The sequence below is a fragment of the Burkholderia sp. S171 genome (assembly GCF_009766085.1).
Classification (GTDB): Bacteria; Pseudomonadota; Gammaproteobacteria; order Burkholderiales; family Burkholderiaceae; genus Caballeronia.
This window is the reverse complement of sequence record NZ_LMUF01000010.1, coordinates 172,413-273,890: the sequence shown is the minus strand read 5'-3', so window position 1 is coordinate 273,890 and position 101,478 is coordinate 172,413. Positions and strand designations below refer to the sequence as shown.

The window sequence follows — 101,478 nt, the reverse complement described above, 5'->3', positions numbered from 1 at the left end:
TTGGACAAAGAAATGACGCGCCGCCACGCGCAGTGGCTAACAGTGATAAAGAGAAAATCCGACTCACGCAGACCACTAACACCGAAAGCACCAACCCGGCATAGACCCCGACCACGAACGCCGCAAACACCAACCCGACCCAGACCCGCTTCGACCACTAACCCTACTCTAAAGCCCCACCACCGGCAAACCCAAACCCAAACCCCAAAGTGCGAACGAAACTACTTAAGACTGCCAGAAAGAAACTGCCGCAGCCGCTCACTCTTCGGTGCCGTGAGCACATCGCCCGGTGCACCTTCTTCTTCGGTCCGCCCCTGATGCAGGAACATCACATGATTCGAGACGTTGCGCGCAAAGCCCATCTCATGCGTGACCACGATCATCGTGCGACCCTCTTCGGCAAGCTTCTGCATCACCTTCAGCACTTCGCCAACCAGCTCCGGATCGAGCGCCGAAGTCGGTTCGTCAAACAGCATCACATCGGGATGCATCGCCAGCGCGCGCGCAATAGCCACGCGCTGTTGCTGTCCGCCTGACATATGCGAAGGATATTGCTTCTCGATGCGCGGCGCGAGACCCACTTTCTCAAGGTACATCCGTGCACGCTCCTCCGCCTCCTTCTTCGATAGACCGAGCACATGACGCGGTGCTTCCATCACGTTTTCGATAGCGGTCATATGCGACCACAAGTTGAAATGCTGGAACACCATCGCGAGCTTGGTGCGCACCCGCTGCAACTGCTTGCGGTCAGCTACGTCATGGTTGCCGGCGCGGTCGGCCTTGACGAGCACCGTCTCGCCATCCACCACGATCTGCCCCGCGTTCGGCCTCTCGAGGAAGTTGATGCAGCGAAGAAACGTGCTCTTACCCGAACCACTCGCGCCGATAATGCTGATGACGTCGCCCGCGCGCGCGGAAAGCGATACGCCCTTGAGCACCTCATTGTCGCCGTAGCGCTTGTGAATGTCTTGCGCGACCAGTTTCGTCGCGGCATCTTTGGCGGTTAGCTCCAACTCATACTCCAGGGTGGTTGACTGAACTGCGGTTTAAACCAAGGTAACGCTCTAGCGAACCGATTTTAAGCGACGAGCCTTCAGCGACAACCTCTAGCGACGACTCGTGCCCAGATACCCAAGCCAGCGCTTTTCTGCACGCCGGAATGCGCCGATCAACACGAACGACACCGCCAGGTAGATCAACGCCGCAAGCCCGAACGACTCGAACGATTGATAGGTGGCCGAGTTGGCATCGCGTGCGACCTTCAGAATGTCCGGTACGGTTGCGGTGAAAGCAACTGTGGTGGCGTGCAGCATGAGGATCACTTCGTTACTGTACAGCGGCAGCGAGCGTCGCAACGCAGAAGGCAGGATCACGCGCCGATACACGGTAAAGGTGCTCATGCCATACGCACGGGCGGCTTCCACTTCTCCGTACGGAGTCGAGCGGATCGCACCGGCGAAAATCTCGGTGGTGTACGCACAGGTATTCATGGCGAAGGCCAGGATCGCGCAATTGAAACCGCTGCGAAAGAATGCCTCGAGCAGCGACTGCGAGCGCACGAACTCGAGACTGTACATGCCGGTGTAGAGCAGCAGCAACTGCACGTAGAGCGGCGTGCCGCGAAACACGTAGGTGTAGAGGCGCACCGGTGTGGAGAGCCAGCGGTTCTTCGACACGCGCGCGCAGGCAAGCGGAACCGCCGCTACAAAACCGAGCGCAAGCGCGCTCACCAGCAGCCACAAGGTCACGACAAGACCCGAGGCGCGCATCCCGTCGGAGTAAAGAAACGGACGCCAGTAATCGGCAAGTATCTGGATCATGATGGTCGCTTTTCCCTTGTTTGCTCAGAGGTCGGCGTGCCGCACGCCCGTGGAATAGCGGCGTTCGAGATACAGCAGAACGATGTTCGAGACCGTCGTGATGATGAGATACGCGGCGGCCGCGACCAGGATGAAGAAGAACATCTTGTAGGTGCTTTTGCCGGCGTCTTGGGCGGCCTTGACGATATCGGCGAGACCGATGATCGACACCAGCGCCGTCGCCTTGATCATCACTTGCCAGTTGTTGCCGATCCCCGGCAACGCAAAGCGCATCATCTGCGGAAACAGGATGCGCACGAACACGCGAACGCCGCTCATGCCATAGGCGCTGCCAGCTTCCAGTTGCCCGCGCGGCACCGCGAGAAACGCGCCGCGAAAGGTTTCGGTGAAGTAAGCGCCGTAGATGAAACCAAGCGTGAGGACGCCGGCCGTAAACGGATCGATGTCGAATTGCTCCAGGCCGAATGCATCGGTCAGGTTGTTGACGCCAATCTGGATGCTGTAGAAAAGCAGCAGCATGAGGACCAGGTCGGGCACCGCACGAATCAGCGTCGTGTAGGCAGTGGCGATACCTCGCGTGACGCGGTTGCCCGAGAGCTTGGCGCTTGCACCGGCGAGCCCGAGCAGGATGGATACCACGAGAGACAGGACCGCGAGTGCAATCGTCTGTTTCGCGCCCGCCAGCAGCAGTGGACCATAGCCGTATAGGAACAAGTGCGTGTCTCCGTCTGTTGAAGGGATCGTGCGGGTACGCGCCTTATGACGGCGCTGTTGCCCGGACGACTGGCGCCGATAGTGACCAGCGAAAATTAATTGCTCAAACGCGAGGAGGGGTTTTTATTGCGCCGCAACAAATCCCCCGATAGACGCCCATCGCGAACAATGAACCATCCGGCAGGGGCTCTGGGTGCGATGCAGGTTTCGTACGGCCTCACACCCGGTGCTGGCTGGCGAGCGGAATCCACGGGTTTTGCGTCGCTTTTCCGATAGAAACAAAGAGGCTGGAAACGCGCATCGGCAAGAGCTGAGACGCGAAAATCCGCTGCGCTTGTGCAACGCGTCTGAAAGGATGCGGGTGTCGGCGTGGACGTGTCCTTTGACCATGTGAAGTCAGCGGAGTCGACCGTGCATTCGCCCGCGATGCATCGTGAATGAAGATGCAGAAGATGCGCCGAACCAGCAAAACGCCCGGAGTTTTCAAGGAAGCGCGGGCGCTCGGTTGTTCTTCCGTTCCAACGCCCGCAGAGACGTTCTCTGGCGTCCGCCACGAAGGTCGGGCTGGCGTACGGCAACACAAAGTAGCCCCAGGACGACATCCAGTAGCGGTGGTTGAGCAGGTTGTTCACGCCCGCACGGAGCGTAACGTCCTTCCCGCCGATGCGCGCTCCGAAGACGGGCAGCCCTCAATCAGAACGCACGAAGCAGCCTGAGGCCGTACACGCTGTGAAACCAGACGTCGTCCACAGCCAAGGCCGCCACGATCCATGCCGCACCGACGATCAACGCGTCGCATCGACCACTGTTCCACCAGTTCAGGGAGTGCCGCGACACGAGCCAGGGTACGCCGAGCGGGTTGGGCCAGTCGGCGAAGAGGTGCATCAAGCCGCCGCAGGCGAAGCCGAAGCTGACGGCGGCCCAGGGGTAGACGCCGAGAAAATGGTAAGAAACGGCGAGCAGTGCAACCCAGCCCACACCCCAGTGCGTGAGCGTGCGATGCGTGATCCATAACCTTCGCGCCCGCGTCCACCACGCCACTTCGAGCCAGTCCGGCGCGGTGCCGCCAAACACGCCGGCACAAAAGCTCAGTACGCCCCAGACGTGATACGGACCGGCTGCGCCGGCCTTACTGACGACAGCCGCAGCGATAAGACCCGCTGCCCACCCGGTCGCATGATGCGCGTTGCTCGAAGCCATGAAGAGATGCCGCGTATAGCGAATGAAATGAGGTCGCGCATGTTGACACAAGAGATGCGTATTGTGCGCAATGTCTGAGAAGCGGCGGCGCGTTGCAGTCGCGAGGCTTGGGGCGGGCGCGCGACTTGCTGTATGAAGATATCGCCACCTTTTGCCAAGTCCTATGTCCCGTTTTGTCCTTACCGCTGTTTCTTTACTTGGAATTCTGCTGAACAGTACGGCATTTGCTGCGACCCGCGATGAGCAGACCGCGGCCTGCAAAGGCGACGCAATTCGCTACTGCGCAGCTGAGATTCCGAACGAGCAAAAAATCACCGTCTGCATGAAGGCGCATCTCGAGCAACTCAGCCCTGAATGCAAGGCGATGTTCAAGCAACCGGCATCGAGCAAACCCAAGAAGGTGCTCAAGCCCGCGTGAACAAGGAGTAATCATGCTGACGCAGACGTTCGAAACAGTTCTCGCACTGTTATCGCCCGGATTTCTCTGCCTCTCGGCGCTGACACCCGCAAGTGTCGCGCACGGGTTTGGATCGATACTGGGAATTCTGATCGGCATTGCGATCCCACTGGGAATAGCCATGACGACCCGTAAGCAGCTAGAAAGGCTTTGAAAATCTGACCTGCATGAGGTTGATCGATGGGGTGGACACCGGCGCGCTCCAGCACCCAGACAGCACGAAGGCCGGTGGATCGTCGCGCCGGACAGCGCAACGATTATCCTCAAGCACGACCACTACGTTCAGGCACGCGCTGCAGCGTAACGGCGCGCGACTTCCGGCCAGTTGATCACGCTATAGAACGCAGCGATGTACTCCGGCCTGCGATTCTCATACTTCAAATAGTAAGCATGCTCCCAGACATCCAGCCCGAGAATGGGCTGGTTGCCCGACATCAATCCCGCCATCAACGGACTGTCCTGATTGCCCGTATTTTCCACGATCAGGCGGCCTTTCTTGTCGACGCAAAGCCATGCCCAGCCGCTGCCAAAACGCGTCAATGCAGCCTTCGTGAAAGCTTCCTTGAAAGCCGCAAATCCGCCCAGATCAGCACCAATCGCGCGGGCCAACTCACCTTCGGGTTCACCGCCGCCTTGAGGCGACATGACGGTCCAGAACAAGCTGTGATTCGCGTGGCCGCCACCGTTATTACGCACGGGCAATTTCAAGGCCTCGGGCAATGAATCAATTTGCGCCACCAGCGACTCAACCGGTACGTCTTGGTACTCCGTGTCCTTTACCGCGGCATTCAGATTGTTGACGTAGGTCTGGTGATGCTTCGTGTGATGAACCTCCATTGTGCGGGCATCGATATTAGGTTCGAGTGCATCGAATGAATAGGGCAAGGCGGGCAACGTGTAGGGCATTGCAAATTTCCTTGATATAGGCCTTTAGTGGCATTGGCCGGCGCAGCGTGCGAACTACGCACGGCTTCGCGCATTACCCGCTCCCACACGGACAGGCTCGATTCGATGCTCGGGGAGGACGCGTTTTCCGCAGGATTGACGATCTGCCGGTGCATGAAAGGGCTCCTGTTTCTGCACCCTTTTCGTTGGCGGTCGCCTGCGTACCTGGGATATTAAATGATAATCATTCGTGTTGATGGTGTCTAGTGAAGTCTCGCGACCGGACATTTCCCGGTAATCTTCGAGGTGAGCCGCCCTAAGCCGCGCTCGGTTTTTCACTGATTACCAGGAGGAAGGTTTGGATTTTCTACGACCTGAAGTCTTGACTGCCACGTTACAGAAGCAGCACGCGGCGATGACCGTGTTTGTCTCGGGCAAGAATGTGCCGACCCCATGGGGCATTGCGGCGGGTATGGCGGACGCATCCACGGCTCGATCGCTCACTATCGATACACCGCTGCGTGTTGCCAGCAACACCAAGACTTTCGTCGCAGCCACAGTGCTGCGCCTGTGGGAGCAGGGCGCTATTTCCCTCGATGCACCCATCGCGTCGCTGCTTGCGCCGGCGCTGCAGCGCTTGTTGACGTCTCGCGGATATCGTACTGACAAGATCACGGTCCGCCATCTTTTAAGCCATAGCGCGGGCGTCTTCGATCACGCCGATGACCCGCGTTATTTCAAGGCGGTGCTCGCGAACCCTACGCATCATTGGACCCGTGAGGAGCAGGTTGCGCTTTCCTGCCACTACGCAGGACCAACCAGTGAGCCCGGCCAGGAGTACATGTATTCCGATACCGGATACGTTCTGCTGGGCGACATCGTCGAGCGCGTGACGCAACAGTCATTGGCTCAGAGCGTCAGGCATCAGTTGCGTTTCGATGAGCGCGGGCTAGCATCGACATGGTGGGAACTCGCCGAGACTCAACCCGCGGGAACGCAGGCACGGGCGCGACAGTTCCTCGATGACGTTGCCGTCACTGACGTAACCGATGTGAGCGCGACGCTGGATCTCTATGGCGGCGGAGGGTTGGTCATGTCGGTCCGTGATCTTGCTACGTTCCACCAGGATCTGTTCGAGAACCGCGTGTTCGACGATCCCGCCACGCTCACCGAAATGCTGCGCAAGGGTGAGCATGAGGACGCTGAAGAGTATCGGCTGGGTGTTGCAGTCAAGCGGGTGAACGGGCGGGAGTGTTATTCGCACACCGGATTCTGGGGAACGGCCGTCTATTACTCACCGGACGCCGGTGTATCGATTGCAGGCTTTACGACCCACCGTGCCGAGCGGGTGGCACTGGTTAAGCTCATCGAGGAAGCAATAGGCGGACGCTGACGTTCGTGACGGGAACGGATAGTGGATCTATCGAGCTGTGAGAGAAACCGCACCGCGATGTCACGCGACGAAAAATAACGAGTTCGGCTCCGTCTAAAAAGAGTGATATGGCTGAGAAGGGTCGCGAATTAACATCAGCAGTACAAAATGAACGTCGTTACATCCCCAGAATCTGGGACAAGTCCTTGACGCTGGTATGCAAAGTCTATTTTTGACCCGGCGCTACATTCGCTTGGCGGCCCGGCCGCTTTGCTTGCCGTGACGGTACGGTACAGGCGCATTTCCAGTTCCGTAGTCCAGAGGTCGGACCATGCCCTGACAAGCGTGCCATCGCTTAGCTCTCAGGTGGCCAACCGCTCTTCGCCTTCCCATCTTGCGCAATTGCCCAGGAACCTGACAACGCCATTGCAGCCGCGCTGAAAAGCGTCCCAGCATAAGGCGCGCTAATAAATTGCAGAAGCACGTCGGCCCTTTCGGTGCAGTGCCGCACCAGATGCGCCAGACGATGCACCGGCGTCAGCGCTCGACGCTGTTCGGGCTGGCTGCATCGGATACCGCAATGCCCCATTAGAGTTTAGTGGCAGGAAGTTTTGATTCATTTCAATAAACTTGGCACGGTCATTGCATTTGTCTGTGTGCAGGAATCGACGCCTTGATCTGCTTTCCGATTCGTGTGGGACGTCGCCCGGAAAGGGCGGGGTTGGGTGACATCAAGCAGCAGGTTTGCTGTCCGTTGCGGTATTCAATAACGCTCTTGAGCATGTGGATGAACTTGGCGCCCGTGTGGTCGAAGACACAGGAGGCGCGGTTTATTTCGAGATTTTTGACTGTGGAAAAGTTGAGCGCGGCGCATTCAGCTTTGATTCACCAATCTTTCAGGAACCCAATATGAGCACTCCGCAAAGCACTCCACAAAACGGCGCGCAAGTGGCGCCGGCACCATCCAGTGGCCTACGTACCGGTACTTTAGGTTTTCCCGAGGTGATCGGCCAATCCATCGCGAACCTTTCTCCGACCTTCACGCCATCGATCAACGTCACCGCAATCGCGGCGCTGGCCGGCGCGGGCACATGGTTCATTTATGGCCTTTCGACAATCGGGCTGCTGCTGGTGAGCATGAGTATCATCGCGCTCTCCAGCCGGATCGCATCCGCCGGTTCGTTCTTTGTCTATATCGCGCGTGCACTGGGACCGATGGCGGGTGGCATTGCAGGCTGGGGCTTGATCGCGGCTTACGTAGGCACCGCGATGGGGGTTGGCGCCGCGGGCGTGGTGTTCGTGCAGAACGCGTTTTCGGCCTGGGGCATCAATATCCCGTCGTGGGCGGTCTACACAATTTTCGTCGGCCTGGCCTGGTTCTTCTCGGCACGTGACGTGAAGCTCTCGTCACGCTTGTCGCTGGCGATCGAAGGCGCGTCCGTCGTGATCGTGGGCGGTGTGCTGATCTATGTGCTCGCGCTGCATCCGGACCATATCATCGACCACACGCAGCTCGGGCTGCAGGGCGTGAGCGGCAAGGGCATGGCGCAGGGCATGGTGCTCGGTATCTTCTCGTACGTGGGTTTCGAAAGCGCGGCCTCGCTCGGCCAGGAAACCAAGAATCCGCTGCGCGTGATTCCGCGTGCGGTGGTCTGGAGCGTGATCCTGTCGGGCCTGTTCTTCATGTTCGTGGCCTATTCGATGACGATCGCCTATCACGGCGACGTCGCCAAGCTCGGCGCCGATTCGGCCGTGCTCAGCACCTTGCTGACCAGCGTCGGCGCCTCGCCGCTCGGCCCGGTGTTTTATCTTATCGCGTCGGTCAGCGCGTTCTCGTGCGTGCTGGCGTGCATCAACTCATCGAGCCGCCTGCTGTATTCAATGGGCCGCTACCAGTTCGTGCACCGCTCGATGGGCATGGTGCACCGCACGCACCAGACGCCGTATCTGGCCGTTGCGTTTTCATCGATCGTGACCTTCGTGGTGTGCATTGCGATGCTCGGCACGGGTCCGCTCAACACCTTCGGCTATACCAGCACGTTCGCGACCTTTGGCTTCCTGGTGGTGTATTTCCTGGTCGCCATCGCAGCGCCGGTTTATCTGAAGAAGCAGGGCGAGCTCAAGACGAGCAACGTTGTGTGGGGTGTGCTCGGCGCATTGGCGATGGTCGGTGCGGTGATCGGCAGCGTGTATCCGGTGCCCGATTATCCGTATAACATCCTGCCTTATCTGTTCGTCGCGTATATGCTGGTTGGCGCAATCTGGTTGATGATGCTCAAGAAGCGCGCCCCCCAGGTGCTCGCGAAGATCGAGCACGATCTGGAAGCAAGCGACGTGATGACCCATGGCAAAAAGTAAATGAGTGAACCCTTCTCCCTGGATAGCTTGCCCGCACCCGATACCGTCCGGATGCCAGGCGATACAGAGGGAAGGCGCGCTAGCCGTCGCGGAATGGACGGCCAGGAAATTGACCTGAAGTTGCGGCCGGAACGCGGCGAGTGCGCCGCTCTCGAGATCGGTTGTGTTTCTTGCCCTGCCCGCACCCGCGGGCAGGATCACATCAACGAAGACTACGTCGGCGTGATGCTCGGCGATCTCGCGGCGCGCGCCGCGCGTGGCAGCGTGATCGCCCTGGCCGATGGCGTGAGCGGCAGCAAGGGCGGGCGGGTCGCGGCCGAACTCTCGGTGCGGACCTTCATCGATGCCTATTACGGGCTCCCCGACACCTTGCAGCCCGGCGTGGCCGCTGCGCGCGCGCTCGAAGCAATACACGGCTGGCTGCATCAGATCGGCCGCGTCGATCCCGCACTGAAGCAGATGGCCGCGTCCTTTGCGGCGCTGGTCGTGCGTCGCGCTACCGCGTATCTGGTCGCCGCCGGCGATGTGCGGCTCTATCTGCTGCGCGATGGCCAACTGACCCAGCTCGGCGATGACGACGTGGTGCCGGTCGCTTTCGGTTCTTATGTGGGGCATGCGGTCGGTATGCATCCGACGCTGGTGACTCGCATCGAAACACTTGAGCTGCACGAGGGCGACCGTTTGCTGATGTGCTCCGACGGGCTTTATCGCCGCGTGCCGATGCGCGAGCTGCAGACGGTGCTGGCGGCGCGTGGCGGTGCGCTCGAAACCGCACGCCGGCTTGGTGCGCTGGCGGTTGCGCGCGGCTCGCAGGACGACGTGACGAGCGCGGTGCTCGACGTGGGCGTCCTGCCGTTACTCGATGTCGGCTACCTGGAGCGGGTGGTCGGCGCGTTGCCAATTCCAGCGGTGCCCGACGCCGGCAATGTTGTCGATGGCTATCTGCTCAAGAGCGTGTTGAGCGATGGCTTCTATTCGCGGATTTTCTCCGGCTACGATCTGGCCGATCCGAACACGCCGTTAGCGTTGAAGTTCCCCAAGCCGCGTGTCTCGCAAGACGAGAACGTGCGTCAGTCGATCGTGCGCGAGCGCTGGCTGGCCGGCAAGATAGGCGACGAAGGCGTACTCGCGCCGATGCCTGTCGATGCCGACCGGCAAACCCGGCTGTATGTGGTGATGCCGCTCGGTGCCGGCGTCACCCTCGAAAAACTGCTGACGGCGCCGCAGCCCATGGCGCTGCCGCGTGCGCTCAAGATCGCGCGGCAACTGGGTCATTCGATCGACGCGCTGAATCGACGCAATATCTTCCATCGCGATATCAAACCGGAGAACGTGCTGGTGATTCAGGGCGATATCACGCGCCTGCTCGATCTCGGGTTCGGTTATATGCCGGGCATGCAGTTGCCGGGGCCTGACGCCACACCAGGCTCGCCTGCTTATATGGCGCCTGAGTTGATGAAAGGCTCGCAAGGCGATGCACGCTCCGAGGTGTTTGCGTATGGCGTGACCCTGTACCGGCTGTTCAGCGGCGGCAAGCTGCCCTACGGCTTTAATGGCCGCGTGCCGCTCTATCAATACCGCGCCGACGCGCCGCCATGGCTCGACCTCGTGCTGGAGAAAGCGTTGCAGCCCGATCCGGCACGCAGGTATCAGGACGTGCTCGAAGTCTGCGCGGATCTCGACCGTTTTTCGAGCGGTCGAGACACCATGGCGCCGGTTCGGCGCAGGCCCTTGCTCGAGAGCGATCCGGTGCTGTTCTGGCAGTTGCTCGCAGTGCTATTGCTGGCGCTGCTGTTTTGGTCCTTGATGCGGCATTGAGCGGGGATGATGGTTCGGCCGCGCCACTCGCCACTCGCCACTCGCCGCTGCGCAGAGCCTCGCTCGATTTAGTTAATGAGGATGCCATAAAATTCAATGACTCAATCAGTGACTGGTGCAGCGTCTCATCCCGTCCGGCAAAGCCTGGCGCGTCGCGAAATGCGGCCGTTTCCCCAGCGGCGCGATCGAGGGTCACCGGCGCGCTTTTCAAGGCCGAATCGCGCGTGGCGGTGTAATTGCGTTCCTTGAGGGCGGAATAGGCTCGCGTGAGCGCCGCGCGTGCGGGTTGTGTCCTTATAGCCGTCGTTAAACTTGACCCATGCGCAGCTATCCTGATGTTCCCGGAAGGGCAGTCAGACTTTTGTTCCGGCGACTAAAGGAGCGCGAAGCTCGACACGTTCGATCTTTTTGACGATGACCAGGTAGCTGAACACGGTGAGAAGGGCGTTGATACCGACGAACACCAGTGCACCGTTGAAGGATCCGGTCGTGGCAACGAGATAACCGATCACAATCGGCGTCACAATGCCCGCAACATTGCCGAACATGTTGAAGATCGAACCGGACAAACCAATCGCTTCCTTGGGCGATGTATCCGCGACCACCGCCCAACCCAGCGCGCCAATCCCCTTGCCAAAGAAAGCCAGCGACATCAGCGCGACGACAACCCAGTCCGTCGTCACGTAGTTGCATCCAATGATGCATACGGATAAAAGCATGCCGCCAACGATCGGGACCTTTCGCGCAATCGTCAGGGAGTGGCCACGCCGGATCAGCGTGTCCGAAAAGACCCCGCCGAGCACGCCGCCCGTAAAGCCGCAGATAGCAGGCAATGACGCCGTGAGTCCGGCTTGCAGAATGGTCATCCCACGGGCCTGGACGAGGTAGATCGGAAACCACGTCAGGAAGAAATAGGTCAGGACGTTGATGCAATACTGGGCAAGGTACACGCCAAGGAGCATACGGTTAGACATCAGCTGGCGTACATAAAACCAGGTTCCCGGTTGGCTCGCATCGGCATAAGCGGTCTTTCTTTGCGGATGAATCAGGCCACCGCCGTTCTCGATGTGCTCAAGTTCAGCCTTGTTCACGCGAGGATGATCGCTCGGGCTTTTCATGACTTTGAGCCACGTCAGGGCAAGCACGATGCCCGTGACTCCCATAACCAGATAAACGTTTTGCCATCCGAACGAATGGGTGATCCACGCCATGAGCGGGGTAAAGATGACCGCGGCAAAATATTGGGCTGAGTTGAAGATGGCTGACGCAGTGCCACGCTCAGCGGTGGGAAACCAGCTTGCAACGACTTTGGCGTTCGCAGGAAAGGCCGGTGCCTCGGCCATGCCCATCGCAAAGCGCAACACGAACAACGCAATGACGGCAGCGCCTGCGCTACCCGCGAGACCGATCGAACTCTGCAGCAAGGTGAAGAGCGACCACAGGAAAATACTGGCGGCATACATGCGGCGCGCGCCGAACCGGTCGAGCAGCCAGCCGGCCGGCAGCTGCGACAACACATAAGCCCAACTAAAGGCGGAGAAGATGTATCCCATGCGAATCGCGTCGAAACCAAATTCGCTGCGCATCGCGGAGCCGGTGATCGACAGGGTGGCGCGGTCGGCGTAGTTGAGTGTGGTGATGATAAAGATCATCAGCAAAATCAGGTACCGGACGTTCGTGCGCTTGGCGATGCCGGCGATGCTTGCAGTGCGGCTTGATTGCATAGTGGGTCTTCAATCGTTCCAGCTGGAGAGCATGAGAAATATCGACGCGCGGACTGCCCAGGAAAGACCATCGTCAAGGGCAGTCGCGCCGGGCGGCCGGGTCGCTTTGCCCGGATGCCGGATTCAAACCATCATTGCTTCGTTGCTCTTGGAAAAGTGCCTGGGAGCGAATGCGTTTCCCAAGGCACTTTCGTGTCTCACTGCATGCTCGTAATGCATAAGCGGTCGCACTGCCCAAAAGCGACTTGCCTATTGTTCTGTTCGTACTATTGCGCGCCCAGTTTCTTGATGAGCACATCGAGTTGGGCCATTTCATCTTCGTCGAGATCGGTGAGCGGGGCACGCACCGGGCCTGCACTGTGGCCGACAAGCTTGGCGCCTGCCTTGACGATGCTTACCGCGTAACCGGCACGGCGGTTGCGAATGGCGAGATACGGCAGGAAGAATTCATCGATCAGCTTGCCGACCGTCGCGTGATCGTCCGCTGAGACCGCACGATAAAAGTCCATGGCGGTCTTCGGAATGAAATTGAACACCGCCGACGAATACACGGGCACGCCGAGCGCCTTATAAGCGGCTGCGTAGACTTCAGCGGTCGGCAGACCACCGAGGTATGAGAAGCGGTCGCCCAGGCGGCGGCGGATCGTCACCATGTTCTCGATCTCGCCCACGCCGTCCTTGAAGCCGATCAGGTTGGGACAGCGGTCGGCCAGACGTTCCAGCACATCGGCGTTAAGCTTTGAGTTAGCCCGGTTGTAGACGATCACACCGATGTTTTTCACCGCCTTGCACACTTGCTCAACGTGCAAGCCGATGCCTTCCGGACAGGCTTCAGTCAGGTAATGCGGCATCAGCAAAATACCGTTTGCGCCCAGTCGTTCCGCTTCCTGCGCGTACTCTATGGCCACGCGCGTCGGGCCGCCGGCGCCGGCGAGAATGGGGACTTTGCCCTTGCAGGTTTCGGTGGCAGTGCGGATAACGTTCGAGTAATCGCTTTTGGTCAGCGAGAAGAATTCGCCCGTTCCACCTGCGGCGAACAGGGCGGTCGCGCCATAAGGTGCAAGCCATTCGAGGCGTTCGGCGTAGGTATCGGCGCGAAAATCGCCTTGCTCGTCAAAGTCGGTGACAGGGAAGGACAGCAGGCCATCCGATACGATTTTCTTGAGTTCCTGCGGTGTTGTCATGAGCAAAACATCCGAATAGTCTTAATTGTTAGTCATCGTACGACATGATCGATATGCCTTCAACAAATTAGCTGTAAGTACTGATAATACTGCATTGCTGGTGCACCACGTGGCAAAATGAGCGATGAATTGTTGTATGATGACAGATGTTTGATCAGAGCATTGCGCAATTAATCAATCCGGAAAAGGATGAGTCAAATGGAGCAGGTCCCTCTCTATATCCGCGTTCACCCGCAGGACAACGTCGCCATTGTTGTCAACGACGGCGGTTTGCCAGGGGGAGCGGTCTTTCCAGACGGTCTCGTGCTGTGTGAGCGCGTGCCGCAGGGCCACAAGGTCGCGCTCGCGGATCTAGCCGTTGGCGCCGAGGTCATTCGATACAACGTGGTGATCGGCTATGCGCTCAAGGCGCTGCCGAAGGGCAGCTGGATCAATGAGCACGTGATTCGCATGCCAAGTCCGCCGGGCCTTGAAGGCTTGCCGATCGCAACGGTTAAAGCACCGGCGATGCCGCCGCTCGAGGGCTTCACCTTCGAGGGGTATCGAAATGCGGACGGTTCGGTCGGCTCACGCAACATCCTTGCGATTACGACGACCGTGCAATGCGTGACCGACGTGGTCGAGCACGCGGTCGTGCGGATCAAAGCGGAATTGCTGCCGCGCTACCCGAATGTTGACGATGTCGTCGGCCTGGGGCACACCTATGGTTGTGGTGTGGCTATCGACGCGCCGGATGCGATGATCCCCATCCGCACGGTCCGCAACATCAGCCTGAATCCGAACTTCGGCGGGGAAGTGATGATGGTGAGCCTCGGTTGCGAAAAGCTGCAGCCAGAGCGGCTGATGCCGCCGGGGACCATTCCGATCGCGACCGTTGACAACGTAGATGACGTGGCCGACATCGGCGACGTCGCTCGCGAGCTGAATGGCGATGTCGTCGTCTTGCAGGACGACGCCCATGTCGGCTTCCAGTCGATGATCGACTCCATCATGAAGATGGCCGAAGGTCACCTCCAGAGGCTCAACAACCGGCGCCGCGAAACCTGTCCGGCGTCCGATCTGGTGGTCGGCGTGCAGTGCGGCGGCAGCGATGCATTCTCAGGACTCACGGCTAACCCAGCAGTGGGATTCGCCACGGACCTTCTGGTTCGCGCCGGCGCCACCGTCATGTTCTCCGAGGTCACCGAGGTTCGTGATGGCGTCGACCAGTTGACCAGTCGCGCGGCAACGCCGGAAGTGGCGCAGGCGATCATCCGCGAGATGCGGTGGTACGACGATTACCTGCAGCGTGGCAGCGCCGATCGCAGTGCGAATACGACACCGGGCAATAAAAAGGGCGGCTTGTCGAACATCGTCGAAAAGGCGATGGGCTCGATTATCAAATCGGGGAATTCCGCCATTACCGGGGTGCTGTCGCCGGGCGAAAAGGTGAAGCAGAAGGGCTTGATCTATGCGGCAACGCCGGCAAGCGATTTTATCTGCGGCACGTTGCAACTCGCGGCCGGTATCAACCTGCATATCTTCACAACCGGACGCGGTACGCCATATAGTCTGGCCGAGGTGCCGGTCATCAAGGTCGCCACGCGCACGGACCTTGCGCGCCGCTGGCATGATTTGATGGACGTCAATGCAGGCACGATCGCGACCGGAGACGCGACCATCGAGGATGTGGGCTGGGAACTATTCCGGTTGATGCTTGAGGTGGCGAGTGGCCGCAAGCAAACGTGCGCGGAAAAACTGAAGCTGCATAACGCCCTGGTTCTGTTCAATCCGGCGCCGGTGACCTGATCGGGTAGAGGCCGGCGCGAGTAAGGGAGGATAAACGAGAGGTCAGATCCAGCCGGACCTCGCCGCCCCAGGTACTCACTTGTTGTTGCCGACCTGCTGCAACGTCTCCAAAGCTTCCAGCAGCACAGACTTCGCAGGACCCTTCAGGTACTTCTTGAGTTCCTTCTCTACCTGCGCCTGCGCTGCACGCCAATGCGGCTCCGCATCCTTCAACATGCGGGCACCCGCGGGACTGAGGCTTGCAACCTTGTATCGGGCGTCTTCATCGGCGGAGATCTGGACCCATCCGGCTTCGATGAGCAATTTGATGTTCCGGGATATGGTCGTCTTATCCAGTGACAGTTCCTCGGCGATCTCGTTGTACGTGGCGGATTCAAGCCGGTCCAAACCGCGCAAGAGGGTCAGTTGCGTAATCTTCAGACCGACGGCGCGCAGCGCGTCATCGTAGATGTGTGTCAGAGCATTGGCCGAGCGCCTGAACTGGGTGCAATAGCATTCGGTGAACATCGACAAGCCTCTCTAGGTGATTTCCCGGTGTATATGCATCTAGTCTACTCCGCTCAGGTTGAGCTTAGGTTGAGCTCGTGTTCTCGCTCCCTTGACTGACCTTCAAAAGAGCGCTGATAAGGGTACTCACCATACAGCGAACCTCAGCGGGAGCGGCGTTAGCCCTGTGAGGTCCATGGATTTGTTATTGTCGCAAGGTGGACAGAACTTCGGATACCGAATTATTGATGGAGCATCCCTAATGGCGATAGCCGATCATGGCGGGGAGGACGCACTGGCAGCAGCGTCTCATCTCTAAAATTTAAATTTGACATAAGATAAATTATCCACTTTTCTGTTGTAGCAGCTAAGTAGTAATGTCCGCTTCTAGCCAGATTCAAATGTCCGCTTTCGGGCGGCCTAAGCTTACCCGGCGTCGATTCCCGCAGCGCCGGAAGCTGCGATGACTGCGACGGACAGATACCGTGGCGCGCAGCCGAGCGGCTGTCGTTGACCACACGTCAGGTTCGACGCGACGCGACACTACCTCAAGGCACACGGCAAACCGGTCGCGCTCTATCGAATCGGAGGCGCCCTGCATGCTATGTTGGCATTCGACTAAACGACTAAACGTCTTCCGACCATCAAATTTCCAGGATGCAGTGCCCATGAGATCGTCCAACGAGAATCTCTCTAGCGGTATCGGCGTATTTGCCGCCGTCGTTGATGCGGGAACGTTCGCGGCCGCCTCCGAATTGATGGGGATGTCGCCACCCGGGGTTAGCCGGGCCATCGCTCGACTCGAAAAGCGGCTGAAAACACGGCTTTTCAATCGGACGACCCGCGCCGTTTCCCTTACTGAGGAGGGTCGACGATTCTACGAGCAGGTCATGCCGCACTTAAGGGGAATGGAGGATGCGGCAGCCGCCGCCGCAGGAGGCGCGGCGACAGTGCGCGGGAAGCTGCGAATCAACCTTGATCCGGTTTTTTCGCGAATCATCCTAGGCGCGAAGCTCGACGAATTCATGGATGCGCATCCCGAGCTTGAACTAGAGTTCATCGCGAGAGATCAGCTCGGCGATCTCATCATGGACGGCTTCGATCTGGCCTTGAGATTTGGCGAGCCTCGCTCATCCAGTCTGATAGCGCGAAAGCTTCTTGACACCGCGATTGTCACTGTCGCATCGCCCTCTTACCTCGCTCACCGCGGGCGGCCAGCGGAGCCTCAAGAGCTGGGTCGCAGGGAGCATAGGTGTCTCGAGTTCAGGAACCCGGAAACCGGAAAGCCGTTTCCGTGGGAGTTTCATCGCAAGCGTAAAAAGCTAGTTGTCGAAACGAATGGGCGGCTTACGGTGAATGATCCGAGCGCCCTCCTCAATGCGTGCCTTGCGGGCTCCGGCATCGCGCAGATGCTTCTGCTCGGCGCCGAGCACCTGATCCGCGAGGGACGGCTCGTCAACCTTTTCCCAGACTGGCCCGATGAGCGCTTCCCGCTCTATGCGTACCATCCATCGCGGCACAACATACCGGCCAAGACAAGGGTGTTTCTTGATTTTATCGTCACCTTGACGAGTACGAGTTAGCGAGTCGAAATAGGCCCGTTGCCGAGCCTGAATCGGCCGTCTGGCACGCTGCGGTTCGAGAGCCAGCGCAGCGGCCAGTCCGGCGGTATTTAAATTACTGAACCGTACCGGAGTGAGTCGTTGTGCAGCGCGGCGAACCTGAATCGATGTCCTTTCAAGTTTCCTGCTTTTTTTTGATCGGCTTTCCGAATCAACGAATAAAGCATAAAGTCAGCGAAACAAAAGCAGGTCCGCGACAAAATCTACGCAGCTTAGGGGGATATTCGTCATGCTTTTTCGAATTATGGCGGCGCTGCCGTTCATCGGCATTCTCATCGGGATTCCATTCGTCAATCAGGTTGAACCCCTCGTCCTGGGTATGCCATTCGTGCTCGCGTGGATCGTGATCTGGATCGTGCTGAGCGCGGTCATCATGGGCATCATCTACCGGCTGGACCCGGCCAATCGCCATGCCGTCAACGAAGCCGAGGAGGCTCGCTCATGAGCAGCGCTCTACTGATTATCGTTGCGGTGACCGTGCTGGCGCTGTATCTGGGCGTGCGTGCGCGGCGTGGCCATGACATGAACCTCGAGCAATGGACTGTCGGCGGCCGCAGCTTCGGCACGGCGTTTGTATTCCTCCTGATGGCCGGAGAAATCTACACGACATTCACTTTCCTCGGCGGCAGCGGCTTCGCCTATGGCAAAGGCGCGCCGGTCTACTACATCCTCGCCTACGGCACCCTCGCCTACATCCTCTCTTACTGGATGCTGCCGCCAATCTGGCGCTACGCGAAAAAACACCGGCTCGTCTCCCAACCCCATTACTTTGCGCGCAAATATGACAGCCCCGCGCTCGGCGTCCTGGTCGCGGTGGTCGGCGTGGTCGCGCTCATCCCGTATCTCGTACTGCAGCTCAAGGGACTCGGGATCATCGTGGCGACGGCGTCGTATGGCGTGATATCACCAACGGTCGCTGTCTGGATCGGCGCGCTGGTGGTCACCGCTTACGTGATCCTGTCGGGCGTTCGAGGTTCGGCGTGGAATTCCGTGGTCAAGGACATTCTGATCCTGAGCGTGGTGCTGGTGCTGGGCATCTACCTGCCCTATCACCTTTACGGCGGCATCGGCCCGATGTTCCATGCGATCGATGTCGCGAAGCCCGGCTTCCTCACCTTTCCGGCGAAGGGGTCGAGCGTGTCTTGGTTTCAGTCCACGGTACTGCTGACGGCGCTCGGCTTCTTCATGTGGCCGCATACGTTCGGTTCGGTGTACACGGCTCGCGATGAACGGATCTTCCGGCGCAACGCGATCATCCTGCCCGTGTATCAACTGATCCTGCTGTTCGTGTTCTTCGTGGGATTCGCTGCAACGCTCAAGGTGCCGGGCCTGAAAGGCGGTGACATCGACCTGTCGTTGTTCCGTCTGTCCATCCAGAGTTTCGATCCCTGGATCGTTGGTGTGATCGGCGCTGCCGGCGTGCTGACAGCGCTCGTTCCTGGCTCGATGATCCTCACCTCGGCGTCGACCCTGCTTGCAAACGATGTGTATCGAGGAGCGATGAACCGTCAGGCATCCGATGCATTTGTCGGCCGGCTTGCACGCTGGCTCGTGCCGGTCGTGGCACTCGTCGCGATCTGGTTCACGCTGCAGGGCGGCAACACGATCGTCTCGTTGCTGCTGATGGGCTATAGCTTCGTGACGCAACTGTTTCCATCCTTGATCGCCAGCCTCATGCAACGAAGCCGTGCGACGAAACAAGGTGCAATGGGCGGGATCATCGCAGGCGTGGCCGTTGTCGTGGTGACCACTACGATGCACCTGAGCATCGGACAAATGTTTCCGTTCCTCCCTGACGCGGCGAAGGACATCAACATCGGTTTCCTCGCGCTGGCGTTGAATATCATCGTGTTCGTGGTCGTCAGTGCGCTCACGCAGCCCCGCGTGGCAAGCGGAGCTGCACATGGAACCGACGGCGCGCTGCGTTGAATGTCGTTCGCTTTAAGGTGCCGGTACTTTCATTTCGACGGTAGCCGGCACAGTCAATATGGACGCTGACGAACCCGTCAACCCGCAACCGACGGCATCCCGTCCGGTGCTTGTCTGGGACATGCCAACGAGAGTCTTTCATTGGCTCGTCGTCGTGCTGGCAGCGGCCGCCTATGCGACCTCGAAGCTGAACTGGATGGATTGGCACGTCCGGATTGGCGAGACGCTGCTGGCGCTGGTGCTGTTCCGCTTGCTGTGGGGTTTCTTCGGCAGCGAGACCGCGCGGTTTCGTAGTTTCTTGAGCGGGCCCGCCGCTGCATGGCGGCATCTGCGTCACTTGTTCCACCGCGAAGCCGACGTGCAGGTTGGGCACAACTCGGCGGGCGGGTGGATGGTCGTGCTTCTGCTGGCCTTGCTGCTGGGCGAGACCTTGAGCGGACTTTACGTCAACAACGACGTTGCGGACGATGGGCCGTTGACCCAATGGGTTCCCGCATCGATCGCCAACGCGATCACCGCGCTGCACACAATTTTGTGGGACGCACTGCTGGCGGCGGTGGTGTTGCACGTGCTGGCTATCGTCGTGTACGCGGTGGCTAAGGGCCACAATCTGCTGCGCCCCATGCTCACCGGACGTAAGCGCCTGCCAGAGCGCATCCACGCGCCCCGGCAGGCGTCAGCCATGCTAGCGCTGCTCTTGCTGGTCATCAGCGCCGTCCTGGTGACGCTGCTCGCCACGTGCCTTTAACCACCGGCAGCATCAGTTACTTTGGCGGCACTACCTGACCGCGAATTTCACCAGAGGGATGATCCTTGGTGTGCACGTTGACGTACATCTCACCCGCGAGAAACTCTTGTGCGTCTGCCGGCGACAGCGTAGCGGTGCCGTTGACCGGGCTCGTGACGGCCGCGCCTTTCTCCGACAGCCAGACTTTCACAGGCGCGTTTTTGCCGGACGCGGCGGGACCATGGAAGTGCGCCATGGTGGCGTCGCTGGACAAGCCGCTGTAGGTGATCGTCCAGGTGACGACGCGGGTGTCGGGATCGTAGGAGATGTTGGCCGAGCCGTTACCCGAGGTCTGTACCGGAGGGACTTGTTGCGCACCGGTAAGCGGCACGGTGAACGAGACCAGCGCTGCTTGCGCCAGGGTCATCGGCCCTGCGCACGCGAGGCCGATGAAAACCGTAAGCGCTCGTCGCGAGATGGAAACATTCATTTTATTATCTCCTGTCGATATGGCCTGCTGAGACAAGGCCGCTTGGGCTCACTGCTTTAGCTCACTTCGCGATAAGCGAACGAGATCAAACTGCCCGCCCTGCACGCAAGGCCTGAGAAAAGGACAAATTCACGCTAGATCATGCTCGCACAGGAATGATCTGACAAGCGTGGAAGCCCTGAGTCAGGCGCGTGTTATTGCGACCGTCGTGGAACCTTGAGGGACTATCTATCCGGATGCTGGACGCAACGCAGAAGCGCAATTACCCTCGCCCATTCGCCTCATGCTGCTACGCAAGCGGTAGTTGGTCTCGTAGCAATGGAGAAGGATGCGTTGGTGTTCGCCCGCATTGCTGAATATCACAATGATGTGCGAGATTGCAGAGGAAGCGGTGTGGGCTCAGAAGATATTGAGCGCGCATTGACAGTGTGTTTCCCTTGCTTCGTCGATGAAGGTAAATTCAAGGATACGCAGGCGTTGCTTGAGCACGAAGAGCGATGTCGGCATCGTTGTGATCTTGCAATGCACGCCTGTGCGCCGACATGCTGTTGCCAAGTTGGCGCGACAGGAAACCACGGGGGACGTGGTGAATCGACTTTACAGTTCTTTCAAACAATAAGAGGCGTACATGTCCAGCGAGAAAGCCGCTGAAATTGCGGCACGGCTTGATCGGTTGCCACCCTCGCGTACGGTCTGGACCATGGTGATCCTGATCTCGCTAGGCGGTGTGTTCGAGTTCTATGACCTGTTCTTCACAGGCTACGTTGCACCCGGCATGGTCCAGTCCGGGTTATTCAAACCGGAGTCGCTAGGCTTTTTTGCCGCCCTCCAGCCCCTTGCCGTAGCGGGTTTCGGTACCTTTGTCTTTGCCACATTTGCGGGGCTGTGGGTCGGTACCCTCGTGCTGGGTTATGTGGCGGACCGGTTTGGCCGACGACTGATCTTCACCTGGTCACTGATCTGGTACATGGTCTGCACGGTGATCATGGCGTTCCAGACCTCGGGATTCGCGCTCGATATCTGGCGTTTCATCGCGGGCATTGGCATTGGCGTCGAGCTCGTCACAATCGACACGTACATCTCCGAGCTGATCCCAAGCCAGGAGCGTGGCCGTGCATACGCGATGAACCAGTTCATCACCTTTGCCGTGGTGCCGGTGGTCGCGTTTCTCGCGTATGCATTGAACGGGACGCGGCCACTCGGCCTTGACTACTGGCGAGTGGTCATCCTGATCGGGTCTGTGGGCGCCGTGGTTGTCTGGATCTTGCGTCGCCATATTCCGGAAAGCCCGCGTTGGCTCGCGCGTCACGGCCGGATCGACGAAGCTGAGAAGATAGTCGCGGACATCGAACGCCGGGTGATCGCAGAGAAAGGGATAAGCCTGCCGACACCGCAAGCCATCTCACCCGAAAAGGAAGGGCGTGGCTCGCTCAAGGAAATCTTCGCTCCGGGTTATCGGCGCCGGACGATCATTTTGTCGATCTTCAACATGGCGCAAGTGATCGGCTTTTATGGCTTCGCCGCCTGGGTGCCGACACTTTTGATTCATCGCGGCATTCATGTCACGGCAAGCCTGGGATATGCATTTATCATTGCGATTGCAAACCCCTTTGGTCCGCTGCTGGGCATGCTGTTCGCCGATAAACTCGAACGGAAGACGCAGATCTGCGGTGGTCTCCTTACCATGGCCATAGTCATCGCGATATTCTCCCAGGTCTCCACGCCATGGATCCTGATCGGGCTCGGCGTGTTGTTCACGCTCGCCGCAAACATCATGTCCTACGCCTACCACGGCTATCAGGCTGAGCTATATCCGACCCGTGTGCGCGCCCGCGCGATTGGCTTCGTTTATTCCTGGAGCCGGATTTCGGCGGCCTTTGCCGGGCTGGCGATCGGCATTCTGCTGCACGGATATGGCGTGCCAGGCGTTGCTGTCTTCGTCGGAATGTCGATGCTGGTGGCGATCTGCATGATCCTGCTCGGACCTTCCACCAAGGGGTTGGCGCTCGAAACCATCAACCATTGAACATTGCACGGTTGATGTACGCCGGCGGGCATTGACCATGACGCCGGCGTCGGCTGCCGTGTATAAAACACGGAGCCGCCATCGATACTGCTATGCAGTACTCTATTTTAGACAGAGCTACCCCGCCCTCAGAACTTATGACGCATACCAAGGATGAACATCTCCTGGCTGGCTGTGCCATTGAAGCCATATGAGCCGATTGAAGACTGTGCTGCCGAGGTCGTTCCGTCCGGATTGAGCTGGGTACCGCTAGCATGCTGATAGGCGCCCACCGCATAAAGATCAGTGCGCTTCGACAGTGAATAATCCGCGCCGACGCTAGCTTGATTATAAGTGGCCGACGTGTTGCCGCTCGCCTTCTCATACGAGTAGCCTACGGCAAACAACATGGCTGGAGTGGCCTGGTAGTTAACGAACGCATTGCCAATGTTGTACTTCTCGGTGCTCAGGAAAGTCGAGTCGCCGTCGTTCTTATATTGCGCGTTGCTGTACGAACCGCCGACCGTTACAGGACCCAGTGCGTACTGGATTCCCGCGCGCGCAATGCCCAGTGATTTGGCTGTCGTGTAGCCGCTGTTGATTGCGCCGTCGAAGATTGCATCTGACGATGAGGTCGGATCCCATCCGTCGCGGAACGCGCCCGCTGTCGGACTGGGGTTCGTGGCAAGGAAATAACCGGCGGCAATACCGAGCGGACCATTGTTATACGTAACGGCACCGCTATAGGTATAGCCCTGACCCGTGCGGCCAGCCAGACCGCTGAAGGCGTACAGCCCCTCGAACTGCAAGCCGGAGTAATTGGGTGACACATACTTCACGGCGTTGGATACGCGCAAGCTGTTGTCGTAATTGTCTACGTCGCCGGGAGTCGCAAAAATACTCCCGAAATAATTGTCAGCCGTCAGCGGTTGAACCATGTCTACAAGCGGATCATATTGCCGGCCAAGCGTCAGGGTGCCCCAACTGTCACCTGACAAACCGACAAACGCCTGACGCCCGAATTCCCGGCCACCCTGGCCTAACTGGCCCGTGCCAACATCGAAACCATTTTCCAAATCAAAGATTGCCTTGATACCGCCGCCAAGGTCTTCCGATCCCTTCAAGCCCCATCGATCACCAGACAGCGTGCCATCGATAAACCCCCACCGCGCACCGTCACTCGTTTTTACGTAACCGACCCCTGCATCGATTGTTCCATAGAGAGTCACGCTGGACTGCGCCCGCGCTATTCCCGCTACACCAAGCAGCGCCAATGAAATTGCGCCAAGAGCACTTTTCTTCATCTCTTTCTCCACGCCAGGACACGGGGAAAAACTTTCGTTGCAGCGTATTCAGGCAATATCCACGGTTCCGGGTATTGCAACTCTTTTTGATTGGTATGCCTAAATAGATTTATAAATTAACGAAATGAAAAAATACCGTCAAAGCACTGTAATAGGGAGAGACCGCAAGCAAGCTCGCGGTCTCAAGCTCACACTGAAAATGTTTGGCAACAACTTTCGTGGAGAACGCGAGCCGAAGTTAATCTAGTCCAAAAAAACGACTAGTTCAATACCACGTACATAACCAATTGTTGTTTTCCGGTGCGGAGTGTCTTGCAGCGAACCCTCGGAGCGTGGATTGCTTTATGTTTGTGTTTTGAGGAACGAATCGCGCAGGTTTATATCTACGCAGACTTGCACCATTCTGGTTCTCAGTCGGAGAAAATCGAATCGAGGATACGAAAATATTCCCGGGTTTTCGGCGAAGGATTACTAATCCGGTAATACAGCCATCGTTCGATCGTTTATTAACCCGATTTCCATGACGCGCGGCATGTTTATGCGGGCTCGCGTTTGTGGGCCGCTGATTTTCGCCGAAAACTCAGGGTGGGACGCCATCAGTGCGAGCAAGCTGCCAACGCCTGCGGACGGCAATGTCGAAAGAATTGTCAGCGGATGCGCGTAACGTCGGTAGAGAATGCCCCGCACGATGCAACAGCGGCCAGCGCCGCCATGATCAGCACGGGTTCGTCGCGTAGCGACCTGCTGGAAGGTTCGTGCCGGGTGGGGGAGCCGCCGTGAATATCGGCCGGCATTTGCACCGGTCGAGCTTTATCGGCCGGCGACCGCGCGTGCGATTTTCCGGTCGGTTTTGTATTCGCTGAGCGCGTAGACCGACCAGATCGCGGCAGGGATCCAGCCAATAACCGTGATTTGAAGCAGCAGGCAAATGATGCCGGCGAACGGCCGGCCAATCGTGAAGAACTGGAGCCAAGGCAAGAAAATGGCAAGCAGCAGGCGCATGAATTTTTCCCGTAACGTTAGAAGGCCATCCAGAACAGGCGAGCCGTTATGACTTCGTGCATCGACGTCATAACGGCTCGCGGACCCAAAACTTTAGCCTTTTCTGCGTGACATCAACAGTCTTCTTCCATCGGCCCTTCCTTCAACTCCGCTTCAACCATCGCCGAAGCGCATCCCAAGGCCTCCCCTCATGCCATTCGACCTGACCTTCGCCAACCTTACCGAGCGCGCGGTGCAGTACAACGCGCGCGCCTCTGTCGCGGATTTCGATGCCGAGATGCGGCTTTATGCGGCTCTGGCCGCCGAGTCGAAGACAACGTGTCCGGCCGTGCTCGACCTGCAATACGGCATGGGCCAAGCGGAAAGGCTGGACATATTCCCCGTGGCGGCAGCGAGTCAGCCCGCCCCGCTCTTTGTCTATATTCACGGGGGATACTGGCGCTCGCAACGCAAGGAAGAGGCGTGCTCGATGGCGCGCGCGTTGACGCATGAAGGCGTTGCCGTAGCGGTCCTTGAGTACACGCTGCTTCCCGAGGCCACGCTTGCCGAGGTCGTGCGTGAAGTACGGAGCGCCGTCGCGTGGCTCTACCGCAATGCGGTACTTATGGCATTGATTGCGAACGCATTCATGTGGGCGGCAGTTCGGCCGGTAGTCATCTCGCCGCGATGCTGCTGGGCGATGCATGGCAGAGCCGCTTTAACGTGCCGCAAGATGTGGTCAAGGGCATTCTTGGGCTGAGCGGTCTTTATGATATCCGCCCGCTATGCGACATCGGTGTCAACGACTGGTTGCGCCTTCATGACGAGCAGGCCGCGTTGCTTAGCCCGGCGCTTGAATTGCCTTCGCACGGGCCGCAGGTCGTGCTGTGCGCAGGGGGACTTGAAACCACGGGGTTGAAGCATCAGACGCTGCATTTTCATGCGCTGCTAGAAGCAGCGTGGCTTGGCGGTGCGGCTGATCGAGAACACCCATAACAATCACTTCAACCTGGTGAACGAGTTAGCCGACTCGCAATCAGCGTTGTTCCGGGCGACGCTGGAATGATCCGCTAAAGGCATTGACCATGCCCCACTCGGTGCAGGGTCAATGCAAGTTCGATGCATATTCAATGCGTACTCGACGCAGCCGACGGATCGAATCCGGCCGCTACAAGCGCCTGATGCAGTGTCTCGAAGATATGCGATTTTCCGAGCACCTCGGTGACTCCGTGACGGTCCATATCGGCTCGCAAATACTGGTTGACGCGTGCAAACAGCACGTTGACACCGCGTTGCTTCAGACCTTCGCAGAATTCGGCGAGCGTGCGGGCCGCCGAATAGTCGAGGTCCGTGATAGCGCCGGCGTCGACGATGAACCAGTGGACTGTCGTGGGCGCGCGGTCAAGCAGTCGGCGGACGTCGTCGACGAAAAAATGATCGTTGGCGAAACACAGGTCGGCGCCAAAGCGATAAACAATCAGCCCCGGCGCGGTCTCTGTGCCCGGTGCGGCGGGCACGGGCGTCCAGCGCCCACCGGCGGACGGCGTGGGCGCAAGCATCATGGTGTGCGGATGATAGCTATGGCGAACATGGCGCAATAACGACAGCGCGACCGCCAGCAGTATCCCGTCCTCGACACCGATCACCACCACCGCCAAAGCCGTGACAAGCGCCAGCGTGAGCTCACCCGGACTTTCACGGCGGATAGCGTAGAGGCTCTTCACATCGATCAGCCCGATCGCGATCGTGAACACAATACCCGCCAGCACGCAGTGCGGAAGATACTGCAGCCACCTGCTGAAGAACAGCAACACCACGCCGACCACCACCGCAAACACCACTTGCGCAAACTGGCTGCGTGCACCTGCGCGATCCGCCATGGCGGTCTGGGTCGGACTGCCGTTCACCACGAACGCCCCACTCACGGCCGCCACTGCGTTCGCTGCCGCAATGCCCAGGATGTCTGCATCGGCGTCTACAGGTTCGTGATAACGCTCCGCAAACACCCGGCCCGCCGCGACGCTCTGCGCGATGATCATCACGAAACTCGAGGCGGCCACGGGCACAAGGTCCAGCGTCTGCTGCCAAGTGGCAAGTGGAAAACTGAGCGCCGGCAGACCACCGGCAACCGGTCCCACGACCGAGATGCCATGCCCCGAGAAGTCGTAGGCATAACTTGCCGCAATGCCGCCGATCACCGCGAACATGGCGACCGGGAGACGCGGTAGCAAGCGCTTGAAAACCAGAATACAGGTCACTACTGCGGCCGATATACCCAGCGTTGGAAGCGAAATGTGAGCGAGATTAAGCGCTATCGATTCGATCTGTCCAAGGGTTCGCGACGACCCTGGCGACACGCCGAGCATGTCGCCCAGCATCGCGACGCCGACCTGAATGCCGACGCCGGCCAAGAAACCGAGCAAGACCGTGCGGGACAGGAAATCGGCCAGGAAACCGAGCTTGAAGATCCGGGCGATCAGCAGCAGCCCGGCCGTCAACAGCGCAACGACCCCGGCAAGCGCCATGTATTGCGCGCTCCCGACCGTGGCCATGGTCGACAGGTGGCTGGCGAAAATAGTCGCCGTTGCAGAGTCCGCGGCCACGACCAGATGGCGAGATGCGCCGAAGAGCGCGAATGCCAGCAGCGGCAAAAATGCCGTGTAGAGACCGGTCACGGCCGGCATTCCCGCTATGCGCGCATAGCCCAGCACTTGCGGGATATCCATTGTTGCAAGGGTCACGCCGGCCAAAAGGTCGCGAAGCGCGGCACCCCCGCCAAGTGGCAACACGCCCTTTAATAACTTAAAGCGCATTGAGCGTCCTCGAACGATGTTGCATCCAATACTGCGATAAAAATGAAGGTGTCATTGGCGCATCGTGCCGCAAGTTGATTTGCAAGAGCAAGGTTTCTTGATCAGTGTGTAGCAAGGCCGGACGATCAGCTTTTACCTCGCCACTACCCTGACGCTGGTGGCGCATGGTGCCCGGCTTCTCAAACTGCTCAAACCACGAACGTCTTCGTGCGTACATCGGCCAGTGACTGAACCTGCTTAAGGATCACCCCGCGCTATGAGCGCGCGCTCGACCACGTAGACGAAGCGATTGCGTCAGAAAGCTTTTCCAGTGAATATATCTCTCGTGACAAAGAGTGAAAACGAGCACCTTCCGCAAGTTATGTTAGAAAATCTGACCTGAATGCACCATCCCTTACCTCCGCTCAATGCGCTACGTGCCTTCGAAGCCGCAGCCCGCCTAGGCAGCTTCAAGGCTGCCGCAACCGAATTACATGTGACTCACGGCGCTGTAAGCCAGCACGTCCGTCTGCTGGAAGAGTGGCTAGGTGCACCTTTGTTTGAGCGGCATAACCGGCGCGTAGTCCTGACGCCGGCGGCTCGTGCCTACCTCGCTGAAATCGGACCAGCATTCGAACAAGTCGCTTCCGCGACCGCAAGGTATGGCTATGTGGGTGACGTATCGTCGCGCGTGCTGCGAGTGAATGGGCCCGCCACGTTCGCCTTGCGCTGGCTCATACCAAGACTTGCCGGTTTCCAGAAGCAGCATTCCGGTGTTGAGGTGAGCCTGGAGACGTCGAATGAACCGGTAGAAGCGCTCCAAGACGCCTACGACATTGTCATTCGCGGCGGCCCCGATACGTTCTACGGATATTCAATGCGCCCTTTCTTGTCGGAGAAAAGGCTACCCGTCTGCAGTCCCTCGCTGCTCGATCAACTGCCGCTCAAAACGCCGAGCGATCTGGTCCACCACACGCTCCTGCATACATCGAGTCTCCCGAGGTTATGGAGCGACTGGCTCGCTAAGGCGGACGTTGCCGATCTCAAACCAGCCACGACGCTGACGCTCGATCATTTTTATCTCACGCTGCAAGCCGCGCTCGACGGCATAGGCGTGGCGATGGGACCGAGCGCTTTGATAGCAGATGACCTCGCAAGCGGGCGTCTTGTCGCACCGTTTAGCGGCCCCCTTCTTCCAGCCCGCAGTTACTGTACTTATGTGCCGGAGGCTAAGGAAACGGACGTGCTCGTGGTTGCCTTCTGCTCGTGGCTAGAACGAGAAGCCAGTACTTAAGCGGTGCGTGGTAAAAATATCAAAAGCCTGCAGGGACCGGATCGTGGGGAAATACGGCTTCACCATACTATCAGCATTCCTATCTATATAGAAACGATCCATCCAACAATCCATGCCCTGCACTTTATTCAATAAGCTTAGTCCTGCGCGTGCTCAGCAGCTTGTTCAATCAACGCCGCGACGTCTTTGGGATGCGACTCATACACGGAGTGACTTGCGCCCGCGATCTCGACGGTATGGCTATGGGCACGGGCTGCGTACATCCGTTCCAGGTCGGGATTGATGATCTTGTCGGATTTCGCGACCATGTACCAGCTAGGTTTCACCTTCCATGCGGGATCGGTCATCGCGCTTGAGAAAACTGTGGCCGATGTGGGCATCTGTGCGCGGGCTTCAAACTGGGCTTGCTTCAGCGGCAGGTCCGCAGCGAAGTCGCCCGGGTAGTTGGCCGGATCGAGGAACAGGAAGCCGTCCGGTGTCTTCACGAGCGGGTGCGCGGAATTCGGAAACTTCTTGCCATTGCCAACTTCGGTCTCTCCGGTGTCCAGGGCATGAGCCGCAATGTAGACCAAACCCGCTACATGGGGATCATTTCCAGCCGACGTGATGATCGCGCCGCCGTAGCTATGGCCGACCAAAATGGCCGGGCCGTCCTGACGGTCGAGAATGCGTTTTGTGGCGGTCACGTCTTCCGCAAACGACGTCAATGGTTCCTGGACCAGGGTCACGTTATAACCATCCTTGGTCAGGATATCGTAGACAGGTCTCCAGCCCGAGCCACCAACAAACGCACCGTGGACCAGCACGATGTTTTTGACCGGACCTTTAGCGGGTTGAGTCTGTTGAGCCATGGCGCCAACTGAAAAGAACGCACTGGCGATCATCGACAAAATTAATGGAGCGCGACGGAGTTTCATTTTTAATTCCTGGAGAGTTTGTGGTTTGCAATGGGACGAACACACGCGCCCATCCGTCTATTCCAGTCGCAATCAAATATCTTTGGATTTGCCTTCACACGCAACACACGCTACGTTTTATCCAATGTCCTGAGTTGCGCCGAGTCGTCTCCCTGGTTAGCGTTTTGTAAGAGACGCCTGATACAAGAGCGGTAACGCTTGCCAACGTCTGCTGCGAACAAGGCAATCCCATGAACCGGAAAACCCTCTCTGACTGCGGACACGTGGACCATGAGCATATGGAGGCGGCATGGCGAGCCTGGCAACAGGGAGACTTGACCGCCGCAGAACACGCCTACCGCAGCGTGCTTGAACGGGATGATTGCAATGGCCCGGCTCACAACAACCTCGCGAATCTCTTGCGGCAATGCGGACGGTTAAGCGAAGCCGAAGCGCACTACTGCCGCGCACTCGAGCTTTTGCCGGATTCCGCGGAGATCAGGAACAACCGCGCAGGCACGCTCGAAAGACTTCATCGGTTCGACCAGGCGGAGATCGACTATCGTCGTGCGCTCGAACTGAAGCCGGATTTCGCCGAAGCTCGCTTCAATCTGGGAATGCTGCTTCTGTCCGACAGGCGTTATACGGAAGGCTGGCAATACTACGAAGCGCGATCGGATACGCTTGGAGAACACGGGCAATTGCCGTTTCCTCAATGGAACGGCGAGGACTTGAGCGGCAAGACCCTGTTGCTCGTGCCGGAGCAAGGATACGGCGACACCCTACAGTTCGTCCGTTACGTGCCGCTGCTTAAAGCGCAAAGTGCGGCAAAGATATCGGTGATCTGCAAACCGGTCCTTGCGCCCCTTCTGCGCACAGTGGAGGGTATCGATGAACTGATAACCGACCCTCAGGCGCTTCGCGTTCACGCTTACTGGGCTCTGCTGATGAGCCTGCCTTTGCACATGGGTACGACAGTCGAGTCGATCCCGGCAAGGATTCCCTATGTTGGCGTATCCACCCAGCGCCTGGAGACGTGGCAAGCACGCTTACCCAGCGACGGCTTGCGCGTGGGGCTGGTTTGGAAAGGTAACCCCGAGCACGACAACGATGCGCAACGGTCATTGACGCATTTTTCCGATCTGGCGCCACTGTGGTCCGTCAATGGAGTTCGCTTTATCAGTCTGCAAGCGGGAGATGCCGAAACACAGGCCGACGAATGCAAAGTGCTGCAGCCGGCTCTTTGCCTGGGACGGGAGATTAGCGATTTCGGCGATACCGCAGCCATCGTCGCGCAACTCAATCTTGTCATCTGTGTCGATACAGCGATCGCTCACGTGGCCGGTGCATTGGGTGTTGCATGCTGGTTGATGTTGCCGCAGACAGGAGTCGACTGGCGCTGGCATCGAACAGGAACCGCGTCACCCTGGTACCCCAATGATATGTATCTGTTTCGCCAGCATCAGGGCGGTTGGCCGGCCTTGATCGATGAAGTGAAAGATGCTTTGGCAGACATCATGCGGAGCGCTCGTTAGCCGGTTGCTTGATTTATTGCATCCGCTGAACACGCCAAGCCCTGTTCATTCCAAGCCTTCCCAGTTTCCTTCGCTGCCCGGACAGCAAGATGTTTTGCTTCCTATCTCGGGGGCATCGATTGCTAACGTTTGCAACGCACTGCCAGTCACCAAGCGCATGGCAATGCCACGCGTATGGCTGCATCGGGAGCTCTATTCATCGTCGCCTGGATCGATCGAATCGTGTGCTTCATCAAGCGCTGTGCGCGTGGGTATTCCCAACTCCTGCATCAACCGGTGCAGATGCACACGCGACACGCCAAGGCTGCGGGCGGCGTCGACAACCCGGCCTTTATGCACGAAGAGGGCGACCTCAATCGCCCTCCTCTCTGCAGACGCCCGTGCTTCCCGAAGTGAGTTCGGTGCGAGCAAGACGTGCTCCGCCAGTTCAAGGTCATCAGCGGTGATGAGCTTGCCTTCGGACAAAACGATCGCGCGGCGAACACGATTGATCAGTTCCCGCACGTTCCCGGGCCAGGCGTAGTTATGCATCGCGGCAATCGCGTCCGGAGCGAAGCCATGTATCTTGCGCGCGCGTTCGTCTTTAAACCGTTCAAGCGCATGCATTGCAAGCTCGGTGATGTCTTTTCCTCTCACGCGAAGAGGCGGCTCCCTAACCTCAAGCACGCAAAGCCGGAAAAAGAGGTCTGGCCTGAACCTGCCCTCCGCCACAGCAGCTTGCATGTCCTGGTGCGTTGCCGTAATCACCCGTACGTTCACATCGATAGCATCAAGGCCGCCCAAGCGTTCAATCTTGCGTTGCTGGATAAAGCGCAGCAACGCGGCCTGACTCTCATGCGGCAGGTCGCCAATTTCGTCGAGGAACAACGTTCCGCCATGCGCCTGCTCGACTTGCCCTATCTTGCGCTGCGTGGCACCCGTGAAGGCTCCGCGTTCATAGCCGAACAATTCCGAATGCAGCAAATCAGGTGGAACGGCGCCGCAGTTCACTGCCACGAAAGGCAGGTCGCGGCGCGCCGATTGCGCGTGAATCGTCTGCGCGGTCAACTCCTTGCCGGTTCCCGACTCGCCCGAAATGAACACTGTTGCATCGGTTGCGGCCACCTTTCGAATGGTCCGCTGGAGTTCCAGCATGGCGTCAGATGAACCTATCACTCCGCTGCTTGACGTATCGTCAAGTTCGCGCGGTTCCACCTCTGAGCGAAGAACTTCCATACCGATGGCCTGCTCAATTGCACTGACGATCTGCTCATGTGATGTCGGCAGCATTACAAAATCGAAGCAATGTGTTGCGATGACATTTCGAACGGCTTTCCGCTCCAGCGTTTCCTGCGATACCAGCGCAACCCATGCAACGGGCACGGACCGTGAAAGTTGTTCGACCCTCGCTATCCGGTCCTCGTGGAGTCCGTCTGTCAGATCGAGCAGCCCAGCCATGGGCGCACGCGCCAGCTTTGCTGCTGCGTGATGACCCATGGCCGGCACGACGAGCCATGCGCAGTCACTGAGGTGCCTTAAAAGCGATTCGTTTGGCTTACCTCCGATGTATAAGAGCGTGCGATGTGCGCTGTCCATGTTGTAATCGGTTCTCTTGATAAACCCTTCTTTACGCCTTTAGTCTTGATGGCCTTTGACACTCACCATGCGTTCGCGACCATTCATCCCCTGAAGATCGGTTCGCGACGGATAGGCGAGTCGAATGCGTCGACGAATAGAGGCACGCCATTGCTAAGGAAAGTTCGCGACGAACGGATAATATTCGGATCAATCGGGTTATGCGGATTTCCCGTCCTGCCGACATCCTAGCGGCGTGAGTTGATGAGAGGTGAAACCAAACGTTAAGTTGCGTTTCCGTCGATGGAAAATGGTCGCTATATGTAACGAGAATGCGTAAGTGTTACATCAGCAATAGATGGACCTTAGATGAGCCTTAGGGCGTGCCCGAGGAATGGATGCTCGAGCGATCGAGCAAGCATATTGGCGTGCGAATTTTTCCTCTTCCCTTTCAATCCTGCGGGCGCGTCAAGAATTCACAGACCTTCCGATACAGCAGCTTCACGCCCGGACTTGTATCGAGTGCGCGCAGGCATCCGTGCACCAGTCCTTCCCCGATCCAAAGAGTACCGTCCCCTCCAGCCGCACGAATCCGCTCTATGTAGAGGCAAGCATCATCACGCAGCGGATCATGTTCAACGCCGATGGCTAATGTCGGCGGCAAGCCGCCGAAGTGGCTTGCGTCAAGCGGTGTCATCTGCGGATAAGGCTCCCTGTCCTGCCAGTACAGCTCGCGATACGCATGGACGTCGGCAAGCGTAAGCATAGGAGCGTGAGCCTCGGTATCGCGCGCGGGCAACGCCGGTTCGCGTCCGAGCGCGGGATAGATTGCCACCACACCCGCTACTCCGGCAACATCCCTGTCACGAAGAACGGTAGCGACACTGGCGGCAAGATTGCCTCCGGCACTATCCCCGATCAGTTGTAGCTTGGCCGGAAGTGCAGCAAACGGCAGCCTACCGTTGATTGCAGCGAGCGTCACTTCAATGCAGTCTTCGTGTGCGGCAGGCGCGGGGCGCTCAGGCGCCAACCGATAGTCAACGGCAACCACGTGCATGCCGGTGTCGGCCGCTAAACGCGCGGTGATAGCTTCGTGGCTATCGAGCGAGCCGAGGACATAACCACCGCCGTGAAAGTACAGCACGGTGCCGGCTTGACCCGCCCCGTTCGTCTTTCGGTACAACCGCAAGGGAATGCGATGTCCCGCGACAGAGTCAAGCGTGGCCGTCTCAATGGTCAACCCATCGGGCAACGGAGGGGTGAACACTTTTGCGTAATTGTCGTAGAGCGTGCGTTGCTCGGCAATTGTCATGGTGGCTGTGTCCGGCGGATACATCGCATAGGTCCGTCGTACAAAATCCGTCATTTCTGTTTCGAGCATCGTTTTTATCCGTAGTTAAACTCTCAAGGCGACGCATCAGATATTTATGCTTAGTTATCCGATTTGATATTCAAACCTTCCCCTAACGTTTTCATTAATTTTTAAGGCCCCTTCGCAATCACGCTCCAACAAGGTCCGCATGACCTTTAAAATAAGTACGGCCAACCTCGAATGGCTTTTCGCGTAGATTTTCGTTCGGGCCTCTCGTTGTGGTTTTAGTGCCGCAACGTCAGGTCCGTGCGACGGACATAAAGTACAAGCTCAAATTATTTGTGTACCGCCCGCTTACGACTGCAAGTTGACGCCTTGCGACGCTATGAAGGTGCTGGGAATGGTTTGAACGGGTTTTTGCTCGCCCCAGTGGACGGAAAGAGTTAATTAGCCTTGCCAACGCCCCAGATCCCTGTTGCCGCCAGTGGCCGGACGTAGTCGCTGAAATCGCGTGCTTCCGAGCGCCAGAAATAGATTCTGTATTCCTGGGCAACTCCCCCGGATAAACGCCCCATCGTTCGGTAACCGTAATCCAGAGTAATGTCATACGAAGCGACGAACAATGACATTACGGCTTAGTTTCATGCTCATTCGTCCACTACAGGGACGTACTGGAATTCCACTTAACCACATGACCGGCCTACCCTCACCCGATGATATTGGGTCCAGAGCACGCTGCGATTCATCGCTTCCGCGGCGCGCCGACATCCTCATGATTCAGGCTTTTCGGTCCTGGATCGCCAAAAACCGCTAGGCGCAGACGGGCCGGCGCGACGCACTGCCGGAACCGGCGCCAACGGGATCCCGCTTGCGGTGCATGACACCGCAAACCTTGAGATTGGCTAAGCCGCACCGAATAACGTCTGCAGCAGGGTCCTTTCTGGCAGTCGACCCAGCGCGAGATCACTGTCCTGTGCGTGTTTTCCCTTGGATTCAGTAAAGATCGTTAGCCTGTACTATCGAAAGAGCGTTGGGCGCCGCCCTTTATGCCTGAGGAGCGCCAACGTTTCCGCGAACGTGAACATATCTTAGGGAGAGGCACATGACGAAGCCCGAGTACAGCGACCCGTTCAGTCAGTTTTCCGCGATGTTCCAGCAGTACAAACTTCCGGGATTCGACGTGCAGGCCATTCTGGATGCGCGCAGAAAAGACGTCGAAGCCCTGGCAGCCGCGAACCGCGTTGCGTTCGGCGGCATGGAAGCGCTTCGAGATAAGCAGATCGAGATCCTGCGCCGGGCCCTCAATGACTTTCAGGGCATCGCGCAGCAGTTTGCCACCACTCCCGCCCAAGCCTCGTCCAATCCGACCGAAGTCGTTCAAAAGGCGCTGCACCAAGCGCTTGCCGATATGCAGGAAATCGCTCAGAAAACGCAGCAAGCTCAGACCGAAGCCTATGCGATTGTGACGAAGCGAATTGAAGAGGCGGCCAAGGAGTTGAAGTCGTCCATGGAGCAATCTAAGGAGTAGTTAAGCGAGCCGCCAAGACAGGCAGCCTCGCGTCGGACCTCACCGGGAACGTAACCGCCGTTCCCGGTTTCCCTCATTCCAGCTTCATTCCAGTTTTATTCCCCCTTGAAAGAAACTCCGCGCCGCTGGCCAACACGCGGGCGTAGATCAGTCTTTATTACATGGGAGGTAATTGAACGTATTCGTGCGATCGCTAAGATGGCAGTTATCTGCTTGCGGTATCAGCGTTGAAAAAAAGCATCGCATGGAGATACGCACAGAGTTTCGTTCAATCAATGGAAAGGAGTTTAGGAATGCATAGCTTTACACTTCACACAGTCGAATCAGCACCGGACAAATCCAAACCAACACTGCAGGCGCTGGAACAGAAGTTCGGATTTTTACCCAACGTGATGGCAACCATGGCAGGAAACCCCGTTCTCCTCAACGGGTTTGCGGGCAGCTTCGCAAGTTTTCATGGAGGAAGCCTCGACGAATGCGAGAAGCAGGTTCTGCTGCTCACAAACGCGGTCACGATCAAGTGCCCGTGGACCGTTGCGGCTCACTCCACGTTTGCCCTGGAGGACGGCATGAAGGCGTCCGACGTCAAGGCTATCCGCGAGGGGAAATTGCCGGATCATCCGAAGTACGCGGCGCTGTCGGGCATGACCAAAGCCCTGATCGAAAAGCGGGGGAATGTGACCGGGGAAGAGGTCGAAAGATTTACCTCGGCTGGATATTCTGCGCTTCAGATTTTCGAGGTAATCACTAGCATTGGTGTATCCACCATGGCCGCCACTACGACGAACATGGCGGGTACGCCCGTTGAAGAGCGCTTTAAGGCTCAGACCTGGACGCCTGCCTGACAAGACGACGCGCTACTAAGCAGGACGATCGCGCACGGTTCGGTTCGCGCCGAACCACGTGCGACCGCTCTAGTCGCTGCGGCCGCCGCGCCAACTGGGCGGCAGCCGGTCGACTTGCAGAGTTAAGCGTATTCTTGTCCGGTGGATCAAAAGGCCGCGAACGTGGGCAGTGGACATATGCCCCGCGCGGTCGATCATGAACAATCGCCCGAACCCTGTTGCGAATGAGAGACCCATGAATTCAGCGCGCCTCGACCCCAAGCCGCCTGCCAACGAGCTCGGTTTGTTGCTGCGCCAATGGCGCGATATGCGCGGCAGAAGTCAGTTCGAGCTGTCGCTTGATGCCGGTGTATCGCAACGGCATGTCAGCTTTATTGAAAGCGGGCGCAGCGTTCCAAGCCGGCAGATGTTAATGGATATTGCCCAAGCGCTAGACATTCCTCTTCGTGAACGCAATACGTTATTACTGGCAGCCGGCTACGCTCCCCTTTATCAGGAAAGCGCGTGGGACGCGCTCGAAATGCAGAGCGTGACCAGTGCACTAGGGCGCATCTTGCGTCAGCATGAACCTTTTCCTGCGGTGGTAATGGACCGCCATTGGAACGTGCTCATGGCCAATGAATCTACGCCACGGTTCTTCAATTGCTTTATCAACATGTCTGCGCGCAAGGGACCTCGTAACATGCTGCATCTCATGTTCGACCCGGCAGGCATGCGCCCCTTTATTGCCAATTGGGAAGACACCGCGAAAAGCCTGGTCCAGCGGGTTTATCGTGAATCGGTGGGACAGGTGATTGACGATAAAACTCAGGAATTGCTCGCGGCGCTGCTCGCCTACCCCGATGTCCAGACCACGTGGAAATCCCCTCGGTCCGTGAGTGCCACGGCCGCTACCCGCACCATGCCCGTCATACCCATCAGTTTCGTCAAAGATGACGAAGTGCTGAATTACTTTTCCATGGTCACCACCGTTGGAACTCCGCAGACCATCGCTGCGCAGGAGCTGCGTATCGAATGCATGTTTCCGGCGGACGATGCCACAGAAACTCGCCACGCCGCCATGCTTGGCGAGGTGCCGGCGGAGTGAAATTTCTGCCAACCGCCCTCGACGTGTCGCTACACCCCTACATCCATCGCGATAAGAAAATTCGATAGCCCCAAACGGCAGATTCGGTGCCCTCTTCCAGCGCGTGAATAGGCTCCTGGTCAAGTCCTGAGGTACAGCAACGTAGTGCGAAAAGCTAGCAAGGAGACAGCAAGACGCCAGAAAGCGCCCCGCTATTACCGCTATTTATTTATTGCGGATAAACGCTCACCAGAAACGCTCCAAACGTATCGAATACGGGCCTGTTTTCGAGCACTGCGTCAGCTATCGGCAGCACCGCATTTTCCTCTTCGACAACCACAAAGCAGAACTCGGGCGCCGGCGACGAAAGTGCTGCCCGGGCCTCGGCCAGGTTCCGTTCCGCATCAAGGAGTAAGCTTGCTTCGTCGGCCGCCAAAGGCGCTGCCGACGAAAGCTGACCTTTGCGAACCATATGCACGGTCAGCTTTGCTTCGTTGAGCAATGCAGGCGGCACCAGATGGAACTCGCAAAGCGAGCGTGTTCCCCGTGTCTCCGCAATCTCCAGCAAAAACTGCATGCCCTCATAGGCCGCTGTATAGCGTTTAGCCTCACCCGCCGCCGTGAACCCGCTTTTCGTAAAGTGGTTCTTGAATTCGGCGACTGCCGTGCTTTTAGCCTGAGCGACGGCTGCGTTCAACCGCTCGGCGAATTGCCGTTGCAACGGCCCGACCTGCGCCTTCAATTTTGCGATTTCTTTAACGGTTCGAAGATCCATCATTTTTCTCTGTGGGTTGCCAGGCGGGTGCGCCGTTCTGGCGAAAGACCATGGGCACGAGGCGCGCTTGTACCCATTGCGTCAGGCCGGAAGTTCGACGTATCAGATACGCAAATGTCGAGGCCCAGGTACAGATGCCGGGGAGCGAAAGCAGGAGGCAATGCCAACGCGTCCCTGGACAATCGCACGTCAAAGTCGACGCGAGCGTTTGAAGCAGGTGAAAGCTACAGCCGAACTACTGCTCCGTGCGCGCGGCGTTCACCGGCGCACGGAGAGCATTGCCACGGCGGCGGCAAGGGAGATTCTCCCTTGCATGAACGGCAACGCTCAAAGAAACGACGCGGCTATCTACTCGAACGGACGCACGAACACATCACGCCGGGACGGGTCGGAGACAAACTTGAACAAGGACATCCCAGGCGGTTTGGCTTTCAGGTCGCCATTGATGGCGGTGTGCACGGCAGTAAAGGTCTTCGCGACAGCGTCGCTCAGTCCGCTTGTACCGGCGAGGATAGGCGCCCGGGCGCAATAATCCCGGACAAACGTATTTCCCGACGCCTGCAACAGTGAAACCATGACTTCGAAGTCAGTGCCGTGTATGCGATGGCTTAAAAGCAGTTTCCCTTCTCCGTGCCCGGCTAGCAATTCTTCAACGATCTGGCGATTCATTTCTACTGACTTCTCCTTTGGCCGTCATACAGCGACGCTGCAAGACCGGCACCCGCGGCTGATGCTGGCGCAGTGGGTGCCTCCTTTAGGGGAACACAAATCGGACAAACAAAGGCAATTCTTTTTAAGGACTGTGTTCGTGCGTTAGCCACGCGTCAGTCAAGAACTGGCAAAAGCGCACTGTTTCAAGCCTTTCAGAGCTACTTTGAGTGCAAAAACACGGAAAATCGCGGGAATGAATCGAATAGGTGGCGTGCTTGGCGCCTGTCTCTGCGGACTCGCTTTTTGCCACGCGTGCTCAAATAGGGAGCGCCTACCCGTATGCGACATTTCGCTTGTTGTTTCCCTCACGCTCACTTGTTGCCGGCTCTTGATAGAATCGATTGGGTCAATTGTTTAACAATTGATCACACCATTGGAGTTCAATTTGGCAACGTACGAAGTCGATTTTTTCTATAGTTCAGCCGAAGCGCCGGAAACTTACAATCAGCATATGACTCACCACTCGGTCTCTGGCGTGCCGGACTATCTTCTCGGCGAAGCCGCTGTAGCGCATATCACCGCCCGCTTGCTACACGACAACCCCACCTTCCGGCGGATCCGCAATTTGAGAATCCTGAACACGGGCGTCTCGCCGAATTCAAGCAAGCCAACCGGCGAGTGAACGGGCTTCACGCCTGGTTCAAGCATGAGTATGCAAAGGTCAAAGCCGGTTTTGATCGTTCCTGGAATCGATGAACAAGCGTTCCGCCGCTGACTGACGAGTTAATCACGCGGGTTCATCAATGCCGCTCTCCCTTCAAGCGCTAAAACACGCTCCTCGCCTGCATACCGATCAAGCTGCGTATCTTTAGCATTTGCGCGCGACTGTCGTAGCATGATGACTTACGAAGCGAGACGTGTGCCCATGTCGGAATATCTGTCGAATCAAAAGCTGCGCCGGTTCGCCTCGATCGTGGCGCTCGCTGTCGCCCTCATCCTGGTGGGCGTCAAGGCCTGGGCATGGCTGGCGACCGGCTCGATCTCGTTGCTCACCTCTGCAGCCGACGGCCTGGTCGATGTAGTCGCCTCCTTCGTCACCTTCGCGGGCGTCCGATATGCGGGGCGCCCTGTCGACCGGGGGCATCGTTATGGACATGGCAAAGCGGAAGCCGTGGCCGCGCTGGTGCAAGCGCTGCTGCTCACAGGCGCGGCCATAGGACTTGGAATTGAATCGGTCGAGCGCCTGTTCGTCCCGCAACCGCTCACCGACATGGGCTTTGGCTTGTGGGTGATTATCGTCAGCTTGATTGCGGCAAGCGGACTTGTCGCATTGCAAACCTATGTCGTCAAGCGAACGGGGTCGACAGCCATCGCCGCCGACCGGGCGCACTACGTCACCGACGTTGCGGTCAATATGGCAGTGCTGGTCGCGCTGGCGCTTGAACGGTTCCTTGCATGGAACCGGGCCGACGCAATAGGCGCGCTGGCCATTTCCGGCTACATGCTATGGAATGCGCGGGGCATGGCACTGCAAGCATTGAACCAGTTACTCGATCGAGAACTCGATACATCCGACCGTGAGCGGGTCCGGTCCGCTGTGCTCGGTTGCGAAGGTGTCCGGGGCGTTCATGACATCCGGACCCGAAATGGCGGAGACCGGGTGTTCGTGGAGTTCCACGTTGAAGTTGATGGCGCAATGTCGGTTGAACAGGGACACACCATTGGGGACCACGCGGAGGACGCCGTGAGATCGATATTTCAGGCAGCAGATGTGGTTGCTCATCTGGAGCCCGCCGGCATTGATGATCGGCGCCTGGACGATTTGGTCAAATGATCACGCCGCAAGCGATCAGGAATAGCTCTCGGAAAACAGGGCCTCTAGCGGATAAGCATTCTTTACGATCGGCGACTTGATCATGACGTAGCTGGAGTACTTTTCAATACCAATGTTCCGCTCCAGCAAGTCTTCAATCAGGCGCTGATAGTGAGCAACGCTGCGTGTGACAAACTTGAGAAGGTAGTCGTACCCTCCACTCGCGAGGTGACATTCGACGATCTCGTCCACTTCGCGAATGGCCGCGACGAACCTGGCGGAATCCTCACGCCGGTGGTCGGCGAGCGTGACTTGTGTGAACACACTTTGTACGTCGCCCATCTTTTCCAGAAGGATCTGCGCGGCATAGCCCGCGATATAGCCGGCACTCTCAAGGCGCTTCACGCGAATCAGGCAAGGACTGGGGGAGAGACCAACAGCGTCGGCAAGCTCGACATTTGTGATGCGGCCTTGCGTCTGTAATCGAGAAAGAATTCTCAGGTCGATTCGATCCAGCTTGCAGTGTGTACTCATCAAAACGTCTCCCAAATCAATTGGCAAAGCGAAGCGCGAGGGCTTCCACAAGTAAACGATCAACTTTCTAGAAATAGATAGTGCGTATTTTTTAAAATAGTTCGATATCCGAATTATTTATATTGAGTTAATTTTTATGAAATTTGCGGAGCGCTACATGGTTCGTACCAGTCGGAAAGCATCGAAGATTGCCGCATGAATGTTCCGCGACGACTCCGCGTCGCCGATCCGGTAGAGTTCATAGCTAGCAGGCTCCGTAGCCGTCCACGGTTGAGCCTTGCCAAGCAGTAGGCAATCCAGATCAGCTTTTCCGTCGTTCACTGACTCGCTACGCAGCTCATGGAACAGATCGTCGACGGGCATCATGCCGCGCTCGACTACAACATGATCTGCATCCAGAGACACCACCTCTGAAGTCAGTTCATGCGTGAACCAGGCGCGGCGTTTGTTGCTCGGCAGGCGCTCGACGCGCTGGAGACGCAAATCGTGCCGTAGGGAAATCTTTAACGCATTGAAGCGACGCTGCCAGCCAATATCGTCACCCCGGCCTTCCAGTTCCTCGCCAAAGCATCGATCCAGTGTAACCAGCTCGACTTCGATACCAGCCTGCGCATATCGCTCAGCGCATGTCGCTGCCACATGCCGGCCGGTACCGTCGTACACCAGCGCGCTTCCCGACGTGGGGACACGCATGGTCAGGGCATCGAAAGCTGAAGTACAGTGTTCGTTTCCCGGCAAATCCTCAAGATCGGGCATCCCGCCAGTTGCAACAATCACAAAATCGGGATGTTCAGCCAGCACGGCGGAAGCGTCGGCATAGGTGCCGGTCCTGACATCGACACCCAGACGACTTAGCTCGTTCGCGCGCCAGTCGACAATCCCGATCAGGTCGCGGCGCCAGCTCCCCATGTGCGCAAGCAGTACCTGGCCGCCCAGTTTGGGCGACGCTTCGAGCAACACCACTTCATGCCCTCGCAGCGCGGCGACACGCGCAGCTTCAAGGCCGCCTACCCCTCCGCCTATCACCACCACCTTGCGGCCGGCTCGTTGGGCGGGATCGACTTCATGTGCGATCCAGGTCTCGCGTCCACTCGACGGGTTGTGGATACAGGCGGATTGATGAGACCGGCAGAAAGATGCGCCGACACAGGGCCGAATGCGATCCTCTTCGCCCCGGATCAGCTTTTTCACAATATGCGGATCGGCGATATGCGCACGCGTCATGCCGACCAGGTCGAGCATGTTTTCCGATATCGCGTAACGTGCACTGGCAAGGTCGGCGATCTTCGCTGCATGGAACACTGGCAACGACACTTCGCGCTTGAACGAAGCGACCGCGGACAACCACGGCGCTGACTTAGCGTACATCGTCGGCATGTTGTCATCAGCAAGCGCCGCCGCCGTGTCCATGCGCCCGTAGACCACGTTAAAGAAGTCGATCAGGCCCGACGCTTCAAGTATCTTGGCCGCCGTCAGCGCGTCCGCGGAAGTTAGCCCTCCTTCCAGCGCTTCGTTGATGACATAGCGGATACCTACAATGAAGTCGCTCCCAACCTGCCGGCGGATCTCCTCATGAACCTCGAGCGCGAAGCGGCATCGATTCTGGACGGAGCCGCCATACTCATCGGTTCGCCGGTTAGTCACGGGACTCAGGAACTGCCCGATCAAATGCCCTCCGGCCAGGGTTTCAATCCCATCGAGGCCGCCCTCCTTGCAACGTCGAGCCGCCTCACCGAAGTCCCGAATGCTCCGGGCGATATCGCTGCGATCCATCTCGCGCGGAATGCTTCGATGCAGCGTCTCGCGTACCCTCGAAGGCGCGATCGTCGACAACCAGTCGGATGCGTATGGACTTCCCCGCCGGCCCATGTGAGTAAGCTGGCACATCAACGCAGCGCCATGTCGATGCATCCGCTCGGAGAACGCCTGAAAACATGGAATGATCCGATCATCGGTGAGATCGATCTGCGCGAACACGTTGGAACTGTCACGACTCACCACTGATGATCCGCCAAACATGCTCAACCCAATACCACCAATGGCCTTTTCTTCGTGATAACGCTGATAGCGTTCGAGCGGCAAGCCATCTTCTGTCAAACCGCTCGCGTGGCTCGTGCTCATGATCCGGTTCTTCAACACCAGGTGTCGGATCCGCAGGGGTTGCAGCAGCGGGTCGTGGCTCCGTGGAGGACGGTTCATCGAACTACCTTCAGGTTAGCAAATGCATAGGTTGGCAGGTACGCAGCGATGTGACCGCACCACCTGCGTAGAGGGCAATGCCACTAAGCAAAACCGTTTTCAGTGGCTTCCGTTATTGAGACACACACTCCGCAAATTCAGACAAAATGTTATGGTTGTCCACGCCTGCTGATGCCCGTTCTTCGATAGCCAGAACATAAGCAGCGCATTAAATTCCGTCAAATGACATTTGCTCTTTCGAACCCAACATAATGTTATGGATACCCTACGCAACTTCGGCTCTTCAATGAATTCGCTGGTGGTGTTTGAGGTAGTCGCCAGGGAAAAGAGCATTACTCGCGCGGCGAATGAACTGAACGTGACGCAGGTTGCGGTCAGCCGCATGATCGTGAGACTGGAGAAAGCGCTGGGCACTCAGTTGTTCGTGCGCTCGCGGGCGGGGCTGGTGCTGACTGACGACGGCCTATTGCTCGAACGCGGCGTGACTGAGGGCTTCGGGTACATAAAGCGCTCCGTGACCGGTATCAAGCAGCGGCAGCAGCGTACACAGACAGTCACCTTGTCGCTCTCCAGCGCGTTCATTGCGTACTGGTTGATGCCCCGATACCAACGCTTTCAAAGCGCCTTTCCCGAGATCAGCTTACGTTTTCATGTCATCAGCGGTGTACTGCAGGGAACCACGGATGAAGCCGATCTTGCGTTACGCCCGGCGGACCAGCGGCGTAAATCCCAGCAAAGCTGGACCTTCACGCCGGAAGTGATCGTGCCGGTGTGTAGTCCTGCTTATCTTGAGAGCCATGGGCCGCTCAACGACGCAGGTGATCTGCCGAAACACACGCTTATCGAGTTAGTGCCGACAACGATCAATTGGGAGAATTTCCACGAACGCGTCGGTTTGGTGAGCACGGTGTCCGGCGACCCGCTCATCTTCTCCGACTATGCGCTGGTGCTTCAGACCGCCATGATTGGCCGCGGCATAGCGTTAGGGTGGGTGTCCGGCGTGTCCTATGCGTTGCGAACCGGCCAGCTGGTTCCGGCTTCCCGGCACGTTGTCAGCACGGGCCGGCAATATGAGCTGATCAGCGGGCAACGGCCCGCACGACCGCAAGTGGAGCGGGTCAAGGAGTGGCTGGTCGCCGAGATGGAAGCTGACCTTCAGGAGGTCGCACGGCTGTATCCGGTTTTAGGGAAGACAGAACCGCCGCGAGGGCTTTATCAACCGGTTACGACCTAGGCGGAGAGGCCTTCGGCCGATGAATCGCCGCAACGCTTATTGCGGCAAAACTGGAGGCAGGTACGTAAGATCAGGCAACCTGAAACGCAGCAACACTCTCTACCAGTCCATGCGCTTGCTCACGCATTGACACTGCAGCCGCTGCCGCCTGCTCCACAAGCGCCGCGTTACGCTGCGTGACTTCGTCCATCTGCGTAACCGCCTTATTGACTTGTTCGATCCCGTCGCTTTGCTCCTCGGAGGCCGACGCGATCTCCTTCATGATCGCGGTGACGCGTTGGACTGAAACCAGTATCTCCTTCATGCACTGGCCGGCGTTATCGACGAGCGTGGCACCACTCTGGACCCGACTATTCGAGTGGTCGATCAGTCTCTTGATGTCTTTCGAAGCGGTCGAGGATCGCTGTGCCAGATTCCGGACTTCCGATGCAACAACCGCGAAACCTCTCCCGTGTTCGCCTGCCCGTGCGGCCTCGACAGCCGCGTTAAGTGCGAGGATATTGGTTTGGAAAGCGATCCCTTCGATCATCCCAAGGATCTCTCCAATCTGTTTCGTACTGTCGGTGATTTCGTCCATGGTCGCGACGACTTCAGAAACGACCTCGTTGCCGCGATTGGCGATGGAGAAGGCATCGCCGGCGAGCACCGACGCTTGTCGCGCGTTGTCGGCATTCTGTCTCACCGCCGACGTGAGCTGCTCCATGCTTGCAGCCGTTTCCTCCAGTGACGCGGCCTGCTCCTCGGTTCTTCTTGAGAGGTCCGCGTTGCCTGACGATATCTCGTCGGTGGACGTTCCAATGGAACTCGCCGCGCCTATGATCGCGACCACCGCCTGACGCAGTTGCGCCTGCATCTCTTGAAGCTTGAACAGAAGGCTGCCTCGATCCCCCACTTGCAGGTCGATGTGTTGAGCGAGGTTACCGCCCGCAGTCGCGCTTACGACCTGTGCTGCATACTCCGGCGAACCCCCTAGCGAACGATTCAGCCTGCGGTTCACCAGGTACACGACACCCGACAGCATGGCAGCGATGATCGCGACCAGCACAACCAACTGGCGCAGCGATGCGTTGAATGCCTCGTCAATGTCGTCGAGGTAGGCGCCCGTCACAAACGACCAATCCCACGGTTTAAAGGTGGCGATATGACTGCGCTTTCGCACGGGTTCCTTCGAACCGAGCCGGGGCGTCGCGTAGTCAACAAACCCATCGCCAGAACCCTTCGCGATCTCAGCCATCGCGCGGTACACGTACTTCCCGTTGGAATCCTGATAGTCGCCAAAGTACTTACCCTCGGTTTCCGGCTTGGAAGGGTTCATCACAGCGTGACAGTCTGAATCGACGATGGAGACGTAACCATCAGCGCCATAACGGATCGCTCGCAATTGCGCGAGTGCCTGCTTCTTCGCATCAGGCGTCGATAACGTTCCGTCAGCGGCCAGCGCCGCGTAACGGCGCGTAATGCTCATCGCGATGTCGCCAGCATCCTTCAATGAATGCTGCCTCTCTTCCAGACGGACCTCGCGAGTCTGGTAAGCCCCGAAGCCCGCCACAGAGATCAGGCAAATCAGGGAGAGCGCTAAAGGAATCCACAACTGTTGCTGAAATGTAAGGCGCTTCATGAGGTCTTTTAAATAGTTGTGTACTAATCGGTGTACGGCACCAAACCCGAATGCTTGATAGTTCTCGCTAAGTTCTTTGGTGTTTTGCAAATTCCTGCCCTGCTGCGAGGGCGCGCTTCACTCCCTCCCTATGCGGCGCTCGCCAACGGTCAGTTGTCCAAGCCGGTTCAATAAACTCATATCGAGTGTACACATTGCATTTCTCCTGAAAAAGATTATCTTTGCACGCATGATTTCAGATGGGGTATTCCCTTAAATGATGCATTTAATAAGGGTTTTCACCAAACTAAAGCACACATGCACCAACAAAAATATACTTAGATATCTTGCCAAATTATAATGTGAACACTAGACTTTGAGAAATCAAACGCATCTTCAACGCACGCTTCGGAGGAGTCGACCAGATGACAAATACCTTGTGTATCGAGCAGATCCTTCCGCCGTTGCTAGGAGCCATCCATGCGTCCGGCTGCCTGGTCAAAACTGTCGTCGCGAACCCGGCACCGGATCAGGCGAGCTTTGAGCTCGTCACAGTCGCCGCTGTCTTTTCAATCGGCCTAGTGTTCCGACCAGACCCAGACTTTGAGCGTGGACGCCGCAATCGTAGGCGGAGATCACAGTTGCATCAAATCCGCTAAGTCGCCTTACGCACTCTCGTAATTGCGTTCTAAATTCCATCTATTTCGTAGTCCAACACATTGTAATCTCGACTTTAGAGGCACTTTTTCTGTTGCCCTTGTCGATCACGAAACAAATGTTTTTTTCACACACTTGGAGACTGACATGTACGACGTATTTCAAACGGATCGCCTGATTGACACGTGGTTGACCGAGGACATCGGGTACTGTGACCTCACCGCCCAGGTCATGATTGAAGCGAACGAAACGGGAGCATTCTTCATGAATGCCCGCGAGGACCTGATCGTGGCGGGTATCGACGTCGCAGCCCGGGTGTTCAAGCGCTACGACCCAACGCTCGACGTAGTCGTACGCGTCAAGGACGGTGACCACGTAAAGAAAGGAGCCGTGCTGCTTGACGTACGGGGAAATGCGCGAAGCGTACTGACCGCCGAGCGAACGGCGCTTAATATCTTGCAGCGCATGTCGGGCATTGCCAACCTCACTGCGGAGTATGTCAAGGCAGTCGCAGGAACGCGCGCACGATTGATTGACACGCGCAAGACCACACCGGGTCTCCGCATGCTGGAGAAGCATGCGGTAACCTGCGGTGGGGGCTTGAATCACCGCCTTGGACTGGATAACGGCGTGATGATTAAAGACAATCACATTGCGGTTTGCGGTGGAATCATGAAGGCTGTGCAACGTGCGCGCCGCCAGTTGCCGGTATTGACGAAGCTCGAAGTGGAATGCGATCGCATCGAGCAGGTTGAGGAGGCGCTGGAAGCCGGCGTTGACGTCATCATGCTAGACAACATGTCCGTCGAGGAAATGACGAAGGCCGTGAAGCTGGTCAACGGACGCACGAAACTTGAAGCGTCGGGCGGCATCAGCCTTGCAACGATCGGGGAAATCTCCAAAACGGGCGTTGACTATATCTCTACGAGCAAGATAAACCAGGCTTCGGTGTGCGTTGACATCGGTCTGGACGAGGCGGAGTAATAAGCTCATGTCCGACGGAATCTTCTTTTTTGTGGTCGGCCCGAGCGGCGCCGGCAAAGACTCGCTTATTGACGGCGCGCGTGAAGTTCTCGGTGATTTCGTCTTTGCGCGTCGGGTAGTCACACGGCCTCAGGGCTCGCCGGGCGAAGATCACGAAGCGCTTAATGAAACCGAGTTCGCGCGTCTCGACTGCCAAGGAGAATTCCTTATTACCTGGTCGGCACACGGACTAAGATACGGTTTGCGTCGTGATCTCATCGACGTGCTTTCGCGGGGGCATCACGTCATCGCGAACGGGTCGCGGGCAATGATCGATGTGCTTTCAACTCGCGTGCCGCGGCTAGTGGTAATCGAAGTGAGCGCGCCCGCTTCCGTGCTCGCTGCAAGAATCCTGGCACGAGGCAGGGAAACCCACGACGAGGTTGTAAAACGCGTGACGCGTCAGGTCGAACCGACCTCTGCCGACGTTGAGGTCCTGAAGGTCATGAACGACACGGCACTTAAGCAGGGCATAGAACGTTTCGTCGCCGCGCTTAAACGCGCCACGCAACCTGCTCCGCCGAGCACGCGTGCATTGAAGGCGAAGATTGCCGGTGAAGCACTGAGCGAAGCGCAATATAGCGCGGTGTTCGACGACCTTCTCGCCCTGCGTTATTCGGATCGGGATATCAACGCGTTCCTTTTGCACGCGTCGCAAAACCTGTCTGACGCCGAAGTGCTCGCATTGGCAAAGGTGCGTTGCAAGCTGTCGCCGCGGATCGAATGGGACGAGCCAATACTCGTTGACAAGCACTCAATGGGCGGCGTCCCGGGTAGCCGGATCACCCTGATCGTCGTACCTATTGTGGCGGCGTTCGGGATTGCAATGCCAAAGACGTCATCGAGAGCAATCACCTCTGCCGCAGGTACTGCCGATGCAATGGAAACGGTTGCACGTGTCGATCTCACCAGCGCCGAGGTACGTCGTTGCGTGAGTGAAGCACGCGCTTGTATTGCGTGGAACGGACGGTTGAATCACTCGTTGATCGACGATCGGATCAACGCATTTACCAGACCGTTGGGCCTGGATTCAAACCGCTGGTCCGTTGCATCGATTCTGTCCAAGAAGTGGTCGGCAGGATCTACCCACGTGATCATCGATCTTCCTTACGGCCCGCACGCCAAGCTAAAGGACGAACTCGAAGCGCGCACGTTGGGTGAGCTTTTCGAATCTGTCGCAACGGGTCTGGGGTTGCACGTAAAGGCCATGGTCACCGATGGCAGCAGCCCGATCGGGCGGGGCATCGGACCCGCACTCGAGGTACGAGACGTCGGGCTGGTGCTGGATAACGCCCCCGATGCACCCGCAGACCTGCGCGAAAAAGCGCTCCGTTTCGCGGCAGAGATTCTTGCCTGGGCACCGGCCGTAGGAACCATTGCCAAGGGCCGGCAGATTGCGGAATCGCTGCTTTCTTCGGGTCGAGCCCGAATAGCATTCGACCACATTGTCGATAGCCAGGGCCGGCGAGTACCGCCGGTTTCCGTCGGCGAGTTTGTACAGACGGTTGTGGCGCAACAGGGCGGCGTCGTCTCCGCCATCGACGGTTGGGCCATCGCGGGAATTGCGCGAAAGGCCGGCGCTCCGACGGACCTGGGTGCAGGCGTCGATCTTCTCGCCACAGTGGGTCAGTATGTCGAGCCCGGGGACGGACTGTTTCATATCCACGGCGCTGACGAAGGGCTTGTCTCGGCAGCGGCTTTGTTGGCGCGTACAACGCGTACGCATGACATCTGCATTGAAAGCTTGAATAGCGCGTCCCTCCCCTCCGCTTGAGGTATGAGCAGCCGGGAGCATGAGAAGCGTAAAGATCCGAAAGCGATTGGCAGGACCGAACTGGTAGCAGTGATTCCATAAAAGCGTGTCGTTAATTATCTTTGGAGCAGTGAGAATGCCAAAAAGAATCGGCAATTTGCGGTGGGGGATCGTTTCGTTGCTGATCGCCCCCATCACCTTCGTCATGACGCTGGATCGCGCTGCAATGACGATCGCTGCACCTACGATCCAGAAGGAGCTAGGTCTATCGCTTGTCGAGATGTCAGTGATCCTGACTATCTACTTCTGGACCTACGCATTAGGACAGGTCCCGGCCGGCAGACTGGCGGAGCGTCATGGGTCGAGGAAGGTCCTGTTTGGAACGAGCGCCCTTTGGTCCTTGATGATGATAGTAACGCCGCTTGGCGTAGGTTTTAATTGGCTAGTGGGCTGCCGCGCCCTGCTGGGAGGGGCGCAATCCGCCGACTGGTCGAGCGGCGTGCTCGCAGTGAAACGCTGGTTCCCCAAGAGTGAACGCGCGAAGGGAAACTCTTTTCTCCTGGGCGGGCTCTATCTCGGACCTATCATTTCCGCGCCTCTTACTGCCTGGATGATTCTGCAGTTCGGCTGGCACTCCGTCTTCTATGTGTTCGGCGCAATTGGCCTCGTATTGGGAATCGCCTGGTGGTTCGGTTATCGCGATGTGCCTGCGCGGCATCCTCTGATTACCACCGAGGAGGCGACGTATATCGCGGCAGGACAATCGGAACCGGAGGCGGTCGCCAAAGGGGTGTTTCTGAGGTGTCTCCGGCACCCGCGATTCTGGCTTTTCGGTATCCAGTACTTTCTGTTGGTCCTGATCCAGAGTTTCTACACGACCTGGCTGCCGACCTATCTCATGCGCGCTCGTGGACTCTCTCTCAAGTCGATGGGGTTCGCGGCATCACTTCCATGGATCGCCGTGTTCGTGGCAGTGTTCGTGGCCGGGATCGTATGCGACAAAATACTGAAGCGCACGCAATCGGTCTGGGCCGCTCGCGCTCCGGTCGCCATGGTGGGATTTTTGGTTAGCGCTATCGCCCTCTGCCTGGCTTCATGGGCCGTCAATATTGCCGCCGTCATTGGTTTCCTGTGCCTGTCTTTCGCGGCGGTGGGTTTTGTGCAAGTCGTCGTCTGGTCGGCAGCGCAAGACCTTGCGCGAGATTTTACCGGCGTGATGTCTGGCTGGACCAATCTGTGGGGAGCCGCATCGAACGTCGCGGGACCCGTTACCGTTGCTTTCATGGTGAAACTCACCGGTAACTGGGGAAGCGCCCTGGTAGTCATCGCACTGGCGGCCGCCTTAGGCACAGTCCTTTGGTTGTTTGTGCATCCTGAGAAGCCGCTGTTTGACACCCCGCCGGCTCCGGTTGCGGCCCCGTCTAAAGAACGCGTTCAGCAGGTGGCTAGCAACAGCGACTTGACCAGCGATTTGACTTCGGATGAAGCACGTCCTTGATGTTTGTCGCCCCCCGGGTTGTCGGTCAGCCGCTCCCCGGGGGCAATTGATTTGCCATTTCCTCCCCCCCGCCGCAGCATAAGTCCATCACGTCTCGACGTCCCCCCGCTGGTCCCTCCGCGTCTCAAACGCTCATCCCCGTCTGAATTCTGGCGGCCCTCCCATTTCAGTGAAATTTTTTTGCTCAAGTTTCACCGATGGCTGTCGATATTGTATGAGGAATGTACTTAAGACATTGTCGCGGCCACCCTCATCCCCACCACCCAAGGATCGGCGCCCGAGCAGGATAAGCGTGAGCGCGACGTGAATCAGGTGATCTGCCCGTTCGGAATCAGGCATCAATGATGCCGTCGGCAGACACAGCGAACCATGTGACTACACGTTGTGGGGACTTACACCATGTTTCGGCGCGTTACCACGAAGGTGCTTATCCTCCTATGCGTCATGTACTGCATTACGTACATAGACCGCGTCAACGTCAGCACCGCGGCCGCGCAGTTTGGCAAGGAATTCGACCTCTCGCATACGCAGATAGGCTTTGTTTTTTCGGCCTTTGCGTATCCGTATCTCGTCATTCAGATCTTCGGCGGCTGGCTTGCGGATCGCTTTGGTCCGCGCCGGACGTTGACGATCTGCGCGTTCGTCTGGGCCGGGGCGACCGTACTAACCGGGCTGGCCGGTGGTCTCGTCTCGCTGGTGTTTGCCCGCCTGTTGCTGGGTCTCGGTGAAGGCGCGACCTTCCCGGCCGCCACCCGCGCCATGTCGAACTGGACCACGCCCGAGCGCCGCGGCTTTGCACAAGGCATCACCCATGCTGCCTCGCGCGTCGGCAATGCGGCCGCGCCGCCGTTGGTGACGTGGCTCATGCTCACGACGAACTGGCGCGGGGCGTTTGTCATTACCGGCATTGTGAGCGTGCTGTGGGCGCTCATCTGGGTCTGGTATTTCCGCGACAACCCGCGCGAACATCGCTCGATCACTTCTGTTGAAGCTGACCGGTTGCCTGCCTACAACGCGGCGAGGATAAGCGGACGCGTCCCTTGGCGCGCCCTGCTTCGACGCATGTTGCCCGTCACTGCGGTGTACTTCTGCTACGGCTGGGTCCTGTGGCTCTTTCTCGGCTGGGTGCCGCAGTATTTCCAGCATCAGCACATGCAACTGGGTAAGTCAGCGCTGTTCGCGTCAGGCGTGTTCCTGACTGGCGTGCTGGGCGACTGGCTTGGCGGCGAGCTGACTGATTTCATCATGCGTCGAACGGGCAATCTGCGACTCGCGCGCAACGTCATGGTTTCAACGTGCATGTTCCTCGCACTGCTGGCGCTTGCGCCGATCATGCTGATCCATTCACTGTCGGTGCCGCTGGCCGCACTCGCGCTGTCAGTGGGCTTCTTCTTCAACGAGATGACGATCGGGCCGATGTGGGCCGTACCCATGGACATTGCCCCTCAATACGCAGGCACCGCGAGCGGCATCATGAACATGGGGTCCGCGGGCGCGGCAATTGTCAGCCCGGTGGTCGGCGGCTGGATCATCGATCACACCGGCAACTGGAATCTCCCGTTCATCGTCTCGATGGCGCTGATGCTGAGCGGCACGCTGCTCGCTTTCGTGATGCGGCCGGATCAGCAGTTACCGGGTGAAGCGAGGAGCGAAGCGCCCGCTACCGAGTATGCCTAACGAATTCGCCTGAATCAACCGGCCTTGGAACAACACGACGGATCCGCGCGTGGCATAGCGATGAGCTTGCCGATCGGCGCGATAAAAAAAGGAAGAAGAAATGCTGAGAAACCTGTCGATTCGCGCCTGTTTGAGCGCGATGATTGCCTTCTTCGGCGTGGTGCTGCTGCTTGGCGCCGCGGCCGGATTGCTGTCGCTACGCGCGAGCAATGCGTCGCTACAGCAGATGTACACGGTCGATACACCCGCCGTCGCCGATCTGGAGGGCAGCGCCGGACAGTTGCTGCGTTTGCGCCTGGCGCTCGCGACCTACGCATCGCTTGTCGAGCTCAACGATCAGGACGGTGCCGCAGCGGTGCTCAAACGCTTCGATCAATATCAGAAGGTATCGAACGACCGGCTTGGGCATTACCTGAGGAACGCGGGGACGGACGACGACGAGCAGCGTCTCATCAAGGACATGCAGGACAAGCGTGCAACGTTCCTGCATAACGGGATCGAACCGGCAATGGCCGCGCTCAAGGCCGGCGATAAAACCGCGTTCCAGCAATTGCAGGCTCACCAGCTCCCGTCACTCTATAACGCGTACGAAAAGGCGATGCTCACGCTTGAGCAGTTGCAGATCAATCACGGCGCACAACGCTATCAGGACGCGCACGATCGCTTCTATGCCATCAGTATCGCCGTCGCGGTGGGCATGGTGCTGGCGCTGCTGTTCTCGTGGCTGGGACGCGTCGTGCTGGTGCGTGCGATCGTTCACCCGGTCGATGCCACCATCGCACAGTTCGAGCGTATTGCGAGTGGTGACCTCACCGGCCGCATCGTCATAACGAGCGACAACGAAATGGGCAAGCTCGCGAACGCGCTGCGCAAGATGCAGGACTCGCTGATCGCCACGGTGAACACCGTCCGTGCGGGAACGGAATCGATCGACACGGGTGTGCGTGAAATTGCATCGGGCAACACGGATCTGTCGCAACGCACCGAGGAACAGGCGGCGTCGCTGGAAGAGACCGCTGCGAGCATCGAGGAACTGAACTCCACGGTCAAGATGACCGCCGAGAACGCCAAGCAGGCCAGCTCGCTTGCACAAGGCGCGTCGAGCCTCGCCGCCGAAGGCGGAGAGTTGACCCAGCAGGTGGTCGGCACGATCCGTCAGATTGTCGATGACTCGCACCGCATGGCGGATATCGTTGGAGTTATCGAAGGCATTGCGTTCCAGACGAATATTCTCGCGCTCAATGCGGCGGTCGAAGCAGCACGAGCAGGCGAGCAAGGGCGTGGTTTTGCCGTGGTCGCGAGCGAAGTACGTTCGCTCGCGCAGCGCAGCGCCGCGGCCGCCAAAGAGATCAAGGGCATGATCGGAGAATCGACGGAGCGGGTTCAGTCGGGTGCGCAACTGGTCGAACGCTCTGGGTCGACCATGACGGAGATCGTCAAGGCGATTGCCCGCGTCAGCGCGATCATGAGCGAGATTGCTGCGGCGGCGATTGAACAGAGCTCGGGCATCGATCAGGTTAACGTAGCGGTTGCGCAGATGGACGAGGTGACGCAACAGAACGCCGCGCTCGTCGAGCAGGCAGCCGCAGCAGCCGGCTCGCTGGAAGATCAGTCACGTCGGCTTACGGCAGCGGTGGCGGTGTTCCGCACGGAAGCATCCCGGGCGTCAAATGCATCCGATGTGCGCGGGCGTGGCGTTGAACGGGAGCATGCGGTGCACACCTTGGCGCACTCCTGACACGTCATTTGTTGTGAGCAGGCGTGCGGGCGTTGGGCAACTCATGCCGATGTCCCGCACTGAAGAAATATACCTATCCCCGCTTTTGTGCGCCTGTGACAAATACCGCCGGGAATAACAAGCGTATGTCCATGCATCAAGCGGTTATTTAATGCCCAGCTTGTTATCGAGAGAAAAGGTGCCGGCACCGCGAGCGATCAGGTAAAGCATCAGCCCGGCCCACGACAAATGGGTAGGCCACGCGTCCGGATAAACAAACACTTCGATCACCGTCGTCATGCCAAGCAATGCGAGCGCCGAAAGACGGGTGCAAAGGCCCAGCACGAGCAGAATCGGAAAGAAGTGTTCCGAGTAGGCCGAGATATGAGCCGCGATCTCGGGCGGAATCACAGGGATCTTGTACTCGTCGCGAAACAGCGTGTAAGTGCCCGGCGTGATCGTCAGGATGCCGGACACCTTCGTGCGGCCAGACATGAAGAAGATCGCCGCGATGGAAAATCTCGCCACCAACGCGAGAAACGAATGACCGATGACTCTCGACGCCAGATCGGCGACCGCATTCCAGCGTTGGCGCAAGCGGCCGAACAACGACTCGGGTTCTAAGCGGGATGTGTCCAGCCGTTCCATTTCCATTTCGTTCTCCATCAAATGAGTGAGTGGGTAGCGCTTTCCGCGGAAAACGCGCCGGCTGATAGCAGCCCGGCAAGCATCGGTCCTACGTCGGTGCCGGGATATACATCGAGTGCGCACGTCACGGCGTCCTCAAGCGACACGCCTCGCGCGCAGGCATCCAGGAATACGCATGCGCCGGCATCGAGCGCTTGCCATCGGACAACGCCATCGACTCGCACGAGCAAAGTGCCCTCGCCGGTCCAGGCGAGTTTGTCGGGCATCATTGCTTGCTCCCGATTGACGCGCCAGATCGTGTAGGCAGGCTGATCAGGGAACCAGACCCAGCGCGCCGCGGCCTGAGGTTTAAGGACAATGTTCTCAAGCTCGTGCGCAGGCAGACTGGCGATCAGCGCCGCGTCGAGCAAAGGTTCATCGGCAGCAATGTGTGCTTCGGTCCAGAAGCGGTCCAGACGTGCCACGTTCGCCAGATAGGGCAGTTCTTTCGCGGGCTCGAAACTATCAATGAAGTCCGCAAAATCATGGCCATATCCGAGCAGGCGCGAATCAACCGGCGGAGACCGGTCGACGTAGACCGTCGCCGCCGCGCGAAACCATTCGGTGCCAACCAGCCGCTCGATGCACGGAAAGTTTGCCTGCAGCGCATCGATACACCCCTTCACGATCGTGTTCCGATACACCGCGAACCCGGGTTGCCGGACCAGCGCGGCAACCGGACCGTCAGTGACCTCGCCGCCATGAACCGCGAGGATGAAGCCGTCCTGGAACCTGCCGAGCGCGCCGGTCATGCCGGCACCCGGACGGTATCGAGCAACGCTTGCGCCTTCGCCCGTTCTTCGAGCAGCATCTTGAAGCCGGGTATCTCGTCGTCGCGTTCAATCAGCGTTGGTCGCACGCCAATCCGGTCGACGACCCGCTCGTAAAGCGACCACACAGGGTCTGCGACGGGCGCGGCGTGAGAATCGATCAGCAAGGTGCTGGAAGGGTCGGCGTCGGCGCTGTGACCGGCGAGATGAATCTCCATCACCGCGTCGCCGGGGAATCGCTCCAGGTAGTCCGCGGCATCGAAGCCAAGATTGAACGCGCTGATATAAACGTTGTTCACATCGAGCAGCAGTCCGCATCCGGTCCTGCGGCTAAGTTCACCGAGAAAGTCGAGCTCGCTCCATTCGTGTCCTTCGATCACTGCATAGTGGGTCGGATTTTCGACCGCGATCCGGCGCCCGAGCGCGTCCTGTGTCCGCGCGATGTTGTCGCTGATTCTTTCCAGCGCTTCGTTCGTGCGCGGGAAGGGCAAGAGGTCGGGGTGGTACTGCCCACGCCATGTCGACCAGGCAAGGTGCTCCGAAACCAGTGCCGGTTCGATGCGATCGGCAAGCCCCTTCAAGCGTTTCAAATGCTCGTAATCGGGTACGCAATCCGCCGCAAGCGAAAGCGACACGCCGTGCAGCGAAATGGGATGACATGCCCTGATGGCTTCGAGCCAGGCCATGCGAGGACCGCCGGCAACCATGTAGTTCTCGGGATGAACCTCGTACCAGAGACCCGCTTCGGTGCAATCGCGTGCCGCGTCGAAATGGACGGGTTTAAGCCCGAGTCCGCCGCCCATGGTGGACGCTGATGAAGGGAATCTGGTCATGATCAGCCGGCGCCTCGCGATTACGATTCCATCGGGGTGAGCGAACCGGTTCCGTGGGGCGTCTTGATCGTCGTGCAGGTGCCGGCGGGCACGTTCTTCCAGGAGTTGCCTTGAAAATCCATTTTCGCTGTGCCCGCACACGTGGTGCCTGCGCCCGCCTTGCAATCGTTGTGACCGGCCATGGACACGCCGTAACATTTTTCGACTGCGCCAGCGGTGGCAGGGGTCTGAGCGATGGCCGCGCCCGAAGCGAACGAAGCGAGCAGGACAGCAGCGGTACCGAGTTTGAGCATGTTCATTTGGAATCTCCAGAGTGGTGGTGAGATCAGGCGGGTTGCCTGTGTGAATCGATGGTGATCATCGATTCATCAAGTAATTCGACAGCAGGGACCAACGGGTTACAACAGCGAACATAAATTTTTAAATGGTTTACTATCATTAGGATATCGAATTACTTTATATAATCGGAAACTCTCATTCCATTACCACAACGAGGAGTTATATCGATGTCGTCAGCCGAGTCAACCACATCGGCGAAACTGACAGCAGCGCCGACTCTATATTCCGGTCATACCCAAAGAGAATCACGACGCCCAACACAACAAACAGCGTGCCGAGCGCAGTCTTCGATACCCTTCCCAGCGATGCAAGCATCCCGCGAGACCGAAGCAGCGAAGCGCGCGACACACCACCGAGCACCATCAGCGGAGTACCTGCTCCCAAGCCAAATACCATCATGAGCAACGCGATCTGCCCCAGGTGGGTGCCTTGCGCGGCGAGCGTCGTGGCCGCACCTAGCGTCGGTCCTACGCATGGGCTCCACACCAGACCGAGCACCAGTCCAATTCCAAACTGCGACGCAAGACCGTCACCGCTCAAGGAACTCAGCGCACCCTGCCCTACGTTGCCCACCCGTGAACCCAGCATGGCAAACACGGCTGACATACGGCGGGACAACATGACAATCCCGAACACCACCATCAGCGCGGCCGCCACGCGGCGAAAGAGCTCGGGGTCGAGCCCGGCATTCGCGCCAAGGTTGGCGAGCACCGTGCCAACGGCTGCGAACGACAAACTCAGGCCAGCCGCTAAAGCAAGCGTGCCGAAGCGATGTTTTGACACTGCAGACGCGATGAGAATCGGGATCAGCGGCAGCACGCATGGCGACATCACCGATGCGGCCCCAGCCACGAATCCCAACACGTAGGTGCCCGCCCCGAAGTCCATCAAAGGGCCGATTCGAACGTCTTGCGGATCGCGGGCTCGGTGGTTTGGCCGGTGGAACGCGCGACCTCGTGGCCCCCCTTGAACACGACGAAGGTCGACTGCTGGGTGATCTTCAGGCTCTTCTTCAACGCGGTTTCCGTGTCGTAATCCGCCTCGAAGACAGTCAGTGATTTGAATTCAGCATCTGATGACAGCTGGTCGACTATTGGCTGCTGAATCTTGCAGGTCGGGCACCACGTCGCGTGCAGATAGACAACCGTTGGCTTGCCTGTGGCAACCTGCTGGTCGAATTGCGTCTTGTTGTAAGGCGCCTCACCCGCGAAGGCGATGCTTGCGAGCGTCAGGAACAGGGATCCCAGCACCGCTCGTCCAATGATCGTTTTCGTCATGTCATCCGCCCGTTTAGTTTGTCAGTAAAGCCTGCAAAGGGAAATTCGTCGCTAAGACGAGGATGGTTACAGCGTGTCAGAAAATAATTGGCGCTTACTCTTTCACGCTGAAAGCGAGCGCAACCCGGCAAGGTGCCGGTAGCGAGTACATGATCCGCTGGACGTGATACCGAGACCCTATCCTTTTGCGGGAAAACTGCGCGATGCTGCGTGTGTCCAATGAAGAGCTTCGGTCGGCAAAGAGCGCTGCTTCCATACTCGTTGACCAGCACCGATGCCAGCACGATCGAATGAACCTCGACATCAAATCAAATTAAGCGTCGACGCCTTCAAAGTGGCCGCTGCACGCGTCGAGCAGTCGAGCTTACGAAACACGCTCTCGACGTGCGTGCGTACCGTGCTGGGACTCAGCGCCAGCACCTTTGCGACCTCCTTGTTACTCGCGCCCAGACTGATGTGACGGAGCACCTCCGATTCCCGAGGCGACAGCAGCGTTGCCTGGGCCGAGCGGGGTTTATTGCCAACCACGCCCCCGTCATACGCGTCACATTCATTCGAGGTTAGCGCACTGACAGCATCGGCATTAAATCGCCCTGCCGACGCCTGCTCGCGAAGCAGTGTGGCAGCCTCTTCGGGGGGAAACGCCTCACGCCAGGGACGCTTCGAGCGCAACGCGACCCAGGCAGCGGCTGCAGCGAGCACCTGCCCTTCACGAGCAATGCCCCCGCCTTCTGCGCCACGGAAATAGCCCGAACCGTCCAACCGCTCATAGGCAAGCGACGCAATCTCCGATTCACGAGCAAGGGCGCCGATCTGCTTGCCCGCCCGCGCGGTCCAGTAAGGAACCAGTCGCACTTTCTCCCAGGCTGCCGTGGGCAAACGACCCGGCGTATTCCATACCGTATTCGGCACTGCAGCGCGTCCCATACCGTGAATCAAGCCAGCGAGATACACGCGGCGCTCCGCCTCCTCACCCAGACCCATGCGCGCGCAGCAGGCCGCCGATGCTTTCGCCACGCGCCGTGAATAGCCGGCCATCCAGGGCAGCTTCAGGTCGATCACGTCAGCGATGATTTCCGGCGCGCTCGTTTGCTGCATTGGTTGAGTGTTCAGCGGTTCGTCATGGGCCGACGTACTCCACTGCTCAAGCTCGTCCAGCCACTTTGCCGCGCGGGACAATGCCAGTTGCGCAAGCTCTTGAGGGTACTGATGACCCGCCTTCTGCGTGATCAACACCTTTGCCTGCTCGACCCCGTAGGTCCGGCTAAAAATCTCGATATCACCGGCCAACGCGACGAGAAACACGGCATCGGGCACGTTGCCGCCCTGCATTTGATGCGGGAAACCGCCGCCATCCCAACTTTCGAAAATGTGCCGCAACGCCGCCTGGGTTGCTCCGGCCAGCCCCAGCATGCGCGCGACTTCGCCCGATACTTCGCAGTGAATCTGCGCCAGCGGCGTAATGGCCGCACCGAACCGTCCCGGGGATTCGTCATTGCCGGCCCATCCTGGCCGCATCGCCAGCATGTCCGCCCTGCTGCCGACGTCGTCTCCCAGCCACGCCGAGAAACCCGCTGCGTTCGCCGTGCAGCCCGACCAGCGCAGCAGCGACACCTCCTTCACAACACCGCACTGCGCGTCGTCGTGGCCGGCGTCGGCGGCGAGCCGCCCGGCAAGCCAGCCGGTACGCATCGAATGATCGGTGGGCTGCCCCATGCTGAGGTCGCCGACAAACGCGAGCGCCTTGACGGCGTCCAGCACCCGGATAGCAGAGTCGTCTTGCATCAGTTTCGCCTCATTTTTCGCTGTTTGCGTCCAAGCGCCCGCCCGATCATTGCAGGCTCGGTCATTTGACCGATACAAGACGTCGCCCAATCAGCGCATTCTCCAATCCGCACACTGACTGCCTTCCTAACCCGATTTCTTCAAGAGGATTGACATTATGAACACCCTGCTCAAAAAGTGCCTGGCCGCTACGCTGCTGCTCGGAGGCCTGTTGTCGCTCGGCGCATTCACGCCAGCCAACGCCGCGTCTTCGCCCGACGACCTGAAGGGCAAAAATGTGGTGCTGGTGCACGGCGCGTTCGCCGATGGATCCAGCTGGGACAAGGTTATCCCGATTCTGCAGGCGAAAGGTCTGCACGTGGTGGCGGTGCAAAATTCGCTCAGGTCGCTCGACGACGATGCAGCGGCTACGAAGCGAGTGATTGACCAACAAAACGGTCCCGTCATCCTGGTCGGCCATTCCTGGGCGGGCGCAGTCATTACGCAAGCCGGCAATGACGACAAGGTGAAAGCGCTGGTCTATGTTGCCGCTTTTGCGCTCGACAAGGACCAATCGATCAACGACGTCTTGAAGGGAAAGCCGGCGCCGCCGTGGGCGTCCGCGCTGCAGAAAGATTCCGCCGGATACCTGACACTGTCGACCGATGCGATCATTCACGACTTCGCCCAGGACCTGCCCGTTGCCCAAGCCCGCCTCGTGGCGGCGACTCAAGGTCCCTGGTTCGCGGGCTGTAGCGACGACAAAGTGTCAGAAGCCGCGTGGCATAACAAGCCGTCGTGGTGGGTATTGACGGAAAAGGACCGCATGATCCCCCCGGCTTTGCAGGCCGCGATGGCGCAGCAAATCGGTGCGACTGTTGTAAAGGTTGACGCGAGCCATGTCGCGATGCTGTCAAAGCCGGCAGAAGTCGCTGCGGCGATTATCGCTGCGGCACGCGCAGCGCAGTAAGCCGGGGCGAGGCTCTTGGCGAAGTTCTAAGAGAATCACGCCAGGAGCCTTCGCCTTGCGTCATACGGTGCACAACCATTTCGTATAGCTAAACGAAGCTAAAACTGCTGAAAATTCAACCTTATACCGCTGTAAAGCCAAAAAGCTTCGTTGCGTTATCGACCAGAAGCTTTTGGCGCAGGTCTTTATCCGGAGCCCAGTTGTTGACCAGGGCGAAGTTGCGGCCTTCGTCTTCCTCTCTAAACGCCTCGATGTCCGTCGGCTTCGCGTTCGCGGGCCGTTCGCTACCCCCGGTATGCGGCCAGTCGCTACCCCAGATGACTTGATCGGGTGCGCCGAGCACCAGAGTCCGGCCAATCGCGATTGTGTCGGCATAGCCGGGCCCAAGGAGCGAGATCTGATACGGGCCTGACAATTTCACGAAGACCTTTCGAGATTGCATCAGGCCAATGAGCGAAGACATGCCCTCCTGTTCAGGCCCGTCTGCACCCTTCGCCAATCCAAAGTGGTCGATAACGACCGGGTGGGGCTGCACTTGAATGCGTCGGGCGAGTTCGGCAAGGATCGGCAAAGCCGCATAGATCTGGATAATGAGGTTGCGGCCATCCAGGGTCTGCACGGTCTCTTCAAGGCGGGTAATGGCGCTGTCGAAATTGCGGTCCCGCCCTACCTCGAGATTGATCCGGACGCCGACAACTCCCCCGCCCATCAGGTCGTCAATCTGCTGCCCGGAAAACCGTTTATCGATAACGGCAACACCCCGCGCGTCAGCGCCCAACTGCTTGAGCGCGTCCAGAAGGCATGCGTTATCGGTGCCATACACACTCGGTTGTACACAGACGGTGCGCCGCGCATGAATTGCCGCGTGGAAGCGCCTCAAGTCTTCAACCGTCGCCGACGGTGGCGTGTATCGTCGCTTGGGGGAATAAGGAAACTTCGCTGGGTCGAAGATGTGGCAATGCGAATCGACCACATTCGGCGGCACCTTGAAACCGATGGGGGACATGTGTCCCAGTTCTTTGCCCATGACTTTCTGAAAACCCATTAGCGATGTTGCGCCGAGTGCCGCACCGGAAGCAACCAGCCATTGCCGGCGATTGACCATGCCCCGTCTCCTAGGCTTGCTTCCCCGAAGGGGCAGCCCTGTTTTTGATTGTTCTTGCGGGCGCACATCAGCACGGCGCCCGCGCTCGATTTTCAGCCGGCGATGATCTTCGCTACTTCATCGCTAAACGCCTTGCAACCGAACCTGCCGCCAAGATCAGGGGTGCGCGTCTCGGGATTTTCAAGAACCTTGTCGACCGCAAGATCCATGGCTTTACCGGCTTCAACCAAAGCCGGCTTGCCGTGGTGCTCGCCCATCCATTGAATCAACATTGCGACGGACAGGATCATCGACACCGGATTTGCGTTGTCAGTGCCTGCAATGTCAGGGGCAGAACCATGTTGGGCTTGGGCGCAGCAGTGCGTATCGCTTGCCATCATGGAGCCGGCCAGACCCAGGCTGCCCGAGAGTTCGCTTGCCAGGTCGCTGATAATATCGCCGTAAAAATTGGTCGCAACCAGTACGTCAAATCGCTCCGGACTCCGTACGAGATGCGCTGTCGATGCATCAACCAGGAGGTCATCGAGCTGGACTTCCGGAAAGTCCTTTGCCACTGAACGGACGCATTCAAGGAACAAGCCGTCCGTCATGTGGAAGCTGTTTGCTTTATGTATCGCCGTGACTTTCTTCCTGCGCTTCATCGCCAGTTCGAACGCACGACGCGCAATACGTTCGCTGCAGTGCCGGGTGATCTTGCGCACGGAGAGTGCCATGTCCGGGGTGGGCATCATTTCTCCCCAGCCCTTGCTCATGTTTCGATCCGGATAGAACCCTTCGGTTGCCTCGCGCATGATGACGAGATCCATGGTCTTGCCTTCGCGCATGTTCGACGTGAGAAATGGGCGCGTGCGAGCCGGTCGAACGTTCGCATACAGGTCCAGGCCGATGCGAAAGCCGGCTGAGACATTACGGCCGCCCTTTTCGGGAACGGGATAGTCGGCGTGAGATTGCGTTCCGAGAATGATGCCGTCGTAGGTCTTGGCTTTTTCCAGCACTTCTTCCCGAAGCGTCGTGCCGTACTTGTCGAGACTGACAAAACCCACTTCGTCGTAATCGAAACTCAGACCGAGACTGAATTTCTTGTCGGCCGCCTGCAGCGCTGCCATCGAGGCCGCAGTGATCTCCGGGCCAATGCCGTCACACGGCAAAACCAATAGTCGCATTTGAATCTCCAGAAAAGTTGGGTATTTACATCGGCGCCGCGATGCATTTGCTGTGCTAGGTTTTTGGGGCGAGCAGCACCATGCGCTTCGACACGGTCGGGCTCTTTGCAAGCGCCAATGTCTCGTCAGCATTTCTGTTTTGCAATCCGTCACCTGGTTTTTTACGTCCGATGATGAGGATGACCACGCCGCTCAATGCGAGCCATCCGCCCAGTGCAGCCAGTGCCCAGACATATGAATGCGTCGCCTCGCGGATCCACCCGGTCATATAGGGACCGGCAAATCCACCGAGATTGCCGACGGTATTGATAAAGGCAAGACCCGCTGCCGCCGTTGAACCGGAGAGCATTGCGGCCGGCAATGTCCAGAACACGGTGTTGGATACCCAAAGGCCTGTCGCGGCTACACACAGCCCAGCCATGGCAAGCCATGGATTGCCGGCGACGGCTGCAACCACGAAACCGGCAGCGCCCAGGAATGCGGGCAACGCAATGTGCCACTTTCGCTCCCCGGTTTTGTCGGAGTGCCGGCCGATAGCGATGCTTGCCAGCGCGGAAAAAATATAGGGGACCGCAGACGCAATACCGGCTTCAACCGTGCTCAACGACCCGAGGCTTTTAACGATCTGCGGAAGCCACAATGTGATGCCGAAGAACGCGAGCAAGACGCAGAACTTGGAGAAGGCGAACGCAACCGTGGGACCATGAGTGAACACATCGGCAACGCGAACCGGGCTGCCTGTCTTACCCTCTTTCGCGCGTGTTTCCTCGCCTATCTTGGTGCTTAACCAGTCGCGCTCATCGGCCTCAAGCCACTTAGCGTCCTCGGGCCGTTCGGTCAGCCAAAACAACGTGACGATGCCGATAATAATCGCGGGAATCCCTTCGATAATAAACAGCCACTGCCATCCGGCGAAACCGCCAAGATGATGGGCAAAGTGCAGGATCGTGACCGAAAGCGGACCGCCTAATACGACCGAGATGGGATTTCCAAGCATGAATACGGTAATGGCTTTCCCGCGCTCCTCGGCGGGGAACCAGCGCATCATGTAAAACAGCAGGCCCGGAAAGAAACCCGCTTCAGCGACCCCGATCAATGCGCGTAGTGAGAACAATGTCCAGGTGTTGAAAACGAAGGCCATCAAGGTCGCCAGGATGCCCCACGTGATCATGATCCGCGCGAGCCAGACGCGTGCCCCCACCTTTTGAAGAATCAGGTTGCTCGGAATCTCGAATGCAACGTAGCCGACAAACAGAATCCCGGCCGCAAAACCATACACGCTTGGACTCAGGCCCAAATCCTTATTCATCTCCAGAGCCGCGAAGCTGATATTCACTCGATCTAAAAAATTGATTAAAAACATCAATATCATGAACGGAATGAGGCGGCGAGATACCTTCCTCATGGTCCTTTGATGAATCTCCGATTTCACGTCATCTCCTCGCATTTCTCTTGGCTTGAATGCCTTGGCTGCGATCCCGCATTCCTACCTGCAGCTCCGTGGCCAGCAACTTCTTCATCGCGGCGTCCCCTGCCCTGTGCGCTCACTGCCTTACGTGTGTTGCTAGGTCAAACAACCGTATACTTTGTATAAAATCGTACGAACGTACAATATTGGGCGCGGATTTGCGAGAGACGCCTCCTGTCGAATACCGCAGCAGTCTTCTGAAATGTTTTCGGCACCCGCTGATCGAGCTCATCGATAACAAATGTACTTCAAAACCATGAAGTACAATGTAAGTCACAAACATGGGCAATGTCAGTCTCGTTAACCCGCAATAATGAATTGACTTCGAGACGGTGGAACAGCGCGCGGCGCTTAACGCCTGAGAATGGCTTCAGGGTGCTGCATCGCTCAACAACAATGAGTAAGCGTGTCCAAGCACCCTGATTCGATGACTTTGCTATAGATGTGCTTCAGGCTGGAGGCGATCAATCGCCTCTTGTTCTTCTTTGGCTTCCGCGCGCGCTTTGATCTTGCTGACAATGTCCAGATGCCGCCGCAAGAATGCAGCCGCATGGTCTCGCGCTCCGCTTTCGATCATGTCGAGCAGTTCCAAATGCTCCTGACATTGCCGCACGAGCCGCGGCCGGTCGGTGGCCGCTTTGTATTCCATGAAGCGGCGCAGCTGATTTTGCCGCTCGATCGCCTCGATGAAAAACCGGTTCCCCGAGCAACGTACCAACATCTCGTGGAATTCCGAGCCATTTTTAAACAGCATGGACCTGGAGACCTTGAAAATATCGCCTTCCAACATGTCCTGCTGGATCTTGCGCGCCTGGGCGAAGGCGGCTTTATCGATGCGGAAACCAGGCTCCATCAGCGCGGCAGGCTCGATAGCCATGCGGAAGCGATAGCTCTGTATATGCGCTTCCGTGTTGTGCAAAAAGGGATTGATGCGCCATCCCTGACCGGGCTTTCGCGCAATCATCCCCTCGTTCGACAACCGGGAAAGGACCTTGAGCAACTGACCGCGCGGCATGTCGTACTTGCGCAGCAAAGCGGCCTCATAAAACTCCTCTGCAATCTCGCCATTCAGACAATCGTCTGCGACACGCAAATAGAAATCCTCCAGCGGATCTACGCCGAAGGGCAGTTTGCTGATGTCGATGCCGTGCGCGTCGACCGCGAGAAAAATCCCGCGATTCGGCTCTTTTACGACGATTCCAAATTGTTCGAGCAGTGCAAGCCCTCTGCGCACGGGCGTCCGCGACAGTCCGAGTTCGGCCGCGAGTGCTTCTTCGCGCAGATGCTCGCCCGCGGGTAGCGCGCGAGTCCTCGCAATATCAATGATTTTTGCCGCCACTTGGTCGGCCAATGCGCTAGTTGTCTCGTTTTTCATCGCAGAACAATTCGAATGTTCACTGTTAATTACCACAAATCCGATGCGGGCACATGATGTAGGCACTCAGGAACATACATCCATATCAGGTCTTCCCGGAGACCCTGTACGCGTGTACCGTACTACAGTGCAATAAAATGCAACTTCCAACATTCTCAAAAAATGACAAAATCATCCCGGATTTCATTAATCCACGCGACACCGCTCGCCATCGCGCCCATTGCCGAAAGCTTTAAGCGGCTCTGGCCGGAAGCGAGCGTTTTTAACATCCTGGAAGATTCCCTCACGGCAGATCTCAAGGCCGCTGACGGAAACATCGCGGCGTTGACGACGCGATTCGTGGCATTGACACGTTACGCCGTCGATTCAGGAGCGGATGGCGTCCTGTTTACGTGTTCAGCGTTCGGGCCGGCTATTGACGCGGCGCGTGCGGAAGTATCGGTACCGGTTCTTAAGCCGAACGAGGCGATGATTGCGCAAGCGCTCGCACGCGGTTCGAAGATCGCGCTGATGGCGACGTTCGCCCCTTCTATCGCCCCGATCACCGCGGAATTCGAAGCGGCCGCCCGGCAAGCTTCAAAGACGATTGATCTGCGGAGTTTTTGTGTCCCGGAGGCCTGGACAGCGTTGCAACAGGGGGACGCCGGAACACACGATCGATTGATTGCGGAGGCCTCGGCGCAAGCGGCGGATTGCGACGTCATCTGCTTCGCACAATTCTCGATGACTAGCGCTGCGCCTGCTACGCAAACCAGCTCGGGCCGACCGGTCCTCACCACACCGGATAGTGCTGTGACGAAGCTGAAAGAGATTCTTACAGCTCGCAATCATTGATTTTTAACTGCAGGAGCCTGCGATTATGTTAGTGGCAGGACGACCCACGGCGATGGTGACCGTTAGGTCGAAGCGCAGGATAACTGATTTATTCTCTACACGGCTATCTCTCAGCACTTACGCTGCTTTATCCGCATAGTCAGCACCTGTCACGCCGGTTTCAGGTATTCGTAGAATGGCCTAAGGCGCTACTAAAAGCGAGTATTGCTGGAGAAGCAGCGTCAGCGGGTTCTAAAATCTGACGTGCAATGTCAACTGAACCGGGACGATCAAGGACAAAGCCATCCGCACCGCCACGCTTAGCGCGCTTCATTTTTCTCTGCCCGGTACCACTTCGGGTAGAACGTTTTCACGGCCTCCCCCTCGGTTCGCAACGCATGGCAGCCGTCCAGCTGAAACGGCTGCTGCTCGTTCGATGCGTTGATCTCCTCGCTCATGGTCTGGAACGCAGCTGTCGCTACCCCGCCGATCAACTCAGTCAAATGAGTGCAGCCCTTCGTGCCGCCGAATAACGCGCGCGTTTCCCGCATGAAACCGGCCTTCAGCGTCAAGCCGATCAGCTTCTTATATTCCGGACCGATCACATCGCAGAAACCGGGATAAGGAACGACCTCGGACTCTGCATGGGCATCGACGATCAGAAAATTTGTGTTGACCGTGATCCGCAGGCGCATTTGATGAATCGCTTCGCCAGCAAGGCGCACTACACCGCTCGAGTAGCGGTCGTAGGTCTTCGTATCCTTGAGCACGCCTTCAATGTCGTACAGACCATCCGCGCGCCGGAAGCCGCTCAATTCGATTCGGCGCAGGTGGAGCAGTTGGCGATCCATCGAATCAATGCTGGTCATTCGCGACCATTCGGCTCGCGACAATGCGTTTCGCTCGATCGACAATGGGTTTATCGACGAGTTTTCCATCGACGGCAATTGCGCCCTTCGGATTCTCCGCGAGCATCGCCAGCACGCGCTCGGCCCAGGCGAAATCCACGTCGCTTGGGGTGAAGCCCTGGTTCACCGCCTCGACCTGTCGCGGATGAATACAAAGCTTGCCGCCGAAGCCAAAGCGCCGGCCGGCAGCGACATCGGCGGCAATCAGATCAGCGTCATCAATCGATAAAGTCACGCCATCAACAGGCGCCGCCAGCCCGGCAAAACGCGACTCGATCACGAATTGCGAGCGCACGTAATCGAGCTCACGGCCACTGCCCTCCACGCCGGCATCGACGCAATAATCGAACGAACCGAATGCAAGCCGCGAGACCGATTTTTCGTGCGCGATACTGCGCATCTGCACGACGCCAACCACACTCTCAATCAATGCAATCAGCGACACGCCGTCACCGCAACGCGATGCAACATCGGCCAGTTCACTCGCCACTTCGGCCTTGGGCACCATCACGCGCATGACCGGCGACGCACGCACCATCCTCACATCGTCTTCATGCCACAGTGTGCCGAACGCATTCACGCGAATCATCACACGCGGCTTGTCCACGTCCGGGAGACCGGTTTCAAGCCATTTCGCGAGACCCTCGCGGGCGTGGACTTTTTCATCGGGTGCGACTGCGTCTTCCAGGTCGATCACGACCTGATGCGCGGCCGTCGCGAGCGCCTTTGAAAAACGTTCCGGCCGATCTCCGGGTACGAAAAGATAACTGCGTAGGGACATGCCTGGCTCCTGACTTGAAGCGTCATCCGTTGAGGTGTTATCCGGCATTCCAGTCGCGCTGAAAAGTCTCGGAATAACTGAATCGGTCGGCCGGATGAATGCTGATTGCGGCTTCAACCACTTCGCCGCGCTGATTGAGGTATCGGCGGCAAAGCCAGAGCGCGGGCGTTCGCGGCTTGACGTTGACCAGCGTGGCGACAGCCGACGGCATGGAGATCGCCCGGATCTCCTGCTGCACTTGCGCAATGCGCTCGCCGAACTGCTTTTCGATCAGCGTATAGATCGGCACATGCGATTCGTTTTCGCTCACCACCAGTGAACGAAACGCCGGTTGAATAAAAACTTCGGTATGACAAATCGGATCAGGACTGCCACCCGAGCGCCGCAAGCCCGCGATCCGCAGCCACGTCTCACCGGGCTTGGCTGTCAACATTTCGCAGATCTTGGGGTCCCGAACCTCCGATGTCTCCTTCGATAAAATCTGCAGGACGGTATCGGCCGTATAGCGATGCAAATCGCTCAGTTGCTGCATGACCTGCCGATACCCGCTCTCAGATCGCACGGCTTTGACTGTCGTGCCGACCCCCGCCTGCCGCACGACCATGCCCAACTGCACGAGTTGCTTCACCGCTTCGCGCACGGTCGAACGGCTCGCACCGAACTGCTCGCACAGTTCGAACTCGGTCGGGATAGTGGAGCCGACCGGAAAGCGGCCGCTCTGAATTTCATTGATGAGCGTCTGCGCCAATTGCATGTAACGCGGTTGCTGACCCAGGACTGTGACCATCGGCTCTTGCGGGAAGGTAGGTGGACGGAGTGAACGGGACGCACCCGCCCGTCCAGACTCGTCACGCAACGCTTCGGCGCTCATTGCACGACGGCCTTCTCGCGGAGCGAGGCGATCCGATCAGCATCGTAACCGAGTTCCGCGAGCAACCTGTCCGTGTCCTGCCCTAAATCGGGCGCCGCGCGTAACGGCAACGGCTCGTCAACCCGGACTGGCGCCGCCACACCGCGAATCTTGCCGAAGCGTGGATGCTCGGCATTGACCACGCCCTCGCGCTCGGCCACGAACGGATTGTCGAGCGCCTGTTTGACGTCGTAGACCGGCGCAGCGGGCACGCGGCCGCCAAAACGCCTCAGCCATTCTTCCGTGGTCGCGGTGGACAGCGCGGCATCGAGTTCCTTTTCCAGCAAGTCGCGATTAGCCAGCCGCGCCTTGAAGTTGTTGAAACGTTCGTCCGTGACCCACGACGGTTTGTCGAGGACTTCGGCTAGCACGCCCCAGAACTTCTCCTTGTTGCACATCAGGAAGATCCAGCCGTCCTGCGTCTTGTACAACTGGCTCGGCGTAAGCGACGGATGCGATGACCGGCGGTCGCGACCGGTCACCACGTCCCCGTTCAAATACCACGTCGCGACATAGGCGAGATTGTGCATGGCGACATCGAAGAGACTGACGTCCATGTCCCGGCCGATGCCCGAGGCACGCGCTTGCACGATACCCGCGAGCAACGCCATGGCGGCAGTCGTACCCGTCATCAAGTCGATGATCGACAGGCCGAAGCGCGCCGGTGGACTATCCGGCTCGCCCGTCACCGACAAATACCCGGCCTCCGCTTGCATCAGGTAGTCATATCCGGGCCACGACGCGCGGCTTCCCGTACGCCCGTAAGCCGACAGATGACCGCAGACAATAGCCGGATTTGCTTCCTTCAACTGGTCGTAAGTCAGCCCGAGTTTCGCCGGCAGGTCGCCACGCAGATTATTGAAAACGGCGTCGCTTTTCTTGACCAGGTCGAGCAGCACCTGGCGTGCTTCCGCCTTCTTCAGATCAAGCGTCAAGCTGCACTTGTTGCGATTGAACGCCTCGAAGAAATGGCTATCGCCTTCGCCGAAAAAGTACGGACCGACCGCGCGGCCCACGTCGCCGCCTTCGCGGAAATTCTCGACCTTGATGATTTCGGCACCGAGATCGGCCAGATGCTGGGTCGCGAACGGACCCGCGCCGTACTGTTCGACCGCGACAATACGCACGCCAGAGAGCGGCAAAGTCATATCGGATTCCTCGCAATCAAATTCTTGGCGATGATAATTCGCTGCATCTCGTTAGTGCCTTCGCCAATGCATAACAGCGGTGCATCGCGATACAAACGCTCGACATTGAATTCCTTCGAGTAGCCGTAGGCGCCATGAATCCGCATTGCCTCAATACTGTTTTCGAGCGCCGCCTCAGTCGCGAAATACTTCGCCATGCCGGCTTCCATATCGCACCGTTCCCCGCGGTCATAGGCAACCGCAGCGGCTTCGGTCAGCAAACGCGCCGCCTGCACGCGGGTCGCCATTTCGCCAAGCTTCAACGCAATCGCCTGATGCTCGCAGATCGGCTTGCCGAAGGTCTTGCGTTGCTGGGAATAGGAAACGGATTCGTCGAGCGCGGCTTGCGCCACACCCACGCCGCGCGCCGCCACATTGATACGGCCCAGTTCGAGACCGCCCAATATTTGCTTGAGGCCGCGCCCTTCCTCGCCGCCAATCACATGCGAAACCGGCACGCGAAAATCCGTGAAGGTCAGCTCGCACGTATCGATCCCCTTGTAGCCCAGCTTCTGAAGCTTGCGGCTGACTTCGAAACCGGGGCCCTTTTCGACCAGCAGCAGTGTCATGCCCTTGTGACGCGGTTCCGCCTTGGGGTCGGTTTTCACCAGCAGCGCAAGCACGTTGCCATGCAGACTGTTCGTGATCCACGTCTTGCTGCCATTGATCACGTATTCATCGCCTTCGCGACGGGCGACCGTGCGGATTGCCTGCAGATCCGTGCCGCAATCCGGTTCCGTCAAGCCGATGCCACCGCGCAATTCACCCGTCGCCATGCGCGGAAGGTAGGTGCTCTTTTGCTCCGCGGTGCCGTTGCGCTGTACGGTCATCGCCATGATCAAATGCGAATTGATGATGCCGCTCACCGACATCCACACGGCCGAGATCCGGTCGACTATCTTCGCGTACGTCGATGTCGAGAGACCCAGTCCGCCATATTCCTGAGCGATGAGGCAGCCGAACAACCCCATGTCCTTCATCTTCTCTACAATCTCGTGCGGGTATTCATCGGCCGCTTCAAGCGCGTGGACATACGGCTTGACTTCCGTCTTGAGAAAACGGTCGAGCATGTCGAGAATCAACACCTCGTTAGCCTTCGCCTCTTCCGCTGTCTCTGTCTTTTCTACGTCAATGGTAGCCATGAAATCTCCTGCCTTGAAGGCGTGAAGTATTGATTCTCGAGGACGATTCAATCGGGACGACGCAGCACGCCCGCGAGCGCCGACACCGGAATACGGTCGAGATCGAGAACCGCATCGCGAACTTGAGCGGCGCGTTCGTGTGAGACCGCGCGCCGGGCGTTATCGAAGAACTTGGCGACGATGTCCTCGTTGCTCAGCGGCCGGTCCGATGATCCGCGATTGATCGCTTCACGCTGGACGAGACGACGCCCGTCGCGCGTGAAAACGATCACCTCGCCGGTGTAGTGACGCGGGAATGTGGATTCGTGATCGACCTCGTAATTGACGCGTTGCGCCAGCGACAACACAGCGGGATCGGCGAGCGACGCCTCGTCGAGATCGTCGAGCGTGAAACGTCCCTTGAGCAATCCGGTCGCCACGATGTACGGAATGCTGAACTGCGCGTCGTAGCTGTTCGCCGGCCGCTTCTTGTTCGATACCGGCTCGCAGACCACGTCCACGGTCGGACCCGGCACACGCACGATCACGTTCTCGATTTCATCGCCGGTAAGTCCGTGCTGCTTGTGCAGCTCGACGGCGGCGTCGGACGAAGCATGCGTGAAATGGCAAGCGGGAATGGGCTTGAGCGCGACGTGGTCGATTTCCCATTGATCGCCGAGCCCGGCTGTCGCGATGGAAAGATCCGGCAACGCGTCATCGTTCAGATGCAGCGCATAGAGGCCGTAGCGGCCTTCGTACGGCGCACCCGGCCCCACGAAGCCATGTTTGGCCAGCGAGGCCGCCACGGTGCCGCTGACAGCCGCCCAGCCCGGATGCAGACGCTTGGTCCACGCGCCATCCTGCAGGAACTCGAGACTGCCTGACGCCATGGACAGCGCGATTCCCTGCGCATGGGTCGCGCTTGCTTCGTCGAGCCCCAGCAGGCGCGCGGCGGCCAGCGTGCAGCCGAATGCGCCGGCAAGTCCAGTGGGATGAAAACCGGCCTTGTGGAAGCCGCCTTGCGCGACAGCACCCACTCTCGTGGAGACTTCCATCGCGCACAGATAGGCGGTCAGAAGGTCAGCGCCGCTCGCGTTCTCGCGCTCGCCCAAGCCAAACACGCAGGGCAAGGCGCTGGCAGTCGAATGGATCACGCCGCGTGCGTGGGTGTCGTCGAAATCGAGGCCGTGGATCAATACGCCGTTCAGGAGCATCGCGTCGCGCATGGCGAGACGTTCCGAATGCGCGAAGACCGACGCTTGGCCGCTGCCGAGTTCCTGCATGGCGGCCAGGGTGATGCGTGAGTAATTGAAGGTCGCCGTCGCGAATGCAAGGCCGATGCTATCCAGCATCAAATGCTTTGCGCGTTCGCGTACCGCTTGCGGTACATCCGACAATTGCAGGTTTGTTGTAAAGCGGGCAAGCGCGGCGGAGATGGAAGTCGAGTTCACCGTGCAATTCCTCCTTGCTTGAAATCGAGGTTGGAGTCGAGTGCATCTTCATCCGGCGACGCCGCTTCGAGTGAATACTGATTCGCATCTACACCCAGCGAAACGATCGCCACGATCAACAGGATGAGCACCCCGGATACCATGCCAAGCACGCCGAACAATCCAAACTGGGCATAAAGCAGGACGGCGATATAGGACGTGGTCATTGATGCAAGCCGGCCGCACACGCCTGCCGCACCCGTTCCGCGCAAGCGCAATGCAGTGGGGAACAACTCAGGCACGTAGCCAAAAAGCCCGAGCGTGACAATCGCGAAAATGCAGCTCACGAGCACGAATCCGACACAGGCAATTGCGGCGTTGGCGACCATCTGCGGATAGATGAAGCCAAGCACGATTGTCATGAGTGAGAAGAACACGAGACCCTTGGCTCGACCCAAACGGTCCGCGCAGAGGAAGCCCAGTACCGCGCCAAACGGCGCGCCGAACGACATCAGCGTGGTAAAGCCAAGCGATGTCACCACGTCGCGCCCTTCCTTTACAAAGAACGTCGGCAGCCACGCCACGAAGCCGTACACCGCAACATTCACCGCGATCGCGGTCAGGGCCGCCGTCAACGTACGGCCGATCATGCCGCGCCGGAACAGCGCGCTAAACGGCAATTGTGGAACCTCGAGATTCTGCGTGCGCGCGCATTCGGGCAACGGCCCGCGCTGCTTTGCCACCTCAGCTTCAATCGCGCTCACGGTGCGCTCGGCCTCGTCGAGCCGGCCGACTGATTCCAGCCAGCGCGGCGACTCGGGCATGCTGTGACGCAGCGCCCAGACAATCATCGCGCCAACGCCCGCAATGCCGAACATCCAGCGCCATCCCAGAGTGGGGATCACGACATAACCCACGCTCGTTGCGATCACGAGTCCCGAGTTGACGATCAATCCGAGCAGCGATATCCATCGTCCGCGATACGCCGGCGGGATAAATTCGCACAGCGTTCCGGCCGCGACGACCAACTCGGCGCCCAGCCCGATGCCCATCAGGAAACGGCAACCGATCAACCAGTAAATGCTCGGCGCAAAGGCTGCTGCGATCGACATCACGCCGAACAGCGCGAGGTTGAACTGGTATGAAGAGCGGCGTCCAAACCGGTCGCCGAGATAGCCCGACAAGCCCGCTCCGATCACCATGCCGCAGAATCCCGCCGATACAAACAGCGCGTTGAGCTGAAGCGTCGAGAAGCCTTGCTTCATCATTGCAGCCGCAACGCCGCCGGCAAGATACACGTCGAACGCGTCGAGGCACGCGCCTGCGCTGATCAGGCCGAGGATCTTCCAGTGGAAGGCGGCCATCGGCAATCTGTCCAGCCGTGCACCTGAGCTTACGAGTTGATTCACAGCGGTCTCCTTACTGTGAGAGAGAGGTGAAACGTCGTTCGTTCTTGAGCCGAATCGACATTTTTTGGCGAAGGCGGCGGTCTTTCTAGTCCCCCGTGCCGTGGCCTTTCTTGGCGATTAACGCAGTGCGCACGAAATCCATGACCGGCGTGCCGTCCTGCTTGAATGCGCGCGTATGGACCGTGACGATGCCTTGCGTGGGACGTGACTTCGATTCGCGTTTTTCAAGCACTTCAGATTCGGCGTACAAGGTATCGCCGCAAAATACGGGACCTGTCAGCTTGATCTCCTTCCAGCCGAGATTCGCAATGGCCTTGCCGCTGACGTCGTTCACCGACATGCCGAGCACGATCGCGACCGTCAGGCCGCTATTCACCAGCAGTTGTCCGAACTCGCTTTTTGCGGCGTGCGCGGCATCACAGTGCATGGGGTGAAAGTTCATTGTCAACAACGAGAAGTGGATGTTGTCCGCCTCGGTGATCGTCCGGCCCGGGCGATGTTCGTAAATGTCCCCGACCGTGAATTCCTCGAAGTAACGGCCATAACTCGCGCGATAACGTTGCTTCCCCACTTCTTCGGCTTGCATGCTCGGTGCTCCTGTCTCAATTGTTTGTTTGTACGGACAAAGTATCTTCCCGATGTATTTATGCGTCAATCGAGGGTATGTACTGAGACGTGGCGTGCGGGGTTCCTATGAGGAATCGAGCCGGATGATAGAAGCCGAAACGAGGGTCGCACGGTATCGGCCTGCTGGCCAAGATGGGACAGCGCGATTTGCGCAGGCGCACGCCAGACCTGCATCAACCCTTCGAGCGGGTGGGCAATGTCCTCAATCAGGAATAAAGCGCCGGATACGGATAGCGCACAGACGAAGAGCGTCGCGACAGCCGTTCAGTTGTTGGCGCTGGCCAGACCGAAACCAGCGAACAGGATACCGAACCAGAGCACCAACACCGCCAGGAATGGCGTTGGTATCGCGCCCTGTCCTGGTCGAAACAGTATCCAGCGCGTTTCCGCCAGGTCGTGGCTGCGGGACAAGACCGCCGATCAAAGCATGCGCTGCATGCTGTTTCGCGGCGCCAGTTCTCGAAGCTTTTGCTGAAATTGCTCGATGTGCCGAAGTCGACCAAACTCACCGGGGCTGACAAAGACCATGGTGAGTGCTGGGAAGCTACACCCACATCGCAGCGCGATCGTCTCTGGTCGGCCATTCCCGCCGTTCGACACCAAGGGCCGCGAGGACCGCTTTCACGGTCCAACGGTCATTCCTGCCTTCGAGTTGATTTGAAATTAGCAATCGCGTTCGTCGAATGAGGACGCCCGGACGCGAGGAAAACTGCATTCCTCGCTTACAAACCGCGAGCAAGCTCGCGCGCTTTTTCGCTGGCCTCATGGCGGGATGCATGGTCCTGCTCGGGGCCTGCCAAGGTTTTTTCGACAGTGATCACACGGACGTCGGTGATGCCAACCATACGCGACCACATGGTCAGATAGGCGGTCTGAAAGTCGTACAGCTCCACTGGAAAATCCACTCCAAGCCCAACGCCTCGCGCCGCGATCGTGACGACCGTCCGTCCGCCAAGCAGGCCGTTCAATCCTCTTTCGTCGAAAGTAAACAGCACATCCTTCTGCGATATGACGTCGATTAGATGCTTGAGGCGATACGGGATGCCGAAATTCCACATGGGTACGCTGAAGAGAATGACGTTTGCCTGTCGGAACCGTTCGGCAAGCGTGTCGACGGTGCGCCATGCGTCGGCCTGCGCGGGATCGAGCGGCCGGCCCTCGATGCCCGCGTATTTTGCTTCGAGCACCGGCCCGTCGAAAACGGGCAGGTCGATTTCCCAGACATTCAGTTCGTCGACTGTCCCGTCAGGATGTTGCTCCTTCCAGACTTCAGTGAAGGCGTTAGCGACCTGCCGAGAGGCCGAGCGCCCTGTGCGGGGCGAACCAATCACGTGGAGAAGATGCATAAGTCCTCGAAAAAGGTAAGTTGGATAAGGGGCGACTCCCGCCGCGAAGTCATGTCAGCATCGGTGTCAAGTCGGGATCGCCTTTAGCCATCGCCCGCTGATACCCGGCCCGTCCGCCGATGCGCTGAAGATACGCCAGTATGTTCGGATAAGGCTTGAGATCAACAGGATGAAACAGACGCATCGTGGTTAGCGAAAAGACGCTCATGATGTCTGCCGCGGTGAACGCGCTGCCAGCAAGATAGTCGTTCTGTGCAAGCCGCGCTTCGATCAGCGCGAGCACCTTGTCCAGTCGTCCCTGCACCGACGCCTGGATCGGATGGTCGGGTGCCAGGCCGCAGCGCCCAATGAACATCGATCGACCCATTACCGGCTGAAGATTGCCATTGGCGAAGTGAAACCAGTAGAGATAGGAAGCGAAATCGGGATAATCGGGTGCATGCTGCAAACGTCCGTGACCATATCGGGCGAGAATGAATTCGACGATAGCGGCCGATTCGGCAAGCAAGATTCCATCGGCTTCGATGAGCGGTGCCGCGCCGAGCGGATGCAGCGCCTTCAGCGCTGGCGGCGACAACTGCGTGACCGGGTCGCGCGTGTATTTTTCGAGCTCGTAAGGAACCTCAATTTCTTCACAAAGCCAGACGATCCGTTCCGATTGTGAGTGACCAAGGTGATGAATTCTCAGCATGAAGCTTTCCTTATTGGAAGTGCAGCAAGTGACCTGGTTCACTCGGGTAACGTTGGCAGGCGTTCGGCATGAAGCACATACGCCCGCTTGCCGGTGGACTTCAGCACGTCACTGATTGCCAGAGGCAAGTTGTTTGTTGCGGTCGGTGAGAAACTGGATCAGCCCGTCGACGCCGCTTTGCTGGATCTTGTCGTTGAATTGCGTACGGTAGGTCTGGATCAGCCATGCGCCAAGCACGTTCATGTCATAGACACGCCAACCCTGCGGTGATTTGTACAGCCGGTAGTCGATCTGCACTTGACCGCTTTTGCTTAGCGCGATCGTGCGCACCACGGCGTCGGTGCCGCCCGACTCGGCGGCCGAAGGCGGATACTCGAATTTCTGATTCGTGTTGAGCTGCGCAAGCGCGCCGGAATACGTGTGGATAAGCAACTGCTTGAACTGCTCGACCACCTGGTCCTGTTGCCCGGGTGTTGCAGTGCGCCAGAAGCGGCCCATCGCGTACTGCGTGGCGCGGCGAATGTCGACGTACGGGAGGATATCCCGGTTCACTATCGTCGTGATGCGCGGGATGTCGTCCGGCGTGAGCGCCTGCTGGCGCACCTCGTCCAAAATCTGCTGCGTCACGGTCTGGATGAGTGTCTGCGGGTCGGTCTGGTCGTTGATTTGAGCGGACCAAGCCTGCTCAGGCGCGCACAGCGACCCGACGCTGGCCGCGATGGCCATCAATGCGACGAATGCGGACCGGACAACGGTGCTTCGGCAGACGTGCTTCATCGCAAACCTCGATTCCGGGAGGGGCCGATAGACCGCGGGAGCGGTGACGGCACGGTCCGCGCCGCGTGTAGCTGCTCATGCGGTGACGCAGTTTCCCGCGTGAAGACGGACCGTCTGCAACATCCTACCGGATAGCTTGCCGATGAAGTATTCAGTCAAGGATTCCCTGTCCACGCGTTTCGGGCAGAAACCACGGCAGCACGATCCCGAGCACCTAGGCCAGACCAAGCGCCATCGCCGCCTGCGGCGCGCCGTCGAACGACTTGACGATCGTGCCGGCAAGAATCGGGAACACCCTCGCGATGATCCGCGCCGCGTTGAATACGAAGCTGATCGCGGTCGAACGCACGGTGCTCATGAACAGCTCGCACGGATAGATCGCCATCCGCACATACGCGAAACCGAGTGTGAAGAAGCCGTTGATCGGCGCGACCCCCGCCATCGCCTCTACCGTGTGAGTGAGCTTATACGTGACGAACGTAATCACGAGCGCACCGACAAACGTCAGCGAAATGAACGCGCGCCGTCCGATCACATCGATTACAAAACCACCTGCCGTGTAGGCGACGACCGCGCCGATCGTGTACGTAATCGACACGCGCGCGCCCATGAGGCAGCGTCGGCAACATGTTCGGCCTTGCCAATCGAAACGGTGTAGGCCGGCAAGGTGGAACTTGCCGACCAGCCGATCGTCGCTACGACTGACAGCAGGATCGGGGCAGCCGACGAATCATTGCTTACTGATAGCGCCTTTATGCGCCGAGCCTTTCCATCAGGAAGTCCACAAAACTACGCACCCGTGACGACAGATGCCGGCCATGCGGATAAAGCAGGATAAACGGTCGCGAACAGCCGCCATACTGAGGGAGCAATTCATTGAGTGTGCCGTCCTCGATGTCCTTCTCGACAACGAACCGATAGGTCTGGAATATTCCCGCGCCATGACGGGCCATGGTCACGCCCGCAAGCACGTCGCCCGACGATCCGTACCCTCCGCGCGTCGCGATTTCAACACAGCTGCCGTCCTGATTGAACTGCCACGGTATGTTGCGACCGCTACTCGGCAACTCAAACTGGATGCACTCATGGTTAATCAAATCATCCGGGGTTTGCAGTTTATGAGCTCTGCGCAAATACGCGGGCGATGCCACCACCACGAGTTCCGAATCCTCGAGTTTTCGCGCGATAAGACCTGAATCCCGAGGTGCACGCCCCCGGATCGCCAGGTCAAAGCCTTCGTCCGCAAAATCGATGTTGCGATTACTAAGGTGCGTTTCCACTGTGACGCCGGGATACCGCTCACGAAATTCCGCCAGCAGGGGAAGGACGCGATAGTGCGCGTACGGCGTTGGCATGCTGATTCGCAGGACGCCAGCCGGGGTTGTCTGTTGCCCTGTCACTTCCCGCTCCGCATCCGCGAGATGTCCAAGCGCCAGCCGGCACTGCTCAAAGTACCGCTTTCCCGCGTCCGTCAGTCGAATCTGTCGCGTTGTCCGGACGAACAACTGTACGCCGAGGCGTTTCTCAAGGGCCGCTACTGAACGGCTGACCGCAGCAGGATTCACGCTCGCAGCCGCGGCGGCGGCCGTGAAACTTTCCAATTCAGCAGCCAGACAGAACAGTTCAATACTGCCCAAAAGGAGGCCTTCAAATTGACGCTGCATAGTCCCTCGATGGCATAAAAATTTTTGCTCTTTTCCGCGCGACCGTCGATAGCTATTGGCTCGCTCAAAAGCTCGGATCCCTGTCTTTATCTTAGCGTCGACGGGCCGACGGGCCGACGTGACGGATAAACCGCGAAGAGGGCTAGCGCTTGAAGGGCACGGTCGAACGAAGCCCTGATTAGCGAACCTGACCAACCTAAGACCCGGCAAATCGACCGTAGAATGGTGCCCTAATTTGGGTATTCCTGCCTGCCACTCGCTGCGCTCGACGCCATATTTCAAGCCGCCTGGTCCCGCGCCTGATTTGTTCTTGTCACGCAAGACTGTTTGTCCATGGCGGGTATTCGAACTCGACGTCCACGCGCCTAGACTGCGTTCAGCACTTCCAGATGCCGTCGGTCCGATCGGCACCAGAGCTAAATCTACCTATAGAGGTCTACCATGAGCACATCACAAAAGGTTGTAGTCGTTACCGGTGCATCCCAAGGCATTGGCGCAGAACTGGTCAAGGCTTTCCGGGAACGCGACTACCGCGTGGTCGCAACAGCGCGCAGCATCAAGCCGTCGGACGACCCCGACATTCTGACGGTGGTGGGTGATATTGGCGACCCCGCTACGGCCCGTCGCGCGATTACCGAAGGCGTGGCACGCTTCGGCCGCATCGACACGCTGGTCAACAACGCCGGCATCTTTATCGCGAAGCCCTTTACCAAGTACACCGCCGAAGACTACGCAGCGATCACAGGCGTGAACCTCTCGGGGTTCTTCTACGTTACGCAGCTCGCGATTGCTGAAATGGAGAAGAATTCGAGTGGGCACGTGGTCACCATCACGACCAGCCTGACCGACCATGCTATCAGTGGTGTGCCGTCGGTACTGGCATCGCTGACGAAGGGCGGCCTGAACGCAGCCACGAAATCCCTCGCGATCGAGTACGCAAAGAGCGGCATTCGCGCGAACGCCGTCTCGCCGGGCATCATGAAATCGCCGATGCACGCGCCTGAAACCCACGCGGCGCTCGGAGCACTTCATCCCATGGGCCATATGGGCGAGATGAGCGATATCGTGAACGCCGTCCTGTATCTGGAGTCGGCGCCTTTCGTGACAGGCGAGATCCTGCATGTCGACGGCGGCCAGAGCGCGGGTCATTAAACACTTGCGGGCGTCGATCGCAGGCGCCCTCTTTAGTTAAGCACTGCAGGAGAGAGCGACATGCCTATTGTCACCATTCAAGTTACCCGCGAGGGTAGCAAGCCCGGACAAGATTCGGTCACAGCGGAAGAGAAGGCACAGCTCATCAAGGGCGTGAGCCAAGTGCTACTCGACGTACTGAACAAGCCACTTGATGCGACCTTTGTAGTGATAGAAGAAGTGGCTACCGAGAACTGGGGCTGGGGCGGATTGCCGGTTGATGAATTCCGCAAGCAGCGAGGAGCGAAGTCGCAGTGAACGTGGGTCCGTGCGTTTTGCTTTAGGTGAACGGGGATTGTGCAGGATGGGGCAAAGCGCTCGGCGCTTTACCTCAACTCAGCCGAGATCGAACAATCACTTTCCCGGCGCGCGCACCGCGGTGTTCGCCTTGCCACCACGTCAACTCCCCGTTCACCACGACAGCCTCCACGCCGTCAGCAGCTTCGGTCGGCGTATCGTAGGTTGCCCGGTCTTTGATTGTAGCGGCATCGAATATGACGACGTCGGCGTGCTTACCCGTCTCAAGCGTGCCTCGTCCCGTCAAGCCAAAGTTCTTTGCCGTGAGACCGCTCATCTTCCACACCGCGGTTTCGAGCGGGAACAGACCGATGTCGCGGCTGTAATGTCCGAGCACGCGCGGGAACGTCCCCCACAAACGCGGATGCGGCTTCTCGCCCAGCGCCAGTCCGTCCGATCCGATCATCGTTTCTTCGAATGCGAGGATGCGCCGCACGTCGTTCTCATCCATGCTGAAGTAGATCGCGCTCGCCGGTTGCAAGCGTCTGGATGCCTCGGCGCGGCTGACGCCCCACCCTTCTGCAATCTCACCCAGATCGCGTCCCGCCAGTTCGGGATGCGCTTCACTCGTCGCAATGCGCACCCGCCCCTGAAGTTTCGTTTCATCGGTGTGAAGCATGGTCGAGCTGGCGTCGTAGGGATAACAATCGAGTGCGACGCATTGGCACTGCATCGCCGCTCGGATCAGCGGCAACGTGAGCGTCGACTTGCCGAAGTTCGCTTCACGCATCAGCTTGTGATGTGAAATCACGACCGGCACGTCGAGCGCCCGGCCGATCTCGAACGTCTCGTTGAGGGAGTCGATACAGCCGTCCGCTTCGTTGCGCATGTGGGTCACATAGACCGCGCCGGTGCCGGTCAACGGGCGGCATACGCTGATCACTTCCTCCATTGGCGCAGCGGAGGCAGGCGGATAGTAAGTGCCCGTCGAGATACCGATTGCACCAGCCTCCAGCGCTTCGCTCAGCAAGCCTTGCATCGCTTCGATCTCCCGGTCGTTCGCGGCGCGGTCGAGCGAATCCATTGTCATCACGCGCAGGGTGCTGTGCCCCACCATCGCAGCCACGTTGACGGATGATGGCGAACGGCGAACCGCGTCGAGATAGTCAGAAAAACGCGAAAAGGTAGCGCGTGGCGCATGTTCGTCGCCGGTCAACAAGCTCAACGGCATTGGGCGCGGTGCATCCGGGCTCAGCGGTGCAAGGCTGATGCCGCAGTTGCCGGTCACGACCGTAGTGACGCCTTGCGAGATCTTGCAAATCATATGCGGGTCGAAGAGAACGGCGGCATCGTCGTGAGTATGCGAATCGATGAAGCCCGGTGCGACGATCTTGCCAGTCGCATCGATGATCTTCGTCGCTGTACGCGCACGCAGATCGCCGATCTCCGCGATACGTCCGTTGCGAATACCCACGTCGGCGTCAAAACGCGGCCGCCGCGTGCCGTCAATCACCGTGCCGCCGTGAATAATAAGGTCAAATACATTGGATTCCTGACTAGTCATGATGGATAGTCCATAGCGTGATTATTTGGCGTGCGGCCGGTTGTGAATGGGCCATTTTGGCAGCTTGATCTTTTTATACGGTAACGCTGACCAGTCGGGACTTGCGGACCCGGGTGCGCCAACATAGATGATCTCGTGAGCAAGGGTGGAAAACGACGCGTGAAAATGCTGCGCCGATTTGACCACCACAATCTTTTTGCGCGCGAGGTCGCACCCGAGCTGCGTGAACAGGTCGATGTTGAGCGCTTGCGCGCGGCGCGTGGACAGCACAATCTCGATGCCCTGCAATTCGACCAGCGCACAGTCGCCGAGCGGGGACGGCGTGCCTGCCTGACCGGTCATTGTCATGTTCGGGAACACGGCGCGCACCAGACACCGCCCATCGACCGGCGTACCCGACTGCGGCCCGATCTTGCCACCGATCCGCAGATCCAGCGTGGCGCCCACGCCGGCATCTAAAGCGATGCTGACCGCAACCGGGTCCCACAACGGCCCGAGCGCCGCATCACCGATACCACGCGCCAGCATGCGCTGCAGGATGAAAGTCGAGTCGCCCGCGGCGCCGCTGCCCGGGTTGTCGGAGCGGTCCGCCAGCACGACCGGTGCGCCCGCGGATGCCAGCGCGCGGTCGAGCGCCGCGTCGATATCGAGGTAGCGCACGAGCAAGGCATCGCGCAGGGTGATGACCTCATCGGCGAACCGCCTCGCAATGGCTTGCGCCGTGGGCGCATCGTCATCCGCATAAACCAGGACCTTGGTGCCCATGTCCTTGACATCCCCCGTCGCGAAGCCCTGCACGATCGAGATCGATAACACGCCGTCGTGCCCCTCCAGAGCCTGGGCACGATCCGTCAGCGAGCGGCCGGGTTCGCGCGTGGTATGAATCGGCACGACCATGCCGCAGTCGGCCACCGCTGCAACCGGATTGATTTCACCCAGCGCAGTGCGCTGACAGAGATCGGCCAGCTCGAACGCCCGCTCCAGCACGTCCGTGTGCGGGTACTCCTTGAACATGATGAGCACGTTGGCATAGCCGACCATCGCTTCGCTCAAGTGCGCATGCGGGTCCAGCTCCGCGCCGATCACGGCGTCAGAGCCCACTATCTGCCGGACCTCGCGCAACAGATCGCCTTCGCAATCGTCATAACCATCAGCCACCATTGCACCGTGCAGGCCGAGCAACACAATATCGACGGGCAAGGCCGCGCGCAGATCGGCCAGGAGCTCGTCGCGCAAGGTCTCATACGCCAGACGCGTGACCACGCCGCCGGGATTCGCCGATGCAACGAGCCCCTCGATTACTGTCCAGCCGTAGGTCGCTGCGCATTGACGTGCCGCCCATAAGGGGCCGCCGAAAAAAGTCATTTCGTCGGGATGCTGCCCGGCCCGGAAATAGCCTCGATCATGAAACGCGCCGAGGCCTGTCGGAATGGGCGCGAAGGTGTTCGTTTCCGTCGCAAGGCTGCCGGTAAACACGCGCATTAGTTCTCCTTTCATAGTCAGGTCTGCAGGCTCGGCAAAGGCGGCTCGTTTGCCGGGCTCCACGTCGACGCTACCAGCACGGCCAGAATCCCGGCAATCAGCAGCAGCCAGAACGCAGCAAAAAACGAACCGCCGAATGCTGCGATCAGCGCGCCCATCGCCACAGGGGCAATCGAGCCTGCTATCTGACCACCAAAGTTCATCAAGCCCGTGGCGCTGCCGACCAGATGCTCCGGGAAATGTCGCAGCGGCGCCGAAAAGACCGTTGCATAGACGAAGTTGAAGGATAGCGAAAAGAGCGTCCAGTAGATCAAAAGTAGCAAGATCGTGGTGGTCGTGATCATCAACGCAAGAAACACCACGCTCATCAACGCGCCCATCATCAGGAACATCCGTTCCTTGCTTTTACCGTATTTGTCCAGCAGCAAGCCAACCACGTTTGTGCCCGCAAATGCGATCAGGTTGGGCACCGTCACCGCCAAACTGAGGTGAAGCAGATCGATCCCGTAGGTCTTTATCAAATACGACGGCATCCATGACTGTACGCCGACATACAACATGCTCGTGAAGAACCAGATGGCGGTCAGCTTCCATGCCATCCGGATACGCAGCAACGAGCGCCACAAATTCCTCGGCCGGTTCGCGACGCGCGCCCTCTGCAGAGCAACACCGCCGCGCAACGAGAGCCACAGGATCATCGCGACGAGCACCCCCGCTCCGGCAAGAATATGGAAACTGCCACGCCACCCGAGATGCACGACAGTCAGCGCGATCAAGCCGGACCCGGCGGCATTGCCCAAGAACGTGGTTGAAATCAGGAATGACTTGGCGCGCGCCCGCTCGGGCTTTGGAAACACCTCAGCAACCGTCACTGAACTGGCCGGCGAGAAGCTGCCCTCGCCCATGCCAAACATGAAGCGGATGGCCAGGAGCGAGCCGAACGACCACGCAAGACTCGTCGCACCGGTAAACACCGACCACATGACAATACATAGCACCACGATAATCCGTGAACCGAAGCGGTCCGACAGCCAGCCGCCTGCGAGCTGCATGAATGCATAACTCACGTAGAACGCGCTCAGCAACATGCCGGCTTGCCGGGTATCCAGGGCGAATTCATGGCTGATAGGAATGATCGCTGTGCTCATCAGGATGCGGTCCGCGTAGCCGACTGCCCACGCGAGGAACAGACCCGACAGACACACCATTTTTTGCGTCCGGGAAAACACATACCCCGCAGACTCCATAAGCCCTCCACACCACGTTAGCGCTACGTACTTGGTAACCCCACTCGATAACCCCTTAGCTGACCGGAGCGCAGAACCGGCCAGCAGCCCGAATATGAGGGCGTGTGCGGAGCGCGTCTAATGAAAATAAAATCCCAAAATATAACCCTGTGTTATAGGAGGCTTACAGAAGTTGTAAGCAGTTCAGGCGGAGAACCTTGTTCCAAACCATCGAGGCGTGCCGTAAGCTGCATGGCGATGTCAATCCAGGGAGACACAGGTGCGTTTGCGACATATCGAAATCTTCAGCGCGATCATGCTGACCGGGTCGACCAACGGCGCGGCCAAGCTCCTGCATATCTCGCAGCCCGCGGTAAGCAAGATGCTGCAGCATGCCGAGCAATCCGCCGGTTTCGCGCTGTTCCTGCGTAGCAAGGGCAAGCTGGTGCCCACCCCCGAGGCATTGCGGCTACGCGAAGAACTCGGGCCGTTCGATGAACAGCTCAAGCGGATCCGGCGCCTGGTCACGAGCCTCGGGCACGGCGCTGACCGTCCGTTGCGGGTCGCCGCCACGCCCGCTCTGGCACACCACGCGTTGCCACACGTCATGGCACGCTGGTGCCGCGCGTTCCCGCAGTCCAAGTGCGAACTGAGCGTCGCGCACACGCGCGAGATCGAACACGCGCTGCTGTTCGATGAAATTGAACTCGGGCTGACCATGCGGCCCGTCTCCCATCCCAACCTCGTTGCCACGGCGGTGTGCGAAAGCACGCTGTGCGCCATTGCACCGGCCGGCTGGTGGGCGGACGCTCTGCTCGACCAGCCGCTGACACCAGACGATCTGGCGGGGCAACCGCTGATCACCATCGATCCAGACGACTATCTTGGAGCGATCCTCTCCGCGTGGCTCGCTGACGCTGCTGAGCCCCCCGTGAGCAATCTGTCGGTGCAGACATACCCGCTCGGGAAGTCGCTGGTGCAGCAGCGCATCGGCATCGCGATAGTCGATTCGTTCACGGCGAATTATCCCCAGCATCATCCGGACATCCAGATCCGGCCGCTCGCGATCGACGAGACCCTGCAGGTTTATGCGGTGACAGAACACTCGCGACCGCCGCCGCAATCAGCAGAGCGGCTCATCCAGTTCCTGCGTGACGACGCGCCCGGAGCATCGACCAGGCCATCGGCCCAAGAGTCGTCAAGGAGTTAGATGCAGTTGCGAGCGCTATAACCGACGGCTATAGCGCGAGCGCTGGTCGATATTGGACGCCGGTTGCGCGCTGCAGAACAATGTCCTCCAGCTCAACCAACTATCGAACATCCCATGCATGTGCTCGTACTAGGAGCAGGCGTCACCGGTCTGGCTACGGCCTGGTATCTACGAGAGGACGGGCACACCGTCACTATCGTAGAGCGCAATGAAGACGTTGCACTTGAATCGAGCTTTGCTAACGGCGGACAGCTTTCGTATAGCTATGTCGCCCCGCTCGCCGGCCCGGGCGTACTGTCAAAGCTGCCGTCCTGGCTGTTGCGCGGTGACTCGCCGATCCGCTTTCGACCACGCCTGGACCCGGACCAGTGGCGTTGGCTCGCACAGTTTGTCTGTGCATGCACGCAGCGTAAAAGCGAGTTGTCGACCCGGCGCTTGTTAGCGCTCTCGTTCTTAAGCCGTGACTTGATGCATCAACTGCTGGCGAGTGAACCAGGCTTGCTCTTTAGCCACTCGAATGCCGGCAAACTGGTAGTGCACCGCAAGCGCGCCTCATTCGACGCCGCGTTGCGACTGCTCGATTACCAACGCTCGCTCGGCTGCGAACAGCAGGCCCTCAATACGCGCGAGTGTGTGCAGAAGGAACCGGCATTGGCGCATCTCGCCGGACAGTTGCAAGGGGGCATCTTCACGCCCAGCGAAGACAGCGGCGACTGCTACCAGTTTTGTGTCGAGATGAGCCGCCTGTTGCGGGCACGCGGCGTTCAATTCCAGCTCGGTACGAAGGTCACCGGCTTGCGTCGCGCGCCAGGCCGAGCACATCGGGTCGAAGCAGTAGCCAACGACAAGGTAATCGAAGCCGATCAGATCGTACTTGCAGCCGGCGCCGCCAGCGCAGCGCTGCTCAAGCCACTCGGCATGCGGGTTCCGCTCTATCCGCTGAAGGGTTATAGCCTGACCACCCAGGTCGGCTCAGACGGCCACGCGCCGCACATCAGCATCACCGACTTCGAACGCAAGATCGTCTATGCGCGGCTCGGTGACCGGCTGAGGATCGCCGGCATGGCGGACGTCACCGGTCGTCGTGCCGATGTCGATCCGGCTCGCGTCGCCACACTGCGCGCCGAATCGGCTGCGGCGTTTCCGGACGCCGGCAATTTCGATGAAGCCACAGTCTGGTGCGGCCTGCGCCCGGCCACGCCGCACAGCACCCCGATCATCGATTCGACGCAATATGAAAACCTCTGGCTCAACCTGGGACAAGGCGCGCTTGGTTTTACACTCGCGCTTGCAAGCGGCCGATTGATTGCCGACCTGATCGCAAAGCGCCGCCCGGCAGTGCTGCTCGACGGTTTCACGCTTTAAGCTTTGAGCAGAACAACATACTAGAAAATCTTGCCCGGGTTCAGAATGCGCGCGGGGTCCAGTGCTTGCTTTATAGCGCGCATCGACGCTACATCCGCCTCCGAACGCGTCAGGTGCAGGAAATGTTTCTTCTTGATGCCAATCCCATGCTCCGCGGAGATCGATCCCCGGAAGTCCCGCGTCACGTCGTAAATGACCTGATCGATTGCATCGTGATCGTGCTTCGGCAGGCCGGGCACGTCCACCACAATGTGAATATTCCCATCGCCAAGATGGCCGTAGATCATGATCGTGGCGTCGGGCCATCGGGCGCGCAATTGCGCCTCGCAGCGTGACGCGGCGTCGCCCACTTGCGCAATGGAAAAGCTCACATCGTAAGCCGCGTGATTCGGGATGAAGCGTTGATATTCACCGGGTGCATCACGGATTGCCCAGAACGCCTGCGCATGCGCCTCGTTCGAAGCCAGCGCGGCGTCGGTCACTACGCCCTCCTCCAGCATCACGCCCAGAAACTCTTCGAATGCTTCGCCATGCCGGACGGGATCAGTTCCAACACTTTCCAGCAACACATAGAACGGATGCGGCGAGTCAAGCGGAGCACGCAAATTGGACAGGTTGGCAAGCACGGTATCGTGATACCCCGCCCACATGACCTCGAACGCCGACACGCCCGGAGCCAGCCCTGCCTGAGCGCGCCGCAGCAGCGTGGTGACCGCGTCGAAACTTGGCAGTCCGCACCATGCTGTAGCCGTTGCCGTTGGCTTCGGGCGCAGACGCAGCACCGCGCGGGTGATGATCGCGAGCGTCCCTTCGCTGCCGATCAGCAAGTTGCGCAGATCGTAGCCGCTGTTGTCCTTGATCATCTTGTTAAGGCCGCCCACAATCGCGCCGCTCGACAGCACGGCCTCGATGCCCAGCACCTGGTCGCGCATCATGCCGTACTTGATGACTCGATTGCCGCCCGCGTTGGTAGCAAGATTGCCGCCGATAGAACAACTCCCACGCGCCCCAAGGTCAAGCGGAAAATAGAAGCCGGCCGCGCTGGCCGCTTCCTGTACCACCTGAAGGGGCGTGCCGGCCTGAACCGTCATGGTCCCCGACACAGCGTCGATCTCCACAATCTGGTTCATGCGATCAAGACTTAGCGCCACTTCGTCGCCACGCAGGTTAGCGCCGCCGACCAGCCCTGTCAGGCCGCCTTGCGTGACGACCGGCTGGGCGTAGCGTGAACAAATCTCGAGCGCCGCCGCGACCTCGCTGGTGTCGCGTGGCCTGATGAGCGCGAGCGGCACCGCGCTCGGTAGTCCACTCCAGTCCTCGACTCGACGATCGCCAAACTCATCCGGCAACGCCACTACCTGAGCGCCAAGCGCTTCCCGTAACGCGCTGATTGCTTCGCTTGGTACTTCGCTTGGTGCTTCGCTTGGTACTTCATTTACCGCCATGTTCTGTCTCTCCTATTCGCGCCCTGACCGCGCCGCCACACTCTATATCCTGCTCACCAAATCGTATAACCGCCATCCATGACAAGGTCCGACCCGGTCATGAATGCGCTGGCTCGTGACGCCAGGAACACCACACCCGGCGCAATTTCCTCGGGCTTCGCGAGTCGCGCGAGAGGTGTTCCGTTGATCCACGCCTCACGCCATTCTGCGTTCTCGAAGCCGCGTTTCGTAAGTTCGGTGCCGACGTAACCGGGCGATAGCGAGTTGACCCGGATGCCATCGGAAGCCCACTCCGCTGCGAGCGATCGTGTCAGATGAATCACCGCTGCCTTCGATGCATTGTAGGAAGCCTGAGGCTGCGGCCGGTTGGCGATCGATCCGCTCATGCTCGCGATGTTGACGATACTCCCCCCGCGCTGTTTGATCATGAAACGCGCAGCACTTCGGCAACAATAAAATACGCCGTCAAGGTTCACTGCCATCAGCGCGCGCCAGCTGGCGTCGTCGGTGTCGAGCGCCGCCGTATTCCTCACGATGCCCGCATTGTTCACGAGCACATCAAGCCTGCCATGCCGCGCGACCACGCCCTCGAATGCGGCATCGACGGATACCGAGTTCGTCACATCCATCTCGACGAACTCGGCGAACTCGCCGCCGATCTCGTCCACCGCGCGCTGTCCGCGCTCCTTGTCCCGATCTGCGATGATCACATGGCCGCCGGCATCGCGCAGACCGTGCGCGATCGCGAGCCCAATGCCTTGCGCCCCGCCAGTGACCAGACAGATTTGCCCGTCCAGCTTGAACGCGTCGAGCGTCGTGCCGCGGGCGCTGGTCATGATCGCGGCGCTCCGATCACGACGATGTCCGCGCTGCCATCGGCATGACCGACGATCATCTCGCTGGCGATACCCGTAAACAGACCGTTCTCCACCACGCCGGGAATCGCATTGAAGCGCGGCGCCAAACCGAGCGGATCAGGAATGGCTTCAAGATGACAGTCGAGAATCCAGTTTCCGCTATCCGTCAGCAATGGCTCCGTGCCCTTCATGCGCGTGACGATGCGCACGTTTTTATCGAAGCCCGCGGAAACGAACAGCTCGCGTAACAGGCGTTCCGTGCTCTGCCAGCCGAACGGAATCACTTCGATAGGCAGCGGAAAACGGCCGAGACGTTCGAAGATTTTTTTATCATCCACGACGGCAACCATTTTTTTCGAGGCGGCCGCCACGATCTTTTCCCACAGCAGGCAGGCGCCGCCGCCCTTGATCATGCTGCCCTGATGATCGATTTCATCGGCACCGTCGATGGTCACGTCAAGCTGGTCAATCTGGCCAAGGTCGGTGAGCGGGACACCGAGCTCAAGCGCGAGTTCGCGGGTAGCGTTGGAGGTCGGCACGCCAACAATGTCCAGACCTTGCGCCACGCACGGAGCCAGCGCACGCACGAACCAGTGCGAGGTCGTGCCGGAGCCGAGACCGACTTTCATCCCCGGCTGTAGATAGTGGTCAACTGCCTTGATGCCGGATGCGAGCTTGGCTTGATCTTGCAACGATGCCGGTTTCAGGTGGGCATAGCCCGGTTCAATATGCGTGCTCACTGATGTCTCCTTGAAGCAATATGAATGGATGTGGGGACGCTGCCGGGCCATTGGCTAGTCCATGAATTTATCGGTGAACCAGGGGTCGAGCGCAGCCAGGTTGTCCGGAAGCTCGCGCCCTTGCCGCAATCCAAGCATGGCGACCAGCATGTTCACGACCAGAAGATGGTTGATACGCGCAGTCAGCGGCGTGTAAAGCTCGGTGTTTTCATACGCCGGCACGCCAATGGTCAAGTCGCACGTCTGTGCAAGACGCGAGCCCGGCGCGCAGATGGCGATGGTCACGGCGCCTTTGGCTTTCGCCATTGCCGCGGCCATCACGAGCGACTTGGTCGAGCCCGAGTGCGAGAAAAACACCGCGACTTCATCGCTGCGCAGCGTGGGCGCAAGCAGCAATTGCTTCTGCGAATCGAGCACCACGCGGCAATGCAGCCCCAGGCGAAAGAACTTGTGTTCGGCGTCAAACGCGATGGTCTCGGATATACCGAGTCCGAACAGGAAGATGCCCTTGGCCTCGATCAGGCGCGTGGCGGCCTGCTCGATGGAAGCGGAATCGACATCCGATGCAAAGCGCTGGATCGCGTGCAGCGAGTTGTTGATGATCTTGCTGCAGACGCTGTCAGGCGTATCGACAAGCGTGATCGCTTCGTAGTCGAACGGCGCCTGCGGGATCAGCCCTTGCGCGAGCCGGACCTTGAAGTCCTGATAATCAGCGCAATCAAAGCGGCGGAAGAAGCGCACGACGGTGGGATCGCTTGTGGTGGCCGCCTCCGATAATTCGGCCATGCTCATTTTCAGCACGGCCTCGGGCGTGCTCAGCAACACGTCGGCAATACGAAGGGCCGCACCGGTCAATTCCGGGCGTACAACTGCAATTCGGCGTAACAGATCATTTCTCATCAAATTCTCATCAATTTCCCGGCAGGCGCGACGCATTCAATGCGGCGCAGGTGGCAACGAGTTCATTGAAGGAGTCTAGCCGCTTCGCTGTTCCCACGGCCACGCTCGGGCCCGTTCCCCAATTGACGATACGGCAGCGTACCTGTGCTCCTTCTGCGCAGTCAGCGTCGATCTGTGTGTCGCCAATGTAAAACGCCTGCTGGGGCACCACGTTCATGCGTTCGAGCGTCGTCAACAAGTGCTGCGGATCCGGTTTTCTCTGCGGCAGGACATCGCCGCCCACGACCGCGCTGAAGTAATGCAGTAGACCGAAGTGTTTAAGCACGGCCTCTGCGAGTTCCTGCGCCTTGTTCGTACAGACGCCGAGCTTGATACCCGCGGCGTGCAGCGCGGGGACCGCACTCAACGCGTCAGCGTAGACCGTGGAATGTTCGACCGGATGCCGTTTGTAAAGCGCCAGATAGGTGTCCACATCCGCTGTCACACGCGCCGGGTCAAGCGCAAGGCCCAGGCCCTTGTACAGCTTGTCGATTAAACCGAATGACCCTTCGCCAATGTACTTTTCCACAAAACGCACCGCTTGCGGCGGGATGCCGTGGGTCTCCAGCAAACGATTGACTGCGCTCGTGATGTCCGGCGCGGTATCGACGAGTGTTCCGTCGAGGTCGAACACAATGCCTTCTACAGGCAGGCCGGGATGGAGACCGAGGTCAGGTATTGTCATGGGTGCTCGCTCTCAGATAATCGTTTGCGGGGCGACGACTGCGGTCTCGGCGGCAATCTGCGCGAAGACCGGACGCAGCGTGTCGTACAGCGTGCGGAAAGTATTGAAGCGCGCCTGATACAAGGGCCCAAGCGCGGTGTCCGGACTGACGCGCTCTGTAATGCGCAGAGTGCCGACAGCTTCATCAAGCGAAGACCACCATTGACTGCCTACGCCTGCCGCGAGCACCGCGCCATAGGCGCCGCCCTCGGCCGCGCCGGTCACGGTGGTTACTTCGCGCTGCAGCACGTCTGCGAGCAGGTTCAACCAAAACGGCTCGGCTGTCGCGCCGCCCGATGCGCGGACTTCGTCGCATGCGAGTCCCGAGGCTTCGCAGAGCGCTGTGATGGTCCGCACGTTCAGCAACACGCCTTCCATGACGCTGCGAACGAGATGCTTAGCGTCGTGCATGGTCGTTAGCCCGATCCACGCGGAACGGCCATCGGCAGCGACATGCGGGCAGCGCTCGCCGAGCAGGTAGGGCAGGAAAAGAAGGCCGTTCGCGCCGGGCGCCGCGCCGCGGGCGAGTTCGATCATCTTCGAAAATTCGAGCGCGCCTATCTCCTGCAACGCGCCACGCAGCCATTCGAACGCGCCGCCAGCGGAAAGCGTGACACCCATGACATGCCATCGTCCGGGTGCATTGCCGCACGAGATTTGCAACGCGCCCGTGGGCACCGGGCACACGCGCATACCACCGGCCACGATCCCCGCCGTGCCGATCGTTACGCCGAGCGGACCACTATCAATAACGCCCATCGAAGTCGTCTGAATCACCGAATCCCCGCCGCCGCCAAACACGGGCGTGGAGGCAGGCAAGCCCCACGCTTCAGCCAGTTCAGCACGCACGAAACCCGTTCGTTCAGTTGACTCCGCCACCGACGGTAACCACGACGGTGACAGGTCGAGCAGCGACAGCAACGGTTGTGACCACGTGCGTTCGCGGACGTTGAACAGGCCGGTCCCCGATGCGTCGGATACATCGGTAATGTGTTCGCCGGTGAGACGGAGCCGAAGGTAATCCTTCGGGTTAAGCATCTTGTGAATGCGTGCGAACAGGTCTGGCTCGTGTTCGCGCATCCATAGCAGCTTGCCGGCCGTGAAGCCGGGCAGCATGCGATTCTGGATCAGTTCGAGCAGCCCCTCCAGGCCACCCGCGCGGGCCGTGATTTCATCGCACTGGGGCGCGGCACGCTGGTCGCACCAGAGGATGGCGGGCCGGATCACGCGGTCGTTGTGATCGAGTGCGGTGAGTCCGTGCATCTGTCCGCTCAGGCCAATGCCACCTACCGCGCGCCGGTCCGGCAACGCCGCGAGCACCTCGCGCACGGCCCTGACCGTGGCCTGCCACCAGTCCTCCGGGTCCTGCTCCGCCCAGCCCGGTTGCAGCGACACAATTGGATAACCTGCAAGGGCTTTGGCGACGACGTTCCCGTGACTATCCACGGCGATCACCTTGCACGCCGACGTGCCTATATCGATGCCCAACAGATAGCGTTCCATCGCCGGTCTCCGTGACTGTTACCGTTAAGCGCCGTGCCGCAAGCGCACGTGCTTCAGGTGCAGGTAGCCTTCCATGCCTTCGCGGCCATGTTCGTAGCCCGTGCCGCTTTGCTTGCGGCCGCCGTATGGCGCATTCATGATGCCGGCATCGACATGATTGATCGACACGTTGCCGAAGTCGAGGCGACGGCTCAGCGTGAAGCTTTCCTTCACGTGCTCCGTGTAGGCATACGCCGCGAGTCCCGACGGCGTGCCGTTCGCTTGCGCGATTGCGTCATCGAGCGATGAATAAGGCGCCACGCCAATCACAGGACCGAAGGTTTCCTCGTGCATGACAAGCATCTCGGGAGAACATTCGGCAATGACGGTAGGCGCATAAAACAGCCCTTTGGAATGCGCTTGCGGACGGTTGCCGCCGCACAGGATGCGTGCGCCGCGTGCCTTTGCGTCGTCGACGTGACGCATGACTTTATCGAGGCCCGCTCGCGTGGTCATGGGACCCACGTCGGCGTTTTCCTGTGCGATACCATCGGCCACGATCAGTCTTTGCGCGCCCGCCGAAAGGGCCTCGATGAAGTGCCAATAGGCATCCTCGTGCACATAAGCGCGATTGATCGATATGCAGATCTGACCGGCATTGCGAAACGCCCGCCGTAACGTGCCCGCGACCGCGCGCTCCAGATCAGCGTTAGCCGTGACGATCAGCGGGCAACTGCCACCCAGTTCCAGCGACAACGGCGTGATGCCGTTCACCGTCCGGTAGATATCCTCGCCCGCGGCCTGGGAACCGGTGAAGGCGACCTTGTCGATACCCGGGTGACCCACCAGCAGCTTGCCCGTCGCGCGGCCGCCCATGATCAGGTTGGCAACGCCTGCCGGAAGGCCGGCGGCATCGAGGCAGCGGAACAATTCTTCTGCACTTGACGGCGTGTATTCCGAGGGCTTGACCACGATCGTGCAACCCGCTGCGAGCGATGCCGCGAGTTTCCAGCCAATCAACTCCACCGGATAATTCCAGGGCGCGATAGCGCCGACCACGCCGACCGGCTCCTTCTCCACGAAGCTGATGAAACCATCCTCTTCGTTTGGTATGGTTTCCCCGAAAATCCGCACGGCTTCTTCGGCGTAGTAGTGGAACGCCTTCGCAAGCTTGCGTGCTTCGCCCAGCGCTTCACCCAGCGGCTTACCCATTTCGATCGTGATCGCGGTCGCGATGCGGCGCTCGGCGCGAGCGATTTCATCGCCAATCTTGTGCAGCACGCGCGAGCGCTCAAACGCATTGACCCATCGCCACGATTTAAAGGCGCGCGTTGCCGCGGCGACAGCGGTATCCACCCCATGCTGATCCGCATCCGGCGCATGCGCGACGACTTGCTCCGTGCTCGGGTTGACGACGTCATGCCACTGCGTCACGCCGATGTTGCTGAAGTGGCCATCTATGTACATCTCGCACTTTCTGGGTTCTGTCATGTCAGTTACGTCGTGTTCGTAAAACGCCGGCAGCGGCCATCACTGCGAGACGAAGTTGACCCGGATGGCATCGACCGCCACCGCGATAAAGATCAGGATGCCGCCAATCATCTGCACATAGAACGATGGCACTTCGGTGATCGCCAGGCCAACGTGAATCACCGTCAGCAACAGCACGCCGCCAAGAATGCCAGCCGCGCCACCGCGTCCGCCGAACACGCTTACGCCACCGATGATTGGCGCGGCAATGGCGTACAACAGGAAGCCTTCGCCCTGATCCGATGTGATCGCCATTTGCCAGGCGGCAAGCAGGTAACCCGCAACACCCGATAACAATCCCGAAAGCGTGAAGGCAATGATCTTCACGCGATTGACGCGGATACCCGCCGAGTTCGCCGCCAGCGCGTTGCCGCCGGTGGCATAGAGGCTTCTGCCCAGAACCGTCTTTCGCAGCAGGAAGCCCATGCCCAGCAGCGCAACCAGGAACACGACCGGCATGACAGGCCAGTTGCCGATGGTGGTCTGCCCGATCCAGATGTACAGGTTCGGCATGTCCGAGATCGTATTGCCTTGCGTGACCGCAAGCAGAGACCCCTGCAGCACGATCATGACCGCCAGCGTCTGGATCAGCGAGACCATCCGCAGGTGCGTGACGCACAGCCCGTTGAAGAAGCCGATAGCCGTCGCAGCCGCGATCCCTACCGGTACGCCGATCGCCGGGGACAGTCCGAGCCGCGTTGTCACGATCGCGCCAATGGCCGCCGAAAAGCCCATGTTGCTCGCTATCGACAGATCGATTTCCGCGACCATCAGCGGCAAGGAAACAGCGAGCGCCAGCAGGCCAAGCACGGTTGCCTGAACGAGCACGTTTTGCAAGTTGGAAAGCGTAAAGAAGAATGGATTCAAGACGCCGAATATGACGATCAGCGCGGCCAGCCACAGCCATACGACGTTCTGGAACAGCCATTGCATGCCGGTTTTCGAGCGACGGGTCGGTGCGACGGGTACGGCGGGTTGTGGCGACATGGTTGCAGCATTAGAAGAAGGGGGATGGGCGGGGAACTCGCTCCTGGGTTGCATGACCTGGCTCCTGAATATTGCTGATAACTCAACTTGCAAGCGCGGTGCCGAACGCTGCCTGCAAAATGGCGTCCTTGTCGATGTCCGCGCCGGTAAATTCCTGTTCGATCTGACCGCCTACGAAAATGCAGACGCGGTCAACCATTCTCACCATCTCGTCCAGGTCACTCGTAATGACGATGACGCTCAAGCCTTCGCGCGTCAGTGCATCGATGATCCGGTGCACCTCCTCCTTCACGCCCACGTCGATACCGCGCGTGGGTTCATCGAGTATCAGGAGCCTGGGCTCTGTCGCGAGCACGCGACCAAGGCAGACCTTCTGCTGGTTGCCGCCGCTTAGCGTGCCAAGCAGCACGTTGGGCGTCACAGCCTTCACGCGAAGGTGATCGAAGTAGCGTTTGACGACCCGCTTTTCAGCGGATGCGTCGATCACGCCGCCGCGCGAGACCTTGCCGAGACTTGAGAGCGTGATGTTTTGCGCAATGCTTTGGAGTCCGACGAGTCCGTCGCGATGCCGGTCATCGGACAAATAGGCGATGCCACGTGCGAATGCGTCTTCGGGATGCTGCGGAAAATCGTGACGCTGGTTGTCGTGCGTAATGTGCCCCTGCTTCGCGCGATTCGAGCCAAACAATGACAACCCGAACTCCTTCGCGCCCGATCCGGGCAAACCCGCAAAACCCACAATTTCACCGGGCGCGATCGAAAAACTGTCGACCGTTATGTTGGGTGCGGTCAGTCCTTCGACACGCCACCCTGCTTCGCTCGACGCATGTTGCGTTGTCCGGTCGCGATAAAACAGCGGGACATCGCGACCGATCACGAGCTCCGACAAATTGTCCGAATTGATCGATGAAATATCGTCCATCTCGCCGGCAAGACGCCCGTTGCGCAGCACTGAAACCGCGTCACAGATGCCAAGAATTTCTTCGTTGTAGTGCGAAATGAATACGAAACTGACCCCCTGCGCTTTAAGGCTGCGCATGAAGCCGAACAGATGGTCGCGGTCGGCGAGGGTCAGCGCGGCGGTAGGTTCGTCGAGGATCAGGAGCTTCCCGCCGCTATGCAGCGCGCGCAGAATGTTCAGCTTGCGTTTGGCGACCGCTGACAGCGTGCGCGCGGGCATGCGCGGGTCGAGCCCGGTGCCTTCGAGCGCGGCGACCGCGTTCGCCATCAGCGCACGCTGGTCGACTCTCTTCGTGAACCCGCGCTTGACCGGCCAGTGCCCGAGCATGAGGTTGTCCGCCACCGACATCGATTCGACAATCATCGGCTCTTGCGTTACCAGGAATACACCCAGCGCTTCCATCTGCTTGACGTCGAAGCCCTGCACTTGCTCGCCGGAGAACGTGATGGTGCCCTCGGTCGGCGCGGTAAGGCCCGAGATCAGGCTGACAAGCGTCGACTTGCCCGCGCCGTTTTCGCCGAGCAAGCCGTGGATCGTGCTGCGCCGGATGTTGATCGATACATGATCGAGCGCCACTACATTCTTGTAGCGCTTGACGAGGTTGTCCGTCCTCAATATGTACTCGGTGCTGCTGTCTGCCATGATCGGAAGTCCTGTTTCGACGATCGGCGCCGCGCGAAAGGTCGCGGCGCCGGGCACCAAGGAACTGCTGCGAGTGCAGGTGCTTTGGTAACCACACTTCAGCTGTATCGCAGGCCCCATTCGTTGTACGCGATGTTGCCCCACTGACGCTTGTCCTTGACCGAGCTGGCGTCGACGATAAACGGCTGGATCACGAGACTCGGACCTGTCTCCGATTTGTTGATCGGCGCTTTTTCCCAGAAATACTGGCTGTTTTGATAGGGACCGAGCGGCACCGGTTGGCCTTTGAGCGAATATTTGTCGAGCATCTCGACCGTGATCTGCGCGTACGCTATAGGGTCCTGCGACACCACGGCGTCCATGTAGCCATCGGCAATCCATTGCAGCGCGGCCGGCTCACCGTCAATATTCACGAAGATCACGTGGCCCTGCTCGCCCACTTTCTTCCATTTTCCCTTCTGCTGCAATGCCGTGACAATGCCGCGCGCCGGCGAGTCGCTAGGTGCGTGCACTGCATCGAGGTCGGGGTATTCGGACAGCGTCGCGAGCGTCACCGACAGCATGTTTTTCAGCAACCCTTCGGTCGGCCGGCTGATCAACTTGATATCCGGATACTTTTTGAAGGTCGCTTCCATGCCCTCCTTGCGCAGGCGCCACGCGACCGATTGCAGCGCGCCGTAGCAGTTCAGCACCGTGCCTTTGGGCGACCCATGCTTCTTCTTCAACGCATCGGCAATGGCTTCGGCGGCCATGACACCGCCCGCGTAGTTATCGAAATCGACGGTCACGGCGACGTCGCCACCCAGCGCCGGGGTATCGATGATGCCGACTGGAATTTTCTTGAAGTTGTACTTCTTGATAGCGCTGACGATAGCCTGGCTATCGATCGGGTCGGAGATGATGGCGGACGGATTCTTGAGCAGAAGGCTCTGCCATTGTTCGAGTTGCGTCGTGGTACTGAAGTTGGCGTTGACGGCCTGGAACGTCCAGCCCTTTGCTTCGACAGCGCGCTTGACGGCTTCCTGCTGGGTGGCAAAGAAGTAGTAGTCGAGGCTCTTGTTGCTGTACGGCACGAACGGTTTTTGTTGCGCGGCTCCCAGCGTTGGCAAGGACAGCGCGCCAGCGGTGGCAGCCAGGTTCGCGAGGAATTTTCTGCGCGATACACCTTTCAAAGCGTCTTCCATGTTGTCTCCTCAATCACCGATAAAGAGGACCGACGCTGGATGTTTGGTAGATCCAAGCCGGTAGTAAACTTGTTTTTATTCGTAGTATTACAACGCCAATGTAGGACTCTTCTTGGAAATCGACAACTTAGGGTTTGTACTCTTGGTTCCGATGAAAGCGGTATAAATCTATTTATAGCAATGGCTTATGGTATTTTTATAATCTAATTTCTCAACAGCATGTGATTCTTAGTTTTAGTTCGTTTGATAGTTTTACTACGCATTGAGGACAAGAAAAGAGTCAGATGCGCCTCGGTCGGAGGACTTGGTTTGCCGCGGTTGATTGCCCGTGCGGCGCGGCGGACGCCGAAATGACGCGGTCTCCTTGATCCCCGGCCGCCTGAATGGCGAAGCTGCTTACGAACCATCGCCAAGGGCTTACCCCATATTGCATTTTGTATCGTTCGGTTAGTGCGCAGGACGCACGATGCGTCGCGCAAACATCCGTGGCGCGTTGACCCCACGTCTGTGGCAAGCGTTCGGACCCGGCTTACTGAGAGAGCCGTCGTTATCGTTTGGTTACTCGGCGAAGCAAGTGGCTTCGGTCGAAGCTGTTAAGTTCGGACCCGTCATGCAGCTCAAGCGAAGTATCGAGTGCATATAGGAGTGCACGAACGAACGAAGCTCACCGAAAACCAGGGGGAAAAAAGTATGAGAAAGATTGCAGCTATGGCGGCGCTTGCGGCCGCGACATCGCTACTTGGCGGATGCTGGTGGGGACCGCCACCGGGCGGCGGCGGAGGTTGGGGCGGCCCCGGACATGGAGGCCCAGGCGGAGGGCCAGGTGGTGGACCAGGTGGTGGGCCAGGCGGGGGCGGCCCGCAGGGTGCGGTCATCGTGCCACATACAACTTCTGTGACCTGAGTATCCACTTAACCCCGTCGGCCCGTTGGCCGACATACCGGGATTCCCCGAAGTCCCTCACCGGGCAACAACCCTACGTCGCGAAGGTAGAAGCGGCTCTTTCAGTTCACGCCAAGAGACCTGCGACACCTTCCGCCCGGCTTCTAACCAGCGATACCCTTTCCATCCGACCAGCTCTCGACGTACTTGACGAGTTCGGTCATGTCGCGAGACTTGCCGTCCTGCATTGCCGCGTAGTTCCATACCTGACGTGCAGTATTGCCTAACCACATTGGCACGCCGAGCGCCTGGCACTCTTCCACCGCGAGTCCGATGTCCTTGCAGACACTGCCGATCGGGAAGCCGAAATCGAACGTGCGCGGCAACACCTGCTTCGGGAATTTATCGAGCGTCGCGCCGTTCTTGCCGCTACCCGCGTTGAACGCCGACATCATCACTTCCGGGTCGAGCCCTCCCTTCACGCCGGCCACGAAAGCTTCTGAAGTAATCGCAAACGCCGTCGAAGAAAGCATGTTGTTCAGCAGCTTGAGTAATTGCGCCTGCCCTGCCTTCTCCCCTACGATAATCACCTTCCCGAAGA

At 58.8% G+C, this 101,478-nt stretch carries 91 protein-coding genes and 2 pseudogenes (1 of these 93 cut by a window edge); 33 read left to right on the top strand and 60 right to left on the bottom strand.

The features are described 5' to 3' along the window. Positions 1–221: 221 nt before the first annotated feature. From GSQ93_RS06940 to GSQ93_RS06920, 5 genes are all read right to left on the bottom strand, one after another. Positions 222–1,013: an ABC transporter ATP-binding protein gene (locus tag GSQ93_RS06940; protein ID WP_158934882.1), complete on the bottom strand. Its 792-nt coding sequence runs from the start codon at positions 1,011–1,013 to the stop codon at positions 222–224. Positions 1,014–1,106: 93 nt separating this feature from the next. Further along, complete coding sequence (locus tag GSQ93_RS06935; RefSeq protein ID WP_158934881.1) at positions 1,107–1,820, bottom strand: ABC transporter permease; 714 nt, start codon at positions 1,818–1,820, stop codon at positions 1,107–1,109. A 24-nt stretch (positions 1,821–1,844) separates the two neighbouring features. Next, entirely contained in the window at positions 1,845–2,534 is a 690-nt protein-coding gene (locus tag GSQ93_RS06930) for an ABC transporter permease (RefSeq protein ID WP_158934880.1), read from the bottom strand. 95 nt (positions 2,535–2,629) lie between these two features. Further along, on the bottom strand, positions 2,630–3,166 hold the full coding sequence (locus GSQ93_RS06925) for a hypothetical protein (protein ID WP_158934879.1): 537 nt from the start codon (positions 3,164–3,166) through the stop codon (positions 2,630–2,632). Positions 3,167–3,227: 61 nt separating this feature from the next. Then, positions 3,228–3,734 (bottom strand): metal-dependent hydrolase, encoded by a 507-nt coding sequence (locus GSQ93_RS06920; protein ID WP_158934878.1) that lies wholly within the window; start codon positions 3,732–3,734, stop codon positions 3,228–3,230. Between the two features lie 163 nt (positions 3,735–3,897). Between GSQ93_RS06920 and GSQ93_RS06915 the strand changes: the two genes are divergently transcribed. Together GSQ93_RS06915 and GSQ93_RS06910 are read left to right on the top strand one after the other, a co-directional pair. Continuing rightward, complete coding sequence (locus tag GSQ93_RS06915) at positions 3,898–4,152, top strand: hypothetical protein (RefSeq protein ID WP_158934877.1); 255 nt, start codon at positions 3,898–3,900, stop codon at positions 4,150–4,152. A gap of 13 nt (positions 4,153–4,165) precedes the next feature. Next, the gene (locus tag GSQ93_RS06910) at positions 4,166–4,345 is read left to right on the top strand and encodes a hypothetical protein (RefSeq protein WP_158934876.1); all 180 of its coding nucleotides are present in this window, start codon (positions 4,166–4,168) and stop codon (positions 4,343–4,345) included. 128 nt (positions 4,346–4,473) lie between these two features. On the opposite strand, the gene GSQ93_RS06905 is transcribed toward GSQ93_RS06910, so the two are convergent. Beyond that, a complete protein-coding gene (locus tag GSQ93_RS06905; RefSeq protein ID WP_158934875.1) occupies positions 4,474–5,097 on the bottom strand; it encodes a superoxide dismutase in 624 nt (207 codons plus the stop codon). A 337-nt stretch (positions 5,098–5,434) separates the two neighbouring features. Here GSQ93_RS06905 and GSQ93_RS06900 point away from each other — a divergent pair, with 337 nt between their 5' ends. The 3 genes from GSQ93_RS06900 (at position 5,435) to GSQ93_RS06890 (ending at position 10,624) form a co-directional block, all read left to right on the top strand. Then, positions 5,435–6,469, top strand: coding sequence for a serine hydrolase (locus GSQ93_RS06900; RefSeq protein ID WP_254073787.1), 1,035 nt, complete (start codon positions 5,435–5,437; stop codon positions 6,467–6,469). Positions 6,470–7,357: 888 nt separating this feature from the next. Then, positions 7,358–8,806: an APC family permease gene (locus GSQ93_RS06895; RefSeq protein ID WP_158934874.1), complete on the top strand. Its 1,449-nt coding sequence runs from the start codon at positions 7,358–7,360 to the stop codon at positions 8,804–8,806. Beyond that, positions 8,807–10,624: a bifunctional protein-serine/threonine kinase/phosphatase gene (locus tag GSQ93_RS06890; RefSeq protein WP_158934873.1), complete on the top strand. Its 1,818-nt coding sequence runs from the start codon at positions 8,807–8,809 to the stop codon at positions 10,622–10,624. It abuts the gene before it with no gap. Positions 10,625–10,977: 353 nt separating this feature from the next. On the opposite strand, the gene GSQ93_RS06885 is transcribed toward GSQ93_RS06890, so the two are convergent. Further along, entirely contained in the window at positions 10,978–12,348 is a 1,371-nt protein-coding gene (locus GSQ93_RS06885) for an MFS transporter (protein WP_158934872.1), read from the bottom strand. A gap of 266 nt (positions 12,349–12,614) precedes the next feature. Beyond that, positions 12,615–13,532, bottom strand: a complete 918-nt coding sequence (kdgD, locus tag GSQ93_RS06880) for a 5-dehydro-4-deoxyglucarate dehydratase (RefSeq protein WP_158934871.1) — start codon at positions 13,530–13,532, stop codon at positions 12,615–12,617. Positions 13,533–13,730: 198 nt separating this feature from the next. On the opposite strand from kdgD, the gene garD reads away from it, so the two are divergent. Next, the gene (gene garD, locus GSQ93_RS06875; RefSeq protein ID WP_158934870.1) at positions 13,731–15,320 is read left to right on the top strand and encodes a galactarate dehydratase; all 1,590 of its coding nucleotides are present in this window, start codon (positions 13,731–13,733) and stop codon (positions 15,318–15,320) included. A 75-nt stretch (positions 15,321–15,395) separates the two neighbouring features. On the opposite strand, the gene GSQ93_RS06870 is transcribed toward garD, so the two are convergent. Next, positions 15,396–15,827, bottom strand: a complete 432-nt coding sequence (locus GSQ93_RS06870; RefSeq protein WP_158934869.1) for a MarR family winged helix-turn-helix transcriptional regulator — start codon at positions 15,825–15,827, stop codon at positions 15,396–15,398. A 647-nt stretch (positions 15,828–16,474) separates the two neighbouring features. On the opposite strand from GSQ93_RS06870, the gene GSQ93_RS06865 reads away from it, so the two are divergent. The 4 genes from GSQ93_RS06865 (at position 16,475) to GSQ93_RS06850 (ending at position 20,105) form a co-directional block, all read left to right on the top strand. Then, the gene (locus GSQ93_RS06865) at positions 16,475–17,389 is read left to right on the top strand and encodes a LysR family transcriptional regulator (protein ID WP_158934868.1); all 915 of its coding nucleotides are present in this window, start codon (positions 16,475–16,477) and stop codon (positions 17,387–17,389) included. 268 nt (positions 17,390–17,657) lie between these two features. Further along, positions 17,658–17,873: a DUF3311 domain-containing protein gene (locus GSQ93_RS06860; RefSeq protein ID WP_158934867.1), complete on the top strand. Its 216-nt coding sequence runs from the start codon at positions 17,658–17,660 to the stop codon at positions 17,871–17,873. Further along, on the top strand, positions 17,870–19,357 hold the full coding sequence (locus GSQ93_RS06855) for a sodium:solute symporter (protein WP_158934866.1): 1,488 nt from the start codon (positions 17,870–17,872) through the stop codon (positions 19,355–19,357). Before GSQ93_RS06860 ends, GSQ93_RS06855 begins: the two co-directional genes overlap by 4 nt. 58 nt (positions 19,358–19,415) lie before the next feature. Continuing rightward, on the top strand, positions 19,416–20,105 hold the full coding sequence (locus GSQ93_RS06850; protein ID WP_158934865.1) for a cytochrome b/b6 domain-containing protein: 690 nt from the start codon (positions 19,416–19,418) through the stop codon (positions 20,103–20,105). Between the two features lie 16 nt (positions 20,106–20,121). Here the strand turns inward: GSQ93_RS06850 and GSQ93_RS06845 are convergent, their stop codons facing one another. After that, entirely contained in the window at positions 20,122–20,574 is a 453-nt protein-coding gene (locus GSQ93_RS06845; protein ID WP_158934864.1) for a CHRD domain-containing protein, read from the bottom strand. A gap of 628 nt (positions 20,575–21,202) precedes the next feature. On the opposite strand from GSQ93_RS06845, the gene GSQ93_RS06840 reads away from it, so the two are divergent. Next, positions 21,203–22,600: an MFS transporter gene (locus GSQ93_RS06840; RefSeq protein WP_158934863.1), complete on the top strand. Its 1,398-nt coding sequence runs from the start codon at positions 21,203–21,205 to the stop codon at positions 22,598–22,600. Between the two features lie 128 nt (positions 22,601–22,728). Here the strand turns inward: GSQ93_RS06840 and GSQ93_RS06835 are convergent, their stop codons facing one another. The 3 genes and pseudogenes from GSQ93_RS06835 to GSQ93_RS06830 all read right to left on the bottom strand — a co-directional run bounded on the left by GSQ93_RS06835 (position 22,729) and on the right by GSQ93_RS06830 (position 24,885). Continuing rightward, a complete protein-coding gene (locus GSQ93_RS06835) occupies positions 22,729–23,883 on the bottom strand; it encodes a porin (protein ID WP_158934862.1) in 1,155 nt (384 codons plus the stop codon). A 573-nt stretch (positions 23,884–24,456) separates the two neighbouring features. Continuing rightward, positions 24,457–24,626 (bottom strand): annotated as a pseudogene (locus GSQ93_RS37585) (efflux RND transporter permease subunit); the annotation flags it as partial. A 67-nt stretch (positions 24,627–24,693) separates the two neighbouring features. Continuing rightward, positions 24,694–24,885 (bottom strand): YqaE/Pmp3 family membrane protein, encoded by a 192-nt coding sequence (locus GSQ93_RS06830; protein ID WP_158934861.1) that lies wholly within the window; start codon positions 24,883–24,885, stop codon positions 24,694–24,696. A 190-nt stretch (positions 24,886–25,075) separates the two neighbouring features. On the opposite strand from GSQ93_RS06830, the gene GSQ93_RS38010 reads away from it, so the two are divergent. Beyond that, on the top strand, positions 25,076–25,624 hold the full coding sequence (locus GSQ93_RS38010) for an alpha/beta hydrolase (protein WP_254073786.1): 549 nt from the start codon (positions 25,076–25,078) through the stop codon (positions 25,622–25,624). Next, entirely contained in the window at positions 25,588–25,860 is a 273-nt protein-coding gene (locus GSQ93_RS38005) for a hypothetical protein (RefSeq protein ID WP_254073785.1), read from the top strand. The genes GSQ93_RS38010 and GSQ93_RS38005 overlap by 37 nt, the downstream gene beginning before the upstream one ends. Positions 25,861–25,991: 131 nt before the next feature. Here GSQ93_RS38005 and GSQ93_RS06820 read toward each other — a convergent pair whose 3' ends face one another. After that, positions 25,992–27,677, bottom strand: coding sequence for a SulP family inorganic anion transporter (locus tag GSQ93_RS06820; RefSeq protein ID WP_158934860.1), 1,686 nt, complete (start codon positions 27,675–27,677; stop codon positions 25,992–25,994). A 382-nt stretch (positions 27,678–28,059) separates the two neighbouring features. On the opposite strand from GSQ93_RS06820, the gene gcvA reads away from it, so the two are divergent. Continuing rightward, positions 28,060–28,950, top strand: a complete 891-nt coding sequence (gene gcvA, locus GSQ93_RS06815) for a transcriptional regulator GcvA (RefSeq protein WP_158934859.1) — start codon at positions 28,060–28,062, stop codon at positions 28,948–28,950. Positions 28,951–29,087: 137 nt separating this feature from the next. Here gcvA and GSQ93_RS06810 read toward each other — a convergent pair whose 3' ends face one another. Continuing rightward, the gene (locus tag GSQ93_RS06810; protein WP_158934858.1) at positions 29,088–29,867 is read right to left on the bottom strand and encodes an alpha/beta hydrolase; all 780 of its coding nucleotides are present in this window, start codon (positions 29,865–29,867) and stop codon (positions 29,088–29,090) included. A gap of 230 nt (positions 29,868–30,097) precedes the next feature. On the opposite strand from GSQ93_RS06810, the gene GSQ93_RS06805 reads away from it, so the two are divergent. Next, the gene (locus GSQ93_RS06805; protein ID WP_158934857.1) at positions 30,098–31,381 is read left to right on the top strand and encodes a glycosyltransferase family 9 protein; all 1,284 of its coding nucleotides are present in this window, start codon (positions 30,098–30,100) and stop codon (positions 31,379–31,381) included. 192 nt (positions 31,382–31,573) lie between these two features. Here GSQ93_RS06805 and GSQ93_RS06800 read toward each other — a convergent pair whose 3' ends face one another. Next, positions 31,574–32,956 carry a sigma-54 dependent transcriptional regulator gene (locus GSQ93_RS06800; protein WP_158934856.1) on the bottom strand — a complete coding sequence of 461 codons (1,383 nt, stop codon included), beginning with the start codon at positions 32,954–32,956 and terminating at the stop codon, positions 31,574–31,576. 430 nt (positions 32,957–33,386) lie between these two features. Beyond that, entirely contained in the window at positions 33,387–34,316 is a 930-nt protein-coding gene (locus GSQ93_RS06795) for an alpha/beta hydrolase (RefSeq protein WP_158934855.1), read from the bottom strand. Positions 34,317–35,349: 1,033 nt separating this feature from the next. Here GSQ93_RS06795 and GSQ93_RS06790 point away from each other — a divergent pair. The 3 genes from GSQ93_RS06790 (at position 35,350) to GSQ93_RS06780 (ending at position 37,707) form a co-directional block, all read left to right on the top strand. Then, positions 35,350–35,775: a phasin family protein gene (locus GSQ93_RS06790; protein ID WP_158934854.1), complete on the top strand. Its 426-nt coding sequence runs from the start codon at positions 35,350–35,352 to the stop codon at positions 35,773–35,775. A 293-nt stretch (positions 35,776–36,068) separates the two neighbouring features. After that, a complete protein-coding gene (locus GSQ93_RS06785) occupies positions 36,069–36,620 on the top strand; it encodes a carboxymuconolactone decarboxylase family protein (protein ID WP_158934853.1) in 552 nt (183 codons plus the stop codon). A gap of 235 nt (positions 36,621–36,855) precedes the next feature. Beyond that, a complete protein-coding gene (locus GSQ93_RS06780) occupies positions 36,856–37,707 on the top strand; it encodes a helix-turn-helix domain-containing protein (protein ID WP_158934852.1) in 852 nt (283 codons plus the stop codon). 208 nt (positions 37,708–37,915) lie between these two features. Here GSQ93_RS06780 and GSQ93_RS06775 read toward each other — a convergent pair whose 3' ends face one another. Both GSQ93_RS06775 and GSQ93_RS06770 read right to left on the bottom strand, forming a co-directional pair. Next, on the bottom strand, positions 37,916–38,464 hold the full coding sequence (locus tag GSQ93_RS06775; RefSeq protein ID WP_158934851.1) for a hypothetical protein: 549 nt from the start codon (positions 38,462–38,464) through the stop codon (positions 37,916–37,918). A 345-nt stretch (positions 38,465–38,809) separates the two neighbouring features. Then, entirely contained in the window at positions 38,810–39,130 is a 321-nt protein-coding gene (locus GSQ93_RS06770) for a hypothetical protein (protein WP_158934850.1), read from the bottom strand. A gap of 427 nt (positions 39,131–39,557) precedes the next feature. On the opposite strand from GSQ93_RS06770, the gene GSQ93_RS06765 reads away from it, so the two are divergent. Both GSQ93_RS06765 and GSQ93_RS06760 read left to right on the top strand, forming a co-directional pair. Beyond that, a complete protein-coding gene (locus tag GSQ93_RS06765) occupies positions 39,558–39,794 on the top strand; it encodes a hypothetical protein (RefSeq protein ID WP_158934849.1) in 237 nt (78 codons plus the stop codon). A 213-nt stretch (positions 39,795–40,007) separates the two neighbouring features. Beyond that, entirely contained in the window at positions 40,008–40,946 is a 939-nt protein-coding gene (locus GSQ93_RS06760) for a cation diffusion facilitator family transporter (RefSeq protein WP_254073784.1), read from the top strand. A gap of 15 nt (positions 40,947–40,961) precedes the next feature. On the opposite strand, the gene GSQ93_RS06755 is transcribed toward GSQ93_RS06760, so the two are convergent. Together GSQ93_RS06755 and GSQ93_RS06750 are read right to left on the bottom strand one after the other, a co-directional pair. Beyond that, a complete protein-coding gene (locus GSQ93_RS06755; protein ID WP_158934848.1) occupies positions 40,962–41,459 on the bottom strand; it encodes an Lrp/AsnC family transcriptional regulator in 498 nt (165 codons plus the stop codon). Positions 41,460–41,612: 153 nt separating this feature from the next. Then, complete coding sequence (locus tag GSQ93_RS06750) at positions 41,613–43,658, bottom strand: NADH:flavin oxidoreductase (protein WP_158934847.1); 2,046 nt, start codon at positions 43,656–43,658, stop codon at positions 41,613–41,615. A gap of 256 nt (positions 43,659–43,914) precedes the next feature. On the opposite strand from GSQ93_RS06750, the gene GSQ93_RS06745 reads away from it, so the two are divergent. After that, positions 43,915–44,892, top strand: a complete 978-nt coding sequence (locus GSQ93_RS06745) for a LysR family transcriptional regulator (RefSeq protein WP_158934846.1) — start codon at positions 43,915–43,917, stop codon at positions 44,890–44,892. A gap of 70 nt (positions 44,893–44,962) precedes the next feature. On the opposite strand, the gene GSQ93_RS06740 is transcribed toward GSQ93_RS06745, so the two are convergent. Beyond that, entirely contained in the window at positions 44,963–46,510 is a 1,548-nt protein-coding gene (locus GSQ93_RS06740; RefSeq protein WP_158934845.1) for a methyl-accepting chemotaxis protein, read from the bottom strand. A 783-nt stretch (positions 46,511–47,293) separates the two neighbouring features. Here GSQ93_RS06740 and nadC point away from each other — a divergent pair. From nadC to GSQ93_RS06715, 5 genes are all read left to right on the top strand, one after another. Next, positions 47,294–48,130, top strand: a complete 837-nt coding sequence (nadC, locus tag GSQ93_RS06735) for a carboxylating nicotinate-nucleotide diphosphorylase (RefSeq protein WP_158934844.1) — start codon at positions 47,294–47,296, stop codon at positions 48,128–48,130. Positions 48,131–48,137: 7 nt separating this feature from the next. Continuing rightward, a complete protein-coding gene (gene phnN / locus GSQ93_RS06730; RefSeq protein ID WP_158934843.1) occupies positions 48,138–49,943 on the top strand; it encodes a phosphonate metabolism protein/1,5-bisphosphokinase (PRPP-forming) PhnN in 1,806 nt (601 codons plus the stop codon). 115 nt (positions 49,944–50,058) lie between these two features. After that, positions 50,059–51,420, top strand: coding sequence for an MFS transporter (locus GSQ93_RS06725; protein WP_158934842.1), 1,362 nt, complete (start codon positions 50,059–50,061; stop codon positions 51,418–51,420). Between the two features lie 399 nt (positions 51,421–51,819). Further along, positions 51,820–53,097: an MFS transporter gene (locus GSQ93_RS06720; RefSeq protein WP_158934841.1), complete on the top strand. Its 1,278-nt coding sequence runs from the start codon at positions 51,820–51,822 to the stop codon at positions 53,095–53,097. A 100-nt stretch (positions 53,098–53,197) separates the two neighbouring features. Beyond that, entirely contained in the window at positions 53,198–54,835 is a 1,638-nt protein-coding gene (locus GSQ93_RS06715) for a methyl-accepting chemotaxis protein (protein ID WP_158934840.1), read from the top strand. A 144-nt stretch (positions 54,836–54,979) separates the two neighbouring features. Here the strand turns inward: GSQ93_RS06715 and GSQ93_RS06710 are convergent, their stop codons facing one another. The 7 genes from GSQ93_RS06710 to GSQ93_RS06680 all read right to left on the bottom strand — a co-directional run bounded on the left by GSQ93_RS06710 (position 54,980) and on the right by GSQ93_RS06680 (position 60,505). Then, positions 54,980–55,468 carry a DoxX family protein gene (locus tag GSQ93_RS06710; protein ID WP_254073783.1) on the bottom strand — a complete coding sequence of 163 codons (489 nt, stop codon included), beginning with the start codon at positions 55,466–55,468 and terminating at the stop codon, positions 54,980–54,982. Positions 55,469–55,479: 11 nt separating this feature from the next. After that, positions 55,480–56,253, bottom strand: a complete 774-nt coding sequence (locus GSQ93_RS06705; RefSeq protein WP_158934839.1) for a DNA-binding domain-containing protein — start codon at positions 56,251–56,253, stop codon at positions 55,480–55,482. Continuing rightward, the gene (locus GSQ93_RS06700) at positions 56,250–57,104 is read right to left on the bottom strand and encodes a DUF692 domain-containing protein (RefSeq protein WP_158934838.1); all 855 of its coding nucleotides are present in this window, start codon (positions 57,102–57,104) and stop codon (positions 56,250–56,252) included. The genes GSQ93_RS06705 and GSQ93_RS06700 overlap by 4 nt, the downstream gene beginning before the upstream one ends. A 20-nt stretch (positions 57,105–57,124) precedes the next feature. Continuing rightward, positions 57,125–57,403: a DUF2282 domain-containing protein gene (locus tag GSQ93_RS06695; RefSeq protein WP_158934837.1), complete on the bottom strand. Its 279-nt coding sequence runs from the start codon at positions 57,401–57,403 to the stop codon at positions 57,125–57,127. Between the two features lie 199 nt (positions 57,404–57,602). Further along, a complete protein-coding gene (locus GSQ93_RS06690) occupies positions 57,603–58,331 on the bottom strand; it encodes a cytochrome c biogenesis CcdA family protein (RefSeq protein WP_158934836.1) in 729 nt (242 codons plus the stop codon). After that, positions 58,331–58,720, bottom strand: coding sequence for a thioredoxin family protein (locus GSQ93_RS06685; RefSeq protein WP_158934835.1), 390 nt, complete (start codon positions 58,718–58,720; stop codon positions 58,331–58,333). The genes GSQ93_RS06690 and GSQ93_RS06685 overlap by 1 nt, the downstream gene beginning before the upstream one ends. Before the next feature lie 303 nt (positions 58,721–59,023). Next, entirely contained in the window at positions 59,024–60,505 is a 1,482-nt protein-coding gene (locus tag GSQ93_RS06680) for an HD domain-containing phosphohydrolase (protein ID WP_158934834.1), read from the bottom strand. A 157-nt stretch (positions 60,506–60,662) separates the two neighbouring features. Here GSQ93_RS06680 and GSQ93_RS06675 point away from each other — a divergent pair, with 157 nt between their 5' ends. After that, positions 60,663–61,454, top strand: a complete 792-nt coding sequence (locus GSQ93_RS06675) for an alpha/beta fold hydrolase (protein ID WP_158934833.1) — start codon at positions 60,663–60,665, stop codon at positions 61,452–61,454. Between the two features lie 121 nt (positions 61,455–61,575). On the opposite strand, the gene GSQ93_RS06670 is transcribed toward GSQ93_RS06675, so the two are convergent. From GSQ93_RS06670 to GSQ93_RS06655, 4 genes are all read right to left on the bottom strand, one after another. Beyond that, entirely contained in the window at positions 61,576–62,559 is a 984-nt protein-coding gene (locus GSQ93_RS06670) for an amidohydrolase (protein ID WP_158934832.1), read from the bottom strand. Between the two features lie 92 nt (positions 62,560–62,651). Continuing rightward, complete coding sequence (locus GSQ93_RS06665; protein WP_158934831.1) at positions 62,652–63,722, bottom strand: isocitrate/isopropylmalate dehydrogenase family protein; 1,071 nt, start codon at positions 63,720–63,722, stop codon at positions 62,652–62,654. A 55-nt stretch (positions 63,723–63,777) separates the two neighbouring features. Continuing rightward, complete coding sequence (locus tag GSQ93_RS06660; protein WP_301952049.1) at positions 63,778–65,085, bottom strand: MFS transporter; 1,308 nt, start codon at positions 65,083–65,085, stop codon at positions 63,778–63,780. 541 nt (positions 65,086–65,626) lie between these two features. Next, positions 65,627–66,541: a GntR family transcriptional regulator gene (locus GSQ93_RS06655; RefSeq protein WP_216857580.1), complete on the bottom strand. Its 915-nt coding sequence runs from the start codon at positions 66,539–66,541 to the stop codon at positions 65,627–65,629. Between the two features lie 186 nt (positions 66,542–66,727). Here GSQ93_RS06655 and GSQ93_RS06650 point away from each other — a divergent pair, with 186 nt between their 5' ends. Both GSQ93_RS06650 and GSQ93_RS38000 read left to right on the top strand, forming a co-directional pair. Next, positions 66,728–67,399 carry an aspartate/glutamate racemase family protein gene (locus GSQ93_RS06650; RefSeq protein ID WP_158934829.1) on the top strand — a complete coding sequence of 224 codons (672 nt, stop codon included), beginning with the start codon at positions 66,728–66,730 and terminating at the stop codon, positions 67,397–67,399. 116 nt (positions 67,400–67,515) lie between these two features. Then, positions 67,516–67,641 (top strand): annotated as a pseudogene (locus GSQ93_RS38000) (LysR family transcriptional regulator); the annotation flags it as partial. Between the two features lie 57 nt (positions 67,642–67,698). Here GSQ93_RS38000 and GSQ93_RS06645 read toward each other — a convergent pair. From GSQ93_RS06645 to GSQ93_RS06585, 13 genes are all read right to left on the bottom strand, one after another. Next, the gene (locus GSQ93_RS06645) at positions 67,699–68,247 is read right to left on the bottom strand and encodes a DUF2889 domain-containing protein (protein WP_254073781.1); all 549 of its coding nucleotides are present in this window, start codon (positions 68,245–68,247) and stop codon (positions 67,699–67,701) included. Next, positions 68,234–69,067, bottom strand: coding sequence for a CoA ester lyase (locus tag GSQ93_RS06640; protein ID WP_158934828.1), 834 nt, complete (start codon positions 69,065–69,067; stop codon positions 68,234–68,236). Before GSQ93_RS06640 ends, GSQ93_RS06645 begins: the two co-directional genes overlap by 14 nt. A 37-nt stretch (positions 69,068–69,104) precedes the next feature. Further along, on the bottom strand, positions 69,105–69,938 hold the full coding sequence (locus GSQ93_RS06635) for a GntR family transcriptional regulator (RefSeq protein ID WP_254073780.1): 834 nt from the start codon (positions 69,936–69,938) through the stop codon (positions 69,105–69,107). Further along, positions 69,935–71,125, bottom strand: a complete 1,191-nt coding sequence (locus GSQ93_RS06630; protein ID WP_158934827.1) for a CaiB/BaiF CoA-transferase family protein — start codon at positions 71,123–71,125, stop codon at positions 69,935–69,937. The genes GSQ93_RS06635 and GSQ93_RS06630 overlap by 4 nt, the downstream gene beginning before the upstream one ends. Continuing rightward, on the bottom strand, positions 71,122–72,306 hold the full coding sequence (locus GSQ93_RS06625; RefSeq protein WP_158934826.1) for an acyl-CoA dehydrogenase family protein: 1,185 nt from the start codon (positions 72,304–72,306) through the stop codon (positions 71,122–71,124). The genes GSQ93_RS06630 and GSQ93_RS06625 overlap by 4 nt, the downstream gene beginning before the upstream one ends. A gap of 47 nt (positions 72,307–72,353) precedes the next feature. Then, positions 72,354–73,736, bottom strand: coding sequence for an MmgE/PrpD family protein (locus GSQ93_RS06620; RefSeq protein ID WP_158934825.1), 1,383 nt, complete (start codon positions 73,734–73,736; stop codon positions 72,354–72,356). Then, positions 73,733–75,124 carry an MFS transporter gene (locus GSQ93_RS06615; protein ID WP_158934824.1) on the bottom strand — a complete coding sequence of 464 codons (1,392 nt, stop codon included), beginning with the start codon at positions 75,122–75,124 and terminating at the stop codon, positions 73,733–73,735. The genes GSQ93_RS06620 and GSQ93_RS06615 overlap by 4 nt, the downstream gene beginning before the upstream one ends. An 85-nt stretch (positions 75,125–75,209) precedes the next feature. Continuing rightward, positions 75,210–75,710: a MaoC family dehydratase gene (locus GSQ93_RS06610; RefSeq protein ID WP_158934823.1), complete on the bottom strand. Its 501-nt coding sequence runs from the start codon at positions 75,708–75,710 to the stop codon at positions 75,210–75,212. Between the two features lie 763 nt (positions 75,711–76,473). Beyond that, entirely contained in the window at positions 76,474–77,097 is a 624-nt protein-coding gene (locus tag GSQ93_RS06605) for an FMN-dependent NADH-azoreductase (protein WP_158934822.1), read from the bottom strand. A gap of 49 nt (positions 77,098–77,146) precedes the next feature. Next, the gene (locus GSQ93_RS06600; RefSeq protein WP_158934821.1) at positions 77,147–77,788 is read right to left on the bottom strand and encodes a glutathione S-transferase family protein; all 642 of its coding nucleotides are present in this window, start codon (positions 77,786–77,788) and stop codon (positions 77,147–77,149) included. Positions 77,789–77,896: 108 nt separating this feature from the next. After that, positions 77,897–78,514, bottom strand: a complete 618-nt coding sequence (locus GSQ93_RS06595) for a phospholipid-binding protein MlaC (protein WP_254073797.1) — start codon at positions 78,512–78,514, stop codon at positions 77,897–77,899. A gap of 265 nt (positions 78,515–78,779) precedes the next feature. Then, on the bottom strand, positions 78,780–79,175 hold the full coding sequence (locus tag GSQ93_RS06590; protein ID WP_158934819.1) for a hypothetical protein: 396 nt from the start codon (positions 79,173–79,175) through the stop codon (positions 78,780–78,782). Between the two features lie 142 nt (positions 79,176–79,317). Then, positions 79,318–80,229: a LysR family transcriptional regulator gene (locus tag GSQ93_RS06585; protein ID WP_158935007.1), complete on the bottom strand. Its 912-nt coding sequence runs from the start codon at positions 80,227–80,229 to the stop codon at positions 79,318–79,320. A 441-nt stretch (positions 80,230–80,670) separates the two neighbouring features. On the opposite strand from GSQ93_RS06585, the gene GSQ93_RS06580 reads away from it, so the two are divergent. Together GSQ93_RS06580 and GSQ93_RS06575 are read left to right on the top strand one after the other, a co-directional pair. Further along, complete coding sequence (locus GSQ93_RS06580; protein WP_158934818.1) at positions 80,671–81,381, top strand: SDR family NAD(P)-dependent oxidoreductase; 711 nt, start codon at positions 80,671–80,673, stop codon at positions 81,379–81,381. Between the two features lie 60 nt (positions 81,382–81,441). Then, a complete protein-coding gene (locus GSQ93_RS06575) occupies positions 81,442–81,678 on the top strand; it encodes a 4-oxalocrotonate tautomerase family protein (protein ID WP_158934817.1) in 237 nt (78 codons plus the stop codon). Between the two features lie 73 nt (positions 81,679–81,751). Here GSQ93_RS06575 and GSQ93_RS06570 read toward each other — a convergent pair whose 3' ends face one another. The 3 genes from GSQ93_RS06570 to GSQ93_RS06560 are packed head-to-tail and all read right to left on the bottom strand — an operon-like array spanning position 81,752 to position 85,950. Continuing rightward, on the bottom strand, positions 81,752–83,221 hold the full coding sequence (locus GSQ93_RS06570; protein WP_158934816.1) for an amidohydrolase family protein: 1,470 nt from the start codon (positions 83,219–83,221) through the stop codon (positions 81,752–81,754). A 21-nt stretch (positions 83,222–83,242) separates the two neighbouring features. Next, on the bottom strand, positions 83,243–84,703 hold the full coding sequence (locus GSQ93_RS06565; protein WP_158934815.1) for a M81 family metallopeptidase: 1,461 nt from the start codon (positions 84,701–84,703) through the stop codon (positions 83,243–83,245). Between the two features lie 17 nt (positions 84,704–84,720). Then, a complete protein-coding gene (locus GSQ93_RS06560) occupies positions 84,721–85,950 on the bottom strand; it encodes an MFS transporter (RefSeq protein ID WP_158934814.1) in 1,230 nt (409 codons plus the stop codon). Positions 85,951–86,209: 259 nt separating this feature from the next. Between GSQ93_RS06560 and GSQ93_RS06555 the strand changes: the two genes are divergently transcribed. Both GSQ93_RS06555 and GSQ93_RS06550 read left to right on the top strand, forming a co-directional pair. Then, the gene (locus GSQ93_RS06555) at positions 86,210–87,139 is read left to right on the top strand and encodes a LysR family transcriptional regulator (protein WP_158934813.1); all 930 of its coding nucleotides are present in this window, start codon (positions 86,210–86,212) and stop codon (positions 87,137–87,139) included. A gap of 114 nt (positions 87,140–87,253) precedes the next feature. Further along, a complete protein-coding gene (locus tag GSQ93_RS06550; RefSeq protein ID WP_158934812.1) occupies positions 87,254–88,504 on the top strand; it encodes a D-amino acid dehydrogenase in 1,251 nt (416 codons plus the stop codon). A gap of 20 nt (positions 88,505–88,524) precedes the next feature. Here the strand turns inward: GSQ93_RS06550 and GSQ93_RS06545 are convergent, their stop codons facing one another. The 11 genes from GSQ93_RS06545 to GSQ93_RS06490 all read right to left on the bottom strand — a co-directional run. Continuing rightward, on the bottom strand, positions 88,525–89,949 hold the full coding sequence (locus GSQ93_RS06545) for an FAD-binding oxidoreductase (RefSeq protein WP_158934811.1): 1,425 nt from the start codon (positions 89,947–89,949) through the stop codon (positions 88,525–88,527). 53 nt (positions 89,950–90,002) lie between these two features. Next, positions 90,003–90,785: a glucose 1-dehydrogenase gene (locus tag GSQ93_RS06540; RefSeq protein ID WP_158934810.1), complete on the bottom strand. Its 783-nt coding sequence runs from the start codon at positions 90,783–90,785 to the stop codon at positions 90,003–90,005. Then, complete coding sequence (rpiA, locus tag GSQ93_RS06535) at positions 90,782–91,546, bottom strand: ribose-5-phosphate isomerase RpiA (RefSeq protein ID WP_254073779.1); 765 nt, start codon at positions 91,544–91,546, stop codon at positions 90,782–90,784. Before rpiA ends, GSQ93_RS06540 begins: the two co-directional genes overlap by 4 nt. Positions 91,547–91,600: 54 nt before the next feature. Further along, positions 91,601–92,446: a MurR/RpiR family transcriptional regulator gene (locus GSQ93_RS06530; protein ID WP_158934808.1), complete on the bottom strand. Its 846-nt coding sequence runs from the start codon at positions 92,444–92,446 to the stop codon at positions 91,601–91,603. 10 nt (positions 92,447–92,456) lie between these two features. Further along, positions 92,457–93,170, bottom strand: coding sequence for an HAD family hydrolase (locus GSQ93_RS06525; protein ID WP_158934807.1), 714 nt, complete (start codon positions 93,168–93,170; stop codon positions 92,457–92,459). A gap of 12 nt (positions 93,171–93,182) precedes the next feature. Continuing rightward, entirely contained in the window at positions 93,183–94,712 is a 1,530-nt protein-coding gene (gene xylB / locus GSQ93_RS06520) for a xylulokinase (RefSeq protein ID WP_158934806.1), read from the bottom strand. A 24-nt stretch (positions 94,713–94,736) separates the two neighbouring features. Next, on the bottom strand, positions 94,737–96,182 hold the full coding sequence (locus GSQ93_RS06515; protein ID WP_158934805.1) for an aldehyde dehydrogenase: 1,446 nt from the start codon (positions 96,180–96,182) through the stop codon (positions 94,737–94,739). A 39-nt stretch (positions 96,183–96,221) separates the two neighbouring features. Next, complete coding sequence (locus tag GSQ93_RS06510; RefSeq protein ID WP_254073778.1) at positions 96,222–97,262, bottom strand: ABC transporter permease; 1,041 nt, start codon at positions 97,260–97,262, stop codon at positions 96,222–96,224. A 28-nt stretch (positions 97,263–97,290) separates the two neighbouring features. Beyond that, entirely contained in the window at positions 97,291–98,811 is a 1,521-nt protein-coding gene (locus GSQ93_RS06505) for a sugar ABC transporter ATP-binding protein (RefSeq protein ID WP_158934804.1), read from the bottom strand. Positions 98,812–98,909: 98 nt separating this feature from the next. Further along, positions 98,910–99,995, bottom strand: coding sequence for a sugar ABC transporter substrate-binding protein (locus GSQ93_RS06500; RefSeq protein WP_158934803.1), 1,086 nt, complete (start codon positions 99,993–99,995; stop codon positions 98,910–98,912). 1,046 nt (positions 99,996–101,041) lie between these two features. After that, on the bottom strand, positions 101,042–101,478 hold the end of the coding sequence (locus tag GSQ93_RS06490; RefSeq protein WP_158934801.1) for an NAD(P)-dependent oxidoreductase. 463 nt of this gene lie beyond the right edge of the window; the window shows 437 of its 900 coding nt (coding positions 464–900); the start codon falls outside the window, past its right edge — the gene reads right to left on this strand; it ends in the stop codon at positions 101,042–101,044.

Excerpts from the sequence above, each read along its gene's own strand:
- GSQ93_RS06670 (WP_158934832.1), bottom strand. The coding sequence starts at position 62,559 with ATGGTCAATCGCCGGCAATGGCTGGTTGCTTCCGGTGCGGCACTCGGC.
- GSQ93_RS06630 (WP_158934827.1), bottom strand. The coding sequence starts at position 71,125 with ATGACTTTGCCGCTCTCTGGCGTGCGTATTGTCGCGGTCGAACAGTAC.
- GSQ93_RS06895 (WP_158934874.1), top strand. The coding sequence starts at position 7,358 with ATGAGCACTCCGCAAAGCACTCCACAAAACGGCGCGCAAGTGGCGCCG.
- GSQ93_RS06660 (WP_301952049.1), bottom strand. The coding sequence starts at position 65,085 with ATGTTTTTAATCAATTTTTTAGATCGAGTGAATATCAGCTTCGCGGCT.
- xylB (WP_158934806.1), bottom strand. The coding sequence starts at position 94,712 with ATGGAACGCTATCTGTTGGGCATCGATATAGGCACGTCGGCGTGCAAG.
- GSQ93_RS06830 (WP_158934861.1), bottom strand. The coding sequence starts at position 24,885 with ATGCGCCTGCTGCTTGCCATTTTCTTGCCTTGGCTCCAGTTCTTCACG.
- GSQ93_RS06860 (WP_158934867.1), top strand. The coding sequence starts at position 17,658 with ATGCTTTTTCGAATTATGGCGGCGCTGCCGTTCATCGGCATTCTCATC.
- GSQ93_RS06720 (WP_158934841.1), top strand. The coding sequence starts at position 51,820 with ATGTTTCGGCGCGTTACCACGAAGGTGCTTATCCTCCTATGCGTCATG.
- GSQ93_RS06935 (WP_158934881.1), bottom strand. The coding sequence starts at position 1,820 with ATGATCCAGATACTTGCCGATTACTGGCGTCCGTTTCTTTACTCCGAC.
- GSQ93_RS06675 (WP_158934833.1), top strand. The coding sequence starts at position 60,663 with ATGAACACCCTGCTCAAAAAGTGCCTGGCCGCTACGCTGCTGCTCGGA.
- GSQ93_RS06785 (WP_158934853.1), top strand. The coding sequence starts at position 36,069 with ATGCATAGCTTTACACTTCACACAGTCGAATCAGCACCGGACAAATCC.
- GSQ93_RS06750 (WP_158934847.1), bottom strand. The coding sequence starts at position 43,658 with ATGAACCGTCCTCCACGGAGCCACGACCCGCTGCTGCAACCCCTGCGG.
- GSQ93_RS06695 (WP_158934837.1), bottom strand. The coding sequence starts at position 57,403 with ATGAACATGCTCAAACTCGGTACCGCTGCTGTCCTGCTCGCTTCGTTC.
- GSQ93_RS06560 (WP_158934814.1), bottom strand. The coding sequence starts at position 85,950 with ATGGAGTCTGCGGGGTATGTGTTTTCCCGGACGCAAAAAATGGTGTGT.
- GSQ93_RS06920 (WP_158934878.1), bottom strand. The coding sequence starts at position 3,734 with ATGGCTTCGAGCAACGCGCATCATGCGACCGGGTGGGCAGCGGGTCTT.
- GSQ93_RS06870 (WP_158934869.1), bottom strand. The coding sequence starts at position 15,827 with ATGTTCACCGAATGCTATTGCACCCAGTTCAGGCGCTCGGCCAATGCT.
- GSQ93_RS06840 (WP_158934863.1), top strand. The coding sequence starts at position 21,203 with ATGTCCAGCGAGAAAGCCGCTGAAATTGCGGCACGGCTTGATCGGTTG.
- garD (WP_158934870.1), top strand. The coding sequence starts at position 13,731 with ATGGAGCAGGTCCCTCTCTATATCCGCGTTCACCCGCAGGACAACGTC.
- GSQ93_RS06710 (WP_254073783.1), bottom strand. The coding sequence starts at position 55,468 with ATGGAAATGGAACGGCTGGACACATCCCGCTTAGAACCCGAGTCGTTG.
- GSQ93_RS06745 (WP_158934846.1), top strand. The coding sequence starts at position 43,915 with ATGGATACCCTACGCAACTTCGGCTCTTCAATGAATTCGCTGGTGGTG.
- GSQ93_RS06665 (WP_158934831.1), bottom strand. The coding sequence starts at position 63,722 with ATGCGACTATTGGTTTTGCCGTGTGACGGCATTGGCCCGGAGATCACT.
- GSQ93_RS06835 (WP_158934862.1), bottom strand. The coding sequence starts at position 23,883 with ATGAAGAAAAGTGCTCTTGGCGCAATTTCATTGGCGCTGCTTGGTGTA.
- GSQ93_RS06850 (WP_158934865.1), top strand. The coding sequence starts at position 19,416 with ATGGACGCTGACGAACCCGTCAACCCGCAACCGACGGCATCCCGTCCG.
- GSQ93_RS06680 (WP_158934834.1), bottom strand. The coding sequence starts at position 60,505 with ATGCAAGACGACTCTGCTATCCGGGTGCTGGACGCCGTCAAGGCGCTC.
- GSQ93_RS06645 (WP_254073781.1), bottom strand. The coding sequence starts at position 68,247 with ATGACCAGCATTGATTCGATGGATCGCCAACTGCTCCACCTGCGCCGA.
- GSQ93_RS06885 (WP_158934872.1), bottom strand. The coding sequence starts at position 12,348 with ATGCAATCAAGCCGCACTGCAAGCATCGCCGGCATCGCCAAGCGCACG.
- nadC (WP_158934844.1), top strand. The coding sequence starts at position 47,294 with ATGTACGACGTATTTCAAACGGATCGCCTGATTGACACGTGGTTGACC.
- GSQ93_RS06605 (WP_158934822.1), bottom strand. The coding sequence starts at position 77,097 with ATGCATCTTCTCCACGTGATTGGTTCGCCCCGCACAGGGCGCTCGGCC.
- GSQ93_RS06515 (WP_158934805.1), bottom strand. The coding sequence starts at position 96,182 with ATGACAGAACCCAGAAAGTGCGAGATGTACATAGATGGCCACTTCAGC.
- GSQ93_RS06650 (WP_158934829.1), top strand. The coding sequence starts at position 66,728 with ATGACAAAATCATCCCGGATTTCATTAATCCACGCGACACCGCTCGCC.
- phnN (WP_158934843.1), top strand. The coding sequence starts at position 48,138 with ATGTCCGACGGAATCTTCTTTTTTGTGGTCGGCCCGAGCGGCGCCGGC.
- GSQ93_RS06865 (WP_158934868.1), top strand. The coding sequence starts at position 16,475 with ATGAGATCGTCCAACGAGAATCTCTCTAGCGGTATCGGCGTATTTGCC.
- GSQ93_RS06795 (WP_158934855.1), bottom strand. The coding sequence starts at position 34,316 with ATGCTCGAAACAGAAATGACGGATTTTGTACGACGGACCTATGCGATG.
- GSQ93_RS06800 (WP_158934856.1), bottom strand. The coding sequence starts at position 32,956 with ATGGACAGCGCACATCGCACGCTCTTATACATCGGAGGTAAGCCAAAC.
- GSQ93_RS06505 (WP_158934804.1), bottom strand. The coding sequence starts at position 98,811 with ATGGCAGACAGCAGCACCGAGTACATATTGAGGACGGACAACCTCGTC.
- GSQ93_RS06635 (WP_254073780.1), bottom strand. The coding sequence starts at position 69,938 with ATGAGCGCCGAAGCGTTGCGTGACGAGTCTGGACGGGCGGGTGCGTCC.
- GSQ93_RS06580 (WP_158934818.1), top strand. The coding sequence starts at position 80,671 with ATGAGCACATCACAAAAGGTTGTAGTCGTTACCGGTGCATCCCAAGGC.
- GSQ93_RS06845 (WP_158934864.1), bottom strand. The coding sequence starts at position 20,574 with ATGAATGTTTCCATCTCGCGACGAGCGCTTACGGTTTTCATCGGCCTC.
- GSQ93_RS06700 (WP_158934838.1), bottom strand. The coding sequence starts at position 57,104 with ATGACCAGATTCCCTTCATCAGCGTCCACCATGGGCGGCGGACTCGGG.
- GSQ93_RS06530 (WP_158934808.1), bottom strand. The coding sequence starts at position 92,446 with ATGAGAAATGATCTGTTACGCCGAATTGCAGTTGTACGCCCGGAATTG.
- GSQ93_RS06820 (WP_158934860.1), bottom strand. The coding sequence starts at position 27,677 with ATGCGCTTTAAGTTATTAAAGGGCGTGTTGCCACTTGGCGGGGGTGCC.
- GSQ93_RS06770 (WP_158934850.1), bottom strand. The coding sequence starts at position 39,130 with ATGAATCGCCAGATCGTTGAAGAATTGCTAGCCGGGCACGGAGAAGGG.
- GSQ93_RS06725 (WP_158934842.1), top strand. The coding sequence starts at position 50,059 with ATGCCAAAAAGAATCGGCAATTTGCGGTGGGGGATCGTTTCGTTGCTG.
- GSQ93_RS06540 (WP_158934810.1), bottom strand. The coding sequence starts at position 90,785 with ATGACCAGCGCCCGCGGCACGACGCTCGACGCGTTCAAGCTGGACGGG.
- GSQ93_RS06740 (WP_158934845.1), bottom strand. The coding sequence starts at position 46,510 with ATGAAGCGCCTTACATTTCAGCAACAGTTGTGGATTCCTTTAGCGCTC.
- GSQ93_RS06575 (WP_158934817.1), top strand. The coding sequence starts at position 81,442 with ATGCCTATTGTCACCATTCAAGTTACCCGCGAGGGTAGCAAGCCCGGA.
- GSQ93_RS06790 (WP_158934854.1), top strand. The coding sequence starts at position 35,350 with ATGACGAAGCCCGAGTACAGCGACCCGTTCAGTCAGTTTTCCGCGATG.
- GSQ93_RS06760 (WP_254073784.1), top strand. The coding sequence starts at position 40,008 with ATGATGACTTACGAAGCGAGACGTGTGCCCATGTCGGAATATCTGTCG.
- GSQ93_RS06715 (WP_158934840.1), top strand. The coding sequence starts at position 53,198 with ATGCTGAGAAACCTGTCGATTCGCGCCTGTTTGAGCGCGATGATTGCC.
- GSQ93_RS06625 (WP_158934826.1), bottom strand. The coding sequence starts at position 72,306 with ATGGCTACCATTGACGTAGAAAAGACAGAGACAGCGGAAGAGGCGAAG.
- GSQ93_RS06690 (WP_158934836.1), bottom strand. The coding sequence starts at position 58,331 with ATGGACTTCGGGGCGGGCACCTACGTGTTGGGATTCGTGGCTGGGGCC.
- GSQ93_RS06510 (WP_254073778.1), bottom strand. The coding sequence starts at position 97,262 with ATGCAACCCAGGAGCGAGTTCCCCGCCCATCCCCCTTCTTCTAATGCT.
- GSQ93_RS06855 (WP_158934866.1), top strand. The coding sequence starts at position 17,870 with ATGAGCAGCGCTCTACTGATTATCGTTGCGGTGACCGTGCTGGCGCTG.
- GSQ93_RS06525 (WP_158934807.1), bottom strand. The coding sequence starts at position 93,170 with ATGACAATACCTGACCTCGGTCTCCATCCCGGCCTGCCTGTAGAAGGC.
- GSQ93_RS06640 (WP_158934828.1), bottom strand. The coding sequence starts at position 69,067 with ATGTCCCTACGCAGTTATCTTTTCGTACCCGGAGATCGGCCGGAACGT.
- GSQ93_RS06500 (WP_158934803.1), bottom strand. The coding sequence starts at position 99,995 with ATGGAAGACGCTTTGAAAGGTGTATCGCGCAGAAAATTCCTCGCGAAC.
- GSQ93_RS06550 (WP_158934812.1), top strand. The coding sequence starts at position 87,254 with ATGCATGTGCTCGTACTAGGAGCAGGCGTCACCGGTCTGGCTACGGCC.
- GSQ93_RS06590 (WP_158934819.1), bottom strand. The coding sequence starts at position 79,175 with ATGGGCGCGCGCGTGTCGATTACGTACACGATCGGCGCGGTCGTCGCC.
- GSQ93_RS06545 (WP_158934811.1), bottom strand. The coding sequence starts at position 89,949 with ATGGCGGTAAATGAAGTACCAAGCGAAGCACCAAGCGAAGTACCAAGC.
- GSQ93_RS06775 (WP_158934851.1), bottom strand. The coding sequence starts at position 38,464 with ATGATGGATCTTCGAACCGTTAAAGAAATCGCAAAATTGAAGGCGCAG.
- GSQ93_RS06915 (WP_158934877.1), top strand. The coding sequence starts at position 3,898 with ATGTCCCGTTTTGTCCTTACCGCTGTTTCTTTACTTGGAATTCTGCTG.
- GSQ93_RS06585 (WP_158935007.1), bottom strand. The coding sequence starts at position 80,229 with ATGCAGCGTCAATTTGAAGGCCTCCTTTTGGGCAGTATTGAACTGTTC.
- GSQ93_RS06595 (WP_254073797.1), bottom strand. The coding sequence starts at position 78,514 with ATGGCCATCGCGGCCAGCGTCGGGTCGCTGTGCGCGCCTGAGCAGGCT.
- GSQ93_RS06810 (WP_158934858.1), bottom strand. The coding sequence starts at position 29,867 with ATGAAACTCCGTCGCGCTCCATTAATTTTGTCGATGATCGCCAGTGCG.
- GSQ93_RS06610 (WP_158934823.1), bottom strand. The coding sequence starts at position 75,710 with ATGCAAGCCGAAGAAGTGGGGAAGCAACGTTATCGCGCGAGTTATGGC.
- GSQ93_RS06685 (WP_158934835.1), bottom strand. The coding sequence starts at position 58,720 with ATGACGAAAACGATCATTGGACGAGCGGTGCTGGGATCCCTGTTCCTG.
- kdgD (WP_158934871.1), bottom strand. The coding sequence starts at position 13,532 with ATGACAACACCGCAGGAACTCAAGAAAATCGTATCGGATGGCCTGCTG.
- GSQ93_RS06705 (WP_158934839.1), bottom strand. The coding sequence starts at position 56,253 with ATGACCGGCGCGCTCGGCAGGTTCCAGGACGGCTTCATCCTCGCGGTT.
- gcvA (WP_158934859.1), top strand. The coding sequence starts at position 28,060 with ATGCACCATCCCTTACCTCCGCTCAATGCGCTACGTGCCTTCGAAGCC.
- GSQ93_RS06570 (WP_158934816.1), bottom strand. The coding sequence starts at position 83,221 with ATGACTAGTCAGGAATCCAATGTATTTGACCTTATTATTCACGGCGGC.
- GSQ93_RS06905 (WP_158934875.1), bottom strand. The coding sequence starts at position 5,097 with ATGCCCTACACGTTGCCCGCCTTGCCCTATTCATTCGATGCACTCGAA.
- GSQ93_RS06780 (WP_158934852.1), top strand. The coding sequence starts at position 36,856 with ATGAATTCAGCGCGCCTCGACCCCAAGCCGCCTGCCAACGAGCTCGGT.
- GSQ93_RS06755 (WP_158934848.1), bottom strand. The coding sequence starts at position 41,459 with ATGAGTACACACTGCAAGCTGGATCGAATCGACCTGAGAATTCTTTCT.
- GSQ93_RS06600 (WP_158934821.1), bottom strand. The coding sequence starts at position 77,788 with ATGCTGAGAATTCATCACCTTGGTCACTCACAATCGGAACGGATCGTC.
- GSQ93_RS06890 (WP_158934873.1), top strand. The coding sequence starts at position 8,807 with ATGAGTGAACCCTTCTCCCTGGATAGCTTGCCCGCACCCGATACCGTC.
- GSQ93_RS38010 (WP_254073786.1), top strand. The coding sequence starts at position 25,076 with ATGCCATTCGACCTGACCTTCGCCAACCTTACCGAGCGCGCGGTGCAG.
- GSQ93_RS06805 (WP_158934857.1), top strand. The coding sequence starts at position 30,098 with ATGAACCGGAAAACCCTCTCTGACTGCGGACACGTGGACCATGAGCAT.
- GSQ93_RS06910 (WP_158934876.1), top strand. The coding sequence starts at position 4,166 with ATGCTGACGCAGACGTTCGAAACAGTTCTCGCACTGTTATCGCCCGGA.
- GSQ93_RS06565 (WP_158934815.1), bottom strand. The coding sequence starts at position 84,703 with ATGCGCGTGTTTACCGGCAGCCTTGCGACGGAAACGAACACCTTCGCG.